This is a genomic window from Flexistipes sp. (assembly GCF_036172515.1).
In the GTDB taxonomy this organism is placed as follows: Bacteria; Chrysiogenota; Deferribacteres; order Deferribacterales; family Flexistipitaceae; genus Flexistipes.
The window spans coordinates 1-112,782 of sequence record NZ_JAXKVW010000008.1 but is presented as its reverse complement, the minus strand read 5'-3'; the positions used below and the strand labels follow the sequence as shown (position 1 = coordinate 112,782).

At 37.7% G+C, this 112,782-nt stretch carries 101 protein-coding genes, 1 tRNA gene, 1 other RNA gene and 1 pseudogene; 46 read left to right on the top strand and 58 right to left on the bottom strand.

Annotated elements, in window-relative coordinates; translation table 11 throughout:
* Nucleotides 1-261: 261 nt before the first annotated feature.
* Genes UMU13_RS07200 through UMU13_RS07190 form a run of 3 tightly spaced genes read left to right on the top strand, consistent with a single transcriptional unit; the run spans nt 262 to nt 2,470 of the window.
* Nucleotides 262-1,608: a TrpB-like pyridoxal phosphate-dependent enzyme gene (locus UMU13_RS07200; protein ID WP_328218119.1), complete on the top strand. Its 1,347-nt coding sequence runs from the start codon at nt 262-264 to the stop codon at nt 1,606-1,608.
* A gap of 58 nt (nt 1,609-1,666) precedes the next feature.
* Nucleotides 1,667-2,248: an epoxyqueuosine reductase QueH gene (locus UMU13_RS07195; protein WP_328218118.1), complete on the top strand. Its 582-nt coding sequence runs from the start codon at nt 1,667-1,669 to the stop codon at nt 2,246-2,248.
* Nucleotides 2,249-2,470, top strand: coding sequence for a DUF2905 domain-containing protein (locus tag UMU13_RS07190; protein WP_328218117.1), 222 nt, complete (start codon nt 2,249-2,251; stop codon nt 2,468-2,470).
* Nucleotides 2,471-2,542: 72 nt separating this feature from the next.
* Here UMU13_RS07190 and UMU13_RS07185 read toward each other — a convergent pair whose 3' ends face one another.
* A complete protein-coding gene (locus tag UMU13_RS07185; RefSeq protein ID WP_013886432.1) occupies nt 2,543-2,746 on the bottom strand; it encodes a cold shock domain-containing protein in 204 nt (67 codons plus the stop codon).
* 153 nt (nt 2,747-2,899) lie between these two features.
* Here UMU13_RS07185 and UMU13_RS07180 point away from each other — a divergent pair, with 153 nt between their 5' ends.
* Nucleotides 2,900-3,298, top strand: coding sequence for a molybdenum cofactor biosynthesis protein MoaE (locus UMU13_RS07180; protein ID WP_328218116.1), 399 nt, complete (start codon nt 2,900-2,902; stop codon nt 3,296-3,298).
* Nucleotides 3,299-3,908: 610 nt separating this feature from the next.
* On the opposite strand, the gene UMU13_RS07175 is transcribed toward UMU13_RS07180, so the two are convergent.
* The 3 genes from UMU13_RS07175 to UMU13_RS07165 are packed head-to-tail and all read right to left on the bottom strand — an operon-like array spanning nt 3,909 to nt 7,679.
* Complete coding sequence (locus UMU13_RS07175) at nt 3,909-5,858, bottom strand: transglutaminase family protein (RefSeq protein ID WP_328218115.1); 1,950 nt, start codon at nt 5,856-5,858, stop codon at nt 3,909-3,911.
* Nucleotides 5,842-6,750 (bottom strand): DUF58 domain-containing protein, encoded by a 909-nt coding sequence (locus tag UMU13_RS07170; protein WP_328218113.1) that lies wholly within the window; start codon nt 6,748-6,750, stop codon nt 5,842-5,844. Before UMU13_RS07170 ends, UMU13_RS07175 begins: the two co-directional genes overlap by 17 nt.
* Complete coding sequence (locus UMU13_RS07165) at nt 6,747-7,679, bottom strand: AAA family ATPase (protein WP_328218112.1); 933 nt, start codon at nt 7,677-7,679, stop codon at nt 6,747-6,749. Before UMU13_RS07165 ends, UMU13_RS07170 begins: the two co-directional genes overlap by 4 nt.
* A gap of 437 nt (nt 7,680-8,116) precedes the next feature.
* On the opposite strand from UMU13_RS07165, the gene UMU13_RS07160 reads away from it, so the two are divergent.
* The 7 genes and pseudogenes from UMU13_RS07160 to holA all read left to right on the top strand — a co-directional run bounded on the left by UMU13_RS07160 (nt 8,117) and on the right by holA (nt 17,067).
* On the top strand, nt 8,117-8,377 hold the full coding sequence (locus tag UMU13_RS07160; protein ID WP_013886436.1) for a DUF4212 domain-containing protein: 261 nt from the start codon (nt 8,117-8,119) through the stop codon (nt 8,375-8,377).
* A gap of 12 nt (nt 8,378-8,389) precedes the next feature.
* A pseudogene (locus tag UMU13_RS07155) lies at nt 8,390-10,204 on the top strand (sodium:solute symporter family protein).
* 118 nt (nt 10,205-10,322) lie between these two features.
* Complete coding sequence (locus tag UMU13_RS07150) at nt 10,323-10,685, top strand: hypothetical protein (protein ID WP_328218111.1); 363 nt, start codon at nt 10,323-10,325, stop codon at nt 10,683-10,685.
* Between the two features lie 14 nt (nt 10,686-10,699).
* Nucleotides 10,700-12,619 carry a DUF294 nucleotidyltransferase-like domain-containing protein gene (locus tag UMU13_RS07145; protein WP_328218110.1) on the top strand — a complete coding sequence of 640 codons (1,920 nt, stop codon included), beginning with the start codon at nt 10,700-10,702 and terminating at the stop codon, nt 12,617-12,619.
* 503 nt (nt 12,620-13,122) lie between these two features.
* On the top strand, nt 13,123-15,681 hold the full coding sequence (leuS, locus tag UMU13_RS07140) for a leucine--tRNA ligase (RefSeq protein ID WP_328218109.1): 2,559 nt from the start codon (nt 13,123-13,125) through the stop codon (nt 15,679-15,681).
* Nucleotides 15,681-16,166 (top strand): hypothetical protein, encoded by a 486-nt coding sequence (locus tag UMU13_RS07135; RefSeq protein WP_328218108.1) that lies wholly within the window; start codon nt 15,681-15,683, stop codon nt 16,164-16,166. Before leuS ends, UMU13_RS07135 begins: the two co-directional genes overlap by 1 nt.
* Nucleotides 16,150-17,067 carry a DNA polymerase III subunit delta gene (holA, locus tag UMU13_RS07130; protein WP_328218107.1) on the top strand — a complete coding sequence of 306 codons (918 nt, stop codon included), beginning with the start codon at nt 16,150-16,152 and terminating at the stop codon, nt 17,065-17,067. The genes UMU13_RS07135 and holA overlap by 17 nt, the downstream gene beginning before the upstream one ends.
* Here the strand turns inward: holA and sfsA are convergent.
* Nucleotides 17,021-17,701 carry a DNA/RNA nuclease SfsA gene (sfsA, locus tag UMU13_RS07125; RefSeq protein WP_328218106.1) on the bottom strand — a complete coding sequence of 227 codons (681 nt, stop codon included), beginning with the start codon at nt 17,699-17,701 and terminating at the stop codon, nt 17,021-17,023. The two genes, holA and sfsA, sit on opposite strands and share 47 nt — an antisense overlap.
* 146 nt (nt 17,702-17,847) lie before the next feature.
* Between sfsA and UMU13_RS07120 the strand changes: the two genes are divergently transcribed.
* A complete protein-coding gene (locus UMU13_RS07120; RefSeq protein ID WP_328218105.1) occupies nt 17,848-18,537 on the top strand; it encodes a lytic transglycosylase domain-containing protein in 690 nt (229 codons plus the stop codon).
* 671 nt (nt 18,538-19,208) lie between these two features.
* The gene (locus tag UMU13_RS07115) at nt 19,209-19,685 is read left to right on the top strand and encodes a GNAT family N-acetyltransferase (RefSeq protein ID WP_328218104.1); all 477 of its coding nucleotides are present in this window, start codon (nt 19,209-19,211) and stop codon (nt 19,683-19,685) included.
* Here UMU13_RS07115 and UMU13_RS07110 read toward each other — a convergent pair.
* Nucleotides 19,645-21,390, bottom strand: a complete 1,746-nt coding sequence (locus tag UMU13_RS07110; protein WP_328218103.1) for an ABC-ATPase domain-containing protein — start codon at nt 21,388-21,390, stop codon at nt 19,645-19,647. The two genes, UMU13_RS07115 and UMU13_RS07110, sit on opposite strands and share 41 nt — an antisense overlap.
* A gap of 162 nt (nt 21,391-21,552) precedes the next feature.
* Between UMU13_RS07110 and glnH the strand changes: the two genes are divergently transcribed.
* From glnH to UMU13_RS07095, 3 genes are read left to right on the top strand one after another with little or no spacing between them, the layout of a single operon-like run.
* Nucleotides 21,553-22,299 carry a glutamine ABC transporter substrate-binding protein GlnH gene (gene glnH / locus UMU13_RS07105; RefSeq protein ID WP_328218102.1) on the top strand — a complete coding sequence of 249 codons (747 nt, stop codon included), beginning with the start codon at nt 21,553-21,555 and terminating at the stop codon, nt 22,297-22,299.
* Nucleotides 22,300-22,358: 59 nt separating this feature from the next.
* Nucleotides 22,359-23,024 (top strand): ABC transporter permease subunit, encoded by a 666-nt coding sequence (locus tag UMU13_RS07100; protein WP_328218101.1) that lies wholly within the window; start codon nt 22,359-22,361, stop codon nt 23,022-23,024.
* The gene (locus UMU13_RS07095) at nt 23,021-23,746 is read left to right on the top strand and encodes an amino acid ABC transporter ATP-binding protein (RefSeq protein WP_328218099.1); all 726 of its coding nucleotides are present in this window, start codon (nt 23,021-23,023) and stop codon (nt 23,744-23,746) included. The genes UMU13_RS07100 and UMU13_RS07095 overlap by 4 nt, the downstream gene beginning before the upstream one ends.
* A 320-nt stretch (nt 23,747-24,066) precedes the next feature.
* Here the strand turns inward: UMU13_RS07095 and UMU13_RS07090 are convergent, their stop codons facing one another.
* The 4 genes from UMU13_RS07090 to UMU13_RS07075 form a co-directional block, all read right to left on the bottom strand.
* The gene (locus UMU13_RS07090) at nt 24,067-26,667 is read right to left on the bottom strand and encodes a PEP/pyruvate-binding domain-containing protein (RefSeq protein ID WP_328218098.1); all 2,601 of its coding nucleotides are present in this window, start codon (nt 26,665-26,667) and stop codon (nt 24,067-24,069) included.
* 105 nt (nt 26,668-26,772) lie between these two features.
* Nucleotides 26,773-28,122 carry an NADP-specific glutamate dehydrogenase gene (gene gdhA / locus UMU13_RS07085; RefSeq protein WP_328218097.1) on the bottom strand — a complete coding sequence of 450 codons (1,350 nt, stop codon included), beginning with the start codon at nt 28,120-28,122 and terminating at the stop codon, nt 26,773-26,775.
* Nucleotides 28,123-28,309: 187 nt separating this feature from the next.
* Nucleotides 28,310-29,095, bottom strand: a complete 786-nt coding sequence (locus UMU13_RS07080) for an NRDE family protein (RefSeq protein WP_328218096.1) — start codon at nt 29,093-29,095, stop codon at nt 28,310-28,312.
* Nucleotides 29,096-29,098: 3 nt separating this feature from the next.
* Nucleotides 29,099-30,526 carry an aldehyde dehydrogenase family protein gene (locus UMU13_RS07075; RefSeq protein ID WP_328218094.1) on the bottom strand — a complete coding sequence of 476 codons (1,428 nt, stop codon included), beginning with the start codon at nt 30,524-30,526 and terminating at the stop codon, nt 29,099-29,101.
* A gap of 421 nt (nt 30,527-30,947) precedes the next feature.
* On the opposite strand from UMU13_RS07075, the gene UMU13_RS07070 reads away from it, so the two are divergent.
* The 9 genes from UMU13_RS07070 to UMU13_RS07030 all read left to right on the top strand — a co-directional run bounded on the left by UMU13_RS07070 (nt 30,948) and on the right by UMU13_RS07030 (nt 44,595).
* Nucleotides 30,948-33,770, top strand: a complete 2,823-nt coding sequence (locus tag UMU13_RS07070; RefSeq protein WP_328218092.1) for an anaerobic glycerol-3-phosphate dehydrogenase subunit C — start codon at nt 30,948-30,950, stop codon at nt 33,768-33,770.
* Entirely contained in the window at nt 33,758-34,957 is a 1,200-nt protein-coding gene (locus UMU13_RS07065; RefSeq protein WP_328218090.1) for a hypothetical protein, read from the top strand. The genes UMU13_RS07070 and UMU13_RS07065 overlap by 13 nt, the downstream gene beginning before the upstream one ends.
* Before the next feature lie 9 nt (nt 34,958-34,966).
* Nucleotides 34,967-36,298: a tRNA (N6-isopentenyl adenosine(37)-C2)-methylthiotransferase MiaB gene (gene miaB / locus UMU13_RS07060; RefSeq protein WP_328218088.1), complete on the top strand. Its 1,332-nt coding sequence runs from the start codon at nt 34,967-34,969 to the stop codon at nt 36,296-36,298.
* A gap of 16 nt (nt 36,299-36,314) precedes the next feature.
* Nucleotides 36,315-36,794 carry a bifunctional nuclease family protein gene (locus UMU13_RS07055; protein ID WP_013886458.1) on the top strand — a complete coding sequence of 160 codons (480 nt, stop codon included), beginning with the start codon at nt 36,315-36,317 and terminating at the stop codon, nt 36,792-36,794.
* Nucleotides 36,795-36,797: 3 nt separating this feature from the next.
* Nucleotides 36,798-37,976 carry a metallophosphoesterase family protein gene (locus tag UMU13_RS07050; RefSeq protein ID WP_328218086.1) on the top strand — a complete coding sequence of 393 codons (1,179 nt, stop codon included), beginning with the start codon at nt 36,798-36,800 and terminating at the stop codon, nt 37,974-37,976.
* A complete protein-coding gene (locus tag UMU13_RS07045) occupies nt 37,973-41,269 on the top strand; it encodes an AAA family ATPase (protein ID WP_328218084.1) in 3,297 nt (1,098 codons plus the stop codon). Before UMU13_RS07050 ends, UMU13_RS07045 begins: the two co-directional genes overlap by 4 nt.
* Entirely contained in the window at nt 41,266-42,012 is a 747-nt protein-coding gene (locus UMU13_RS07040) for a nitrilase-related carbon-nitrogen hydrolase (RefSeq protein WP_328218082.1), read from the top strand. Before UMU13_RS07045 ends, UMU13_RS07040 begins: the two co-directional genes overlap by 4 nt.
* A gap of 96 nt (nt 42,013-42,108) precedes the next feature.
* A complete protein-coding gene (locus UMU13_RS07035; RefSeq protein ID WP_328218081.1) occupies nt 42,109-43,461 on the top strand; it encodes a dihydrolipoyl dehydrogenase family protein in 1,353 nt (450 codons plus the stop codon).
* A gap of 42 nt (nt 43,462-43,503) precedes the next feature.
* On the top strand, nt 43,504-44,595 hold the full coding sequence (locus tag UMU13_RS07030) for an NADH:flavin oxidoreductase (RefSeq protein ID WP_328218079.1): 1,092 nt from the start codon (nt 43,504-43,506) through the stop codon (nt 44,593-44,595).
* A 43-nt stretch (nt 44,596-44,638) separates the two neighbouring features.
* Here the strand turns inward: UMU13_RS07030 and UMU13_RS07025 are convergent, their stop codons facing one another.
* The 11 genes from UMU13_RS07025 to UMU13_RS06975 all read right to left on the bottom strand — a co-directional run bounded on the left by UMU13_RS07025 (nt 44,639) and on the right by UMU13_RS06975 (nt 55,638).
* Nucleotides 44,639-45,223 (bottom strand): isochorismatase family protein, encoded by a 585-nt coding sequence (locus tag UMU13_RS07025; RefSeq protein ID WP_013886464.1) that lies wholly within the window; start codon nt 45,221-45,223, stop codon nt 44,639-44,641.
* A gap of 17 nt (nt 45,224-45,240) precedes the next feature.
* Complete coding sequence (gene hemG / locus UMU13_RS07020; protein WP_328218076.1) at nt 45,241-46,620, bottom strand: protoporphyrinogen oxidase; 1,380 nt, start codon at nt 46,618-46,620, stop codon at nt 45,241-45,243.
* Between the two features lie 14 nt (nt 46,621-46,634).
* Complete coding sequence (locus UMU13_RS07015; protein ID WP_328218075.1) at nt 46,635-47,768, bottom strand: poly-beta-1,6-N-acetyl-D-glucosamine N-deacetylase PgaB; 1,134 nt, start codon at nt 47,766-47,768, stop codon at nt 46,635-46,637.
* The gene (locus tag UMU13_RS07010; protein ID WP_328218074.1) at nt 47,768-48,460 is read right to left on the bottom strand and encodes an SPOR domain-containing protein; all 693 of its coding nucleotides are present in this window, start codon (nt 48,458-48,460) and stop codon (nt 47,768-47,770) included. Before UMU13_RS07010 ends, UMU13_RS07015 begins: the two co-directional genes overlap by 1 nt.
* Before the next feature lie 2 nt (nt 48,461-48,462).
* Nucleotides 48,463-50,103, bottom strand: coding sequence for an arginine--tRNA ligase (argS, locus tag UMU13_RS07005; RefSeq protein WP_328218072.1), 1,641 nt, complete (start codon nt 50,101-50,103; stop codon nt 48,463-48,465).
* Between the two features lie 191 nt (nt 50,104-50,294).
* Nucleotides 50,295-50,927 carry a LysE family translocator gene (locus UMU13_RS07000; RefSeq protein WP_328218071.1) on the bottom strand — a complete coding sequence of 211 codons (633 nt, stop codon included), beginning with the start codon at nt 50,925-50,927 and terminating at the stop codon, nt 50,295-50,297.
* Nucleotides 50,928-51,169: 242 nt separating this feature from the next.
* Nucleotides 51,170-52,039 (bottom strand): DMT family transporter, encoded by an 870-nt coding sequence (locus tag UMU13_RS06995; RefSeq protein ID WP_328218069.1) that lies wholly within the window; start codon nt 52,037-52,039, stop codon nt 51,170-51,172.
* Nucleotides 52,040-52,101: 62 nt separating this feature from the next.
* The gene (locus UMU13_RS06990) at nt 52,102-53,115 is read right to left on the bottom strand and encodes an ATP-binding cassette domain-containing protein (protein WP_328218068.1); all 1,014 of its coding nucleotides are present in this window, start codon (nt 53,113-53,115) and stop codon (nt 52,102-52,104) included.
* Nucleotides 53,115-53,804, bottom strand: a complete 690-nt coding sequence (locus UMU13_RS06985) for an ABC transporter permease (RefSeq protein ID WP_328218067.1) — start codon at nt 53,802-53,804, stop codon at nt 53,115-53,117. The genes UMU13_RS06990 and UMU13_RS06985 overlap by 1 nt, the downstream gene beginning before the upstream one ends.
* 88 nt (nt 53,805-53,892) lie before the next feature.
* Nucleotides 53,893-54,705 (bottom strand): substrate-binding domain-containing protein, encoded by an 813-nt coding sequence (locus tag UMU13_RS06980; RefSeq protein ID WP_328218066.1) that lies wholly within the window; start codon nt 54,703-54,705, stop codon nt 53,893-53,895.
* 30 nt (nt 54,706-54,735) lie between these two features.
* Complete coding sequence (locus UMU13_RS06975; RefSeq protein ID WP_328218065.1) at nt 54,736-55,638, bottom strand: helix-turn-helix transcriptional regulator; 903 nt, start codon at nt 55,636-55,638, stop codon at nt 54,736-54,738.
* A 148-nt stretch (nt 55,639-55,786) separates the two neighbouring features.
* On the opposite strand from UMU13_RS06975, the gene UMU13_RS06970 reads away from it, so the two are divergent.
* The 11 genes from UMU13_RS06970 to UMU13_RS06920 are packed head-to-tail and all read left to right on the top strand — an operon-like array spanning nt 55,787 to nt 66,435.
* A complete protein-coding gene (locus tag UMU13_RS06970; RefSeq protein ID WP_328218063.1) occupies nt 55,787-57,448 on the top strand; it encodes a hypothetical protein in 1,662 nt (553 codons plus the stop codon).
* Nucleotides 57,438-58,475, top strand: coding sequence for a DUF4388 domain-containing protein (locus UMU13_RS06965; RefSeq protein WP_328218061.1), 1,038 nt, complete (start codon nt 57,438-57,440; stop codon nt 58,473-58,475). Before UMU13_RS06970 ends, UMU13_RS06965 begins: the two co-directional genes overlap by 11 nt.
* Nucleotides 58,468-59,109 carry a response regulator gene (locus tag UMU13_RS06960; protein ID WP_328218059.1) on the top strand — a complete coding sequence of 214 codons (642 nt, stop codon included), beginning with the start codon at nt 58,468-58,470 and terminating at the stop codon, nt 59,107-59,109. The genes UMU13_RS06965 and UMU13_RS06960 overlap by 8 nt, the downstream gene beginning before the upstream one ends.
* Nucleotides 59,096-59,302 (top strand): hypothetical protein, encoded by a 207-nt coding sequence (locus UMU13_RS06955; RefSeq protein WP_328218057.1) that lies wholly within the window; start codon nt 59,096-59,098, stop codon nt 59,300-59,302. The genes UMU13_RS06960 and UMU13_RS06955 overlap by 14 nt, the downstream gene beginning before the upstream one ends.
* A 3-nt stretch (nt 59,303-59,305) precedes the next feature.
* Entirely contained in the window at nt 59,306-59,977 is a 672-nt protein-coding gene (locus UMU13_RS06950) for a cell division ATP-binding protein FtsE (protein WP_013886496.1), read from the top strand.
* Nucleotides 59,974-60,867 carry a cell division protein FtsX gene (locus tag UMU13_RS06945; protein WP_328218054.1) on the top strand — a complete coding sequence of 298 codons (894 nt, stop codon included), beginning with the start codon at nt 59,974-59,976 and terminating at the stop codon, nt 60,865-60,867. Before UMU13_RS06950 ends, UMU13_RS06945 begins: the two co-directional genes overlap by 4 nt.
* Nucleotides 60,860-62,002: a murein hydrolase activator EnvC family protein gene (locus UMU13_RS06940; RefSeq protein WP_328218053.1), complete on the top strand. Its 1,143-nt coding sequence runs from the start codon at nt 60,860-60,862 to the stop codon at nt 62,000-62,002. Before UMU13_RS06945 ends, UMU13_RS06940 begins: the two co-directional genes overlap by 8 nt.
* Nucleotides 62,003-62,015: 13 nt before the next feature.
* A complete protein-coding gene (locus UMU13_RS06935; protein WP_328218052.1) occupies nt 62,016-63,329 on the top strand; it encodes a S41 family peptidase in 1,314 nt (437 codons plus the stop codon).
* Nucleotides 63,304-64,497 (top strand): divergent polysaccharide deacetylase family protein, encoded by a 1,194-nt coding sequence (locus tag UMU13_RS06930; RefSeq protein ID WP_328218051.1) that lies wholly within the window; start codon nt 63,304-63,306, stop codon nt 64,495-64,497. The genes UMU13_RS06935 and UMU13_RS06930 overlap by 26 nt, the downstream gene beginning before the upstream one ends.
* The gene (tsaD, locus tag UMU13_RS06925; protein ID WP_328218049.1) at nt 64,494-65,486 is read left to right on the top strand and encodes a tRNA (adenosine(37)-N6)-threonylcarbamoyltransferase complex transferase subunit TsaD; all 993 of its coding nucleotides are present in this window, start codon (nt 64,494-64,496) and stop codon (nt 65,484-65,486) included. Before UMU13_RS06930 ends, tsaD begins: the two co-directional genes overlap by 4 nt.
* Nucleotides 65,458-66,435 carry a tRNA dihydrouridine synthase gene (locus UMU13_RS06920; RefSeq protein WP_328218048.1) on the top strand — a complete coding sequence of 326 codons (978 nt, stop codon included), beginning with the start codon at nt 65,458-65,460 and terminating at the stop codon, nt 66,433-66,435. The genes tsaD and UMU13_RS06920 overlap by 29 nt, the downstream gene beginning before the upstream one ends.
* Before the next feature lie 604 nt (nt 66,436-67,039).
* Here the strand turns inward: UMU13_RS06920 and UMU13_RS06915 are convergent.
* The 4 genes from UMU13_RS06915 to UMU13_RS06900 are packed head-to-tail and all read right to left on the bottom strand — an operon-like array spanning nt 67,040 to nt 71,828.
* Nucleotides 67,040-68,641, bottom strand: a complete 1,602-nt coding sequence (locus UMU13_RS06915; protein WP_328218047.1) for an NFACT RNA binding domain-containing protein — start codon at nt 68,639-68,641, stop codon at nt 67,040-67,042.
* A 4-nt stretch (nt 68,642-68,645) separates the two neighbouring features.
* Entirely contained in the window at nt 68,646-69,704 is a 1,059-nt protein-coding gene (locus tag UMU13_RS06910; RefSeq protein ID WP_328218046.1) for a type IV pilus twitching motility protein PilT, read from the bottom strand.
* 20 nt (nt 69,705-69,724) lie between these two features.
* A complete protein-coding gene (locus UMU13_RS06905; protein ID WP_328218045.1) occupies nt 69,725-70,795 on the bottom strand; it encodes a hypothetical protein in 1,071 nt (356 codons plus the stop codon).
* Nucleotides 70,788-71,828 (bottom strand): tetratricopeptide repeat protein, encoded by a 1,041-nt coding sequence (locus UMU13_RS06900; RefSeq protein WP_328218043.1) that lies wholly within the window; start codon nt 71,826-71,828, stop codon nt 70,788-70,790. The genes UMU13_RS06905 and UMU13_RS06900 overlap by 8 nt, the downstream gene beginning before the upstream one ends.
* Before the next feature lie 460 nt (nt 71,829-72,288).
* On the opposite strand from UMU13_RS06900, the gene UMU13_RS06895 reads away from it, so the two are divergent.
* Nucleotides 72,289-72,786 carry a PaaI family thioesterase gene (locus tag UMU13_RS06895; protein WP_328218042.1) on the top strand — a complete coding sequence of 166 codons (498 nt, stop codon included), beginning with the start codon at nt 72,289-72,291 and terminating at the stop codon, nt 72,784-72,786.
* Nucleotide 72,787: 1 nt separating this feature from the next.
* On the opposite strand, the gene extS is transcribed toward UMU13_RS06895, so the two are convergent.
* The 15 genes from extS to UMU13_RS06820 form a co-directional block, all read right to left on the bottom strand.
* Nucleotides 72,788-73,582, bottom strand: coding sequence for a selenite/tellurite reduction operon c-type cytochrome lipoprotein ExtS (extS, locus tag UMU13_RS06890; protein ID WP_328218041.1), 795 nt, complete (start codon nt 73,580-73,582; stop codon nt 72,788-72,790).
* Nucleotides 73,564-73,977 carry a selenite/tellurite reduction operon b-type cytochrome membrane protein ExtQ gene (gene extQ, locus UMU13_RS06885; protein WP_328218040.1) on the bottom strand — a complete coding sequence of 138 codons (414 nt, stop codon included), beginning with the start codon at nt 73,975-73,977 and terminating at the stop codon, nt 73,564-73,566. The genes extS and extQ overlap by 19 nt, the downstream gene beginning before the upstream one ends.
* Nucleotides 73,974-74,594 (bottom strand): cytochrome b N-terminal domain-containing protein, encoded by a 621-nt coding sequence (locus tag UMU13_RS06880; protein ID WP_328218039.1) that lies wholly within the window; start codon nt 74,592-74,594, stop codon nt 73,974-73,976. Before UMU13_RS06880 ends, extQ begins: the two co-directional genes overlap by 4 nt.
* Nucleotides 74,595-74,605: 11 nt before the next feature.
* Nucleotides 74,606-75,010: a QcrA and Rieske domain-containing protein gene (locus UMU13_RS06875; RefSeq protein ID WP_328218037.1), complete on the bottom strand. Its 405-nt coding sequence runs from the start codon at nt 75,008-75,010 to the stop codon at nt 74,606-74,608.
* 32 nt (nt 75,011-75,042) lie between these two features.
* Nucleotides 75,043-75,375 (bottom strand): hypothetical protein, encoded by a 333-nt coding sequence (locus UMU13_RS06870; RefSeq protein WP_328218036.1) that lies wholly within the window; start codon nt 75,373-75,375, stop codon nt 75,043-75,045.
* A gap of 13 nt (nt 75,376-75,388) precedes the next feature.
* The gene (nrfD, locus tag UMU13_RS06865) at nt 75,389-76,276 is read right to left on the bottom strand and encodes an NrfD/PsrC family molybdoenzyme membrane anchor subunit (RefSeq protein ID WP_328218035.1); all 888 of its coding nucleotides are present in this window, start codon (nt 76,274-76,276) and stop codon (nt 75,389-75,391) included.
* 11 nt (nt 76,277-76,287) lie between these two features.
* Nucleotides 76,288-76,857, bottom strand: coding sequence for a 4Fe-4S dicluster domain-containing protein (locus UMU13_RS06860; RefSeq protein ID WP_328218034.1), 570 nt, complete (start codon nt 76,855-76,857; stop codon nt 76,288-76,290).
* A gap of 10 nt (nt 76,858-76,867) precedes the next feature.
* Nucleotides 76,868-79,087: a molybdopterin-containing oxidoreductase family protein gene (locus tag UMU13_RS06855; RefSeq protein ID WP_328218032.1), complete on the bottom strand. Its 2,220-nt coding sequence runs from the start codon at nt 79,085-79,087 to the stop codon at nt 76,868-76,870.
* 99 nt (nt 79,088-79,186) lie between these two features.
* On the bottom strand, nt 79,187-79,405 hold the full coding sequence (locus tag UMU13_RS06850) for a hypothetical protein (protein WP_328218030.1): 219 nt from the start codon (nt 79,403-79,405) through the stop codon (nt 79,187-79,189).
* 18 nt (nt 79,406-79,423) lie between these two features.
* Nucleotides 79,424-80,632, bottom strand: coding sequence for a selenite/tellurite reduction operon porin ExtI (gene extI / locus UMU13_RS06845; RefSeq protein ID WP_328218028.1), 1,209 nt, complete (start codon nt 80,630-80,632; stop codon nt 79,424-79,426).
* Between the two features lie 23 nt (nt 80,633-80,655).
* Nucleotides 80,656-82,164: a sulfurtransferase gene (locus tag UMU13_RS06840; RefSeq protein WP_328218027.1), complete on the bottom strand. Its 1,509-nt coding sequence runs from the start codon at nt 82,162-82,164 to the stop codon at nt 80,656-80,658.
* Between the two features lie 476 nt (nt 82,165-82,640).
* On the bottom strand, nt 82,641-83,882 hold the full coding sequence (gene extO, locus UMU13_RS06835) for a selenite/tellurite reduction operon b-type cytochrome iron-sulfur cluster-binding subunit ExtO (RefSeq protein ID WP_328218026.1): 1,242 nt from the start codon (nt 83,880-83,882) through the stop codon (nt 82,641-82,643).
* The gene (gene extM / locus UMU13_RS06830; protein ID WP_328218025.1) at nt 83,827-85,662 is read right to left on the bottom strand and encodes a selenite/tellurite reduction operon c-type cytochrome ExtM; all 1,836 of its coding nucleotides are present in this window, start codon (nt 85,660-85,662) and stop codon (nt 83,827-83,829) included. The genes extO and extM overlap by 56 nt, the downstream gene beginning before the upstream one ends.
* 62 nt (nt 85,663-85,724) lie before the next feature.
* An RNA gene (rnpB, locus tag UMU13_RS06825) (RNase P RNA component class A) lies at nt 85,725-86,164 on the bottom strand.
* A gap of 67 nt (nt 86,165-86,231) precedes the next feature.
* Nucleotides 86,232-86,861, bottom strand: a complete 630-nt coding sequence (locus UMU13_RS06820) for an endonuclease III domain-containing protein (RefSeq protein ID WP_442902138.1) — start codon at nt 86,859-86,861, stop codon at nt 86,232-86,234.
* Nucleotides 86,862-86,924: 63 nt separating this feature from the next.
* Here UMU13_RS06820 and UMU13_RS06815 point away from each other — a divergent pair, with 63 nt between their 5' ends.
* The 6 genes from UMU13_RS06815 to UMU13_RS06790 all read left to right on the top strand — a co-directional run bounded on the left by UMU13_RS06815 (nt 86,925) and on the right by UMU13_RS06790 (nt 93,410).
* Nucleotides 86,925-87,287, top strand: a complete 363-nt coding sequence (locus tag UMU13_RS06815; RefSeq protein WP_328218024.1) for a hypothetical protein — start codon at nt 86,925-86,927, stop codon at nt 87,285-87,287.
* Nucleotides 87,288-87,557: 270 nt separating this feature from the next.
* Nucleotides 87,558-88,745 carry an HlyD family secretion protein gene (locus UMU13_RS06810; protein WP_328218023.1) on the top strand — a complete coding sequence of 396 codons (1,188 nt, stop codon included), beginning with the start codon at nt 87,558-87,560 and terminating at the stop codon, nt 88,743-88,745.
* Nucleotides 88,742-90,547, top strand: a complete 1,806-nt coding sequence (locus UMU13_RS06805; RefSeq protein ID WP_328218022.1) for an ATP-binding cassette domain-containing protein — start codon at nt 88,742-88,744, stop codon at nt 90,545-90,547. The genes UMU13_RS06810 and UMU13_RS06805 overlap by 4 nt, the downstream gene beginning before the upstream one ends.
* Nucleotides 90,537-91,655 (top strand): ABC transporter permease, encoded by a 1,119-nt coding sequence (locus tag UMU13_RS06800; protein ID WP_328218021.1) that lies wholly within the window; start codon nt 90,537-90,539, stop codon nt 91,653-91,655. The genes UMU13_RS06805 and UMU13_RS06800 overlap by 11 nt, the downstream gene beginning before the upstream one ends.
* The gene (locus UMU13_RS06795) at nt 91,652-92,758 is read left to right on the top strand and encodes an ABC transporter permease (protein WP_328218020.1); all 1,107 of its coding nucleotides are present in this window, start codon (nt 91,652-91,654) and stop codon (nt 92,756-92,758) included. Before UMU13_RS06800 ends, UMU13_RS06795 begins: the two co-directional genes overlap by 4 nt.
* Nucleotides 92,759-92,816: 58 nt before the next feature.
* Nucleotides 92,817-93,410 carry a lytic transglycosylase domain-containing protein gene (locus tag UMU13_RS06790; protein ID WP_328218019.1) on the top strand — a complete coding sequence of 198 codons (594 nt, stop codon included), beginning with the start codon at nt 92,817-92,819 and terminating at the stop codon, nt 93,408-93,410.
* Here UMU13_RS06790 and UMU13_RS06785 read toward each other — a convergent pair.
* The 10 genes from UMU13_RS06785 to UMU13_RS06740 form a co-directional block, all read right to left on the bottom strand.
* The gene (locus UMU13_RS06785) at nt 93,394-93,903 is read right to left on the bottom strand and encodes a 3'-5' exonuclease (protein ID WP_328218018.1); all 510 of its coding nucleotides are present in this window, start codon (nt 93,901-93,903) and stop codon (nt 93,394-93,396) included. The two genes, UMU13_RS06790 and UMU13_RS06785, sit on opposite strands and share 17 nt — an antisense overlap.
* Nucleotides 93,900-94,085, bottom strand: coding sequence for a hypothetical protein (locus UMU13_RS06780; protein WP_328218016.1), 186 nt, complete (start codon nt 94,083-94,085; stop codon nt 93,900-93,902). Before UMU13_RS06780 ends, UMU13_RS06785 begins: the two co-directional genes overlap by 4 nt.
* Before the next feature lie 97 nt (nt 94,086-94,182).
* A complete protein-coding gene (gene rsfS, locus UMU13_RS06775; RefSeq protein WP_328218014.1) occupies nt 94,183-94,542 on the bottom strand; it encodes a ribosome silencing factor in 360 nt (119 codons plus the stop codon).
* Nucleotides 94,542-95,180 (bottom strand): nicotinate-nucleotide adenylyltransferase, encoded by a 639-nt coding sequence (gene nadD, locus UMU13_RS06770; RefSeq protein ID WP_328218012.1) that lies wholly within the window; start codon nt 95,178-95,180, stop codon nt 94,542-94,544. The genes rsfS and nadD overlap by 1 nt, the downstream gene beginning before the upstream one ends.
* A 3-nt stretch (nt 95,181-95,183) precedes the next feature.
* The gene (locus tag UMU13_RS06765; RefSeq protein WP_442902139.1) at nt 95,184-96,404 is read right to left on the bottom strand and encodes a glutamate-5-semialdehyde dehydrogenase; all 1,221 of its coding nucleotides are present in this window, start codon (nt 96,402-96,404) and stop codon (nt 95,184-95,186) included.
* 21 nt (nt 96,405-96,425) lie between these two features.
* Entirely contained in the window at nt 96,426-97,559 is a 1,134-nt protein-coding gene (proB, locus tag UMU13_RS06760; RefSeq protein ID WP_328218009.1) for a glutamate 5-kinase, read from the bottom strand.
* A 10-nt stretch (nt 97,560-97,569) separates the two neighbouring features.
* Nucleotides 97,570-97,644: transfer RNA gene (locus tag UMU13_RS06755), tRNA-Gln, on the bottom strand.
* Between the two features lie 94 nt (nt 97,645-97,738).
* Nucleotides 97,739-99,610 carry an ATP-binding protein gene (locus tag UMU13_RS06750; protein WP_328218008.1) on the bottom strand — a complete coding sequence of 624 codons (1,872 nt, stop codon included), beginning with the start codon at nt 99,608-99,610 and terminating at the stop codon, nt 97,739-97,741.
* On the bottom strand, nt 99,611-101,011 hold the full coding sequence (locus UMU13_RS06745) for a response regulator (RefSeq protein ID WP_328218007.1): 1,401 nt from the start codon (nt 101,009-101,011) through the stop codon (nt 99,611-99,613).
* A 42-nt stretch (nt 101,012-101,053) separates the two neighbouring features.
* Nucleotides 101,054-102,163 (bottom strand): HD-GYP domain-containing protein, encoded by a 1,110-nt coding sequence (locus tag UMU13_RS06740; RefSeq protein ID WP_328218006.1) that lies wholly within the window; start codon nt 102,161-102,163, stop codon nt 101,054-101,056.
* 172 nt (nt 102,164-102,335) lie between these two features.
* Between UMU13_RS06740 and UMU13_RS06735 the strand changes: the two genes are divergently transcribed.
* A complete protein-coding gene (locus UMU13_RS06735) occupies nt 102,336-102,968 on the top strand; it encodes an HAD family hydrolase (RefSeq protein WP_328218005.1) in 633 nt (210 codons plus the stop codon).
* Between the two features lie 7 nt (nt 102,969-102,975).
* Here UMU13_RS06735 and UMU13_RS06730 read toward each other — a convergent pair whose 3' ends face one another.
* The gene (locus UMU13_RS06730) at nt 102,976-103,407 is read right to left on the bottom strand and encodes a DUF3617 domain-containing protein (protein WP_328218003.1); all 432 of its coding nucleotides are present in this window, start codon (nt 103,405-103,407) and stop codon (nt 102,976-102,978) included.
* A gap of 204 nt (nt 103,408-103,611) precedes the next feature.
* On the opposite strand from UMU13_RS06730, the gene UMU13_RS06725 reads away from it, so the two are divergent.
* A complete protein-coding gene (locus tag UMU13_RS06725; RefSeq protein ID WP_328218001.1) occupies nt 103,612-104,580 on the top strand; it encodes an NAD(P)H-dependent flavin oxidoreductase in 969 nt (322 codons plus the stop codon).
* On the opposite strand, the gene trhA is transcribed toward UMU13_RS06725, so the two are convergent.
* The 7 genes from trhA to UMU13_RS06690 form a co-directional block, all read right to left on the bottom strand.
* Nucleotides 104,560-105,198 (bottom strand): PAQR family membrane homeostasis protein TrhA, encoded by a 639-nt coding sequence (trhA, locus tag UMU13_RS06720; protein WP_328217999.1) that lies wholly within the window; start codon nt 105,196-105,198, stop codon nt 104,560-104,562. The genes UMU13_RS06725 and trhA overlap by 21 nt on opposite strands.
* A gap of 668 nt (nt 105,199-105,866) precedes the next feature.
* Nucleotides 105,867-106,553, bottom strand: a complete 687-nt coding sequence (gene ispD / locus UMU13_RS06715) for a 2-C-methyl-D-erythritol 4-phosphate cytidylyltransferase (RefSeq protein WP_328217997.1) — start codon at nt 106,551-106,553, stop codon at nt 105,867-105,869.
* Between the two features lie 4 nt (nt 106,554-106,557).
* Nucleotides 106,558-107,523, bottom strand: coding sequence for a PIN/TRAM domain-containing protein (locus UMU13_RS06710; RefSeq protein WP_328217995.1), 966 nt, complete (start codon nt 107,521-107,523; stop codon nt 106,558-106,560).
* A gap of 137 nt (nt 107,524-107,660) precedes the next feature.
* On the bottom strand, nt 107,661-108,479 hold the full coding sequence (locus UMU13_RS06705) for a YggT family protein (RefSeq protein ID WP_328217994.1): 819 nt from the start codon (nt 108,477-108,479) through the stop codon (nt 107,661-107,663).
* 7 nt (nt 108,480-108,486) lie between these two features.
* Nucleotides 108,487-109,191 (bottom strand): YggS family pyridoxal phosphate-dependent enzyme, encoded by a 705-nt coding sequence (locus UMU13_RS06700; RefSeq protein WP_328217992.1) that lies wholly within the window; start codon nt 109,189-109,191, stop codon nt 108,487-108,489.
* Nucleotides 109,188-109,901 carry a polyphenol oxidase family protein gene (locus UMU13_RS06695; RefSeq protein WP_328217990.1) on the bottom strand — a complete coding sequence of 238 codons (714 nt, stop codon included), beginning with the start codon at nt 109,899-109,901 and terminating at the stop codon, nt 109,188-109,190. The genes UMU13_RS06700 and UMU13_RS06695 overlap by 4 nt, the downstream gene beginning before the upstream one ends.
* Complete coding sequence (locus UMU13_RS06690) at nt 109,877-111,457, bottom strand: radical SAM protein (RefSeq protein WP_328217989.1); 1,581 nt, start codon at nt 111,455-111,457, stop codon at nt 109,877-109,879. Before UMU13_RS06690 ends, UMU13_RS06695 begins: the two co-directional genes overlap by 25 nt.
* 368 nt (nt 111,458-111,825) lie before the next feature.
* Here UMU13_RS06690 and UMU13_RS06685 point away from each other — a divergent pair, with 368 nt between their 5' ends.
* A complete protein-coding gene (locus UMU13_RS06685; RefSeq protein ID WP_328217988.1) occupies nt 111,826-112,443 on the top strand; it encodes an HAD family hydrolase in 618 nt (205 codons plus the stop codon).
* Nucleotides 112,444-112,782: the final 339 nt, after the last annotated feature.

Genomic DNA, 112,782 nt, shown 5'->3' with positions numbered 1-112,782 from the left:
ACTCAAAAAGGACTCATTCAGCTATTGAATACAATACTCCGAGAGAGAAACTGGAACTATATTATAAAGAAATGGAGCAATGTGCTTAACTTTTTGTGTAGAAAAAGGTGGAAAGTCCACCTGTAAACTTAATACTTATAAACCACTTTAACCTTTACCTCTCTATCTCACCAATAAAAAATGGGAGGGCGCCAAAACTTTAGTTCTTGATTTGTGTTTAAAATATGATAAAAAGTTATAACTATTTATGGAGGATATATTATGAGTAAGGTTTTTCTTGACGAGAAATACATACCTGATAGATGGTATAATATACTGGCTGATCTTCCTAAGCCTATGGACCCGCCCATCAGCCCTTTTACCGGCAAACCTGTTACATTCGATGAAATGAAAGCATTATTCCCCCCTCAGCTTATCGAGCAGGAGATGTCCACACAAAGATGGATCGATATCCCGGAAAAAGTAATGGAGGTAATGCGTCTTTGGAGACCGACACCGTTGATACGGGCAGAAAGATTTGAAAAGGCACTCGGTGTGAAATCCAAAATCTACTTTAAATATGAAGGAACATCACCGGCCGGAAGCCATAAACCGAACACTGCAGTGGCTCAGGCTTATTATAACAAAATAAACGGAATAAACCGGTTAACCACCGAAACAGGCGCAGGCCAATGGGGAAGCGCTTTGTCGGTGGCCTGCAAAATGCTTGAAATGCAGTGCAGAGTATATATGGTAAAAGTAAGCTTCAACCAAAAACCGTACAGAAAATCTTTTATGCGCATGTTTGATGCGGAAGTTATACCCAGTCCTTCTGAATTTACAAATGCCGGCAGAGAAATACTGAAACAGAATCCCGAATCCAATGGAAGTCTCGGGCTTGCAATCAGTGAGGCTGTGGAGGAAGCTGCAGGCAGAGATGATACGAATTACGCTCTGGGCAGCGTTCTGAATCATGTTGTTTTGCACCAGACTGTAATAGGACTTGAAACAAAAAAACAGTTCGAGCTGATCAATGATTATCCGGACAAAATCTTTGCTTCCTGCGGCGGAGGGTCTAATTTCGGCGGAATAGCCATCCCTTTTATAAAAGACAAACTGGAGGGGAAAAATGTGGAAGCAGTTGCAGTTGAACCCGCAAGCTGCCCCACCCTCACAAAAGGCACATTTGCTTACGATTACGGCGATGTTGCAAAATTAACCCCTATTATGAAAATGTACACACTGGGACATGACTTTGAGCCGCCTGCAATCCATGCAGGGGGGCTGCGTTATCACGGGGAATCTCCTATTGTCAGCCATCTTTACCATGAAGGGATAATCGATGCACAGAATGTTCACCAATCTGACATTTTTAAATATGGGATCATGTTTGCACAGACCGAAGGGATTGTTCCTGCTCCGGAATCTGCTCATGCAATTGCGGCTGCGGCTATGGAAGCTGAAAACAATATGGAAGAAGGCAAAGAAAAATCAATTCTCTTCTGTCTCAGCGGACACGGTTTCTTTGACATGTCTGCTTACGACGCTTATTTCGACGGCAAACTCGAAGATTATGAATATCCTGAAGAAGCAATCAGAAAATCACTTGAAAACTTACCCAACGTTTAATATCTTTCTTATCACAGGGGAGAAGCTTCCCCTGTGAATTCTTTAAAAAGGTAGGCATATGAAAGTACTTATGCACCAATGCTGCGCACCCTGTTCAATATACACATCAAAAATTCTCCATGAAAACTTTGAAGCAGTTTACGGCTTTTTCTACAATCCAAACATACATCCGGTAACAGAGTTTTACAAAAGACTGGAAAGTGTATCTGAATTCAACGATGAAAACAATATAAAGTCGATAATAGATGAGTACTACGGATTGGAAGAATTTACCAGAAATGCAGTTTACAGGGAAGACAACAGATGCATGTACTGCTATTCATCCAGGATTGAAAAATGTGCACAAATAGCATCAAAGGGAAAGTTCGATTACTTTACAACTTCATTATTATACAGCAAATTCCAGAACCACGAACTTATAGCTGAATTATGTGAAGCTGCGGCAAAAAAATACAACACAAATTTTTTCTATTACGATTTCAGAGAAGGGTGGAAAGAAGGAATAGAAAAAAGCAAAGAGATGGATATGTACAGGCAGCAATACTGTGGGTGCATTTACAGTGAAGAGGACAGATACCGGAAACAGTTATCAAAGCGCTTCAATTACAGCAAAGCAAATGAAAAATCAGGAGCAGTTTAGATGCCCGGAGTACCCGACTTTGCTAAATTACTCATAATCATCGGTCTGGTAATAGCAGGAATCGGAATTGTTTTGCTTTTCGGCGGAAAATTCGGGTTGGGGAAACTTCCAGGAGATATTCTAATAAAAAAAGATGATTTTACTTTTTATTTCCCGATAGTTACTTCAATTATTATAAGTATTATTCTTACAGTCTTGTTTAATATTTTTTTCAGAAAATAAAAAATCCGCCCGAAGGCGGATATAGTTTTTGTCGTTATAACCAGTTAATAATTCCGGTTCGTATAGATTTATCTATACCTTAACAACATTAGCTGCCTGAGGACCTTTGGGACCTTCAACAACTTCAAATTCCACTTCGTCGCCTTCTTTCAAGGACTTGAAACCTTCCATTGAAATTGCGGAATAGTGCACAAAAACATCCTCGCCGTCTGAGCCAGTTATAAAACCGTACCCCTTTGAATCATTAAACCATTTCACTGTACCTGTGTTACTCATTCTTTCACCTCTTATATTTCTTTGGGCTGCACCCTTCTATTATAATACCAGCATCTTATCTATTAGTCAAAAGAAATATTTAAATTTTTTACTTTCCAAAAAAAAGATATTCCTGTAGAAAACTGCAAATGCTGATTAAATAAAGGAGCTGCCATGGAAAACATTAGCGTAAAAATTGATAAAATAAATGATATATCTGAGCTTTACAGGCAATTTTACAAAGATACATCTGATTCTACAGGGACAATATTAGTACATCACGGTAAAGCAAAATATCCGGGAAAATATGTAAAAGATTATTCTGAAATAAAACTTTATGAAAAAACTCCCGAAGCTGAAAAGGTTCTTAAAGAAAAAGCCAGTGAAATTTTCAAAAAATACAATCTCAATTCTCTGCTGGCCGTTCACAATATCGGAACAATTTACAAAAACGACCCGATACTTTTTCTGGCAGTGGAAGCAAAAGACAGAGAAACCGGTTTTAAAGGGATGCGGGAACTTCTGGAATTTATAAAATCAGAAAAATTTTTAGGATTGGAAGAAATAAAATAATATACAGAGACTTTTGAATAATTGAGCCATTATAAATTTTACCACCCCAGCCCCTCCTAACTCTTTGATAGGATAAGAGTTAAATTCCGAGTACCGAGCACATATACATTTATGTGCTCGATGGAGTGGACAAATCTCTGATGTTGTCTGACAAAATATACCCCCTTCTTAACCTCCCCCTAAAGTAGGGGGAGAGATCAGTTCCCCTCCTAAGATAGGAGGGGTCAGGGGTGGTATGAAAATAGCTGTTTGGCAAGAGACCTCTCCGCTTCGGTCGAGGTGACAGTTTTTGCATATAATCCGCCTTAGGCGGATAAATAGAAGGTAAACATAAGGCATCCTTTCGCCCGGGCACTTAGAGTTTTAAGTGCCCGAGTGGGAATCTCTACCGTAAGAAACGATATAGCAAACAAACATGTAAGTGTTCTTATTGTTGCAGAAAGTAGGATAACTCCAGTAATTATTCAAGTTTCGCACTTATACTGTTTTCACGTCTTTGCGAGGAGTGAAAACGACGAAGCAATCTCTCTACTTTTCTTGTTTTGAGATTGCCACAACCCTGTTCCCACAAGGTTTCGCAATGACAAAACGAAGTGCGAAACTTGAGTAATTATTGCTTGTTTTTACCTGATTTAACAGAGGAATGTTTGATATAGCGTGATACATCTTTAAGTCTTTTTTTCAAAGTTCTATATTTTTCACGGTTAAACTCTTTGTCTCCGTAAACTGCCGAATAATATTCATATGCCAGTTTTTTCAGTTCCTCACCAATTTCCTTATTGCCTACATTGTTAACAGCCTGAATAAGTCCTTCCCCGGCCGTTCTTGAAACTCCCAGCTTCAGAAAAACTTCATCAAATTTTTTCAAAATTTTTTCTGTTCTTTTTTCTCTTTTCTTTTTAAAAACAAATATTAATAAAAGGATAAACGGTATTATCAGAGCAAAAACACCTTTGCCGAAAAGCTTTAAATCAAATTTAATATTTTCAGCTGCTTCAGCGGCATTTTTCAACCCTTCCATCTGTTTTGCAAAATCGTAATTAATCACAAAAACTGTCCAGTAATAATTCAGTTTATCAAAAAACAGTTTAATCTCCTTAAGACTGCTGAGCTTATTTTTATCTGAAAATCTACTGAAGTCAGCAGGAGTGGGATCATATGTCCGCCATGCTCCGTCGATATAAGCTTCCACCCACACATGGGCATTACTGTACAAAACTGAATAATAACCGGCCCCTTCATCATAATAGCCGCCTCTAAAACCACCCACAAGTCTTGAAGGAATACCGTTCAGCCGAAGAAGAACACCCATTGCAGAAGCAAAATATTCACAATTCCCCATTTTTGTAACGGTAAGAAAATGCTTTAACGGTTCTTTGCTTAAAGGCAAATTTTGAAGGGAATATTTGAAATCCGGAGGTTTTAAATAATTAATGATATTATCTGCAGTTCCGGCGTCGGTGTCACCTTTAAGACGGCTTGCAATCTTTTTGACTTCACTGCTTATTCCTGAAGTCTGCAAATATATTTCTTTCCTTGCCAAATGAGCATTAATCTGCTGACTTAGGCGGGAAACAGCTGTGTAGGATATTTTTGTTTTCACAGGCTCCTCTGTGATAACCTCCCCACGCTTCTTATCAAAACTGAAATCATCGGAATATGTTATATCAACAGGCACATTTAACGTATAAAGATATTCATTAGCCGTGGGCTCCATAAATACTCTGTATTTTATAATTTTTTTATTCTGACTTTCATGTTTAATGTTGTGTTCTGTTCCGGAACCTCCGTAGTTACTCTCCCAGCCGTTATTCCGGTATGTATCCAGGACCACACCCCGCCAGTAAAGAAATTTATCGTCAATTTTTTTCATTTTCACCCTGAATGCCGTTTTATCGTTATTTTGAATAAAATTGACTGTTCCCAGTTTTATGCTGTCAGTAAACCCGGTGGAAGCATTCTGACGGTTATTCAAAAAACTCAGCATCGGATAATCCGTACGCGGAAGAATCAAAAAAAGAAAAGCCGCGGCCGGTATGGAAATAACCATAATCAGAGTTATGGGTTTTAAAATGGAAACAAAAAACGGCTTATCCATGATAAAAGTATTATCCTCAACCATCACAGTCAGAAGAACCATTTGCAAAACAATGAGCAGCACCTCAGCAAAAAGGTAAACCAGAAAAACCATACTCAAATTTAACAGGGAAAGACCTGCCAGAATAAAAACGGCCATAAGGGATATCTGCATATAGTCCCTGTATTGTTTCCTTTCCATCAACTTCAGCCCCATCAGCACAATGAGGGCATTGATAAAAATGACATTCATATTTTCAATACTGAAATTGATAAACGCTGCAAATAAAACAATCACTCCCAGAAAATTAGCCAAAAAACGCGGCAAATAGAGATTATAGCCCTTTATTTCCAGAAAATTTGCAATAATCACTCCGGAAATAAAAACAAGGACAAAAGGGTTCATATACTCTGCGACTGCAGCAAAACATATAATACTTACAAGAATTGTGTTTATTTTTATCAGATTAATTATTGTCATCATATAAAGCCAGATATCTGAGAAGGTTAAGTTTGTGTCCGTGTGATATATCAGGGGGGAAATAATCGTTGTCCGTTTTTAGCCCCACCGGCGTATTCTTCTTAATCAAATCAATGATGTCATAAGCCGCAGCGGAAATTTCAGACTCCGATACAAAATCCAAACCGCTTAAGTCAATAACTACTGGAGAATTAAGCCCTCCGCTAAAATTCTTCGCTTTCAGCTCGTCGCTTTTTGCAAAATGTTTCCAGTGAATAAGACGCAAACTGTCCCCATACTCATAATTCCTTATACTGCTGAGCTCTTCCGATGCCTGATTATCTTTTACGGCATTCCCTTCAGTCTCATTGAGCGAATAACTTCTTGCACTTTCATTTGATTTCACAGGCTTTGGGAAAACCACTGCTTCACTGTTAACGGGAATTTTTTTACATCTTACAAAAAAATTAAACGGAAACCTCGAGTAAAGGACTATCTCTTTAATGCGGTTAACACCCCTTTTCTGAAATATCAAATCCGTTTTACCCTCTTTGATGCTTTGCCGCCCTATTCTGCCGAAAAACACTTCACTTTCATAAAATTTTATTTTAAGCAGGTATGAATCAAGAAATTTTTTTTCATTTTCTGCCTTCAGTCTCACTCTAAAGGCAGAACCGGCATAAATTTCAGCGGGCATTTTAAGATTGATTTTTATATTGTTTATATTTTTTTTGCCGTAAAAACCGGAAATAGCCATTACAGCCAGTAGAAAAGAAACAATAATAAAAATAAGGTTATTGCCGGTGTTAACTGCGGCAAATCCCAGTACTATTGTAACTATAATATAAAACCAACCGGCTTTGGTAAAATAAACGGGTTTAAAATTCGTCTTTGTTTTTAAAGCAGATTTTTTCATACGGGAAATTTGATTGAATCCAAAAGTGATTTCAGCATATCTGTTTTCTCATCCTCGGGCAGCTGTCTTCTAAAAATAACCCTGTGGGAAACAGTATACCTGCAATAATCGGAAATATCTTCGGGTATCACATAATCCCGATTATTAACAAAAGCACTGACCTTAGCAGCATTGAGGATAGAAAGCATAGCCCTTGTGGATAAACCTATCAAAAACTCACTGCTTTCCCTGGTAATATTTGCAATTTCCAGCAGGTATTCATAGATTTTATCATCAACTTTGACATTATTTTTTATGAAATTAATAAGATTAAGTACACTTTCAGAGCTCAAAACAGGTTCAGATTTATTAATCTCTCCTCTGCTGCTACCTCCTTTCAAAATTTCAAGCTCCCGCTTTCTGGAAGGGTAACCGATGCTTATTTTCATCAAAAATCTGTCCAGTTGTGATTCCGGCAGAGGAAACGTTCCGTGCTGTTCCGAGGGATTTTGAGTTGCTATCACAAAAAACGGCTTCGGCAAATTATATGTCTTCCCCTCTACAGTGACCTGTTTCTCCCCCATAGATTCCAGAAGAGCACTCTGAGTTTTTGGAGTTGCTCTGTTGATTTCATCCACAAGCACAATATTATTGAAAATCGGCCCCTTTCTGAATTCAAAGGATCTTTTGTCTTTGTTAAAAATGGATAACCCGGTTATATCGGTGGGCAAAAGATCATTTGTACACTGAATTCTCCCAAAAGAAAGCCCCATTGATTTTGCAATGGCAAGGGCAAGAGTTGTCTTTCCCAGACCGGGAACATCCTCAATAAGAAGATGGCCTCTGCTGAGGAAAGTAATCAGCGTCAATCTTAAAGCTTTATCTTTGCCCTGCAGATACTTATCATAATATTCAAAGAGTTTGTCTATGTCTTCTCTGTAGTTTTTCACTTTACTCTCCTGCTTTATTCTAATTGCTTAAATAATTAAATTCAATAACTTCTCGACTTTTTTAATTATTAATTTAAAAGTTCCAACATGGATTAAATTTTAATATTATTAGTTAAATACGTAGTTGTATACTGCATATTGTATACAATGTTTTATTATTTAATTAATTTAAATTAAAACACCAGTATTTTTTTACTGCAACATCTTGCAAACAGAACAACAAATCAGCCATAACTCACAGAGAATAAAGAATTATACCGTTACCAAAAATAATAGTTGACATTTATAAAACATTGTATTAATCTTTTTACAGGACTTGGGATTATGGATGCTGTGGTAATAATATAAAAAAGGAGGTGAAAGAAAAATTTAAGTCCTTTTTAATTAGCATCCATGTGATTTAGGTTTTTTTCAAAAACGCTCAGAGAGGTGTATTTATGGACAAGGAAGCTATGGAGCAATATTGGAAACGAAACCTGAAAATTATCGGCTGGTTGCTGGCAATTTGGTTTCTTGTTTCTTATGTTGCAGGAATTCTTTTGGTTGATGTTTTAAATAACATTCACATCGCAGGTTTTCCACTTGGATTTTGGTTTGCACAACAGGGCTCAATAGTCATTTTCATCATCCTGATTTTCACCTACTGCAAATTGATGAACAATCTGGACAGAGAATTTGACGTTCTGGAAGAAGAGTAAGGGGGTTAGTATATGGGTACACAAATATGGATATATTTCTTTGTTATTTTAACATTTGCGATTTACGTTGGTATTGCTATATGGGCCCGTGCAGGCAGTACTAAGGACTTTTATGTTGCAGGCGGCGGTGTTGGCCCCGTTGCAAACGGGGCTGCAGTTGCGGCGGACTGGATGTCAGCAGCATCTTTTATATCAATGGCAGGTCTCATTGCTTTTATGGGTTACGGCGGTTCTCTCTTTCTTATGGGTTAGACCGGCGGTTACTGCCTTCTGGCTATGCTGCTTGCTCCTTATCTTAGAAAGTTCGGCCGTTACACGGTACCGGATTTCTTTAAAACACGTTATTATTCAAAAACAGCTTCAGGTGTTGCAGTACTTTGTCTTCTCATCGCATCACTTACCTACGTTATCGGACAGATGACAGGTGTTGGTGTTGCATTTTCAAGATTTCTTGAAACCTCAAACACAGTTGGAGTTATTATCGGTATGGCGGTTGTTTTTGTTTATGCGGTTTTGGGTGGTATGAAAGGTATTACTTACACGCAGATTGCCCAGTATACGGTAATGATTATAGCGTACACGATTCCGGCTATATTCATATCGATCACACTTACAGGCAATCCTCTTCCGCAGTTCGGGCTTGGTTCCGAATTCGGCGATACAGGCTCCTACATGCTGCAAAAGCTTAACGAGGTTGTAACAAGTCTCGGCTTCAGTGAATACAGTACAAACTTCAGATTCAGCAAACTTAATATGTTTGTGTACACAATGTCGCTGATGATCGGTACGGCAGGTCTGCCTCACGTTATTATGCGTTTCTTTACCGTGGCTAGTGTTAAAAATGCACGTTTGTCCGCAGGATGGGCGCTTATTTTCATCGCAATACTTTACACCACTGCTCCTGCTGTTGCTGCCATGGCTCGTTTGAACATCCATGCAACAGTTAACAAAGCAGTAATGCAGGAAAACGGTAACTATTTTGCTGAAGAAAACAGTATTAAATATGAAAACAGACCTCAGTGGATGAGAAACTGGGAAGTTACAGGACTTATACAGTTCAAGGATAAAAACAACGACGGACGTATCCAGTATTACAACGGCAACTCCAACGACCAGCAGTTTCTGAACAACGCTGCTGCCGCCGGCTGGCAAGGCAATGAATTAACAGTTAACCGAGATATTATGGTTCTTGCCAACCCTGAAATTGCTAACCTTCCCGGCTGGGTAATAGGTCTCGTTGCAGCTGGTGGTCTTGCTGCGGCCCTTTCAACAGCTGCCGGTCTGCTTCTTGCTATATCTTCGGCTATATCACACGACCTTGTTAAAGGTATGATAAAGCCTGATATCAGTGATAAAGGAGAGCTCCTTACCGGTAGGATCGCTATGGCTGCGTCTATTATATTCGCAGGTTATCTTGGTCTGAATCCTCCGGACTTTGCTGCCGGTACTGTTGCTATAGCATTCGGTCTTGCGGCCAGTTCGCTCTTTCCAGCTATTATGATGGGGATATTCAGCAAAACGATGAACAAAGAAGGCGCAATAGCCGGTATGATTGCCGGTATTGGTGTTACAATGATTTACGTTTTCGCCCATTACGGTATATTCTTTATACCCGGCACTGAATTCCTGGGACTCTTCGGCGGTAACGCAAGATTCTTCCTTGGAATCGAGCCTAACGCTTTCGGTACCATAGGTGCTATTGTTAACTTCCTGGTAGCTTTCGGAGTTAAAAATATGACTCAGAAAGTACCTGATGACATTGCGGAAATGGTTGAAAACATCCGTTATCCAAAAGGTGCAGGAGAAGTAACATCTTCACACCATTAAACATTTAAGTACATGATACTAAAACTTAGGGCTCCCTTATTTAAGGGAGCCTTTTTTTATCATTTAACTTTTGTTTTTTTTGCGTTATTATATTTTTAAAATACAATAGAGGTGTTATGTGTTAGTTCTTAATCCTTTTATAGTAATATCATGGATTCTTTTTATGGCTCTTTTTCCCGTCGCATTTTACTGGTTGAGAAATGCCTATAAAATTTTTATCAAGAAAGATTATTCAAAAGTCGCATTAAAAAAAGAACAACCGCCCAAAAATCCTGCAAAGTGGGCTCCTTTTGTGGGTCTTTTAAACCTGGCTGCAGGGATTGCAATCATTTGGGCAATTATAGGTGCACTGCCCTTCTGGTTTATATACCCTTATGAAAAATGGACCGGGATTGCAGCGGTTACAATATGGTTTAAGCTGTTCGGTGAGTACATTATAAAGAACCATGCTCACCCCTTTAAAGTTGCAAAAAACAAATAGTCTAAGGTATACTTATGGCCCTGGTTAACCACTTAAAAACCGTTGAACCATTCATAAACATCCCCGAAGGTATAGCTGACTTTTTAAGAGAAAAAAGCATAGTAAAGGAGTATCCTAAAAATAAAATTATCTTCTCACAATATGATAAGCCCACGGGATATCTGTATTTTATTAACAAAGGTCAGGTGGAAATATTCTCCGAGACAAGCGAAGGGGTGGAAATCACCGTTGATAACAGAAGTGACGGAGAATACTTCGGATGGACACCTATTTTCACCAACGAAGGATATTCAGCCGGAGCAAGGACATCTAAGGACACACAATGTCTTCTCATACCTAAAGATATAATACTGGAAATATCCAGAAAATATCCCATAGTCAGTAACTTTTTCAACAAAGCCGTTCTCTCCCGGATAAGAAAATTATATCAGGAAGTGGTAAAAAGCCACGATATTGACCACCAGGCACAGATAGACGCCTACCCTTTTCAGAAAAAAATCGGGGATATTATGACCCCTAAGCCACTGACTGCTTCTTCTGAAGCCAAAGCAAGTGAAATTGCAAACATAATGACTGAGAAAGGTATAAGCTCAATTCTCATCTGCGATTCAACAGGCAAATTACTGGGTATAGTCACTGAGAGGGATTTGGTCACAAAAATTCTTTCAAGAAATGACGAATTCTGTCAAAAAGATATGAAGGCAAGCGAATTTATGACCCCCGATCCTTATGTAATGTCTTCTGAGGATTACATGTATGAAGCAGCTGCCTTTATGCTCAGGCACAAAATAAGGCATCTTCCTATAGTTGATAATGAAGAGCTGACAGGGATACTGTCAATAAGGGATTTGATGAAATTCAGAAGCCAGAAATCTGTGCTTCTCATAGGAAAAGCAAAAGAAGCAGTGAAAATCGAGAATCTTAAGCCGATACGTGATGAAATTGTCTCCGTGGCAAAAGTTCTTCTTATGGAAAACCGCTCCCATGTGGAAACAATGGAAATTATCTCTTACATACATCACAACATAATCCGGAGATGCTTCGAACTCGTTTACGAAGACATGGTTAACCAGGGCTATAAGCCTCCTGACATAAAATACTGCTTTATAATAATGGGAAGCGGCGGCAGGAAGGAGATGCTTCTCGGTCCTGATCAGGATAACGGAATAATATTCGAAGACTTCCCGGATGAGAAACGTGAAGAAGTGGACAACTTTTTTATTCCTTTTTCGGAAAAGCTTGTTAATGCTCTGGATTACCTTGGTTATCCTTTGTGCAAAGGCAATGTCATGCTCAGCAATCCCAAATGGAGAGGCCGGCTCAATGACTGGAAGGATAAGGTTGCAAAATGGATAGAAACGCCCGAGCCTCAGCGTGTAAGATATTCATCAATCTTTTTTGATTTTTTCCCTCTTTACGGTTCACCGGATTTACTGAACGACCTTAAAACATTTATTCTGAAACAGGTTTACGATAATAAGCTTTTCCTTTATAAAATGATGGAACTTGATTTCAAGCACAAGGTTCCGTTCGGCTTTCTGGGGCGGTTTGTCACATCAAGCGAGGAAGAACACAAGGGTGAACTTTCCGTTAAAGAAAACGGCAGTATATTCATTGTCGACTGTATAAGAATGTATATGCTTGAAAACAGTACCTATGCCAACACCACTCTTGAAAGACTGGACAAACTTTATGAAAAGGGGGTATTCACCAAAGCCACTGTCGATCATATTAAGGCGGCTTTTGAGTACTTTACTTACATCAGGTTGAAAAATGAAATTAAACTCATTGAGCAGGGTGAAAAACCCGATCATTACCTTGACCCTTACAAACTGCCCAAAAATGAGCAGGAACTTTTGAAAGAAGCTTTCAAAGTGGCGGACAAGCTTCAGGATTCCACCCGCAGACATTTCGGCAAAATAGTAGGGCTGTAGCTATAACGTCCACCTGAATGGGTGAGAGATAGGTATATAGGTAGACAGAGAAGTGGTGTATTAGTGTATTGGTGTATTGGTTAATTTGTATATTTGTTGATTGGCATTCAACATTGAACTTTACTATCAGCAAGTTTCCTTAATTATTTAAAGCTTTCACACTGTAACTTTCTGAGAGACCTCTCCGATTCGGTCGAGGTGACAGTCTTTGTATATCATCTGCCTTGGAAAGATAAATAGAATGTTACACATATTTACCAGCCTAAAGGACTGGTGTTAACCGTAGGTATTCTTTCGACCGAGAACTTAAAGGTTAAATGCCCGGGAAGCGATTTCCATGATTTTTCTGTTTTGACGAAACTAAGTGCGAAACTCGAATTAATAATCATATTTATACCTAAATATTATTGGACTTTCTATACTTAATTAGCTACAAAAGGGGGTGACACCTCAAATTTTATGTGTTAATTAAGGGTTTTTACAATAGATTCAGGAGGCGGTTAATGCACTACAATCATTCCGAAGTTGAATCCACCTGGCAAAAGCTTTGGGAAGAGCACAAAAGCTATAAAACATCGAAAGACGAAAGCAAGGAAAAGTTTTACTGCCTGGAAATGTTTCCTTATCCTTCGGGAAAAATCCATATGGGGCATGTGCGAAACTACGCCATTGGCGATGTTGTGGCCAGATACAAAACCATGCAAGGATTCAATGTAATCCACCCTATGGGATGGGATGCATTCGGACTTCCTGCTGAAAATGCAGCCATTAAAAATAAAATTCATCCTGCAAAATGGACATATTCCAATATTAAATTCATGAAAGAACAGCTGAAAAAGCTCGGGCTTTCATATGACTGGGACAGAGAAATAGCAACATGCGACCCTGAATACTACAAATGGGAGCAGCTGGTATTTATTAAAATGTTTGAAAAGGGGCTGGTTTACAACAAAACATCTAATGTAAACTGGTGTGAAGACTGCAACACCGTTCTTGCAAATGAACAGGTTGAAGACGGAAAGTGCTGGAGATGCGGCAACGAAGTTGAAATAAAAGAACTGGACGGTTGGTTTTTCAAGATTTCTGAATATGCAGATGAGCTCCTCGATTACACATACAAAATGGACGGTTGGCCGGAAAAAGTTCTCACTATGCAGAGAAACTGGATAGGCAAATCCCACGGTGCAATTATCAGGTTCCCTCTGCAAGAACTTGATGAGCCAATTGAAGTATTCACAACAAGACCGGACACCCTTTACGGAGCTAATTTTATGCTGATAGCTCCGGAACACCCCCTCACAAGACAACTAATAGCCGGAACGGAAAAAGAGGAAGAAGGGATAAAATTCATCAATTCTATTCTGAAGGAAGAAAAAATCAGCCGTATGGCTGAAGACAAGGAAAAGAAAGGTTTTTTTACCGGTAAATATGTAACCAACCCGATGACGAACAAGCAGATTCCGATATATATTGCAAACTATGTACTTATGGACTACGGAACCGGCGCCATTATGGCAGTACCTGCACATGATCAGAGGGATTTTGATTTCGCCAAAGAATACAACCTTCCGATTACCGTAGTAATCCAGCCGGAAGGTAAAGAACTAAACGTAGAAACCATGGAAGAAGCTTATGCAGGAGACGGTCACCTTGTTAATTCCGGGAAATTTAACGGCTTGGATGTGGAAACGGCTAAAGAAAAAATCACCGAATATCTTAATGAAAATAATCTCGGTGAAAAAACAGTTAACTACAGATTGAAAGACTGGGGGATCTCCAGACAGAGATATTGGGGAGCACCAATCCCGGTGGTACACTGTGAAAAATGCGGAGTTGTTCCTGTAAAAAATGAGGATTTGCCGGTGGAACTTCCTCTTGATGTTGAATTCACCGGAATAGGCAATCCTTTGGAGTCGGCGGAAGAATTTGTGAATACAGAATGTCCCAGGTGCTCAGCACCGGCAAAGCGCGAAACCGACACAATGGACACCTTTGTGGAATCTTCATGGTATTTTCTCAGATACTGCTCTCCTCAGTGTGAAACCGCTCCTTTTAATAAGGATGAAGCAAATTACTGGATGCCCGTGGATCAATATATCGGCGGTGTGGAACATGCAATAATGCATCTGCTTTATGCACGATTTTATACAAAAATATTGAGAGATCTTGGTTTTCTTAATGTTGACGAGCCCTTCCAGAATCTGCTTACACAAGGGATGGTATGCAAGGAAACGTACAAATGCCCTATACACGGATGGCTTTTTCCCGAAGAGGTTGAAAATGACAAATGTGTTATATGTGATTCGGATGTGGAAATCGGACGTGTGGAAAAGATGAGCAAGTCCAAAAAGAATGTAGTGGATCCGGATAATTTGATAAAAGAATACGGAGCTGACACAGCAAGGCTTTTCAGCCTTTTTGCTGCGCCGCCGGACAGAGACCTCGAATGGAACCAACAGGGCGTGGAAGGTTGTTACAGATTCATCAACAGAATTTACCGACTTGTTACAAAAAACTCAGACTTAAAAATTGAAAACACAAATCCTGAGAAAAAAGAGTCTGAACTGTCAAAAGAACTGGAATACAATTTGCATTCAACAATAAAAAAAGTAACAAACGACATTGAAAAGTTCCACTTAAACACAGCTGTGGCTGCTTGTATGGAGCTGACGAATTTTCTTTACCAAACAGAAAAAAACCTAAAAACTGATAAGGAAAAAATACTCTTTATGCAGTCACTGGAAACACTTCTGAAAATGCTGACACCCTTTGTGCCACATGTATGTGAGGAGTTATGGAAAAAACTCGGCAACAATACATTTATATCAAATCAGGACTGGCCGTCATTCGATGAAAGTAAAACAGTAAAAGATACCACAACCATTGTTGTTCAGATTAACGGCAAAGTCAGAGCTAACCTTGAACTGCCTGTGGGAGCCCAAAAAGAAGAGGCGCTGAATTCCGCCAAAGCTGACTCCAAAGTACAAAAGCATCTCGAAGGCAAAAATCTTATTAAAGAAATATATGTCCCGGACAAGCTGATAAGTCTGGTGGTTAAATAATGAAAAAATTAACTCTGCTGATCACCATTCTGCTGATTTTCGGCTGTGGTTACAAAATAGCAGGATTAACCAATAACAACGGATTAAATTACAAATATCATATTGCATCTATAGTCAACAATGCTGATGAAGCGAATTACAGAAGTATGCTGGACAGACAGGCCGCCATTTTCTTTACCCGCTACAGCGCCCTTGCCAAAAAGAAAGAAGCTGATTACAGACTTCATTTCAGATTAGACAGTGTAACAACCTCGGCATCAATAAACTCACGTACAAATCAAGCCGTCAGATCTGATCTGTCAGCCAGGCTTCACATTCTCGTTCTGGATAAAAACTCAAATAACGTTTTTGATAAAACTTTCTCCAGAACAAATTCTTTTACAATAAGTAATAACATTTCAGAAAACCGACGCAACAGAAATGAGGCTTTCCGTGACACAATCAGCGATATACTCCTGGATTTCAAGAATGAGTTTGAAAAGTAAACAGTACGTAATCGTAGGCAACAAAATTTTTCAGGAAAAAAAGCTGTCAGAAGTCACTGATTCTTTAGAAGAGCCTGAGGAAAGCGTTTTTTATGCCGATGAATTGAACCCGGAAGAATTTTTTACCGTAATTTTTACTATGCCTCTTTTCTCTTCAGAAAAGCTTGTTGTTATAAAAAATGCAGAAAAGTATAAAGACATCTGCTGGCTTATGGAAAAATCCCGAAAATCCGAATCGATAATCGTTTTTCTTTTTGAATCTATAAATAAAAAGGAATTAAGAGAAGCAGAAGAAAATTTCACACTTATACAGGAGACAAAAAAGAACAAAACAGGTATAATCAACGAAATTTCAGCGATGTTTAATGAAAAAGGGTTTCGTTTAAGCAAACAGATAGCCGAAGAAATATATATTTTATGCAACAACGACTTATCAATTGTGAAAAATGAACTGGAAAAAGTGGAAATTTACTTTAATTATACAAAACCTGAAAATGAAACGGACATCCTGAATATCATAAGCTCTTCCAGAAACGAGTCCATCTTCCAGTTTATCGACCAATTCTGCAACAAAAACTACAAAGGTGCCATGTCCAGCTTATACAGGCTCATAGATGCCGGGGAAAATCTGGATATATTGTACAGTATGCTGTTTAAAAGAATCCAAAAAATATATCTATACAAAATCAATCCCTCGCTCATAAACGAGCATACTTTTGTAATCAATAAAATCAAATCAAACAAGAAACTGTGGTCTAATAATGAACTTGCGGAAGTGATAGCCTTATTCAATGAAATAGACTTTAAGTCCAAAACGGGTTATAAAGACGATGCCAGGGGGCTTATTAATCTTCTTAATCTAATCGCTCCAAATAGCAAACGTTTCTCCCGATATCCATGACATTCCTGTAAAGCAGTACATTGACACCAGCTTTTTTTGTCTCTTCAAATATTTCACAGTATCGTGAATCAATCTCATCTGCACAACGAAATTTTTTTCTGTCCGACTGGATTATGTACAGAACATAAGCCTTATAACCCATTTCCACTGATTCTTTTAATGTCCGAAGGTGACGCTGGCCTCTGGTAGTCACAGCATCAGGAAACATAGCGTAACTCTCATCAAAAAGAGAGACACTTTTCACCTCAACAAGATTCCTTTGACCTTTTATATCAATACAGAAATCAAGCTTGCTGTTTAATATTGTATATTCTCTTATAACTTTCCGGAAACCGTTTAATTCGGTTATCTCTCCATCTCTGAGTGCATTCTCCACAATTTTATTTACTTTAATAGTATTTGTATAAACCCAGCAATTATCAACCCTGAAACTTTCCAGCGTATATTTCAACTTCCTTTTGGGGTTATCACTTTTTGAAAACGCAACCTCCCTGCCCTCTTTTAAAAGATTTCTCATGGAACCGGTATTGGGATTATGAGCTGTCAGAACGGTTCCTTTAAAATCGATATCAACAAAAAATCTTTTATACCTTTTCAGAAAATAGCCGTAATAAAGCTTCGGTAAGTTAAACATTGGAATTCCTTTATAAAATTAAACCAGGTAGAAAGAATACCTGTTTAGTCTTGAAAAATAAATAATTTTAATTATTTTTCAAAATAACTGAATATTCCTGTCTTAGGGAATATATCAAAATTACATATAATGCGGAGGCGTTTATATTGAATTTTTTCAAAGGAAGTGAAATTAAATTCCTGTTAATCATTATACTCATATTCACTTTTATCTCCGGTGTTTCAGCACACTTTTATGTATCCACTCAGGTGAAACATTTCAACAACATCTTTCCACAACTAAAAAATTCACAAAACAAACTGAGCTCAAAAATCAATAAATCAAGACAGAAAATCTCATTTTACAGCAGGGTAATTGACATTCAGCAGCTTTTGGATGAATTCGGGATGAACGTCAGCAATTATTCCACATACGATTTGGCATACACTATCGCCAAAGAATCCAAACAGCATCATATAGACCCTTATCTAATACTTGCTATGATCAAAACAGAAAGCTCTTTCAGAATCAAGGTTGTTTCTTATAAAGGTGCTGTGGGTCTGATGCAGCTGCTTCCGGATACAGCTTACTATATTTCGGACAAGAGAAGCGATCTAAACCTCAACAAACGGCATGAACTGTTTGATCCAGTTGCGAATATCAGGGTTGGAATAAATTACTTTGCCTATCTGAAGGATAAATTTAACGGCAATGAGAAATATGCAATTATGGCTTATAATTTCGGCCCTACAAATTTAAAAAAATACCTTGCCCGGAACTACTCTCTTCCCAGTTTTTATTACAACCGTGTAATGGCAAGTTATAAAAATATTCTTAAAATGAATAATCAGATTTAATTTTTCTCTGTTAAAAACTTAACTCCACTCAACCATTTACTATTTCACCACCTCCCTATCTCACCAATAAATTTGCATAACTCTTAAAAAAATGGAAGGACGTCAGAATTCTATTTAGCAACCTCCCAAAATTTTTGCACTTGTGCTATTTGACAATACTTTATCTAAATATCGGAATTTCTACGCATGAAGATATCTCAACATTAAACACAGTTGTATATTTATTCGTTATGTCGTTTCATAAGGCGGAGATTTCTCACTTTGTTCGAAAGAATGCCTGCGGCTAGCACCAGTCTTTTAGACTGGTAAATTAGACTGGTAAATATGTGTAACATCCTATTTAGCTATCGCTGCTAGACAGTATGCATATAATTGTCACCTCGAGCGAAGCCGAGAGGTCTCTTTGCAATATAACAGTAGAGATCTCTCCCTCCACTCCGTTCCGGTCGAGATGACAAAAAGTCATCCCTAGCCCCGTTAAATGCCGTAGGCAATCAGCGAAGCTGATATTTAACAGGGCGAGCGAAGCCGAGGGATCTCTATCTATGTACTAACAATATCTGCGTATTGTCATAGTTCTAAAAAATGGGAGGGTGCCAAAATTCTATTGCTTGATTTTTAATCTAAATAAGTTTACATTCTCCACGCCTAAAATAATTAAAGGACTGACAATGAAAGAAGAAATAAAAGTAAGAAAAGCCTGCAAAAAAGATATCGATAAAATGCTTTGCCTTTTAAAAGAACTTTTTCGTATGGAAAGTGTGGATTTTGACCGGAAAACCCAGTACAAGGGATTATTATTTCTGATGGAAAATGAAAACAGAGCAGCAGCGTTTGTTGCCGAACTGGATAAGGAAATAATAGGAATGTGCACAATACAGACCCTCATATCCACAGCCAAAACGTCATATACAGCTTACATAGAAGATTTATGTGTGGATTCCGATTATCGTAATGAAGGAATTGGCGGCAGTCTGCTTGAATATTGTGAAAAATGGTGCATTAAAAACAATATCGCCGGCATCCATCTTTTAGCCGACGGGAAAAACAAAAAAGCGTTAAACTTTTATAAAAAAAACGGCTGGAAAACAACTGACTACACAGCACTTACCAAATCGCCGTCTGATTCTTTTTCTGAAACAGTTTAAGTGTCCTCAGACGATTGAGCACTGCCATCACTTCTAATAACCTGGGTTTTGTCATATCTGAGGATTTTCTATCAAGAAAATCAAAACCGTTTTTATCCAGTTTTTGCCTCAGATCGTTTATCAGTTCTTCGTAAGCCACAGGTAGTTTACTGTCTGAAATATACCTCATAATTTTCCCGATTGTGGCAAGCTGAGAGTCATCAACAAACTGTTCCACATCTCTGACATCTATCTCTTCTCTGTTGATTATAATCCTGTCAGTTTTAAGCGTTTTAATTTTAAATTTTCTGCTGTTTTTGATAAAGTTGAACGTTTCAGGATGAATTTCCCTGGAATAATCAATATGTGATCTTTGTTCTTCAACTTCAGAGTTTGAGCCCCTATATTTTTCATAAATACTTTTAGCTTCTGCGGTTACTTCATAGCATTTAAAATTTCTCATCATAAGAACATTGTCCGATTTTCCCAGATAATCTCCATTACCCCCCATAACCAGAACCGTGGAAACACCATAGCAATCATATAATTGCCGCACACGCTCCACAAACGGCGTAATCGGCTCAAAATCCTTTGCCACAAGCTCCTGCATTTTAGCGTCTCTTACCATAAAATTTGTTGCGGAGGTATCTTCATCTATAAGTAATAATCCGCTTCCTGCCTCAATTGACTCAAGTATATTTGCAGCCTGAGAGGTGCTTCCGCTGGCGTTGCTCGTAATAAAAAAAGATGTATCCACATTCATTGGAAGGTTGTTTATAAATGATCTGATATCTATACCTGCCACATTTCTGCCATCCTCAGCCCTAATACTCACGCCCGTTTTATCAACAACCGTCCATTCCCTGCCGTCTCCGGGGATATGAGGATAAACACCCATTTTCAGTGCATTCAAAAGAGTGGATTTTCCGTGAAATCCGCCTCCTGCAATTGTAGTTACACCTTTGGGAATCCCCATTCCGTAAATCTCCCCCATTTGACCGCCATCCTCTGCACTGACGGGATTTTTCAGACTGAGCTTAACCCTCAGGCTTTCCGGTGAATAAAAAGGTACGGCTTCTTTCATGGGTTTCTGACTGTTACCGCTTGCCCTCGGGAGGATGCTCCTGTCAGCAATAAATGCAACAAGCCCTTTCTTTTCAAGCTGCTTTCTCATATATTCCTGATTCTCAATACATTTAACAAATTGCAGGCATTCAGTTTTGTCCATATTATGCCATTTGACAGTTTCAATAACTTCCGGCAAAATCCTGTAAAATATCTTTTCACACTCATTAGCCAAAATAGTCCTTCCGGCAGCAGGCAAACCGATGCTCATGCGTACTTCAAAAGAATTCTCGTCTGCAATCACCGAGGAGCGCTCCACAACTTCCTGGGCGCCGCTGTTTATAAAAAGAGCACCGCTTTTTCCGGAGCCTTTTACTGTTTTGCTGCATTTTATCAAACAATCTCTTATGATTCTCGCCGCATAATCTTCAAAAGCGATTTTCCGTGGTGCACTTTCGATACATTCATCGGGGAATTTCAGATAACTTCTGTTTATACTTATTCTTATATCTGAAGGAGAGGCAAAAGGATCCCCCTGGACCCTGTCAATAAATAAAATAAAATTATCAGCCTTGTAAACACCCTTTAAATCGTTGTATGCTTTATATCCTTTTCTGTCGATTCTGCTTAAAATATTCTTTATTTCCGAAAAACTTTTCATTAACACTTCCCCTTGTAAAAAATGGTATAATTAAAAAAATAATTTAACAAAGTTCAACTGTATGTCAACAAACATAACTTTAACTTGTTTTCAGATTAAAAGTTTTGGTTGTAATGCTATATATTTTAATGTATAAATAATCAAAACTAAAAGGAGGATGCTATGAGAAAGTTTTACAAAATTTTAACTATCAGTTTAATGCTTACTGTATTAATGGTAAGCAGTGTTTTTGCAAGACAGCTAATTGTAGGTACGGATACCAGCTTTATGCCTTTTGAATTTAAGAAAGGTGACACATATGTCGGTTTTGATATCGAGCTTTGGGATATGATTGCAAAAGATAACGGATGGGATTACAAACTGCAGCCTATGGACTTTAACGGCCTTATTCCCGGTCTTCAGACAGGAAACCTTGATGCAGCAATTGCGGGCATGACAATAAAATCTGCAAGGGAAAAAGTTGTGGACTTTGCTTATCCTTATTATGATGCCGGGCTGAAAATGCTTGTCAGAGCTGATAATGAAGATATTAAAACTGTAGAGGATTTGAAAGGCAAAAAAGTAGGCTCAAAACTGGCTACTACCAGTGCTGATTTTTTAAGAAAGCATGGAATAAAGGGAGATAATCTTAAACTCTTCCCAAACACAGACGGTATGTATATGGAACTTATGTCCGGCGGAGTGGATGCCGTACTTTTCGATTCTCCAAACGTTATGTATTTTGCAAGAACAGCCGGTGAAGGCAAAGTTAAAACTGTAGGACCGCTTTATGAAGGGCAGTCTTACGGCATAGCTCTTACTCAGGGAAGCAAGCTCAGAGAAGCTGTAAATATTTCCATACTTAAGTTTATGGAAAACGGACAATATGCTGAGCTTTATAAAAAATGGTTCGGAGAAGCTCCCCAATAAAAACATAAGGGCGGATATGTTCCGCCCTTTTTCAAATTCTACTAAATACAAGGTGAACAATGACAGATTTTGATTTTAAGACAAATGTAATATGGGAATCTTTACCCATACTTATGGATGGGCTGAAATTAACCGTTATTATTACTGCAAGCGGCCTTTTGATAGGGTTCTTTCTTGGTGCAATTTTCGGGCTTTTAAAACTGCTCAAGTTCAAACCATTACGTTATATTGCAAATGTATATATAGAAACTATCAGAGGTACACCTATAATGGTGCAGGTAATGTTTATTTATTTCGGACTTCCTATGGCTCTCGGGATGCGCATTAATCCTCTGACTTCAGCTATCTCTGCTATTGCAATTAACTCCGGCGCCTATATAGCGGAAATTGTCAGAGGCTCTGTCCAGTCAATTGACAAAGGGCAGACGGAAGCAGGGCGCTCAATAGGGCTGACAAGAATGCAGAATATGCTGTATGTAGTCTGGCCGCAGGCTTTCAGAAGAATGATACCTCCTCTGGGAAATCAGTTTATTATCAGCCTTAAAGACACATCACTTTTTGTGGTAATCGGCGTTGGTGAGCTGACAAGAACGGGGCAGGAAATCATTGCAACAAATTTCAGGGCTTTTGAAGTATGGACAACCGTTGCCATACTGTATCTGTGCATAACTTTCGTTATAAGCAAAGCACTTAATTTATTGGAATATAAGCTGGGGTTAAGATGATAATTCAAATAAAAGACTTACATAAATATTTCGGTGATTTGGAAGTTTTAAAGGGTATAAATCTGAATATTGAAATGGGAGAAGTCGTTGTCATAATAGGTGCAAGCGGCTCCGGAAAAAGTACGCTTTTAAGATGTATTAATAAGCTGGAAGAGATAACCTCCGGACAGATAATTGTGGACGGCGAAGACATCAACGGGAAAAATGTTAATATCAATGAAATCAGAGCTGAAACAGGAATGGTTTTTCAGCAATTCAACCTTTTCCCCCATAAAACTGTACTGGAAAATGTTACTCTCGGTCCTGTAAAAGTAAGGGGGGTCAGTAAAGCAGAAGCAAAAAAAACCGATCTCGAACTTTTGAAAAAAGTGGGGCTTTCGGATAAAGCCGATGCTTACCCGGCTCAACTGAGCGGCGGACAGATGCAAAGAGTGGCAATAGCCAGATCATTGGCGCTAAACCCAAAAGTGATGCTTTTTGACGAACCGACCAGTGCACTGGACCCGGAACTGGTGGGAGAAGTTCTGGAAGTAATGAAACAGCTGGCAAATGAAGGAATGACAATGATTGTGGTATCCCATGAGATGGGTTTTGCCAGAGAGGTTGCCGACAGGGTAATTTTTATAGACAAAGGTGTTATCGAAGAGGAAGGACCTCCTGAACAGATATTTGACAACCCTCAAAATGAAAGAACAAAAGCCTTTCTCGCAAAAGTCAAATGATCTGACAGTATAAAAACAGTGGAAAATAACGTAACCGCCTTGTTTAACTGCCGGGTGTGTAAAATTTAATTGGTGCCGGGTTTATAAAGGTAAAGGTAAAGGTAAAAGTAGAGGTAAAGGTAAAAGTAGAGGTAAAGGTAGAGGTAGAGGTAGAGGTTAAGACCTTTGATACAGTTGAAGTTGTGAAGCCTCCTGCGGAAATGTGCAGTCTGTATTACTAAAGTTAAAAGTTTTTTTACCATCGGACTTTGCTCTTTGTGTCTGCATCCACAAATAACAATAAATAACCACCAGTACCTACAAATAAACAGCCCACATAATTAGCTGCTGTGCTTTATAAAAAGTCTCAATTTTTGGGTTTTGATATTAGACGTTAAATATAGTGTCTTTTTAGGAAAATCTATTACAATAAGCGTCTCTTCAACTGTTTCAGAAACATCCACCAATTCCTTTGTAACAGAGTAGGTCTCTTTAAAATATTCAGAATCTATAAAACCACCGTCTTTCCTGGCAAAAACAGCAAGATAGAATATATTGGATTCGACAATATCCTGGAAAAAATGTGTTCCAAAGGATAATTCTGGCATGAGTCCTCCGGCTTCATATTCGATTTCGCCCAGTCCGTACATATTGTTTATATCGGAAAAACTCACAGGTATCCCCAGCTCCGGTGAGGTGGTTCCCCATCTTCCGGGGCCCAGAACAAGAGTGTAGAATTTTTTCTTGCCGGTCATCTGTCTGTTTATTTCACCTATTTTTCTGGCTACCTCATGTTTATCCGTTGTGCTCAATGTAGAGTATTTGGTGGGGTCTATGTATATGACTCTTCTGATATAATCACAGACATTACCACCCATAAAATTTCCTTCCGTTTCTATGAGAATTTTATCCCCGGCGGATTTTTTCACTTTGATATTTTTGGCATCCGATGCATTTGCCTGAAGAGGTCTGCACTGAACCAGATTGATTACATACGATTCGCTGTCCAGAAAACCAAGGGTGAATTCTATATCAACGGGGCACTCATATTCATCTTCAACAGTATTCATCATATCCGACATAATTGCGGGAAATTCACTCTTTAAGAGTCTGTTAAAGGTTAATACCCATATATCTTTGGGTTTCCCGCCGGAATCGGCCAGCCTTCGCATTGTATCGAAATCCCTTTCGGCAATCCAGTTCAGGTCAAAAGGTATGTTTTCTTTATCCAGCATATAAAATGAAACCATATGCTTGCCGCTGCTTCTGACATCCAGCACATCAAGATCTTTCTGGGCATATTTAAACATATTATCTTTATCCGAAAGGGGAACAAGCGAAGGGTTGTTAAGCGCCACAATACGTGCATAATCCCCCTCTATCCTGTTTACGGCCCGTGTACCCAACCCCATTACAATCCTCAGCATTCCGGCATCCGGATCTATATCTTTACTCCAGACATAAGTGTTATAAGACAACCCCACACCGGCAACATGAGGGTAATAGTAATAGCCGTGGTAGCTGCCCGAAACCCGTTGAACAAGCAGAGCCATCACTTCATCTTCATATTTTAGCCCCCTTTCGATACGGTAACTCAGGGCATCCTCACTCATCGCACTGGCATATATCTTTTTAAGAGAATAAATAAAATCTTCAAAACGCTCATCCCTTGTTCCCTGAATGGGGCAGAAAAAGCTCTCATATTTTCCGGCAAAAGCATTTCCGAATCCATCTTCAAGAAGACTGCTGGAGCGTATTATAAAAGGATACTGCCCAAAATGGTCAAGCATTTCGTGAAACTCATCCTTCACATCTTCAGGAAAATCCCCCTGCATAATAAGCTCTTCCAGTCTTTTGGCGGCGCTGAAATATCCTTCATCTGTTTTCTGTTCCATGAAGATATCCCACCAGCCGTTATATATTATAAATGTATAAAAAATGTCCGATCCGATATAAAATGAATCGTGGGGCTCCAGTTGCTCTTCCCATTTTCCGGGATTGGTGTTATAAAGTATTTTACGTGCAAGGAGCATTCCGACAGCTTTCCCCCCGATAAACCCGGTACCTATCATCCTGTTTTTAATTTCCAGCAGGTCATTGATAGTAAAATGTTTTTTAACCAATGAAAGTATCTTTTCATCTCTGCCCATCAGTGCTTTTATAATCCTGTTAACAATTTCAGATTCACTCCGATTCCCACTGCCCTGTTCAAACTTCTCCGCTTCCATAAAAATTCTGTCCCAGGAATCAAGTCTTCTGTTTAGAATTGATCTGTTAACCGCACAAAGGGTGGTAGAAAGTTTAGTGGCCAGGTAACTGTTGTCAATGGGGATAAAATTTTCTTCATCCCTGCATTCATGAGGGAGGAACATAGTGGGACTGTTTTTACCGAACACTTTATGCGGGTGTACATAATGGGTCCCTTCCCTGTTAAATACCTCTATTAAAACCTGTGCTGTCTTCCTGATTTTGGAGATTGTCTCAAAAGAATGGTAATGTTTCAGAATCGCAAAATATGCAACTGTGTCAAGTTTGTATAAAAACGGGCATATAACCATGAAAAAATTTGATATTGCAGCATCCGTAACCCATTCATACAAAAGGTCGGATAGTGAATCAAACACATAAAACACACTCTTACCATGTCTTTCGACCTCCGAATAAACCTCTTTGGTGAAAGACTCAAAACCCACACCGGCTTCCAGTTTATGCTCGTCAACATATGAACGGCATTCTTCAGGAATCAGGTTTTCATGTGAGGCAAAACGAAAATACACTATTTTACGTTTATCGTGAACAGCCTGTTTTACAAAAGGAGCAACAAATCTGCTGTAATCTTTAATGGACGGGGAAAGCCAAACAACATTATCGCCTTTTATCAAATTGTTTAATATAGTGTCAAGGCCGGATATTCCCGAACTGACCGGCGTTTTATCAGTCAAAGAGCTCTCCTGCTGGACAATTTCTTAAAAGCAAAAAAGGGCTGCTTAATGCAACCCCTTAATATTATATCAACTAAAAAACAGACTCAATGTTTAATTTAGGATTTAAATCAATCCCAGCGCAATCATAGCATCAGCAACCTTTTTAAATCCTGCTATATTTGCCCCGGTTACATAATCATTTGAAGCGTTGAACTCCTGTGCGGCTTCAAGACAATCACGATGGATATTAATCATTATATTGTGGAGTCTTTCTTCTGTATAACTGAAAGACCAGGAATCCCTGCTGGCATTTTGCTGCATTTCAAGAGCAGAAGTTGCAACACCACCGGCATTAGCAGCTTTTCCGGGTCCGTAAGCAATCCTGGCTTCCTGAAAAACTTTTATACCTTCAGGTGTTGTCGGCATGTTGGCTCCCTCGCCCACAGCAATACATCCGTTTTTAACAAGGGTTTCTGCATCCTTGCCGTCCAGCTCGTTTTCAGTTGCTGAAGGCATGGCAACCTGACAAGGTACTTCCCAAACATTTCCGTTCGGCTTGTATTCAGCATCTTTATGATAATTACAATAATCCTTTATTCTACGCCTTTCAACTTCTTTAAGCTGTTTCACAAGATCGAGATCTATTCCCTTTTCATGATAGATTACTCCGCCTGAATCAGACAGTGCCACTACTTTTCCGCCGAGCTGATGGATTTTTTCAGCAGTATATATAGCAACATTACCGGAGCCTGACACAACACATGTTTTGCCCTCAAAACTGTCATTTCTGGCTTTTAGCATTTCATCAACGAAATAAACGGCACCGTAACCGGTGGCTTCTTTTCTAACCTTTGAGCCTCCCCAGGCCAAACCTTTGCCTGTTAAAACGCCTGATTCATAGGTATTGCTCATACGCTTGTATTGACCGAAAAGGTAGCCGATTTCTCTGCTGCCCACACCAATATCTCCGGCCGGGACATCAGTTTTTTCACCAATATGTCTGGAAAGCTCTGTCATGAAACTCTGGCAGAATCTCATAACTTCACTGTCAGATTTACCTTTAGGGTTAAAATCGGAGCCCCCTTTTCCACCGCCGATAGGAAGACCGGTGAGAGCATTTTTAAAAATCTGCTCAAAACCGAGAAACTTAATCACACCAAGATAAACGGATTCATGAAATCTAAGACCGCCTTTATAAGGTCCTAATGCACTGTTAAACTCCACTCTGAAACCTCTGTTAATATGGATTTCCCCTCTGTCATCTTCCCAGGGAACCCTGAAAATAATCTGTCTTTCAGGCTCACATATCCGCTCAATAATTTTATGCTCTGCATAATGGGGGTATTTTACCAAGACAGGGCCAAGTGAGTCCAAAACTTCCTTAACCGCCTGATGAAATTCGTTTTCGCCTGGGTTCCTGGCGATTACCTGCTGATAAATTTCCTCAATCTGTTTCTTTGCTTTTTCTGTCATACAAACCTTCCTCCTTTTCAATGAGATAATAATATAAAAAACAGCCTGCTGCTTTACTATATCAAAAATTTTCGCACTATTTTTTAATATTATTAGGAAAAAGTCAACAGAAAATCTTTTCTTACAACGATTAATAATATGCAGAATATTATTTTTAATTAATAATTTCAGATTTTACTTTAGTAATTCAGATGATTTGAAAGGTATAATATGAGTTATTGACTTCTTTTCCTGAACTGTCGTAATTTTTTTCATAAAACTCAACATTATCATTGTAATCTATGAGAATCACACTTGATGAGCGAGTACCGTAACCGTTTATTCTCACAAAAATAGGTGATAACTCTTTTTCAAACTCCTCAGAGATACCGGTAAAAGGAAGCTCCCTCTTCTCAGGTTTTTTGTCATCACGGAGCATTTCAAAAAGGCTTTCAACCTGCACATCCTCACGTGAAATAATTCCTTTAAAAAGTCTTTTTCCCCTGTTTATCTTAGGCCAGGGGGTATCCAGGGTAGCATTGCTTAAACCATAAATGCCTTCTGAGATCGGCAGAAGACCGTTAGCTCTGTTGCTGAAGTAATACAGTTTATTATTGCTGCCGAATAAAAGATTAAAACCTTCATACCGATTTTTCTTTAAATCAAGTTGTTTGGCGTAACTTACAGGGTCATCATTCCCCTGCAGAAAATTTTTTACTATGAGGCCGCGGGATGTTTTTTTCGGATCTTTTACAGTACCTTCCCTGAAATTTGTAAGAGCGGCAAAACGCCCGGATTTTGTAACACCGAGCCATGTCCCGCCGCTCTGCAAATCACTTCCAGCCAAAATCCTGTTATTTTCATGCTTTTTAAATGAATTTGAGCACCAGTAATGAAGTTTTTCTGTCTTTCGATTATAAAATTCATCCCTGTTGGCACAGAAAATCAGCTTATATTTATTGTGCGCTTTAAAGCTGAATACGATAAAACACATTAGTCAGCCTATATTAAATACTACCATTTTTATATTGGTCATATCTTCAATGGCAAACTTAACCCCTTCTCTGCCGATACCGCTCATTTTATTGCCGCCATAAGGCATATGATCCACCCTGAATATAGAGGTATCATTTATCATAACACCGCCAACATCCAGGTTATCTATGGCGTAGTATGCTTTTTTGATATTATTAGTGTAAATCCCTGCCTGAAGTCCGTAGTCTGAATTTTCAACCAATTTGACAGCTTCATAATAATCGTCAAAACTTACTATTGAAACAACCGGAGCAAATACCTCCATACACATAACTTTCATTTCATCAGTTACATTTGTCAGTACTGTTGGTTCCAGCATCCGGCCTTCTCTTTTACCCCCGGCGATAACCTGCGCTCCTTCTTTTACAGCCTCTTTAACCCATGTTTCAGCTCTTTCAGCTTCACTCTCTTCAATCATGGGTCCTACATCACAATCTTTCTCCAGCGGATTACCGAATTTAAGCTTATTAACTTCTTCAACGAAAAGCTCTTCAAACTGCTTTAAAACATTTTTGTGGACATATATTCTTTGCAGTGAAATACAAACCTGGCCGGAATTTGCAAAAGCACTGGCTGCACATCTTGCCGCAGCCTTTTTTAAATCAGCGTCTTCATCAATTATTGTGGCAGAGTTGTTGCCAAGCTCAAGTGTGACTTTCTTAATACCGGCCTTCTTGGTAATCTGATCACCAACTTCAGGTGATCCGGTAAAACTTATTTTTTTACACTCCGGATGTGTTACTATCATATCCCCCACCACAGAGCCGGAACCGATTACAACATTAAACACACCTTTTGGCAGTCCGCAGTCTTCAAGAATTTCAGCCAGAATAAGAGATGTTACAGGTGTTGTTGAAGCAGGTTTTAACACAACACTGTTACCAGCCGCTATTGCCGGTGCCACTTTATGCCCGACAAGATTCAGCGGAAAATTAAACGGTGTAATTGCCCCTACAACTCCCAGAGGCTCTCTGTAATAATATCCTCTGCGATTTTCACCGAACTTGCTGGCATCCAGCGGGATTGTTTCTCCATGTATCCGTTTTGCCTCTTCAGCAGCAAATTTGAACGTTTCGGCTCCTCTTAAAACCTCATTGAGTGAATATTTCCATGCTTTTCCCGCTTCTTTGCATATTGTTTCAGCTATTTCATCCTGTCTGTCCAGAATTTTCAAATAAGCTTTTTCAAGCACTTCCGCCCTTTTATGAGCCGGATATTTTTTAAAATCCGCGAAAGCTGATTTTGCACTTAAAATTGCTTCTTCAACCATATCCCTGTCACATTTTGGAACTTTGGCGAAAACCTCTCCGCTGTATTTGTCAATCACATCAATCTGCTCACCGGTATCAACCCATCTTCCGTCTACATATGTTTTCCATGTTTCAGCCATTTATTTCCCCCTTTTATTATTCATTATCTAAAATTATACAACAATACAGGCTTTTTTCAACAGACGACATTATTCAGTAAGAGACGTGATGCGTAAATACCGTAATGCGTTAAGCGTTATGGGTGATAAGATATTTTGAATATTCTTATAAATTTTACCACCCCTTAATCCCCTCCTAACTCTTCGATAGGAGGGGAGATAAAGCTCCTCCCCTAAATTAGGGGAGGTTGGGTGGGGTACTTATTCAAAGATCTCAAAGCTCAATGTTATTGGAAATAGAATGATACCATCCAGTTTAACTGAGAAAAAATAAAATATTTTGTTTACAAATGATCTTTATTAGCTAAATTATTAACAGTGAAAAAGAGACTTTAAACGGGTTATATATCAATCTCAAACAAATCTATCTAAAGAGGTTATTATGCCGCACCTTACAAACAATATATTCGATGAGCTGCTGGAAAATATTAAAGGCGATGTCCATGTTGACAAACTGCGCAGAAGCATGGTGGCCACAGACGGCAGTATTTACAAAGTTGAGCCAGCATGTGTTGTATATCCTAAAGATGAGGAAGATGTCAGACATGCCCTTGGATTTGCCTATAATTACGGTTTATCAGTTCACTCCCGTGGAGCAGGAAGCGGGCTTTGCGGTTCCGCTATAGGGAAAGGGCTGATTCTGGATTTTTCAAAATACATGAATAAACTGCTCAAAATAGATTATGAAAATCAGTATTTTGAATGTGAGCCCGGCTATCGTTTCGGCGAACTGGAAGAGGAGTTAAAAGGAAGCGGTCTTTTTTTCCCACCTGATCCATCCAGCGGGGAATATGCCACTTTCGGAGGGATGTTCGGAACAAACGCCAGCGGAGCACATTCAGTAAAGTACGGCAATGTAAGCGATTATATTGAAGATGCCTTTTTTTATCTCAGTGACGGATCAGGTTATAGTCTGTCAAAAATCAGGAATACAGAGATCCAGGAACTCCCTGACACTTTCAGAAAACTGGCATTCTTATATGAAAACAACAAAAGTATTATACATAACAACTATCCCAACGTAAAATACAATGTTTCCGGTTACAACATGAGAGATCTTGTAAACAACAAACTTGATCTTTCAAAACTGATCGCAGGTTCGGAAGGCACTCTGGCAGTTGTTACCAAAATGCGGTTTCGCCTAAAGAAAAAACCTGCTTTCAACAGCCTGATCGTTGCTTATTTCGATGATATTGTGTCCTCATCAAAAGCCGTTCAGCAAATTCTCCCCATGAAACCCTCCGGCATTGAAATAATGGATAAATCCCTCCTTCAAATTGCAAAGGATAACGATGAGACACTTCGTGATAAAATCCCCGACGGAGTAGACAACGTTCTGCTGATTGAGTTTGACGGCAATGATAAAGATAAATTGGAAAACACTTCCCAACAGGCTCAGGACATGCTCCGAGACGAATCATTGACGGAAAATATCTATCTCGCCATTACCGAAGAGGATAAAGCCAGATTCTGGGCTATCAGAAAAGCGGCAGTGCCTATTCTGTACAAATTAAAGGGGAAGAAAAAAATTCTCGCCCTGATTGAGGATGCAGCCGTTCCTACGGACAAGCTGGTTGAATACTTTGAAGGCGTCTATGCTATTCTCAAAAAAAACAGTCTGGACTTTGTTGTTTACGGACATATTGCAAAAGGGCTGATGCACACCAGACCGCTTCTTAATTTGAAAGACCCCCATGATATTGATTTACTGAAAAATATAGCCGATGATTTTTTCTCTCTTATTAATTCCCTGGGAGGATCCATTTCAGGAGAACACGGAGACGGCAGAATAAGAACCAAATACATTAAAAAGCAGTACCCTGAGATTTATGAACTGTTTCACGATGTAAAACATTTATTTGATGAATCCAATCTGTTTAACCCCGAAATAAAAACACATCATGACAACAATCAAATTTCTAAATTTCTCCGGTACGGAAAGGACTACAGAAGCGAAGACTTGAAAAATAAACTCCTTATGTGGCCGGAGCAATTTGTGGATGAAGTTGAAAAATGTCACGGATGTTCCAAATGCACCACTGTCACCGCGGCTACAAGAATGTGCCCCATCTATAAATTCACAAGAGATGAAGCAGCATCGCCGAAAGCCAAAGCCAATATACTAAGAATGCTGATCAGCGGTTCAATAGATGAGGAAAGTCTGTATGAAAAAGCTTTTCAACACGTAATCGATCATTGTGTCAACTGCGGAAGTTGTTACAGCGAATGCCCCTCCAATGTTAACATACCAAAAATGTCCATTGAGGCCAGAGGACAGTATGAAAAGAAATTTGGCTCTTCCCTGGAAAACAAACTTATTGTCAATGCCGAACTGGCCGGCCGTACAACGAGAAAATTCTCAAAATTTATTGGCTTCCCCATGAAATTGAAAGCTGCAAGAAAAATCGGGGAAATTTTCACCGGTGTCAGTGCAGAAAGGGAATTCATCACCTTTCCTTCAAAATCATTGTACGAAAGGGTTTCTCATAAAGAAGGTGCAGGAGATATTAAAGTACTTTACTTTGCCGGATGTTACGCATCCTATATTAAACCTGAAATAGGAGAAGCAGCGGTAAAAGTTTTGGAAAGAATGGCAGTTGAAACGATAATACCGGAACAGCACTGCTGCGGATTACCCATGCTTTCGAAAGGGATGGTAAGAAAGGCAAAAAACAAGATAAAAGCCAATCTAGAAAAATGGGGAAAACTGCTTGAAAATGTGGATTACGTAGTGGTAACATGCTCCTCCTGTGGATTAAGTCTCACACAGGAATGGAGCTATCTTGTTGATGATGATACAATAGATGTGATAAAAGATAAATTTATTCACATCAGTGATTTTATAAACAAGTTCCGCTCAAGATTGCAGCTTAATGAAACAAGTAAGAAGATAGCATATCATATGCCCTGTCATCTCAAAATTCAGAAAGCCTGCAACAGCTCAATAGATATGCTCTCCTCAATAAGCGGGATGCAGGTGGAAGATTTGGCAAGCCACTGCTGCGGGATAGCCGGAAGCTGGGGGATTTCTGCAAAAAATTACCCCCTGAGTGTGGAAATTGCCTCCCCAATGATAAACAAACTGAATACTTCTGAGGCTGATTACGGCGTAACAGACTGCCCTACCTGCAGAATGCAGATGGAGCATTTAAGCTCTAAAAAAATAAAACATCCGGTGGAAGTGCTGTCAGAATGTTTAAAATAATAACTTTTTTGCTTGTTTTCACAAGTATGCTTTATGCCGGCGTGGAAAATTACCTTATTGGGCTGAATGCTTATAAAGACGGCTTTGACAGTATAGCTGAAGAAAATCTGCAAACCTATCTGAAAAATGCAGCAGATGAGGAAAAAGCACGATTTGCCAAATATGTTTTATACAAAATAAACCTTCAGAATAATAATTACGGTAAAGCCTATGAATATTTAGAACAAATAGAAGGTATTAACGATAAGCGTTTTGAATTAACCCAAATGAAAATCGACAAAATGAAAATATTATTGAACACAGACTGCTCAAAAGCTTCCGATTATCTTATTAACGACATCAGCGGCAGTATTGCTTCACTATATCTGAAATCGAAGTGCCCTGTAAACGATAAAATTGCCTCCAGAATATCCGAAAGTAATATATCGGACAAAATCAAATCTGCATACACAATAAAACTGGACGATAAACCAGGACTTGCATATCAGATTGCAAAAAACACTTCGTTTGAACAGCTTGATAAAAATACAATCAAATATCTCGGTCTGCTATTTTATAAAAACGGTCGTTACGATATTTTCTGGAAAGCATATAAGTATTACAAAGATGATCGTTTTGTTAATCTGGCACTGAAGAGAATCTTTGAAACAGCTGATTATAAAGGTTTTATAGAAAGCTTTGTCTACAATGAGCCGAAGTTTAAAATCAGTGGTGAAAACTACTGCAGAGCTGTAAGAAGCCGGATAGAGCTGGGTGAGAATTTCAATTGCAGTTGGATTGACAAATGCTACCCTGAAAAGAATAAAGAATATATACAGTCAAAGTTTGCCTGTCTTTTACAGAATAAAAGCAGCGAAACAAAGGACTTTATTAATAATAATTTTGAAAAGGAAAAAGACTTTTTCTGCAAACAAAGCGGGAATATCATTTCAGAGGGATATTACAATTCCGAAACAATATCCGGATTCAGAAGCTGCGGGAACAAATATAAGCTGGCTGAACTTCTGCTCAGCAATAAACGCACGGAGGATGTATTAAATTTGCTGAAAAATGATAACAGCGACAAAAGTCTTTACATAAAAACGAAAGCATATATTTTAGCTGATGACTTGGAAAAAGCCAAACAAACTGCTGAAAAAATAAACGAACAAAAACTGAAAAACAGTCTGTTTAAGAATAACAATTAAGGGTTATAAATGGGAAAAGTTTATTTAAAAACATTCGGCTGCCAGATGAACGAATACGATTCTCAGAGGATTTTATCCATTTTCAGGAACTACGGCTTCACTCCGTCCGAACTTCCAGAAACAGCTGATTTTGCAATGCTCAACACCTGCAGTGTACGAGAAAAACCGCAGCACAAGGTTTCGAGTGAAATCGGCAGACTGAAAAAAATAAAACATAAAAATCCAGAATTTAAAATAGGTGTTTGCGGGTGTGTTGCTCAGCAGGAAGGCGAAAACATCCTTTCGGACTTTCCGTACGTGGATTTTGTCATAGGAACAGAAGCTGTAAACAGACTCGACGTTATTATAGATGCCGTTCTGAATGGCGAACGGATAGCCGATGTGGAAATGAAAAGCGAAAATATTAGTATACCGGCATTCAGACGAGAAGCCTCACCGTCTGCTTATGTAACAATTATGAAGGGATGTAACAATTACTGTTCCTACTGTATTGTTCCCTATGTGAGAGGTTCTGAAATAAGCAGAAAATCAACAGAAATCATTGATGAGATAAAATTTTTGATAGATTCAGGAGTAAAAGAGGTAACACTGCTTGGGCAAAATGTAAACTCATACGGAAAAAACCTTGACGAAAACATCAATTTTCCCAAACTTTTATATATGATAGATAAAATTGAAGGTTTAAAAAGGCTGAGATTTGTTACATCGCATCCGAAAGATTTTTCCAGAGAAGTTATATTTGCCATGAGGGATATCGATAAGATATGCGAATTTTTACATCTCCCTCTTCAATCAGGCTCTGACAGGATTTTACGCAATATGAACAGAAAATATGATTATAAAAGCTATGCCGAAAAAATTTCAGTGGCAAAGGAAGAAATACCCGGGTTAAGTCTTTCATCTGATTTTATAGTCGGATTCCCCGGGGAAACGGAAAAAGACTTTGAGGACACAATTAGCGCAATTAAAGAGATTGAATATGAATCGCTCTTTGCTTTCAAGTACTCACCCCGCCCCGGAACAAAAGCTGAAAAACTGGATGATACCGTTGATGACAAAGTAAAATCGGAAAGGCTGGAAAAACTTCTGAATGTACAGTCCGCCGTTACTGACAAACTTCTTAATAATTACATCGATAAAGATGCAGAAGTGTTAATTGAAGGCCAAAGCAAAAAAGATGAAAAAATATATTCGGGAAGAAACAGGCAAAACAGGATTGTAAATTTTGAAAGTGACAGAGCTTTAAACCCGGGTGACATTGTAAATGTTAGAATCACTGAGGCAAAGCGTAACAGTCTTTTCGGTGTGAACAAAGAATGTATGACAATACTAAAAAATTAATTACCGGAGGCAATAGATGTTTGAAGTAGCAGTCAAATGCGTAATGAAGGAACCTTTAACCTCAAGATACCTTCTTATACTTGAATCGAAAGACAGCAGTTTTTATATTCCCATCAACATCGGTGTTTTTGAAGCGGAAGCTATTTACACCGCACTAAACAAAATAAAATCACCCAGGCCACTGACTTACGACTTCTTTAAAGGTATTTTAAACGTTATCGATGATATTGATATCAGTAAAATAACCATTTACGATGTTGATGGTCATGTATACAAGGCAAAGCTGGAATTTGCACATAACAGCAAACAGTGTCATGTGGACTGCAGACCTTCTGACGCCATTGCACTGGGGCTAAGGCTGAATGCTCCCATATTCGTAGAAGATGATATTGTTCAAAAAAAGAAATGTGTTTCAAAAGACTGTCTCCAGGAAAATGAAAAAATAATTTTAGAGCAATTAATTACAGACCAGGCCACTACGTACTGGAATGTTTAGTGTATGCCTCTCTCTTTTATTCACACGGCAGATTTGCATCTTGGCAGAGGGTTGGATCATTTTCCTGATAATTCCCTGGAAATATATGAGCATTTATTAAAAAAAATTGAAAACACAGCAATTAAAAACAATATTGACTTTGTTCTTTTTGCAGGGGACATTTTTAACAGCCTTGACGTCGATATTTCAATAAAGAAAAGATTTCTTGACCTGCTAAAAAATCTCGGCAAACACAATATCGAAATATTCTATGCCTGCGGAAATCATGATTATTTCCGGAGTAAGTTCTACAAACCTTTTCTAAATGAAAGAAATTTTAATATCTTCCCCGAATACTGGCAGAGTTTCGAGCGGAATGATGCAGTAATTCACGGCTACAGTTTTAATAAAGCAGCGTTCAAAAAAAAGATGCTTCAGGATTATACACCTGAAATTACTGATAAAACCAACATTTTTTGTTTTCATACCAATATTTCAGAAATAAGCAGCCGGCATGAAAATTACGCACCTTCAAGTATTCAGGAATTCGAAAAATTTCCTCCAAACAGTTTTTTTGGTCTCGGACATATTCATCAACACAATCTTATAAAAGAAGGCAAACAGACAATTTTATATCCGGGCTCTCCCATTCCCACAAGAATAATTGAAACGGGAGAAAAGGGATTTTACCTTGTAAAACAAAACAGCGATGAAACATTTGAAAAAATTTTCATAAAGAGCGGAACAGAAATAGCTGAGATAGCATTAGATATCTCCGGTATAGAGGATTTTCTGGAAATTGATGATATGATAAAAGAAAATATGGACAAATATACGGACGGGAAAAACCCAGATACCACTACGCCGGCATATTTATCTTTTAAAATAATACTCACCGGTAAGCTCTCACCTGAAATTAAAAAGGAACTCGTCAAGAACATAAGTGAAAATTATTTCGAAAGGGAAATGGAAGGTGTTTATGTCATGGATAACACCCGATCGATGATATCCCCTGAGTCAATAGCAGAAGAGAAAGGGTTGTTTGAAGCAATGGTTAAAACGTACTATAATATGGAAATGGATGTAGTTGAATTGGATAAAAATATTGCTGAGCTTTTGGAGTATTCCGGCGATTTTAACTTTGATAAAGCTAAAGATGATGCACTCCTGATTCTTTATTCAATGCTGAAAGGTGATAAGTGAAGACATACATTGAGAAGTTAGAGATAGATAAGTGCGGGATTATTCAAAACAAAACGCTGCATTTCAGTCCGGATAAAATTAACCTCATCTACGGTGATAATGAGTCCGGCAAAAGCACTCTGCTGGAATTGATACGATACGGATTCTATGAAATTGGTAAAAAACACAAAATAAACGCTTTCCCGGATAAATATGCTGAAATATATCTTAACTGCTTAACGCAACCCTGCAAAGTTACACTCACCGATAAGAAACGGACAATCTCTCCAAATGACTCCCTTCTGAACAATTTGTCCGAAAATGTTTCCAGGGAAAACTATGAAAATATATTCGCATTCGGACAGGAAGAATTATTTAATATACGTTACAAGGATATTTTCGGAAAAGAAAAAAATGCCATTCTGACTGCTACAGGCGTGGATCTGGAGACTGATTTAAACAAGATTCACAATGAGCTGAGAAAATCATATGAAAACCTTTACAAACCCAAAGGAAGAATACCTGCTATCAACAGTTACATTGCCGAATCAAAAAAACTGCAGAAGGAATCAAAGAAAATCGCAGCCAAATTAAAGGAAAATGAGGATATATTCCAGGATCTTGAGAGCATACAATCAGAATTGAATAACAAAAGGAAACATATTAAAAAGTGCAGGGATGACCTTAATGAACTTGGAATGTTACTTCAACCGTTCGGCACCTATTCGGACATAAAAGAAAAAGAAGCGGAACTGGACAGTCTGGAAAAATCAAAAAAAATTGACAGAAAAATATATTCGGAAATTCAGGAAAAAAGAAATGAAATCGATGCACTCCTAAATAGAATAGAGGAAATAGAAAACAGGCGGGCTGAAACCGAAGAAGAGATGAAACAGATGGAAAGCAAGAGCAACAATATAAACTTACAGGCTGCACAAGACCTGCTGAAACAGCTGGAAGCAAACCTTAACATATACGAAGAGGAAAACGAGATTATCCGTAAATATAGAAAAGCCACTGATGCAATTAACAATATAAATGAAAAACTTAATATAAATGAGCTTAACAACAGCATACTGAAAGAGGATGTCACAAACCGGCTACTTGAAATAAACAGTGAATATCAGAAAGCAACTATGCAGATTGAACACACAGAAACGCTCCTGAAAAATAAAAATGAAAGTTTGTCTATTGCTGAAAACAAAGCAAACAGTCTTCTTAATTCCTATGAAACAAGCTTCAGGGAAATAGAAAAGGATCACGGTATATACGAAAAAGCTCTCGAAATACTGAACAGCAATAAAGAAAAGATAAAGAAAATTAATGAGGGTATTTCCGGTCTGGAGTCTGAAATAAAAGAATACGATATTGAGCTTCATAACTTTCTGCTGGAAAATAAATATATATTTGAAAAGACAAAAGAAGCGGCAGAATTTGAAAATGATTATGAAAAAATCACACATTGTGAAGAAAGAATTGAAAATGGATTAAAAAAAACTAAGGATTTCAGTTTTCCTAATAACATAAAATTTACTGCTGCAGGGATTCTGATATTTTTTATCCTGACGGGTATCACCAATAATTTCATTTTTTCATTTTTTATTCCGTTTGCGGTTCTTACGGATATAATTCTGTATTTATTTAACAGAAAAAGAAAGAAAGAAACTAAAAAAGAAGCCGTAAAAATATCGGAGAGTTTCTATTTTAATACACAGGAACCCTACGAAGTTTTGAATAATCTGCAGAAATTGAAAGAAAAAATCTCTCAGCTCGTTTCACTTAAAAAGGAATTGGCTGAAAAAGGAATAAGTTATGAAGATTTCACCGAAACACTAAGATACTTAAGTGAGAAAAAAAGCGAAACAGAAGCTAACAGGGCAACAATCAACAAACTTAATTTTGACAAAAAGATGCTGGAGTCTGAAATCACAGACGCAAAGAAAAATATCGATCATGTAATGTACAAATATGGTATTGACAATGAAAACGGGCTGAGCGGATTTTTTAATAAAGCAAATGATAATTTTGAAACATATAATAGATTGACAAATGAAATAGAAACACTTGAATCTGATATCAGCAATTTTACAATGCAGATTAAAACTTCAAAAGACAGAATCTCTTCACTGGCAGATGATTTAGAGAAAACTTTTGAAACAAACGGTCAGGAAAAAATTTCTATAGACAGATTAAACTACCTTCTTTCAGTCAGACAGGAGATTAGGCAAAGCATTGAAGACATTAAAGAATATGAGCATAAAAAGAAGATTTTTGAAGACACGAAAGCTTTTTTAGCTAAATCCCTGAGACAAATGGATATAGATGCCGATGATTTAAAAGATGCATATGCTAATCTGAAAAAACTAACAAACAGTGAGGAAAAAATCGTTCAGGAGCTTTCAAATCTTGCCCGACAGTTGGAGAATTATTCCAAAGAAAGGGCTGTCAATAAAAATAAACTTATAAAAAATGAAACTGAATATAAGAATTTACTGCAAAACAACAACTTAGATGATTTTTATGATGCTGAAAATGCCCAGATGAATTATCAGAACTACCATGATCTTTTAAATAGATTCAGAAATGATAAAGAACTTTTTTATAAAAAATACGGATTTTCAGTTAAAAAATATGAAGAAATCTTAAACAAAGAAAGTTATACCTCCATAAAAGAGCAAGCAGAAAAAAAACAGATGGAAATGGACAATTTAAACGAAGATATTACCCGCTTAAGTGCAGAAGAAGCCAGAACAAAGGAAATCATTTCACATCTGGCCGACAGTACGGAGCTTATGGAAAATGAAAGACTGGAAAATTACTATTCAAGAAAAATCACCGAACACCTAAAGGAATACATAACATACAAGACCGCGGAAACAATCCTGGATAAATCGGTAAAACGCTTTGAAGAGGAAAGCCAGCCGGAACTTCTGGATAGAGCTTCTAATTTTTTCAGTATTTTGACAAAAGGAAGATATGAAAAAATTAAAATTGATATAGCAGGAAACTTAAACCTGATTGACAGAAAAAGAAATTCTCTTGAAGCCAATATCCTGAGTGCCGGAACAAAGGATCAGCTGTATATTTCACTCAGACTGGCTTATATTCAGATGCTTGATAAAAAATTTACACTCCCTTTAATTTTTGATGAAACCATAGTCAATTTCGATGACAAAAGACAAAACGCATTCCTGAGTACACTCAGGGATATTACAGACAGCAGGCAGACCATTTTTTTCACTTGTCACAGCGCTGTCAAGGACAAATTTCTGGATACATTCAACGAAATAAATCTGCTGGAACTGACACAATGAAAATATCCCTTTTGCAGCTGAAAATTAAATCCAAGCCGGAAGAAAATATTGATAAAGTCATAAACAAAACAAAAAATTTGAATGGTCATATTGTTCTGCTGCCGGAAATGTTCACCACAGGTTTTGATTACCCATTGATAAATTCCCTTGACGAAAAGCACCCGGAAATTCTGAAGAATCTGCCTGATAACAATGTTTATATGGGCAGTATTTTTAGAAAAACAAATAAAGGCAAGTTTAATTCATTTTTTATAAAAAACGGGCGTAATATAACCTTCCCTTATGATAAATTGCATCTGTTTCCTTTGATGCAGGAAGAAAAACACCTTACGCCGGGCGAAAGGCTGAATACGTTTACACTTAAAAACATATTATGCGCTGCCGGAATATGTTTTGACATCAGGTTCCCCGAAATGTTCCGTTATTATTTCAGAAAAAATACTTCAATACTTTTTATACCATCTGAATGGCCTTCAATGCGCATAAAACAGCTTATAAGGCTTGTCAGGGCCAGAGCTGTTGAAAATCAGTGTTTTTATGTCATGTGTAATGCGGCAGGCAAATCAGCAGGTCATCATTTCGGGGGAATGTCAGCCGTATTTGACCCTTTGGGGAACAATCTGAACAAAATGACAGCAAAATGCGACGAAATAATTTCAACTGAGATTGGTACTAACAAAATCAGCATTGCTAAAAATAATCTTGAAACTTTAAATCACCTCAGAAAAGATATCTACGGCTGACAAGAAAATAAAAAATATGATTACGTTGACAGAAGAAGCTTTCACAATTTATGATTCATTTAATGTTAGTTTTGAAAATTTAAGGAGTATCGCAAAATGAAGAATACTCAAAAATATGATTTCATAGCAATCGGTTCGGGTGTTGCAGGCAGCACAGCCGTTATAGAATGTGCCCGCCACGGTCTTAAAACAGCAATTGTCGATAACAAGCCATACGGAGGTACATGTCCGTTACGGGGCAGTGATCCCAAGAAGATACTTTTGGGGGCTGCAGAACTGTACGACTGGTTCAGCAGAATGAAGAACACCGGTATTATTAACGGAGATATACGTATAGACTGGCAGAATCTTATTCAATATAAGTGTAGTTATACCAATAATATCCCCCTGAAAGTGGAACAGTCTATGAATAAGATGTCTATAGATTCATTAAGCGGAAATGCAGAATTTGCAGATGAGAATACACTGAAAATCGGTGATAAATTTTACACTGCGGATAACATTCTTGTTGCCAGCGGTTCAGTCCCAACAAAGCTGCCCTTTAATGGAGCAGAAATGATGAGCAGCAGCGATGATTTTTTATCCCTTCAAACCCTTCCTGATAAAATAATTTTTGTGGGGGGAGGTTTTATCTCAATGGAGTTTGCCCAGGCTGCTGCCAGAGCCGGGGCAAAAAGTATAATTGTTCATTCCGGAGAAAGAATTCTGCAGGGTTTTGACAAAGAACTTGTGGAACTGCTTAATAAAGCTGCTCAGGAGTCAGGTATAGACATAATTGTGAATAACCGTGTTTCAAAAATTGAAGCCGACGGAGATACGTTAATTGCCCATCTTTCAAATTCTGAAGAAACCATCAGAGCTGATATGATTGTACACGGTGCCGGAAGAATGGCAAATGTTTACAATATGAATCTGGAAACCGGCAACGTTGCTTATGACTCTGGAGGAATCAAGGTAAATGAATTCATGCAGAATACTTCCAATTCTTCCGTTTACGCAGCAGGTGACGTTACAGATTCTAAAGGACCCTATCTTGCAACAGTTGCAGCAATGGAAGGAAGAATTGCCGCTGAAAATATTATTAAAGGTAACAAAAAGAATCCGGTATATAAAAATATTCCCTCTGTGGTTTTCACAATACCCACCCTGGCAAGTGTAGGGATGCAGGAGGAAGATGCTGAAAAATCCGGGATTAAGTATAATTCCAGATTTCAGGAAACATCCGACTGGTTTACTTCTTACAGAGTTGGAGAGAAATATTCAGGGTATAAAATCATCACTGATGAAAACAACACCAAAATTCTTGGAGCTCATTTACTCGGCCCTTCTTCTGAGGATGTTATCAACCTTTTCACTTTTGCCATAAATCGCGGTATTACCCCTGAAGAGATGAAAAATATGGTATATACTTATCCGACCGCTTCATCAGATATAGTCTATATGTTATAATCAGGCCGATATACACAAACTGCAACGAAGAGAGGTGTTAGCATGGATAACATTTTCAGGGAAAGTAAAATAAACAACGCAGTATTATCTAACAGGCTTATACGTTCTGCAACGTGGGAGGGGATGTGTGATAATACAGGAGCACCTACGGAAAAACTAATTAAATTTTACGAAGAAATGATAAACGGTGGAATCGGTTTGATTATTACCGGCTATCAGTATGTTAAAAAGGACGGGCAGCAGCTCCCCGGACAAATCGGAATTCATGACGACTCGCTTGCAAAAAGCCATAAAAACCTTACAAGAAGGATTCACGAGTCCAAAGGAAAGATTTTTGCTCAGCTTGTTCACTGCGGCGGACAATCAAACAGTAAAAGTTCCGGATTTCAGCCTTCCGCCCCATCTGCATTGAAATCACCTCAATATCCGGAAGCAGTCAAAGAGTTAACAGAAGAGGAGATTGAGATACTGATATCATCTTTTACAGATGCGGCAATGCGCACCAAAGAATGGGGCTACGACGGTATTCAGCTTCATGCCGCACACGGGTATCTTATAAATCAGTTTTTGTCACCCAATACCAACAAAAGAAATGACAGGTTTGGAGGTACACTGCATAACCGTGCACGATTTTTGTATGATATTTATGAAAATATCAGGGAAAAAGCTGGTAAAGAATTTCCGATTATCGTAAAGCTTAACGGCAGTGACAACTTGGATGGAGGATTTGAACTGGATGAAGCTGTTAAGGTTGCAGAAAAGCTTGATGAAATGGGAATAGATGCCATTGAGGTCAGCGGAGGAACCCCCGCTTCCGGTGAAAAAACACCGGTAAGAACAGATATAAGTGAATCAGAAAAAGAAGGATATAACATGCATGAAGCATTAAAAATCAAGGAAAATGTATCGTGTCCTGTTATATCAGTCGGCGGTTTCAGGAGTTATAAGGTAGTTGAAAAGGCTCTTGAGCAAATCGATTTTGTTTCAATGGCAAGGCCGCTGATATGCGAAGCCGATCTGCCGAATATCTGGAAAAGGAAAGATAAAAACACCTCAGACTGCATAAGTTGCAACGGCTGTTTCAGACCGGGTTTAAAAGAAGGCGGTATAAGGTGCATAGTTAAAAACCCGTGAGATTTATCCCGCCCTTAATTTTCGATTAAGGGCGGGGCTTTGCTTATTTCACAAGCTTTGAGATATATTTAAAATTCTCCGTTCCGGCTTTGCCCAGAAGCTGGAAAAGTGCCGTTTCCGTTACCGTAATTATAGCACCGGCATCTTTCATAAACTCCAGTCCGAACTTCCAGTTAAATTTATCTCTTGAACAAACAGCATCTGCCGCCACATGAACCGCCATACCGTTGGCAACAAGATCCGTTACCGTTTGCAAAACACAAATATGGGTTTCCATTCCTGCAACAATCACCGACTCAAAATCCATTTCCATAAAACTGTCCAGAAACGTGTCCTCGCCGCAGCAGGAGAAAGACGTTTTTTCATAAAATGTTGCATCATTCAGCTCTTTTTTGATATCAGGATCGGTCTCTCCCAGCCCTTTTGTATACTGTTGAGTATAAAATATGGGAATGTTCAGTTTGTTGGCACCTTTGGCAAGTATTAATATATTGTTTTTTATCTTTTCATACACATCCTTTTTCATAACGGGAGTAAGCTTCTCCTGAACATCAATAATAAGTAATGCCGTCTTTCTTTTATCCAGCCCGAAATAATTCACATCCATTTCTTCAAGTTCATAATTCATTGCATCCTCCTTTTCTTTTATTGCTGAGCTTTTATGTTTTCAACAAGCTTTTTTGCAATTTCAAAACTGGTTCTTGTGCAATCATTTATCCCTATCCCATAGAGTATGTTACCGCCTATGTAGAGATTACCGGCACTTTCAGATGCGTTTTCAATACTTTTTACTATTTTACTATGCCCCTGATAATACTGAGGTATCGCCATGTTCCATTTAAAATACTGAACCACTTCCGGATGACCTTTGATTCCAAGGGTGTCGTTAATTCCTTCCAATGCCATCAGCACAAGCTCCTCTTCAGGCTTTCCTACAATCCACGGGTTTCTGTCTCCACCCATAATGACCCTTATAAGCTTTTTGCCCTCAGGTGCCCTTTCGGGAAATATACTTGAAGTAAAAAGTGCACCGAGAATTTTTCTGTTTTCCGTGGGGGGGATCAGGTACCCGAAACCGTCCATATCATGTTTCACATCTTCTTCATCAAAACCAAATCCTACGACAAAAGCAGGAGCATAATGTATTTTATTCAAAGAATCTGAAAGCTCACTGTCCATATCTTTAAAAAATTCAGAAGCAACATACGAAGGGCATGCAACAACCAGATGATCAAAATCAAATTCATTTGCACTTGCCGTCTTAATGTGAAACTTATCATGTATCTTTTCCACCCTGTTAACACCATCCCCCAGGCGGTACTCAACACTTTTTGTTTTCATGGAGAGGTCGGTCAATGAATTGATCAAGCCGCCTTTATATGAAGTTAAAACACCGCCCGGTCCGGCTGGACCGCTTTTTTTATTTTTCTTCTTGAGCATTCCTTTAAAAAGTCCGCCGTACGTCTCCTCAAGATCAGCAATAACCGGAAAGCAGGATTTAAGACTCAGTTTATAGGGATCACCTGCAAAAACACCTGATACCATTGGGCTTATCAGATATTCACAAGCCTCTTTGCCCAGTCTTCTTGTGGCAAAGTCTGCAACCGTTTCATCTTTATGATTCTTTTTTTTGGGAATCAATAGCTCGGCGGCAACCCTCAGTTTCCCCTGAAAAGACAAGATATCAGACTTTAAAAATTCTCCCGGTTTTTCAGGGAGCTTAACAAGCTTTGAATCTCTCATAATAAAACGTTTTCTTGCAGCATCGTTACTCGGGAGAAGGTTATCGTTTAAACCAGCGTCATCAAATAATTGTAATGTGTGCGGTTTGCTGTTTAAGAACCCGTTAGGACCGGATTCAATTGTAAAACCCTCTTTTTTCACCGTACCTATAGATCCGCCTAAACTATTATTCTTTTCCAAAAGTGTAATTTCTCCATCAATCCCTTCCTCAGAAAGCATCTTGTCAATCCAGAATGCCGCCGCAACACCTGAAATACCTCCGCCGATAATTCCGATTTTCATTTTTTACCTCTCTTTTAATAAAAACAAAATTTTGGTATATCGCTGATACGTTCAAAAGGCACCAGCGCATAACTTAGCTTTCCATAATTGTCTATTAAATCACACAAAATATTAATTTCCTTTTCGGGCAGTTTAACCCGGCCATTATAAAATGATCTTACCTGTATTTTAACAATAATCTGCTTTTCGTCCAAGCCGTATTTCAAAAAAGAATTAATACTTTTGTTTATATACTCCATGGTTTTATAAAATGACACACCGGTTTCCCTTGAAATCTGCTCATGATAAGCCATATATGCATAATATGAAAACCCCAGATCCTTATATCTCTCTATAGACTGTGAATACCAGGATAAACCGTTATCCGGCTGAGATGGAGTTTCATAATAGATATTTACAGCAAATTTTATCCCAGGGTTTATAAGCTTTACAGCAAAACGAAGTTCACTTAAAAAAGCGGAAAGCTGCTGCATTTTCCATTTATTCCAGGAGTTGTAAAAGCTGTTATTTCTGTTGTCCTTAAACAGTTTCGCAGGGTCCGGATAATGCCCTGTATCCACAAAAAATCTATGACCGGCAGCTTTGGAAAAGCCTTCATTATATCTTAAAATAAAGTCATCCTGAATAAGAATACCGTCTATATCATAATATGCGAGATCTTTAAAAAGCTTTGTAATTTCCCTGCGGACATCAGGGTTAAAAATGCTCACCCCGTATCCTTCAACGAAATTGCCGTCTTTAAATGCCACTTCAAGAGGATATTTATTTTTTAAGAAAGAAAGGCTTCTCGTAGACATCCAGGCATAAACCTTCAAGTCGTGCATACCGGCATATTTTACAACTTTGGAGAGCAGATCTCTGATTACACATGCATTCTGACTTTTAAAATAAACGCCGCTCTGGCAGTAGGATTGAACACCCAAATGAAATCTATCTCCGTAATTTTGAAAAACCCTGAAAAAAACGGTATTTATTCCACTGTTTTTAAGTTTTCTAAAATATTCTGAAAGATTATTTTCATATTGGGAATCAAGGTTGAAAATCTGCACTGCTTTAATTTGCCGGTAATTATTCTCAACCAGTGTGAGTGAAAAACCGCTGGAAGAGAAAATCACGGAAAATAAAATAAATAAAAAAATTATTCTCATTAATCAGACCGTAGAACTATAGGCTTATAACGTGTCTCACTCTTAATTTTATTTACTATATCAGTAGCATATTTTTTACTTGTATTTTTACAACATCTTACTCTGTACCAAATCCCTTTGCTGCCCAAATCAGCTCTTGCAACATAGACATCGGAAACCAGCTTTCTCAGTTTTTGCGCCTCTCTTTTAGCATCCGCCTTGCTCTGAACAGATAAAATCTGGACAACAAAATCTCCTTTCTCTTTTTCACCGGCACTTTTTGATATCGCTGCAGACTCAGCTTCTTTTGCTGTTGATTCTTTGTCTCCAGTAGCCTCTTTCTTTTCAACTGGTTTTGACGTCACTTTTTCCTCTTTATTTGTCTGCCTCTTTTCTTTTCTTACAGTAGCGTTATCATCAGAAATATCCATCTTTGAAAGTTCTTGAAGCTCTTTTTCAGTCTTCTTAATAATACTTCCGTTATCCTCAGCAGTAAACTGATAAGACTTCCCTTTACCTGGATCTGTCAAATGAACCTTATCTTCCTGCTTGGCCTCTTTAAGCTTCATTTTCAAATCAAAATAGTCGTTAGTAAGCTTAATAATTGCAAAAACAATGAGTGCAAAAGCTATCAGAAAAATAATACTCAATACAATAATGCCGCGCATATCATCAGAGTTTTTCTTTTCTTTTATCTTATCAAAATCCTTCATAATTACATCCTCTCAACCGCTTTGATTCCCAACAAGTTTAGCGCATATCGTATAACAATTGCAATACCTTTGCACAGAGTAATTCGGGCATTGGTCAATTCCTTATCATCTTCAACAATTATCGGGGTTGTGTAATAATACGAATGCAGAAGTCCGGCCAATTCCTGCAGATAGTAAACAATGCGGTGCGGCTGATAATTGGTAGCAGCCTGATTAAGCACATTCCTGAAATCATACATTTTTTTTATAATCTCTATTTCATCTTTCCTGTCAAGTCGTTCTATATTTTTTCCTACACTGACAGAAATACCTTTTTCCTTCAGCTTTGCAAAAAGACTGCAAACCCTTGCATGTCCGTACTGAACATAATAAACAGGGTTATCTGATGTTTTGCTTTTGGCCAAATCTATATCAAACTCGAACTGAGAATTTATATCGCGCATCAAATAAAAGAAACGTGCTGCAGAAGCACCCACCTCATCAACAAGCCACTTAAGAGTCACAAACTGCCCTGCCCTTGTGGACATGGAAATTTTGCTCCCATCCTTTATAAGACTGACCATCTGAACCAATGCCACATACAAATCGTTTTCATCCCTGCCGATAGCATTAACAGCTGCTTTCATCCGGTCAACGTAGCCGTGATGGTCAGCTCCCCAAACATCGATAACCTTGTCAAAACCCCTTTCAAATTTATCCCTGTGATAGGCGATATCGGATGCAAAATATGTTAACTCGCCGTCACTTTTCCTCAGCACCCTGTCTTTATCATCTTTATATTCTGTACTTTTAAACCAGAGTGCCGAATCTGCTTCGTAAATTTTGTCTTTATCCTTTAAAAAATTGAGCGTGTCTTCAACCTTTCCATCATCGTAGAGAGACTGCTCACTAAACCAGTTATCAAACTCAACATTAAAATCTCTTAAATCATCTTTGATCTCATTCAATATAAATGATTTGCCTTGATCAAGACATATGGACAGAGCATCATCTTCGTCTTTTGAAAACAGGGATCCGCCGAATTCACTTTTCAGCCTTTCAGCAATCTCAATAATATACTCTCCTCTATAACCGTCCTCCGGAAAAGGATAATCTCCGCCGGTTAAATCGCTGTATCTGGCATATATACTCTTTGCCAGGTTATTCATTTGATTGCCTGCGTCATTGACATAATATTCCCTGTAAACTTCATGACCGGCTGCACTCAGAATTCTTGCCAGCGAATCCCCGTATGAAGCCCCTCTGCCATGCCCTACATGTAAAGGCCCGGTGGGATTGGCACTTACAAATTCCACCTGGATTTTCAATGGATTTTTCGTTTTTTCCGTTAAATTATCTTCATTTTCAAGAATATTAAGCAGAAAATTGTGAAATTGTTTATATGAGATAAAAAAGTTAATAAAACCGCCGCCGGCTATTTCAACTTTGTGAAAGAAGCTTTCATCCAGATGGCTGAGAATGTCTTCAGCAATTTTGGCAGGCGCTTTTCTCAATTTTTTGGCAAGCAGAAAAGCAATATTTGTGGCAAAATCACCGTTTTCAGATTTTTTGGGAATCTCAACTGTATAGTTTAATGAATCTATTTCCCCGTCATATATCTTTCCGGCAGCTTCGGAAATTTTTTTTCTGACAACTTCCTTCATTACTCCTCCATTTTTACGTTGATTGTTATAATACCCCGTCCAATACAGTTTGCATAAAAAACCATGCCGAAGAAAACAATATCCCAAGCTTATAATATTGTAAAGACTGTCAGCAAAATTATTTTTTGTTTTCAAAATTTATTTGGAATTTACAATTCGAAAAGAATTTTATGCTCATTTTTTTAAACAAATTATCTGCTTTCAAAGGCCAGTTTGATACCCAGTGAAATAAGTACACCCCCGCTCAATCCTTCCAAAGTTCTGCGGAAGAACGGTCTGATAAACAAAAGCCGCACCGAATGGACGGAAAAAACAATGAACGAAAGCCAGATAAAAGACATAACACAATGAATTCCGGCAAGGCCTATGGACTTAATAAAAACAGGATCGCCGGGATTAATAAATTGGGGGAGAAAAGCAAAGTAGAATACAGCTGTCTTAGGATTCAGCACATTGTTGAGCCAGCCTTCCAAAAAACTTTTCTTTAATTTAACAGAATGATTTTTATTCTCTTTAAAAGATGTGGAATTACCCTCTTTTTCAAAAGCTTTCCTTAATGACTGTACGCCCAGCCAGCACAAGTAAATTGCACCTACAGTTTTTAAAACGTAAAATGCTGCCGCTGATTTAACCAGAATTACAGAAACACCCAGTGCAGAAAGTGCCGCATGGAAAAAAAGACCGGAACATATGCCTGTCGTTGTCAAAAGTCCCCGTCTGGCATTGGAAGATATAACATTTCTTATAACCAGCATTGTATCAGCACCTGGTGAAATGGTAAGCAATGCAGCAACAATAAAAAACGTAATCATCTGCTCATTCATAATACTTTAAGTATCATAATATTTTTTTTATTTGCAACGAATTTTTTGGCTATCGACCAAAATTTACATATTTATGGAGCCGTGATTGGTAAGTTCAATGTTGAATGTTGAATCCCACTCATCCATCTCAACCTGTTCAACTTCCCCAGCCTCAACCTTTACTCTACCTACCTCACTACTTCACTCACTCAGCACTCAGCACTCAGCACTCAGCACTTAACACTTAGCACTTAGTACTATTACTAATACTTTGTCGCAAGAAAGATGCCCGAAAAAACAGCGGCAATCCCCGCAAGATGATATGCGGCAAATGTTTCACCGAGAAAAATTACCGCCAGAATACTGCCGAAAACAGGCATCAGGTGTATAAATGGAGCCACTTTTGAGGCGCCTGCCTCCCTTACAGCCCTGTTCCAGCTGAGGAAAGCAGCCAGAGAAGCAAAAACACCGGTATAAGCAATACTGAAAATTGTTAACACCCCAATCTGGATCTGCTTATCCAAAACAAAATTTTCCATCAAAACAAAAGGTGTTAAAATAATCAGACCAACAACAGCTATACATTGCATAAAAACAACAGGATTTAACTCTTTGGGATATTTTTTCAGTAGGTTGGAATAAAATGCCCAGCAAAATCCGGCGATAAGAACTAAAATATCCCCTCTGTTAACACTCAACGCAAAAAGCAGAAACGGATTCCCCTCTGTCAAAACGATTATAACACCGGAAAACGAAATCAAAATACCGAGCATTTTCAACAAAGATATTTTTTCACCAAACATAAAGAATGATACAATCAGAATGGAAATGGGAATGAAGGAATTGACAAGTATGGCGTTAATTGCTGAAGTATAGTGCACAGCCGTATAAATCAGTGTATTAAACATGGCAACGCCCAGAAGCCCGATTAAAACAATATAGCCCTTATTGGCCTGTATGATTTTACCCTGGCCTTTAAACAGTCTGTAAGAGAATGGTAAAAGAATAATACACGCTGTAAGCCACCTGAAATACCCCAAACTTATCGGCGGGATTACAAGAGATGCCCCCTTCCCCACGACAAAATTTCCGGACCACAAAAGTGCACTCAAAGCCGCCAGCAAATAAGGCATACAAAAACCTCATCAAAGTTTAATCTGATGTTTTGCACTAATGAAAGAAAAAGTCAAAGAAATTATTTATACCATTTGGCAGATGAGGCTTTAAAAACAACATAAACTTCTTTATTTTTTGACAAATCAAGCTCAAGCAAAGCTTTTTTGGATATATAGGATACAAGCCGAAGATCATCTTTTACCAAACCAATTTTTACTTTTTTCTCCTGTATCTCGATATCATTTACCCTCATTTTAATAACATTTCGGGCAGATATTTTTTGAGGCTCATCCAGGGCAATAAGAATATCTTCAGGATTTATATAACAGCCTTCATCCACAGATTTTTCAGGTGAGGAAACTATAACATCCGTTTTTGCGAAACGTTTATGGTACAATCCTGCAGCAAAATATTCAAACCCCCTTCCCAAATCATTTTCATATTTTTGCGTGTAAAGACGGCCGTTATTAAGATAATAAATTTTGTCAGCAGTGTCAGTGAGCCATTCATAATCGTGACTACTTACAATTATGCACTTATTCTGCTTTTTCAGTTCAGTAAGAAAACCGGTAATAACCGACAGGCTTGTTGAATCCACGTTAGCAGTGGGCTCATCCAGCAGTATAATATCCGGGTCAAAAATAAGCTTTTGAGCAAGAGAAAGCCTTTTCTTTTCACCACCGGAAAGTTCGAGAGGTTTTTTATGAAGAAATATATGAGGATTAAGAGAAAGTTTTTTAAGTATTCTGTTAATATTTTCCAGATACACTGTTTCATTCCTTAATTTTAAAGGATATATCAAGTTATCTTTTACTTTTCTTTTTAAAAGTTTCGGCTCCTGAAACACAAAACTCATTTTTCTCTTTATTTCTAAATTATAGACAGATGCACTATATCCGTTAATAAAGATTTCGCCGGAATCAGGAGCCATAATAAGACCGAGAATTTTCAGGAAAGTGGTTTTTCCACTCCCGTTAGGACCGTAAAAACCGTACACTTTCCCATATGAAGCATTGAACTGAGAAACAAAAAGGGTGAAGTCAGAATCAAATGTTTTTTCAATGTTTACACCCGAAACAGCCGTGCTATTCACTACACCCTCTCTGTTAAATACATGCTGAAAAAATTAATAATAATGGCAATACTCATAAGGACAATGCCAAGAGCTATTCCCATTGCAAACTCGCCTTTACCCGTCTCGAGTGCTATGGCTGTAGTCATGGTTCTCGTGGCCCATTTAATATTCCCGCCAAGCATCATAGAAACGCCTACTTCGGCAAAGACCCTGCCGAAGGCTGTAACTGCCGCCGCAAAAATTGCCGGTTTGGCTTCATACATATATGTCAAGGACATCTGCAGCCGTCCTGCTCCCATACTGGACAGTTCCTCTGCCAGTCTTCTGTCCATAGAGCCAACTGCAGAAGCGGTAAGTGCAATGACAATAGGAACAGCAAGAAAAAACTGCCCGATGGCAATACCTTTTATAGTAAAGAGTAAATCAAAATCCCCCAAAGGGCCTCTGCTGCTTATAAACATATAAACAAAAAGCCCAACAACTACCGTTGGCAAAGAAAGCAATGAATTTACAATATTTTGAATAATTTTTCTGCCTTTAAAATTATAAAACCCCAGAAGAAAACCCAAAGGCAGACCGATTGTTAGGCTTGCCAAAAGAGACAGAGTTGAGGCTCTCAGTGAAGTAAAGATAGCAGAATAAGTTTCCGCATCAAGTGTAGCAATCAGTATAAATGCATTTTTAATACCATTCAGAAAATAATCCAATCTACTCTACCTTTACCTTTACCTTTACCTTTACCTTTACCTTTACCTTTACCTTTACCTCTACCTCTGCCTTAGCACTTAAAACTAATCACTTCGCATTAGGTATAAAAAGCTTCTTATTCAGCAATCTGTAATCTGCAATTGCCTGCTGAATCTTATCAGAAGTCATCCATTTTATAAATTTCTCAGCCAGCTTTATTTTGACATAAGGACATCTTTTCTTGCTGACAGGGATTAGGCTGTACTGATTGTACAGAATTTTATCCCCTTCCACCAATATCTGCAGCGGAGCTTTGCCGTCATAATTCGACTGGTACTTTATATATGTACCCCGGTCTGTCATGGTGTAACCGTTCATTTCAGTGGCAATATTAAGTGTGGTTATCATCCCCTGTCCGGTTTCTTTGTACCAGCTTTTTTTATTGTAATCATTTATACCGGCTGAATCCCAAAGCAAAATTTCTTTCTTGTTTGTTCCGGAATCATCACCCCTGCTAACAAATGTTTCACTTTTATCATAAATGGCTTCAAGCGCCTCCGTAACATCCTTACCCTTGATATTCGCAGGGTCAGAAGGGGGTCCTACAACTACGAAATCGTTATACATAACCTCTTTTCTGTATACACCGTATCCATTGTTGATATATTTCTTTTCAGCTGGTGGAGCATGAACAAGCAGAATATCGGCATCGCAGTTTTTACCCAGTTCAAGGGCTTTACCGGTGCCCGTTGCGGTCCATTTCCAGTCAATGCCGGTATCCTTTTCAAAGATTGGCTCAAGATACTCAAGAAGGCCGGTATTATCGGTACTTGTTGTTGTTGCCATGAGAAAGCTTTTCTCCGCAGCAAACACATTTGCACTCATTAAGGATACAGCCAACATAACTAACAAAAATCTCATAATTTACCTCCTTAAACGCTTTAATGAGCTTTATATTTTAATTTTTCCCGTATTTTCAGATGAATACCCTTTAAAATTATCTATGGAAGATTTAGTTGTCTCATCATTAAGAAACTCTAAAAAACATTGATATTCTTCACTGAAATAAAAGTCTTTGTCCAACACCATATCGAAACTCTCCGTTTTAACTCTGTCAAAGTTCAGACCGAATAAATCAACATAAAAGGCATTACCAATACCGATATCGGCTTTACCTTCAGCAATATGTTCCGCTATCTCAAGGTGGGTGCTAACTTCTTTATCATATCCGGCGATATTTCCCGGATTGAGTTTTTCCCGGTTTAGAATATAGTCCGCCAATATCCTTGTACCGGAATTATGAGGTCTGTTGATAAATTTTAATTTCTTATCAGCAATTTCTCTGAATGAATCCGCTTTATTATCTCTGTATATAAAACCGAGATCTCTATAAAACAGGTTTACAACGACAAAACTGTTATTATTTTTATCTACTTTTTTTACCGCTTCAGTATTGTAAGAATCTTCAGAGGGGTCATATATATGGCTTAATGCAATGTGGGACAAACCATTTTTCAGGATATTCAACCCCTTCCTGCTGCCTACATTTGAATAAAACACCAGCATTTCAGGATATTCCTTATTAAACCATCCCAAAATAAGCTGTAACAGAGGATCATCAGAACCCGTCATAAGTATTAATTTTCCGGCAGAAGGTGTGAGTTTATACCTGTATTTTAGATTTTTAAGGCTGCTGAGGTTCAGAAACTTAACCAACTCGTCAAAAGGAAACAGCCATTTCCCCGTAACCTTTGTGGCAGGAATGTCACCGTCATGAGCAAGTTTGTAAAGTTTTTTCTCGTTGATCTGCAGCAACTCCGAGGCTTCTTCAGCATTCAGGAATTCTTTACCCATACAGCACCTCAATCATTATAATCGTCCTTATAGTAACCAACAATAACATATAATAACTTTGCTGTCAATAAACAGCGTTTTAATTCTAACTAACAAAAGTTTTATTGCAAAATAAAATTTATACTGTAAAATTTTATAAGGAGGACTGATGAGCCCGTATAAGATATTTTTATTCTTTCTTTTATTTTTGCTCTCAACTGCCTTGATTCCGGCATCGGCACAAAATGAAGATATTTCAAAATATCCGGAAACCATCAGAGAGGGCATAGTTAATGTTAAAAACAATTTCAGCAGCCGCAGTATAGATAAACTTTACACAGAGTTTACACGCCATAAAGGTATAGATGATCCGATTATAGCTTATTCACTTGTAGAAATAGCTTTAAACCATGAGGACAAACTTAACGGCAATATTATTGATTCGATAACAAGGTTTGCCCCCGGAGAAAGCAGCAAAATCCGGGCTGTCCTGTCAGGCAGTTTCCTTTACAAACTTTTCCACTACTATAGTTTTTTTAATTCCCATATACTTTTACAATCAGCTTCTATAATAGCAAGCATTTTTGTTTTTATTCTTTTTGTATACTTACTCATAAAAAATATACATATCTTTTTCCATTCGCACAAAAATATTCCCATTCTGTTTAACGGAATAAAATTTGTTCTTTTTTTTGGTCTGTTAACTTCAATGTTAATAATATTCCCATTAAATAAAATGCTGGTTTTTGCAATTTTCACCTTAATTCTTTTAATTCCTGAAGCCGGCGCAGGCAGATATTTTTGCATAATTGTTATTATTTTGTGTGTATCAGTGCTGCCTTTTAAATCAAGCATAAAAACAAATGAAGAGTTGCAAATTTACAATGATGTGGCCTTAAAACCTCTAAGTACTGAATATATGCAAAAAATCTGGGAGAAAAGCGGCGAAGCACCTCTTTTAAAAACAATGCTGTTTCTGAAAGCACCGGAAACATTCAGCTATAATGCTGCCCAACTTACCCCCCAAAACAAAACCGAAGCTGTGAATTTTGCATCTTCAGCTCTGTATAATGGCAACACGGAAAGGTTTAATAAAATAGTATCCGATTTTTCCCTTTCCGATAATCCCGTTATCATAATGAATATGAATGCTTTTTTTATGCAAAACTTTATGTACGAACAGTATGAGAACTATATTGAAAAGCTGTATAAATATCCTGAATATTACAACGTGTTTCAAAACAATCAGCTTAAACTGGGAAGAACTTCTTTTTTCCCCTATCATAAAGATACTGTCATCCTGCAACCGAGTTATTCTTTCAACTGGTATGCCTCTACAATTTACGCTTTTTTGCTCCTTATGGCCATTATTCTGCATTTTGCTTTCAGCCGCCGCAGGATTGTAAAATGTAAAAGCTGCGGAAAGACGTTCTGTCGTATCTGTGACGAAGGTCACTTAAATGAATCGACATGTTCATTATGCAGAAACATTAACAGCAGATACTCCACAGCTGATCCTTCAGTACTGGTAAAGAAAAAGATTCAAGCCGAAAAATACAAATCTTTTCGCGGCACTCTCAGCTTCTTCCTGACACTCCTGCTGCCCGGCTGCGGACTCATTTACAACGGTCATTTGGTTCTCGGTGTTATATTAACATTAATATTCTCAAAAATTATCTTTATTCTCCTTTTCAAATTTAATGTGTTTTTATGGCCTTTTAACCTGGGAATTCAATACGCTGTGATGCCTGGAATAATTGTATTGTTTATAATTTTTACAGCAGTTTATCTGCTTAGTTTTCTGTTTATCAGGAGAAATTATGGCTCTTAAAGGATCGATAAAAGAATTCAGCCTTGTGGACATTCTGCAGCTGCTCAGCCAGACATCTAAAAGCGGCATACTTCACATAACGAATGAATCGCAGCATATAAAAGTATTCATAAAAGACGGAATGCTGGTGGAAGTTAAAAGCGATTCCGACGATTTTATGATTAAGATAGGTAATTATCTGACCTCCAGGGAGTTTATCACAAAAGAGCGGCTGAATGAGCTTCTTGGCAAACAGAAAAAACTTCCCGTCAGGTTTGGAAAACTGCTTGTCAATGAAGGGATACTTTCTAATGATGAACTGAAAAACATTCTGACAGAGATTACAAAGGAAAACTTTGCCAAAGTACTTTCAATCGACTCCGGTCAATATAACTTTGAACAAACCATAGTAGAGTACAATGAAGACGAAAGAGAACTCCTGGATATCAACAACATTCTTCTTGATGTATTAAAAGATATCGATGAACTGAATGTCTATAAGAAAAAAATTTCCAGTTTTCTGGTAAAGTACTATAAAACCGATACAAACAAAAAGATAGTAGTGGATAATAATATTTCGGACGAAGAGCCGGTTATTATTGTAGATAAAACGATCAAACTGAATAACGACTCCTACCTGGTATACAATAAAATAAACGGCTCAAACTCTGTAGCAGATATCATAGAACAGACAATACTGCCGGAACATTTTGTTTTAAAAGTTATCTACTTTTTAATAAAAGAAAAACAAATCGCTCCTGCCCAAGCTGAAAAACTGAGAACTCCGCTGCTCAGCTTAAAAACCATTCAAATAACAGGATTAGGCCTGCTTTTTATAGCAATTTTAACTGTGCTGACCATGAATATTTCCACCCTTTTTTCAACAAAACTTTTTACTTTTCCCACGGAGGAACAAAGAATCCCCGAAAAAATTTATTATGAACAATTAAAAGAGGTAAACAGTCTCACTTATATAAATGGAGAAACCAGCATAGATCAAATGAACCTTAATCATAAAAATTATATGAGGTATTTCACAATTGAGTAGCAACCATCTGCATATAATTGAAGATTCCCTTTTAACTCTGCATATCTTAACAAATTCACTTGAAGAAGTTTATTCAATATCGGTGAGTTCTGACAGAAGAGAATTCATTGACTTCCTTAAGCGTGGAACAAGTCCGGACATATACCTGATTGATATAACGCTGCCAGATATAGACGGTTTTGAAATCTTAAAGATTCTCAAAGGCACGAGTTCTGCAAAGGTTATTTATTCAGCAAAAACAAACCCTGAGTTAATAGAAAAAGCTTTTGAACTTGGAGCTCACGATTTTATAAAAAAGCCGACCCCCGTTCAGGAACTGAAGGCAAGACTGTCAAAGACACTTTTATTTTTCAACATCCTGAAAGATAACAAACTGAATCTGGAGGAAGTCAAAGGCACAATTGCCCACTATTTCGGTCAACCCTTGACTGCGCTCGGCGCTGAGCTGTATACGTTAAAAAAATCTTTACCGGCAAATGAACTGAATGATTCTGCATATTCATCAATAAAAAGATTTGAGCAGGCATTTGAAATACTTGTGGAGATGTACAACAAGTTTAAAGATATCGATACTCCGGTAAAAGTTGACTACTTAAACAATAAAAAGATATTGGATTTAAATGGTGACAGGTAACTTTAATACAAATATTAAATATAACGGCAAAATATATCATGTCCAAACAGAAATTATCAGAGGTAACATAATCACACAGGTTTTCGATGGTGGCAAAATTCTTATTTCCCGAAAAAATCCTTATGAAGATTACAATAGTTCGGTAAAACAACATAAAGAAGTTGAAGATTTAGTGAAATGTGGTAAATTTTAGCTGATGATAAAAGTTTATAATCTCAGCGTAGCTTTTCTTGGCGAAAAAAAGGCACTGGACAATGTCTCATTTAAAATCCCTAAAGGTGAATTTGTCTATATAACCGGCGAAAGCGGTGCAGGAAAAACAACATTGTTGAGACTCTTTTATGCAGATATCCTGCCGTCAAGGGGTATAGTTCTCATATCCAATAAAGATATCTCAAATATCACAAAAAAAAGCACCCCTTTTTTAAGGCGTAATATAGGTGTAATTTTCCAGGATTTTAAGTTGCTTGAAAACAAGTCTGTTTATGAGAATGTCAAGCTTGCACTCGAAGTTTTCTACCTGGAAAAAAACAATATGGAAAACAGAATTCTGCCTCTATTAAGACGGCTTGGAATATACAGCCGCAGAAGCACACTGGTCAGGAAGCTTTCAGGCGGGGAAAAACAAAGAGTGGCAATAGCCAGAGCATTAATCAATAACCCCGCTATTATTTTAGCAGATGAGCCCACGGGTAATCTTGATCAGGCAAAGGCCGAAGACATAATAGACCTGCTTTATGATACCGCAAAATCCGGAACAACTGTAATTGTCGCAACCCACGACCCTAATGTTTTAAACAGATATAAAGATGCAAGGGTACTGGAACTGAAAAACGGCAAAATAATCAAGGATACGCATAATATATGACAAAGTTTTTATTTTTGATTAAAAGAGGATTTAATTTTTTTTCCACTAATATCTCTCTTAATCTTGCCTCAATTCTTACAACTACCACCATTCTGTTTGTATTCCATATATTCTTTACAATGAGTGTTTCCCTGGACAGTTTTTTTTCTGAATTGACCAATATCCAATCCATCAGGCTTTATTTAAAAACTGAGGATACGAAAAAAATAGATGAGTTTATGAAAAAAGTACGAAAACTGGAGACTGTAAAGGAAGTAAAATATTATTCTCCTGCCGAAACACTTAAATACTTACGTAAAAACACCAATAATATAAACTATTTAAACAATATCCCCGCCGAATATTTTCCTCATTTTATTGAAGCAAAAATAAAAGAAGAATACAAAAACCTGGAAAATATCAGGGAGCTGGAAGAAACACTCAATGATTACGAAATTATAGATGTTGCTTCCTACGGGGAAAAGTGGATTGTAAATTTTACGACACTCAATTACAGTATGAAATTTTTCCTCTTCATATTAACGGCTCTTCTTGCAGCTGCTCTTTCAACCATACTTTACAATACTATAAAAATAAATCTTTACAGATATATAGACGAAATTAAAATTTACAGTCTGGTGGGAGCTTCACGGACATTCATCATTCTTCCCATTCTGATTTCCGTTATGATAGAATCCACAATCAGCTATTTAGCGGCTACCGGTCTTTCTTTCGGAGCTTTTTATCTGCTTAATGAAAAACTATTGCATAATATCGGAATCTATTTAATTGAGCTGCCGGATATTTTCATGCTGCTGATAATTTTCGCAGTCCTGCTGTGTGTGTCTATTCTGGCCGGGTTTATAAGTATAAAAACTTTTCTTAATAACATGGGTGCAATAAATGAGTAAGGCAGTTTCACTCCTTTTGTTTGCGATTATTCCGCTTTTAAGTGCAGCCGTGTCAATAAATGATATAACCTCGGCAAACAAATATTTGGAAAAACTGAAAAATGAAATAAACAGAGAAGAAAAAGAACTTAAAACAATTAAAAACACAAGAGAAAAAATATTAAAAAATGTCAGACATATCGAAAAAAAAATATCATATAACGAAGAAGTCCTTGAAAAACTTAACGAAAGGATGTCAAAGCTTAAAAAAAACAAACAAAAATTAACACAGGAAATAAGAGAGACGAACAAAGAAATTGACCGGCTTAAATCCCGTCTAAAACGAAGCAATATATATATCATCGACAATAAAGGATATACCAAACTTAAACTGCTTATGTTCTCGCAAACATACCATAATACTATAAAAAATATGGAAATTCTGGAAAAAATTAATAACAAACTCCTTGATGAAATTAAAGAATTGAAAAAGGCAACCCAAAAAATCGAGGACCTTAAGGCAAAATATGATACTGCAGAATCAAATCTTAAAAATATCTATGCAATGAAAAATAATGTGTCCGAAGAGCTTGTAAATCAGAAAATTAAATATAAACAAACTCTTGCACTACTCAAAGAAGACAAAAAAAGCAAGGAAGAATACATAGAAATTCTGAATGAAAAGCGCAATGCACTGCAGAAAAAAATTGAAGAACTTGAAAAGAGTGAGAATAAAAGTGACAGTATTTCCGAAAGCGGCTTCGCCAAAGCAAAAGGTACACTCCCATGGCCGGCCGAAGGAAAAGTAATAGAAGAATTCGGACCTAAAAAAATCGAGGGTTTCAGAGGAAAGGTTTTCAATAAAGGAATTAAGATTGCACTGGAATCCGAAGGGATAAAATCCGTTTTTGACGGTACTGTTAAATATGTAGACTGGATAAGGGGTTATGGAAATATAATCATTGTAAAACACGACAAAAATTATTATACTCTCTACGCAAATCTTGACAAAATATATGTAAGCACAGGTCAGGAGGTATTAGGAGGGGAACAGATAGGTTCCATTAATATTAACTCTGGAAATAAAAAATCTACACTCTATTTTGAAGTAAGAAAACAAAATGAAGCTGTAAACCCTTCTTTATGGCTTAAGTAACCAGGAGGTATTGATGAATAATAAAAAGAAACTGATTCCGATACTGTTTGCTTTTGTAATAATTACAGCATCGGTCTTCGCAACTTTTACTGTTAAAATAACCGACGTATATGCTGCAAAGAAAGAAAACAGGTACGAGAATCTCGAAACACTTACCGATGCCATTAATATTATCGAGAAAAATTATGTTGAAGATGTGAAAATGGAAACCCTCATTCAGGGTGCCGTAAAAGGTATGTTGTCTGAGCTGGATCCTCACTCCTCGTATCTAACACCTGAAATGTTCAAAGAGTTCAAAGTTGAAACCAAAGGCGAATTCGGCGGCCTTGGTATCACGATAAGTATAAAGGACAACATACTGACTATCATTTCCCCCATTGAAGATACCCCTGCCGACAAAGCCGGTTTGGAAGCTGGCGATAAAATAATAAAAATTGAAGGTAAACCCACAACAAACATTACACTCGAGGAAGCAGTTGACAAACTGAGGGGCAAGCCTGGGACAAAGGTTACCATTACAATTTTCCGTGAAGGCAAAGATAGGCCTTTTGACGTAACAATAACCCGTGACATCATCACAATTAAAGCCGTCAAGTCAAAAGTCATAGATAACCTGGGATACTTAAGATTAACTCAATTTAAGCAGGAAGCATCAAAAGAAATGTCAACAGCATTGGTGGAACTGAAAAAGCAAGATGTTAATGGCCTTATACTTGACTTGAGGAACAACCCGGGCGGACTTTTATCAGAGGCTGTGCGTGTTTCAAGCATTTTTCTTCCTGAAGATAAAACCGTTGTCTACACCAAAGACAGAGACGGAACGGAAAAACATCTTAAAACGCGGGAAACTGGCACCAACGCGGAGGATATTCCCATGGTCGTGCTTATAAACGAAGGCAGTGCTTCTGCCTCGGAAATTGTATCAGGAGCGCTTCAGGATTACAAACGTGCATTGGTGATAGGACAGACATCCTTTGGCAAAGCTTCGGTACAAACAATAATACCTATGGGGAACGATTCAGCAATAAAAATAACCACGGCAAGGTATTACACCCCCAAAGGACGATCCATACAGAATGTAGGCATAAAGCCTGATATTATGGTAAAACAGGGTACGGTAAATTATGAAGAGGGGCATCCGTTTTTAAAAGAAAGTGATCTGGAGAACCATCTGATTAATGGAAAAATTAACAAAAACAGGCAAAACAGAAGTGACAATGTAACCGTTACGGACAATAAAACACTTGAAGATGACCTGCAGTTAAAATTTGCCGTTGATATGTTAAAAGGATTGATAATTTATGGCCAGGAAAAAGCAGCCAGGTAAAAAAAGAAAACCGCAAAACAGACGCAAAAAAAACAGCGGATTTAAAATCCCCCCTGTGATAATAGTGGGGGGGATTTTTTTGATAATGATTGGAATCATTGCTGCATCCATTATCAATATAAGACTGCAAAAACTTCAAACGGAATATTCCGGTAATAAGGACGCCACAGTAAAAGTTCAGTCTCCGGCTGAGATTGATAAAAAAATCAAACTTTTTTTGTACGACCACGAAATAAGTAAAGAAAGGGTTGTAAGTAAAAATATTAAAAATACGAGCGAAACTGATTATATTGAATATACAATTAGACTCAGTGAATATGAGTTGAGTTCTTTGAGGAACTCTTTGATAAATTTTTTCACCAAAAACAATTTTGACTTCAGTGAAGATGATGCTTTATTTTTCCACAAAACCGGTTTAAATATCACATTCAATTTAAAAACCACACCTATGAAAGAAAACTATACAGATAATTATGACATTAATAACGGTAATATCGATTATAAGGCAAATATGGCAATAATTTTGGATGATTCAGGGTATAATCTGGATTTGGCAGAAAAGGCTGCATCCATAAAATATCCGCTGACACTTTCCATTATTCCATATACACCTTATGACCGAGAAACTGCAGAAATTGCCAGAAAGCATGATAAAACCGTTTTTCTTCATCAGCCGATGCAGCCGAAATCATACCCGGATACAGAGCCCGGGAAAGGTGCCATTCTTTTGAATACACCCGAAACATTAATCAAAATACTGATTGATAAGAATGTGGAGCAAATAGGCAAAATTGACGGAGTGAACAATCACATGGGATCTGCACTGACAGAAAACAGACTGAAAATGAGAGAATCCCTGAAATACATAAATAAATATACAAATACCTTTGTGGACAGTCACACTTCAGCTGATACTGTAGCGTATAAAATATGTAAAGAAATGAAGATGAACTGCGGTATCAGTGAAAAATTTATTGATAACAGCGGAGACCTGAAATATATAAAAAACAAACTTATAGAAAGCGCCGAACTTGCACTCAAACAAAAAGAATTAATAGTAATCGGACACCTTAGACCCAAAACGGTAAATGCTCTGATCAAATTTCTCCCCGAGATAGAACAGATGGGGGTTAAAATAGTGCCCGTTGAAAAGGTTATACAGCAGTGATTTTTTTGGGAATTGAAACTTCGTGTGATGAAACCTCGGCAGCAGTTTATGATTCCGACAGCGGAATAAAATCCAGTGTAATATCTTCTCAGATTGATATCCATTCACGTTACGGAGGTGTGGTCCCGGAAATTGCTTCGAGAAACCACGCACTTAAAATAGAAACTGTTTTTTATGAAGCAATTGAGAAGGCTTTAATCTCTGTGAGTGATATTGACGCAGTAGGTGTAACAAGAGCTCCCGGTTTGATAGGTGCACTTTTTGTCGGTGTTTCTTTTGCCAAAGGACTTTCATATGCTTTAAAAATACCGTTGATTCCTGTCAACCACCTTTCGGCACATATAATTTCCGCCGAACTCACTCATCCGGAATTGGCACCCCCATACACAGGACTTATTATTTCAGGAGGGCATTCACATATTTACCAGGTGGACAAATCATATAACTTTCGTTTGTTTTCACACACTGTGGATGATGCTGCAGGGGAAGCCTTTGACAAGGTGGCAAAGATGATGGGGCTGGCTTATCCCGGAGGACCGGCCATCGAAAGCCTTTCACGAAAAGGCAACCCGGATGCTGTGAATTTTCCGGTTGCAATGAAAGCTCAAAACAACATGAGCTTCAGCGGACTGAAAACAGCTGTTATGAACTGTTTAAACCAAGGATATTTCACAAAGGCTGACATAGCTGCATCCTTTCAAAGTACACTGGTGCGAACACTTATAAATAAATCTCAAATAGCATTAAAACACTTCAATTCTGACAAACTTGTTATTTCCGGCGGCGTTGCCTGCAACGGATACCTCCGGGACAAATTTCACGAATATTTTAAAGACTCCTGCGACATTTATTTTCCTTCAAAATATCTTTGTACAGATAACGGCGATATGATATCCTATGCCGCATATAAATTTATGCATTTAAGAAAATTTTTAGATATAAAAGGTACCGCCAGAGACAATGAAAGCAGTATTAACACAATCATCTGATTTAAAAACCTTATTGAAAAAAGAACCCCTCGTTGCAGCACCTATGGCAGGGATAACAAACAGAAGTTTCCGTAAAATTCTGAGAAAATTCACAAACGGTCTTATTTACACTGAAATGGTATCAGTGGAAGGGCTAAAAAGGCAAATTGATAAAACAGTGGATTATATAAGGTTAACCCCTGAAGATAATCCCATAATTGTCCAGCTATTTGGCTTCAATGAAAATTCATTCCACGATGCTGTTAAAATAACAGAAGAAATTTCATCCCCCTATGGTTTTGACATCAATATGGGCTGCCCGGTGAAAAAAGTATTAAAAACCGGAGGAGGCTCAAATCTACTGAAAAACATAAAACAGGCTGAACGGATTATAAAAAATGCCAGAAAAGCGACAGAAAAAAAACTGACGGTTAAAATTCGTCTGGGATGGGACAGAGAAAATCTTGTCTTCAGGGAATTGATAAAGATGGCTGAGAATGAGGGTGTGGATGCAATATGCATTCATGCCAGGGCAAAATCTGAACTGTTCACAGGAGCGGTGGATTACAGGGCTTTAGAAACTGCTGCGGAACTGGCAAAAATACCTGTAATCGGAAACGGCAATGTCTGCGACCCCAGTGGATATAAAAGAATGTTGAATACCGGTGTCTCAGGGGTGATGATAGGAAGAGCGATTATGAAAACACCCTGGATTTTTCAGGCATTACGGGAAAATAAACATCCTGAAAACTTCCTCAGCAAACAAGAACTTTACAATCTTTTAATGGAGCTTAAAGATTTTGAAGCGGAGGAAAAAGGGGCTCACTATATAAATCTCCTGAAAAAATATGCTGTGTTTTTCTCCAAAAGCTCCCCGGGGGCATCCAACTTCAGAAACCGGCTTTACTCCACCGATAATGAAAAAGAATCATTAAAAATAATAGAAGAGTTTTTCAATTCAAACACATAGACTTTTACAAGTCTTTACGAGCATTGACAACGACGAAGCAATCTCATCTACAGGGAATGAGATCGCCACTGGCTTCCGCCCTCGCGATGACAGCATTGAGGCCTTGAGTAACTGCCTTATTGCCACCCTGTAAGACCTTTGAATAATGTATTCTTATAAATTTTACCACCCCTTAATCCCCTCCTAACTCTTTGATAAGAGGGGAGATAAAACTCCTCCCCTAATTTAGGGGAGGTTGGGTGGGGTACTTATTCAAAGGTCTCCCTGTAGCATCTGAGCATAGCGAAGATAAATTGGATGTTTTACAACATATTTACCAGTCTAAAGGACTGGTGCTAACCGAAGGTAAGCAGTTGTTTCAGGGTCACATAACTTACTGATAATAATAGATCCCGAAACAAGTTCGGGATGACTTTTTTTATTAGTTATTCAAAGGTCTTGCCTTTTGTCAGTCGTCGCAAGAATCCGCCCCGGACCGTTGTCTTGCAGGCGTGGGCGGAGAGAACTGGCAATATTTTTTTCATCCCCAGGGCGAAGCAGAGGAATCTCCATCTATATAATAATTTATGCGTTTCTGCTAATCATAAATCACAATATGTCTGACTTACCCACTTTTGATTAACCTGCGAAACTCTTCCCTGCTCATAGGAGCCACTGTAACCGTTTTAAACTTATCATAAATCACAAAACCTTCCGGAGTGTGCTTGGGCTTTTTAACATATTTTTTCAGTGTGTAATCAACATTCACCTTTGAGTCCAGCCTGGCCTTACTGAGACAGGCCACAACTCTTGCTGCTGTTTCGATTTCCTCTTTTGTGTAAGGCTCATTCTTTCTGATAATCGCATGTGAAGAAGGGATACCCTGTGCATGCAGCCACAAATCTTCAGGGGAAGCAAAGTCGAAAACAAGCTCATGATTACCGCGGCTGTTTTTCCCCAGATAAATATCCGCCTCACTTAATTTGATGTGATATATACGTTTAACCTCTTTTGTTTTTGTTTTTTTCACTTTGTATGAACCAAATGTTTCACTATATTCTTTGAAAAGCTCCCGCTCATCAGGTTTTATTGACTCATCTTCCATATAAAAGAGTTTTTCTTCATACCAGAATATGCGATTTTGTATTTCATTAATTCTCTTTCGGATTTTTTCTAAAGATCTTTCAAGCTTTCTGCTTTTTTCATAAAGTTTTTCTGCTTTTTCCTCAGGCTTATCACCTCTTCTAACGAAATAATTCACCTTTTTTATGCCATCCTCAGAATAATCGATAAGCTCGTACTCCCCTTCCCCTTGCTTTAAAATATGCAGATTATTTTTTATCAGATCCGCTTCATGTCTCAGCTGATGAAATTTTTTTGCATTGCTTAGGTCATCTTTTAGTTTTTCCAGAAGCTTCTTATCTTTCTTGATTCTTTTTTTGTAATGTTTGATAAGTCTGCTGCGTACTAAATTATAATCATCCTCATCTTTACGTTCTGCTACAGAGCCAAATTCATCAAATGTTATTTCTTTAAGATTATCTTTAAGTTTAAAAGGATAAATTTTCCCTTTTTCATCTGTGTAAAATCTTTTGTCAGCTAACTCTTCTTTAAGATATTCGATAGCAAACGGTAATTCTTCAAAGCGATTAAAAATCTTTTCAGCATATTCAGCAGTCTTCGGATAAAAACCTATAAAATTGTTAAAATTCAAATCTTCCGGCGATAATTTGTATGCACTGTCCAGATCATATCGCTTGTTTAGTTTAAAAAATCTGTACACATCCCCGGTATCAACCTTTCTTTCAGGATCTATGTTGTTATTATTCAACTTAAAAATAATATGATCGCTGTCTGAAATAACAAAAATATTGGAATTGTTTCCGGCAAGTTCGTAAACGATCCTGTAGGTCACTTTTTTACCGCTTGGCCGTCTTTTGGCAGCATAGAGAATCAGAATTCTGTCGTAACTTCTCTGTTTAATATCAGTAATGCAGGCACCGTTCAGTATTTCCAGTGCCGGGGCTTTCCCAAGTTTCTCAAAACTACCTGCCCGGAATACCCCTTTGAGGTTCAATCCTGCTTTAAAATCAATACGGCTGGAATTATTATCATCATAAAGATGTAGAATAAATGTGTTTTCAGATACAGTAGCACTGTTTATTACAGTATACCGGATCTTTTCATCAAATACGTATTTGAGTTTTCTTAATGTCAGTCCGTCCACTTAACTATTTGTCCATAAAACGTTCAAAAGATTTTTTATCATTTGCTTTCACGTAAGCTTCCTGAGGAGTTATTGTTTTATTCATGAGAAACTCCATAATAGCCTGGTCCATCAGTTGCATCCCGTCTCCTTTGCCCGTTTGAATCATGGAAGGAATCTGAAATGTTTTTCCTTCCCTGATAAGATTGGCAATGGCACTGTTAACAATTAACAGCTCAAGAGCAGCCACACGCCCCGTACCGTCAGCTTTCTTCAGGAGCTGCTGCGCTACAACTCCTTTTAAAGATTCAGACAGCATTGCCCTTATCTGTTCCTGTTGTCCTGATGGAAATGCATCGATGATTCTGTCAACAGTTTTTGCAGCCGAATTTGTATGTAATGTACCGAAAACCAGATGTCCGGTTTCAGCGGCTGTAATTGCAAGTTCTATCGTTTCAAGATCTCTGAGCTCTCCCACAAGAATAACATCCGGGTCCTCCCTGAGAGCAGCTCTCAATGCAGCAGAGAAGGATTCGGTATGTGTTTCCACTTCTCTATGGTTGATCAAACATCCCTGGCTGTGGTGTACAAATTCCACTGGATCTTCTATTGTTAAAATATGCTCTTTTCTGGATTTGTTTATATAATCAATAATCGCAGCCAGTGTTGTTGATTTCCCGCTGCCTGTAGGACCGGTAACCAGTACAAGCCCCCTTGAAAGTTTTGGAAATTTTAACACCTGATTGGGTAACCCCAGGTCATCAGCGGTGAGAATTTTACTGGGAATAAGTCTGAAAACAGCGCATACTCCTCTTTTCTGCATAAAATAATTTGCCCTGAAGCGCGCTTTTCCGGGCACTTCATAGGCAAAATCCAGATCTTTTGTTTTCTCAAATTTCTTTTTCTGCTCCTCTGAAATTATTTCATATAGCAGTGGTCTTAGAATTTCATCACTCAGCTGCTGGTACTTAATCTCTTCAAGTTCTCCATGCTTTCTGACCATCGGTTTGCATCCGGAACTCAAATGGAGGTCACTTATATCATTTTCCAGCATATATTTGAAAAAAGCATCTATTTTAGCCATACAAAACCCCTGAAAACATTCTATTTTTTAAATTTTGTGTTAACAGCTGAAATCTTTAAATTCCCGTCTGCTTTTTCAAAACAATATCCGTAACCGCTGCATTTACTGCAACCTTCCCCATCACAGGAGCCGCATTTTGAAGGGATATAGCCTGTATAAAGAATTTCTTCGGCGTCATCGGCTGAGTTAACCGGTACATTATCTACAATATTCACTGAATTCTCATAATAACAAAAGGAGTTGAACGAATAATACGGGTACCCTTTTACTGGCAAATCGCTTCTGAAAATCATTTCTGAGCCATGGAAATCTAAATCTGTAAAAGCCGCACCCTCTGCTTTCCCAAGGCCAAAACTTCCCAAAACAACCGGGACTTCAATCTTTGCTGATTCGGAGATTAGGGGATAAATCTGGAAGAAAAAACCATTTTCCAGGTGGTATTGATTGTAAAAATAATGAATATCCATCTCCTCAAGTGCCTGCATTATCTGATACTGACTGTATTTTTCCTCCAGGACAGTGTAATTTTGTAACAAATTAAATCCGAATATGTTTATTTCCAAAACACCGGAATGACCGCAAAAATCCAGCCTGTAGAAAGAAGTATTCGAAATATCCTTTATGAGTTTATCCAAGATATTTACAAGCTTATTTTTATTGCCCTCTGAAAGGACTGATTTTAATATCCTTTCAATTTTTTCACCGTGTGAAACGGTTAAGTTGACACTTTTTTTTGTAATTTCCCTCATCTTCTCAAAAGCTTTCAAGTTAAAAGGGTCGTCGGTAACAATAGTTATAGATTCGTCGCTCTCGTATATAGGCAAAATACGGTTATTAACCAGTAATTCACTGCTGTATTTACGGATAAGAGTAGTATCGATATTAATGTCATCCAGTATAATAAAGGGCTCATCCACCTGCCTGCTGAGTATATAATCTATTTCATCCTGTTTGACTTTCCCCAGTTGAACGAGTGCCTGCCCCAGTTTCACACCTTTCTCTTTCTGAAATTCCAAAGCTTCATCCAGATCTGCTTCAGTAATCATCTTATAATCCAATAAAAGACTGCCGATGTTTTTTCTTTTATTCATCATCCCCCTCCGGATCTGTATTTTCAAAAAAATAGTCGATATTAAGCTCATAGTAAGACATGAGCTGATTATTCAGCTCTTCAAGTTCAACAGATGCTTCAGAGCGTATTAAATCTATATTTTTCTTTAACTGATAGAGGGTTGTATTGTAATAATTCACGATAACTTTTTTAATAGACTCACTCTCTCCGATAAAATCTGAAATAAAATATTCCACAGCAGCAGCAAGTCCTTCAGCTTTATTCACTTCCAGCCTTTTAGAACTCAGGGCAACAATAAAATCGGAAGCTTTCTCAATCTCAAATTGAAAATATCCTCTCAGAGTCATTCCTTCCACTGTTTTCCTAAGCGCAGCAGAATATATTTTCTGCCTGAAATGAATTAAGTGAAGTTTCTTAAAAAACAGTTCTTTCCTGTAGTAATATAAATTTTCCTCAATCTCACGCATTTCATAAAATGCGCTTTCCACAAAAATATTTTCAGGAAAATTGGAAAGTGCGTTAAAAATGATTCTTTTGGCTTCCCTGAAATCGCCCTTAAGTATGTATGCCATACCTAAATCAATAAACCCCTGAGGATCAATGCCTCTAAAACTCTGGAGTTTGTGATATATGTTTCCTGCTTCTTCGTATCGGTCAAGCAGAATCAGGCACCAGGCTCTCTGAATCAGATAACTGAATTTGCCGGGGGATATGCTGAGATTTTTTTCGATATATGATAAAGCTTTGTGCACATCCTGTTCTGACATATATAAATTGCTCAGATAAAAATTAGCATCTTCATTTTGAGAATTAAGCCGTAATGCCGAATTTAAGAATCTTTTTGAAGTATCGAATTTGCCCTTTTGAAAATTAATTCTCCCTAAATAACTGTACAAAAGTGACTTGGAAGGCATATCATATGCTGCATTCTTCAGAGCACGCTTAATTGAAACTTCTGCCTTGTCAAATTCTTCATTATTAATAGCTTTCTCTATTTTCTCCATAAAACGCTTAACAAATTTTTTTTCATTAAAAATTTTTCTGGTATTCATTAATTTCCACCTCTGCTTATAAATAACACAAAAATAAGTTGCTTAAAAGATAAAAGCTCCTTCAAAAATAAAACTGTGATGCGTAAATTCCGTAATGCGTTAAGCGTTATGGTTTATAGGTTCAAGGTTCAACGTTCAACGTTCAACGTTCAATGTTGAATGCCCAAGCAACCAATACACCACTCAAGTTAGAAAAAAATTCATTGACAAGTTATTTGATTTTACTATATTAAAGATTAATATAAAGAATTAGCAAGACCCTCCTCCCCCTCCTTAAAATATATGGAGATTGCCGGCCAAGGGAGCCGGCTTTTTTAATGTTTAAAACTGTTAAAACTCATCCCGCCCTGATTTATCAAAAATAAACTTCCCCACAAAGTATAAGCATTTTAATAATGTGGCGGGAACTATTCTTTAAAAAATATTTTCAAATTACAAATAATATGTTAAAAAATAATCTATGAGTGAAAAGCTATATCTGCCGCATTCAACCAGATGCTTTATATGCGGCTCAGAAAACCCTGTGGGTTTGAAACATATTTTTTACGTTGCCGGAAACTCCGTATCTTCGGATATTCTTATTCCGGAAGGTTTCAACGGCTTTAAAGATATTGTCCACGGAGGCATAGTTTCCGCTCTTCTGGATGAAACCATGGGATGGAACGCATTTGTTTTCGGTAAAGGACAAAACCTTTATTTCACAAGGGATCTTAATGTTAAATTCAGAAAGTCTCTTAATACCGACACCCCCTATCTTTTAAAAACAGAATTTCTTTCGGAAAAAAGGATGTTTGCCATCACCAAAGGTTACATAATTGATAAAGATAATAATATTTATGCAGAAGCTGAGGGCAAATTTATAGAAATTCCGGATGAAAAGATGGAGGAAACAAAACAGTACCTGCTTTTCGACAACAACAAAAACTACCACCCTAAGACAACAATCTTTCGCAAATAGATTATTTACCGAAAGTCTTCTCAATCTCTGCAAATTCCCTTTCTGACAGTTCCAAAACCGGCATTAAAGCATTACTGTTTAATTCCCTGGGATTTTTAAGCCATTTTTTTAATAACTTTGCATTCCATTCTTTCCCATCGATATTTCTGGGATAATATTGAGAAAGCAAGCCGCTTAGATTGGGGGCAATGTATCCGCTGCCAACCGGCCCCCGTAACGGTGAAATCATTTTATGACAATTCCCGCATTTTTCTGAAAATGTATTGGATTTTTCCGTACCGATATGAACCATCTGAGTAAAATTCTTCTCAACATCTCTGTCAGTAAAAGACAGATATAAAAGCCCGTTGATAATGTAATTTATTTGCTCTGAAGTAAAATTAAAATCTGGCATGAATTCACTCGGCTCTTTTATTGTCTTGACGATTTCTTTTACTGCAATATTTACTATGGAGCTGTCCAAATTTACCGACAAAGTGTTACCTTTCCCGCCCACACTGTGGCACCTTCTGCAGCCGCTTAACTTAATCAAATCTATTCCTCTTTTTCTATCCGGAAAATCATTTAACAGAAATTTAGCATATTTTCCTTTAATAAGATTTTGATGAGCCAAGTCTTTTCTCCTGGTTTCAGGTATTCCTCTGTGACATGTAACGCAATCGGCGATATCTGTATAATGGCTGTTATGGCAGTCCACGCAAAAATCGTTATTTTGAGCATTGCCGTTGGCAGAAAATACTAAAAAAAGTATGAACAACAGAAAGACAGAAAAGTTTTTCAAATAGTGAGCCGCCAAAATTCACCTCTGAAAAAATATGCAATAACCGTCAGGAAAACAATACCCAAAAAAACCAACAGTGTAAATATATCCAGCAGTCTGTACTCCTTACGAAACCAAACAGCCTTCTCATCTGTGGAGGGGGCGAGGTAAGGCAAAAACAGATAGACCATAAACAATATTACCGGACCGTAAATGAAATAACTTGAATAACTTACAATTTCCTGAAACCAAAGTAAAAACCAGGCGGCTTTGGAAGGATTAGGAACATTAGAAGAATCTGCGGGAGCTTTTAAAGGTGCATCTATAAAAAGTCCAAGAACAATAACGGCAATTATCACCAGCAAAGCTGATACGATAATCATGCGAAAAAAATAAGGGTCACTTTTTATATATTCATTTTTCTTTTTCATAAGTAAGGAAGAACTCCCTTGTCCTTTCTGATTTTGTAAAAATGAATAACACACAAAATCATTAATGTCAGTGGAACAACAAAAACATGAAAAGCGTAAAACCTGCTCAATGTAAGTGGACCCCCTACTCCGTCAGGAATAAGAATTTTCTCAACAATAAATCCCCCCAACGGAAAAATTTTAAAAAGCTCCATACCTGTTTGAGTTGCCCAATAAGCCAGTTGATCCATAGGAAGCAAATACCCCGTATAACCCTCAAACAATACCAGGATCAATAAAAACATGCCCACTATCCAGTTATATTTCCGAAATTTGAAAGAGCCGGTTAATAACACTCGCAAAATATGCAGAAAAATTAAAATCAATAAAAAATGAGAGCCCATTCTATGAATATTCCGAATCAGTTTACCACCGAAAACAGTTTCTTCAATAAATAAGATTGATTTGTATGCGTTATCCGGAGAAGGTGTATAGTAAAAAAGCAGCAAGCAGCCTGTAACAATCAATAACAAGAATACGGTAAAGGCCATGCCACCCAGGCAAAAAGTATAAGTGATTTTCAAATTACGGCTCAGAACAAGACGTGGAAAAAGGTGTTTAAGAAAAGCGGTAAACATATGCAATCAACCTATGAATAAACAACAATTTTATTTTTTTCTACTTTAAAATCAATCTCTTTAAGATTTTTAGAAGCCGGCCCTTTAATTACTTCGCCGTCTAACTCGAATTCACTTCCATGACAGGGGCACTTAAATATATTACCGGCTACATTAAGGGTACACCCCAGATGAGTACATTTAATACTCAGCACCTTAATATTCCTGTCAATTTTTATTGCAGCAATCTGTCTGTTTTTTATTAAATATACGCTGTTATTGCTTAATTTATTCAAATCAATTATTACAGTACTATTTGTGTCTGATTTTTGGACCTTAAGGAATTTAAAAGTAAAAAAGAAAAATACTGAAGCCAATATCCACTTTACAAAAGACCTTCTTGTTATCACTAACCATTCCCTCTGAAAAAAAGCCATACGGGCTCAGCCGTATGGCTCAAACTCTCCTGTTATTCAAATTCCGCAAAAGGATCTTCCACTTCTTTTTTTTCTTTCTGTACCTGCAACTTACTCCAGTCAACAGGCTCATTTTTACTGATAACTTTCATCAGTTCTTCATATTTTGCCCATGCCTCGTTACAGTATGGATTCTGCTGAATTGCTCTTCTGTAATACATCTTGGCCGCTTTGAGGTCTTTATCTGAAAGTTCCTCGTTGCCAAGCTTTATCATCTGGCGGCATTTTTCCATACTATAATCCGTTGCATATGATGTATCACAAAATATTCCTGCAACCAAGCTAAAAACAAATAAAAATAATATTAAAGAATAGAATTTTTTCATTTTAATAACCTCCCTAACCAATATAGTGTGCAAATTTCTCAGTAAAAACACCAGCATGCAGTATAAGATATCTGAGATAATAACCGCCGAGCAAAACCAACAGTTCGATTATTATCAGAAAACTTCCTTTCATATGTAATTTTTTAATTTCCTGCAATCCGTATAATAAAGTGGGAAGCAGAAGCCCCAGTATCATAAAAATCAGCCAGAACTGTACTGCATATTTGCCCGAAAGAAGCACTTTAATGGAAAAAACCATCTCAGGCACACCATTTAGGGCTATGATAATCATAGCAATCACCATCATGAACTCCAACACCATAAGGTAAAAGTGCCCTGTCTCGATAGGAGCTATATTCTCTTTTTTCTTACTGAACAGAATCTCTTTAACAACCACTGTAGCCGATATTCCTGTAGATATGGCAGATATTATAAACAATACAGGAATTAACGTTTGATGCCAAAAAGGTATCGCTCTTAATACCCCCAAAAGTACACCGGTATATCCTGCAGTACCTATTGCAAGCACTATCAGGCTGAGAAGGGTGATTTTACCCCCGCCGAATTTGATAAAATTAAAATTATAGGCTGCATATAAAAGGGAAACAATTATAAAAAGTGTCAGTATGGCTGTACCCCATGTAATTGCAGAAGTGGGATTGGCAAAAAGGTAAATAAGCAGCCACGGTTTTGTAAGTCCCTGTCCTAAATCGATAAGCAGGAAAAAACAGCCGATTGCAACAGCGGGCATACCAATAAGGGAGGCACTTTTTATATAATTCACATATTTCTCTCTGTCATATAAATCGGCAAATGCCGCTGATAAAATAGCTCCGGCACCTACACCGCCCAAAAACAGATAGAGAGCAATATACCATTCAAAAGATTCCTGAAAGACCATTTCAAACCTCCTTAAGACTGCACATAATAAATATTGGGTTCGGTACCGAGGTCTTCACGAAGCTTCCATATCTTGCTTTTATTTCTCTTAGCCTCCGCCAAAAACTTCGATACTTCACTGTTCGGATCATTTATATCTCCAAAAATCCTCGTATTACTCAAACATGTGGTCGCACAAGCCGGCTGATGCCCCTGTTGTATCCATGGCAGACAAAATGTACATTTCTCAGCAACGCCCACTTCCTCGTTAAAGAACCTGGCATCATAGGGGCAGGACACTATGCAATATTTACAACCTATGCAAATATCTCTGTCCACATATACTATTCCATCTTCCCTCTTATGACTTGCCTTGGTGGGGCATACACTGACGCATGGAGCCTCATCACAGTGATTACACTGGGAGGGAAGAAAATATTTTCTGTTGGGCGCATATTTGCCAGGAGAGTATTTTTCATCAATATGTGTCCTGAAGTGATTTTCAGGCACTTGCCACTGTGCTTTGCAGGCCACCATGCAGGCTTTACAGTCCACGCATCTGTCTATAGCATATACCATAACATATTTTTTATTTTTAATCATAACCTACCCCTCAAACCTTTTCTATCTTCACAAAAGCTTGATGGAACGCAGATGCACCGCTTATGGGATCGGTGCCGTTTGAACACAGGTTTGCATCCGAAGCACCATCCATTGCATAAGCAAGCTCCATAAACTTAGTAATTCTTCCATAGCCATGGGGAATAAATATGGCATCCTCATGTATCTCATCTGTCACATAAGCTGTAAGCTCCCTGGATTTTTTATCACCTTTCACTATTCTGACTTTATTACCGGTCATTATACCGAGTCTTGCCGCTTTCTTTGCAGGTATCCAAGCTTTGATTTCAAAATCGTGCAGAGCCAAAAGCCATCTGTTATTCTGAGTCCTTGCATGCGTATGGTAGCTCTGTCTCCCGAAAAGAAGACGGAACTCATCATCCTTAGGCATCTTATGTCTGGTGTATTTTGGAATGGGATCAAAACCAAGTTTCTCACAAAAAACACTGTAAAGCTCCACTTTGCCCGAAGGAGTGTTAAATTTCAGATCTTTGCCTTCTGCCTGGGGGTATATTCCTTCAAAGGTGGGTTTTACATATACACCGTCCTTTTTAAGCACATCTATACTTATTCCAAGCTGATCAAGAATCTCTTTATTTACATCATCTATCGTTTTGAAATGATTTTTATAGCCCATCTTTTTAGCAATTTTTTCAACCAGCTCATATGCCCCTATAGTATTGTACAATGGAGCAGTAGCAGGTTCTCTGTATTTCACATACGGATATTTCCCCGTCATTACGCCGATGGGATCTTTTCTTTCCAAATATGTGGATTCTGGAAATATCACATCGGAATAAAGAGCAGTCTCCGTTAGATACACGTCACAGGTAACCATCAGATCAAGCTTATCAATTATCTGTTTACATTCCTCATAATCAGGGTAATGCTGAAAGAGATTTGTACCGTAGGCAAACATTACTTTTACAGGGTAAGGCTCTCCTTGCAAAATCCCTTTCATCAGTTTATTCTCCAAACCAAGATTTTTGGGTGCAAGGCGGTATTCCGAACCGGCTCCGTCAACTCTTTCTATCTTTTCACCGCCCTTTACTTCTGTATGCTCAATTTCACATATGTGGGGAGTGACAATATCCATCTTGCTGATTTTGTAAAAACCGCCGGGTGTATACCAATTGCCCATAAGTGCGTTAAGTATACCTATTGCTCTGACATGCTGGGTATCATCACCGTATCTTGTCAGACGTCTGCCGGGGCCTATGGCACAGCTGGGAGCTGCGTTTGATAATTCCTGGCAGATATTTTTTATTGTTTCAGCCGGAACATTCGTCTCTTTCTCAGCCCATTCAGGTGTATTCTTTTTTACAGATTGTTTGAGTTCGTCAAAGCCGCTGCAGTATTTATCTACAAAATCAATATTATAAAGTTTGGCATTAATTATATAATTAATCATCCCAAGCATTAAAGCCAAATCTGTACCGGGTTTTATTTTTGCCCATATATCAGCCTTGGCAGCTGTTTTGGAATAGCGGGGGTCCACATAAATCAGCTTAGCACCTTTGGCCATACCTTCAGTGACCCTCTGTGTTTCCCCAACCATAACCGCTTCCAGTACATTTCTGCCAAAAAACATCAAGCATTTGGAGTTTGCAGCATCAATAGGCTCATTACCTGTATAGGGCCTGCCGTATGTTAAAAACCATCCAATTTCTCTTGAACCGGTACACTGACTGTATGCAGGGATCGCTGTATTCGGTGAGCCTATTATGCTCATCAGATTAATAAACGCATGCTCTCCGGAACCGTGAGCTATTAATGAAACCGTCCCTTTACCGTATTCTTTTATAGCTTTATTAGTTTTATCTGCTACATATGATATGGCTTCTTCGTATGTTGCTTCTCTGAATTTACCTTCGCCTCTTTTGCCTGTTCTGATTAAAGGCTTTTTTAATCTGTCCGGATCATACAACTGATAAATACCGGAATTACCACGGGCGCACAGTTTGCCGTAATTCTTGGGGCATTTGGGCTGTCCCTCCAGTTTAAAAACCCTTCCTTCCCTGTTATAAGCTGTAACACCGCATCCCCAGAAACACATCTCACACCAGTTCTGGGAGATATGTAATTTTTTATCTTCTTTAGCATTATTATCAGAGGCAGCACTTCTTTTTAGGGTGAAAGGGACTGACATTGCTGCGGCCGATATTGCGGCGGTATTCAGAAATCCCCTTCTGGACATTTTTATTGATGCCATTTTCTTACACCTCTCTTTAAAATAATCAAAAATAATGAAATAATTAACAAAGCCCCCGTTTAAGGGGGCTCTTGCCTACAGGAGTTAAAAGTATGTGGATTAACAACCCTGAAGAGAAGGAGCCATCATCTCATCACTCTCTTCCTTTTCAATCTTTACCTTATCTCCCTTGCTAAGTTTGTTTGCATCCTTGCCAACTTCTATCAATACCTTACCTTCTTTTACTCCGATCACTGTCCCTTTTACATATGTAGCTGCCACTATCGCTGTACTCATCAAAAAAATTATGCAAAGCACTAAAACCAGTTTCTTTTTCATTTTTATTCCTCCTGATAGTTATATCCTTACCTGGATAAACAATTTAAATGTATCAAAGTCCTGATAATTAGGATCTGTTTCACTCTCTTTATCATAATCCATCTGTGAATACTGACCGCTGATTTTCAGGTCCTGACCGTGGATGTAATAATTAAAGCCTCCGGCTGTCCAGCCTATATCCTGATCGTATACATCGCCAAGCTTAGCAAAAGTAAATGCATCGTGACGTGCAAAAAACTGCAGTTTACCCGGCCCTACATCCATAGGAAGCATATAGGCACCTTTTAGGTAATATCCGTTCTTCTCACCATTAAGACCGGTGATGCCCGGATCAGTATTTGTTCCCTTATATGCGTCGTCAAATGACACATCCAGGTAAGCGGTGGAAAATGTAAAAGTACCTGCAGATGTCGGCTGCTCATAAAAAAGATCTACGGAATATGCTGTATAATCTTTTATATCACTTGCTGATATGATGTTGCCATTCGCATCTCTTTGCAGATCAGCATAAACAGCCTCCGGCTCGTACTGATAACCGGCACCGATTGTCAGTACAGTCTTTTTGCCAAGGTACGTACCGTTATACCCGTATCCGCTTTCCGGATCGAGAAGTGACAAGTGCAGCCTTCCTGTCATTCTTAAATTGGATGATGGAGAGGGTGTGCCTTCAGCCTTTTTGCCTTCCATCACATCAAATTTGTAACCTACTTTTTTATTTAAAAGGTTACCCCAAACAGCCACACCTTTATCCCTGCTTGTCTTAAAAGGCGTATAAACAAAGTGGGATCTGTCCAGAGTAAGCGGCTCAAAACAGCCTTCAAGATTTTCCCTTGTAAGGTTGTGTTTCATTTTACCCACTCTTAGTTTTAAAGCATCGTTAAATTTGTAACGGATTTGTGCATCCAGCACATAAAATTCCCTGCCTTCATTGGAGTAATCAACGCCCAAAGGCTCTGTTATAGGATCCTCAATGTATTCTGTCTGGAAATAAAATGACAGATTACTGTTGTACGTACCTATAAATCCCAGCCTGTTCCTTCTGAAATTCAACTCATTTGTATCTTCAGACTGATCCGGGCCTGAACCCATATCTCTGTAAGTATATCCGAACTGACCGTTATAAAATATCTTCAGCCATTTCCCGTCATCAATCTTAAACGGAGGGAAGGCATTTGCCAACCCTGCCGCAAAAAGCATTATGATAAAAATTACTATAAATCTTTTCATAAAAATCCTCCTAAACAAATCAATTAGCATCCAAAACCGGAATCTGAAGGAACATAGGCTTCATCACTGGTGGTATCCTGACTTGAGTCTGTGTTTTCTGTAACATCCGGTGTAACATAATCCAGATCAGCTTTTTCAATTTCATTTCCGTTACCGGTGTAATCAAGATTTACATCAAGCTTTACATTACCGTAAGCATCCATCCAGACACTATTAGGGCTAAAGGCATCGATTACGGAATATCTCATAGTATCATATTGAAGCATGCCGGACTGACCGTCTGCCTGAAGAACTCCGCCAAGTTCAATTTCATCGGTAGGTATATTACGAATGAATTCATCTGAGTCTAGCTCATAATTTGTATTGTTATCGTCAAATTCCACAAACTGCTGACCGTTCCAGAGATATCTTGTTGTATCAGAAACGTTACTGGCATTATCATTCAACTGAACAGTGGAACCGTTAGCAAGCTGATATCCGGTATGAGCTACCCATGCAGAAATTGAACCGTCATAAAGCGCTACATTGTCATAACCCAATACATTTTTGATATAAAAATAAACCGGGCTTGCAGAATACGCTGAAAAACAGTGGACAATTATCCTTTTTCCTTCTGCTACCACATCAGCTATATCTGAAACTTCTGTGGTTTTAAAAGCATGGCTATTTTCATGAACAGCTGGGAAAGGTATTACACTTGCTCCTTTTATCCTTCCATTGAAACCTATTTGATAAAAAGGCGGTACAGGTCCAGTAAAGCCACGTGCATCTATTATATTAACTGTACCGGATTTTACTCCTTCCAAAACATCGAAAGTAGATGCTCTTGCATCCTGGTGCATTTTTGGAAGATCCTGTACACAGAATGTGCTGTCTGCAGGATCAACGGACTCGGAAGTTGTATCAACTATTGAGCTGTCCACAGCGGCTACATCATCAATTCCACCATTTAATATCCTGATATTTTTCTGGGAAAATCCCCAGTAATAAAGCATCCACCAGCCTCTTGTCATATCCCAGCTTCTGTAAGGGGTCTGACCAGCCAGAACCAAAACCGTGTCATGCTGTAAACCTAAGTCCTGTATAATACTGTCAATCGTAGCTCCATTAGGAATCATTTTGGAAAGTCCGCTATTAAAATCTGCATCATTTGCAGCGGAAATAGGGCCTTCGTCTCTTGGTACTTGAATAGTCCAACTTTCTATATCAGAAACAGCCACAGATCTTTTAATGCGATTTTGACTGGCATTATCAAAATCAGTATTTAAATCCAGAACAACTACAGGATTTCCGTTTTCTGTCTGAAAACCGTTGTTTATCCATTCTGCTAGCTTAGCAGGCTCTACGAGCGAATTAAAATCACCTTCCGGATAGTAACCACTCCACCATGCGGGTTTATCCGCACCAGCTTCGGGAGCTTCATAATCACTTCCTCCGCCGGAACCGCATGAAACTATAACCAAAGACGCCATTGCAAAAAACAATACTGTAACAAGTGATAACAGGTGTTTCTTAGACCAAATTTTAAACATTTTTTACCTCCGCTTTTGTTTTAATCAACTTACATTTCAATTAATAAATCAAATAATCAAAGTGTTGCAAGTTTCCTAAATGCTCACCTCCTTTTCACAGCTATTTTAGCATTAGACAACAATTACATTTGTATTTTTATGTTGTCAATACTTTTTAAACAAAAATAGATTTTTTACATAATTATTTGTTGTTAAATACTAAGGATTTGGCTAAACAATATCCATATATTCATATATTACATATGACAAATATTATCAATCCCTATAGCTCATATTTGACAACATAACTGGCTTATATCAAATATTTTTATTGGCATAAGACAATATCAGCATATTGCATTTCCCTATAATACCTATTAATATGCTTTTGTTTGAAATAAAAAGATAAAAAATATCGGTATGAACAAGTGTGCTTTAAATTATCAGGCGTAACCAAATATTTTAAAGCTTAAAAATTAACCTATGATTTGAATAAGCTACAATACATTCAATAAATTATTCCATTTCTTAAGCTGAAAAGTTTTATTATCTATATATAATTCATGGATACTTCTGTATTCCTCAGGTGTCACAGCTCTTCCGCCAAAAACATGAGCATTTTTCCCGTTTTTAAACGACTTAAACGGCATGCCGTCTTTTTCCGGCATAAATATTCTGGATTCGTTATCATAAATAAGAAAAGCTTCTTTGTTTTCATGACATGTAGGACACAATCTGGTTGCCTTCCTGGTCGTATGTGGAGCAAAAACCCGGTAATCGTAAGAAAGCACCTTGTTTTCAAGCAGAGCATTCGCATTGCGAATTAAAGATAAGATGTTGATAAACATTGGTCTGATGGGTGCGTATATACCATCCTTATTCAGACCTATATGAGGTCTTCTGTTGTATCTCTTATAACTGCTTTTTCTGTAATCTTCGCTGGGAGACTTAATCCATTTAAAATAATCTTTTCTGGCGTCTCCTTCAAACTTTATCCAGAATGTTCCGTATTCCACAGGTGTCCATGCTGCATGACATGTGGAACAGGCCATTTTTTGCAAATGAGCATCAATGGAATGTTCAAGCACGTCCTTATCAGGATTATGGCAGTCTCTGCACACTTTGCTGGACGGCTTGCCGGAAGCCAGACTTTTCATAGAGTGACACTCCCCGCAATCCATACCCTTTTCATAATGAACATCAGGCAACATCTTTTGGTGGTATTTCCCTGCAACTTCAAACCCCCTTTGATACCTTTCATGGTCTTCCCTTATACCAAGCCCGGTGTAATCTGCTCCGATATAATAATCATTATGGCACTTCAGGCAAATACCCGTTTTCGGTTCAGTTATTGTATGCGGAGTACTGTTTTCCGCATGACAATCCACACAGCTGCTCACATGACATCCTTCACAATTTTTTCCAAAAAACTCAGGGTCATACTGCTCAAAAATATCCTTCACATAACGCTTTTCTTTATACCTTGTATGCATGGGGGATTTTAACATTCCCTTATATTCTTCATGACATTTAAGGCACCCTTTTGCATTGATTTCAAAGTCAGCTGCCAATGCATAATGATCACCTCCGGGCTCGTGGCATTCAATACAGTTAAGACTTTCGTGACTGACGGAAACAGCTATCTTCTTATGACATTCTTCACAGTTTTCTTTTGCATAGGCACTACTTGTTAATATTAACAAGATCCCTGTGAATATCGTCATTAAGTATCTTTTCATAATCAATCTTTTCTCCATAAATATCATCATGTGCCTTTTCATGGCATGTAATACATAAATTGGCCTTGATCATTGATTTTATAACATTCTTGCCCATTAAGTCACTCTTATCACGCACAATTTGAGAAAATTTCCTCAACCTGCCGTTTTTCATACTGTACAAAGCGGTCAGTGGATTACCGGTCTTATCACACAATATGGAACTTGTAATGTTTTCTTGTTTAGTCGATATAATAGCTTCACCAAAACCGGCAAAAGTTAGATTCATGTGGCACTCCCGACAGGAAACAGCTTTTTTGCCTGTGTTGTGACCGTAAAAAGGTGCAAACTTAAAATTTTTCCCATTTTTAAAATTAAAAATATAATCGTCTTTTGACTTTTTTCCGTTTTCCTCAATAACAGTTAACAGCGTCTGACACCCCGGTGTAACCGGAGAAATTTTCCCCTTTTGATTTAAAGCGAGGGGAAAAGGATAATAAAGCCTGATATCTTCTTTCTCGCTGAATTTTCCTTTCGTAACTTTGCCTTTTATCCAATCCATGGATTTTTCCCTTTTGTCATAGATGGTATGGCAACCGTAACACTGAACCACCATTTTGGAATGGCACGTGTAACACTCCAGTCTGTCATGTCCATAAACCTGATGTTCATCAGTATTTATAATTATGGGAATTTCCAATAATTTACCGCTTCTTTTCAGCATAAGATAGTATTTACCATCTTTTTTAAATACATTGCTGAACATATTCCCTTTATCTGTTAAAACCATTTCAGTGCCAAACGCTATTTGCCTTGCATAATACTTGCTTTCATACAAAGGAGCTGCATTTTCTGTAGTTATTCTCTTTGTTTCGGGCAATTTATTCTCATTACCGTGACAGCTCGCACAGCTGATTTCAATCTGGTTATACATATTCTCGTAAACATAACCGTCACCCATTAATTCCCTTGAAGTATGGCAGTCTATGCATTCCATACCGGCACGCTTATGGATATCAGCCGCGGTATGTCTTATATTGCGGACACCACTCATAATCTCCGGGCCGGGATAAATCCCGTTAAGTGGAACCAGAGAATTATTGCCGTCATATTTGCCGGCGTATGACAAAGCAATACGTCCGCTTCGGTTGTGGCACCTGAGACAAACATCATCACCGGGCAATGTATTCATTTCGTGTGATTTGGCATAGGGTTTTTCACCCATTAACTTTTTGTCACTTCCTAAATACTTCCCGCTTTTATCGTGGGAATAATGGCATGCTGCGCAGCCAGCAGAATGATGGGCTCTATAGCCTTTCATTCTGTCAAAACCCACATGACAGGCAGAGCAGAATTTTCTGTAAAGCTCATCAGCCATTTTTTCACCATTTGCTATAGGTTTAATATCAAATTTTTCTCCTTTTGCATTATAACTTACGATATCTGTGGTGGAATAAAGTTTTCCGTTGAAGTCATTCCAGGCCTTTTGAGTATTTTTAATCATACCTGTATTGGTAAACATGATTGTTGTTTTAACACGGTCTAACTGGTACTGATGACAATTCCCGCATGTTTTATCCCATACAGCAGGATCAGAGGGATTTCTCCCCCCATACATACCATTATGTGCCTCATCCTTTTTTTTAGCGGTATTATCTCCACTATGACATTCAATACAGGCAAACTGATGATTCTCCGAAGGCGCCTCAATACCCTCATGGCATGAAACACATGTGGAAGCTGAAACATGATAGGCAAATACAGCAAAAAAAAGAATAAACAGATATTTTAAAAAGCTCAATTCAACCCCTCTCTCACCATCTCCCTACCTCACTATTTCACTCTCACACAATAAAATAATAGCAGAAGAGAAAGTCTGTAAGCCGGGTTCTGTCGGGGATGACCATTTCTCTGGGACGACCGTTGCCGGCCGACTCTAGCAGCCTACCCGTGAGCCTCGGACGAGCAGCCCTCAAACGCTCACCTATTTGGCCTTGCACCGGATGGGGTTTACCATGCGTTACCTGTCACCAGGCAACCGGTGGTCTCTTACACCACCATTTCACCCTTACCCTGCCACTAAATGATGAAAGACGTTTTATAAATTATTTCATAACGTCTAAAATATTTAATCAATATTTCCAACATCATACTTTATTCATCATTTAGTGGCAGGGCGGTATATTTTCTGCGGCACTTTCCCCGCCTCACAGCGGGTCGGCGTTACCGACCATCCTGCTCTGCGGTGCCCGGACTTTCCTCCCCGCCACTAAATGATGAAAAACGTTTTATAAACTATTTCATAACGCCTGGAATATTTAATTAATATTTCCAACATCGTGCTCTATACATCATATAGTGGCGGGGTGGTCATCCGACCTTCTCTTCCGCTTTGTACTCACAAATATATGCCAAAAAACACTCTTTGCAAACCGGTTTTTTTCTGCAGAATTTTTTTGCATGCTCCACAATCAAACCATGATATTCTGCATACAAATACACATCTGCCGGCAGAGCATTCTCAAAAATAATCTGAAGTTTATCGTAATCACTCTCTTCTGAAATGCCAAGGCGGCTCACAATCCTTTTTGTATAAGCATCAATAACAAAAACGGGATGATAACCACAATACAGCAAAATGGAATCAGCGGTCTCTTTTCCTATTCCTTTGATATTCAGCAGCTTATCCCTTAAATCAGCAGTGTCCATTCTTTTCAGCAATTCAAAGTTTCCATTAAACTCTTCATTTATAAAACGACAAAACCTTATAAGAGTGGAGTATTTCTGATTGTAAAATCCGGCAGGTCTTATCATCTGCTTCACCAAATCTTCTTTCTCATGAAGAATTTTAGCATAATCCAGCATATTGTTGTTTTTGAGATTATTTAATGCCTTTTCAACATTCAGCCAGTTTGTATTCTGGGTCAGAACAGCCCCCGCAATAATTTCAAAAATACCCTCGGCAGGCCACCAATTTGTTTTGCCGTAATAATCTTCCAATTTTGTATACAGTTTATAAATTGTTAATTGCAACTTTATATTCCCTCATGGTATAAATTTAATATGGACCTATCACAACTGGAAACCGAAATCAATAAAATGAAAGCCGATACACTCTCAATGTACGGGAATAAAATTGAGCTGACACGTCAGTATATAAAAAAAGAAAAAAGATTAATCAGGAGAAAAGAAAAAATCCTTTCAAAAGTTGAATCAAAACTTCAAAAAAAATTAAAAAGAAAAAAAAAGAAAACTTTAAAAAAACTTCAGGGAAAACTTCAAACGGATATTCAAAATCATAAAAACCAATACAAAAAGCTTCAAAATCTGGAAAATAAATTCATCGATGAATATAAAGAGCAGAGGGAAGCTCTCGGATTATACGACCACTCTTTTGTCGATAAATACTTTAATAAAGACAGTTAATCACAGCAGCAGGAACAGCATGCGTAATGGGTAAAGACCGTAATGCGTAATAAGAAACGTTTAAAGTTCTAAGTTCAATGTTCAGGGTTCAACTTTCAGTGTTAAATGCCCAATCAACCACTACACAAATTAACCAATATACTAATACACTATTCAACAAATTTCTACTTCTCCATTTCACTATCTCACCAATAAATTGGGACAGCCGTAAGCTTCCCTTAAAAAAATCCTTTTCCCGTGCTATAATTAATTATTTATAAGGAGGTTAAATTGGGGAAAAAGGCGTTACTAACCGTCTTTATTTTAATTTTTATCGTTATTGTAAGCGCTGTTCTTTTCGACTATCACAAACAGCCTCCTGGCAACATTCTTGAAATAAGTGGTCGAATTGAAGCTGATGAGATAGATTTGGGATTCACAATGCCCGGTAAGGTAAAAGAATTTGTAAAAGATGAGGGAGACCTGCTGAAAAAAGACGAATTTGTTGCAAGCCTTAACTCCGAAGGGCTGAAAGCTAAAGTCAAGCGGTACAAAATTGAAATACAAAATGCAAGGAATATTCTTAAAACCAAGAAGGAAAAGTTGGCATCATACCAATTAAATCTCGAAAAACTTATAATACAACGAGATTTACTCACAAAAAATATTGAAACCGGTATAAGAATTGCAGAACAAAACTTAGAAAGCGCAGTAAAAAAACTTAGTGCAGAAAAAGCTGCCTATGAAAAAATAAAATTCCATCTGGATAAAATAGAAAAAGATTATGAAAGAATTTCAAATCTTTATAAAAGAGGTGCTGTTTCTAAACAAAAATATGATGAAATTTTCACACTGAAAAATATCACAAAAAGTGAGTTGGAAGCTCAAAAAGCACTGATATCAATAGCTGAAAGCGATATTGAAAAAGCCAAAGAGAATCTTAAGCTTGCAAAGTCCAGAAAGGACGAAATCAAGGTTTTGAATAAAGAGATAAGCTCAACTGAAAGCAGAATTTCTGTAGCAAAGCAAGAAATAAAAATTGCAGAAAACAATATCATTAAAGCAGTACAAGCTTTTAGAGAAGTGGAAGACAAACTCTCTGATGCCACATTAAAATCACCCGATAATCTAATCATTATGGAAAAATATGTAAATGAAGGTGAGATTGTTGCCGCGGGTCAGCCTGTTTTATCTTCATACAACCCTGAAAATAAGTATTTCAGAGGGTACCTCCCCGAACCTGACCTTTCAAAAGTAAAACTTGGAGACACAGGATATCTGAAAGTAGACGGACTTCCCGATGAAAAATTCCCGGTTAAACTGATTTATATCAGTGATAAGGCTGAATTTACTCCGAAAGAAGTTCAGACAAAACGGGAGCGTGTCAAACAGGTTTTTTTAATAAAAATGAAAATTGCGGATGATAAAAATATATTAAAGCCGGGGATGCCGGCTGACTGTTTTATCAATATCAAATGAAGATTGCAGAAATAACTGATTTATCTAAATCTTACAAAAAGAAAAATGCAATAAACCGACTTTCGTTTTCAATAGAGGAAAACTCCCTTTTCTGTATGGTGGGTGCAGATGGAGCAGGAAAATCCACAACATTAAAAATCCTTGCCGGAATACTTGACTTTGACAAAGGCAGTGTAAAGGTATTTGGTGAAGATTTCAAAAACAAACGCAAAGCTGAAAGATTCAAAGACAAAATAGCTTTTATGCCTCAGGGGCTGGGTCAGAATCTGTATCACAATCTCTCGGTGGAAGAAAATATCGACTTCTTTGCAAATCTGCACGGGCTGAGAAGAAAAGAGATAACGAAAAGAAAAAATAAGCTTTTGAAAATAACCGGCCTTGAGAAATTTACACAAAGACAGACTTTTAAACTTTCCGGTGGAATGAAACAAAAGCTTGGAATTTGCTGCTCACTAATTCATCTGCCAAGGCTTATAATACTTGACGAACCCACAACTGGGGTGGATCCTATATCACGAAGAGAGCTTTACGGGCTCCTTAACGAATTCATTGAAAATGAAGGGTTAACCGTTATCGTGTCCACAGCTTATATTGACGAAGCCGAGCGCGGTTCGAAAATAGCGGTAATGCATGAAGGTAAAATTATTTTTCTGGGAAAACATGATGATTTTTTAAAAAAAGCGCCAAACGTTTACAGTTATTCCCGGAACGATTTCCTGCAAAAATACAGCAGACTTGAAGGTGATAAATATAATTTTATTAAATTGGGAAAAAACAGCTTCTCATACAGCCCTAAAGCAGAAAACGGCATAATAGAAAATTCCACCAAAAAAAGTGCCGGGCTGGAAGACACTATACTCAGCACAATAGGAAGCAGAAAACTGAATTTTTCATTTTCATCTTCAAAATCGGATAAAGACAAAAAGCAGATATGCAGTATTGAAAATATAAGCAAACGCTTTGGTAACTTTTATGCACTGAAAAACATTACAACGTCAGTTCGAACCGGAGAGATTTTCGGTCTGCTGGGTCCCAACGGCGCAGGTAAAACAACTCTGATAAAAATAATACTCGGACTGCTGACCCCGACAGAGGGAACATTTCAAATCAATACTCCAAGTTCAAATATTAAGGAAAATATTGGTTATATGTCCCAAAAATTTTCACTGTACGGCGACTTGACCGTTTATGAAAATATCTACCTGGCGGGATCCATCCGAAAAATACCATCCGACAAACTGAACAAAAAAATAGATGACTTGCTGCAGCTGGGGAATTTACATAATTATTCAGGCGATATTGTGGATAAACTCCCCTTAGGCATCAAGCAGAGACTCGCCCTCATGACATCAATTATACATGATCCGGTTATAATATTTCTTGATGAGCCCACTTCAGGTGTAGATCCTTCAGAAAGAGACACATTCTGGCAGCTTATCAGATATCTTTCCTATGAAAAAAACACAACCGCTATAGTGACTACGCATTTTACCGAAGAATCTGAATACTGCGATGAAATCAGTCTGATGAGCGGAGGTGAAATAACAGGAATGGGTCCGCCGGAATCGCTTAAAAAGAAAACAAAAGAGATTGCCGGCGAACCGTATGAAATAGAAACAACAAATCCGTTCAAAACAGCGGCAAGTTTGAAGAAACTAAATATAAAAACGGATATTTTCGGCAGTAAAGTAAAATTTTTCGTAAAAGATAAATCCATCCTTCCTAAAATAAATTATAATTACAAAAAGGGAGAAATTACAATGGACGATGTATTTGTGAGTATAACCCAAAATGAATATTAACAAGATGGCAGCTGTTTACATCAAAGAACTTAAAGAGTTGCGAAGGGATAAAATTTCCAGGATAATGGTATTTTTCATGCCTATTACCATCCTTATAATTTTCGGTTACGGAATGGCTATGGATGTGGAAAATATTCCCTTTTCCGTGCTTGATTACGACAAAAGTGTCTTGAGCAGAGAACTTGTATCCAAGTTTTCACAAAACAAGCGTTATTATTCATTTAAGGGTTATGTCTCATCCCAGGATGAGGGCATTAAACTGATTGACAAAGGCAGGATCAGAACACTGATTGTAATCCCGGAAAATTTTTCCGATAATTTAAAACAAAACAGGAGTGCTAATATTCAAATTATGGAGGACGGGGTCTTCCCGTACAGAGCTTCCGTATCCTCAAGCTATGCCGAGGCCATAGTATCAGATTTCAATCTGGATATTTTGGAGAATAAAGGTATTAAATATTCCCCCCTTAATCTGAAAGTCAGATACTGGTTCAACGAAGAGATGAAACAGAAATATGTGACAACTTCCGGTGTACTGGCAATCGCCCTGTTTCTCGGCTCTGCCATGATTTCATCACAGCTCATTGTAAAAGAAAAGGAGTCAGGCTCCATTTATAATATATACACATCTTCCATTTCAAAGCTGGAGTTTATCTTAAGCAAACAGATGTTCGGATTTACAATTTTCGTGATAAATTATCTGATACTGTTTTTACTTATCATATTCCTTTTTCAGGTTCCGTTTAAAGGTAATTTTCTACTTTTCACACTTTCGTCGATGATTTATATACTTGTCTCAACTGCTTTGGGAATACTAATATCCACTTTTGTAAACACACAGGTTACCGCAGTCGTTGGAACAGCAATTATATGTATTATTCCGGCTTTTCTCTACTCAGGCTATATTGCACCCGTCAGCTCAATGACAAACGAGGCATACGTCGTGGCTCATCTTTTTCCCACATACTATTACCTTAATATTGTCAAAATGTTCTTTTTAAAAGGCGTAAATATGAAACTGTTTATTAATCACTCAATTATACTTATTACTTTTTATTTTGCACTCATTGCGTGTTGTGTGTTGAGATTCAGGAAGTATGAAAAATGAGACTGTTTGTACTTATTTACAAAGAGCTTTTACAGTTCGTCAGAAATAAAGGTCTTTTTATTTTTGTAATTTACCTTTTTACTGCAGACCTTTATATCTCTGCAAATGGTATAGACTTAACCCTTAAAAATGCCAAATTTTACGTGGTTGATGAAGATATGTCTGTAATTTCCCGGCAAATGATATCTGAATTCACAGAGCCCTGGTTCAGTTTTCAGGGGTACTTACAGAACAAAGATAAAGTTGAAAATCTGCTTATGCGTGACATGGCAGTGGGTGTTATTGTTATCCCCGAAGATTTCAGTAAAAGCATCAAATCGGGAAAAACACCTGAAATAGCCATGTTTATAAACGGTACGGAAAGTACTTCCGGCTATCTTTTCAGCGGTTATGCAACAAGAATCTTAAACGATTTCGTAATTGATTACACAGGCATAACCGACTCAACAAGAGACCCGCCCGTCATTAACATAAGAGAGAGATTTTTATACAACCCTAATGCCGACAGCAGAATATTTATGACAATCACCGAGCTTTTTTCTGTGATTACACTTCTGGCATTGATACTCCCAGCCTCAGCAATCACCAGGGAGAAGGAAAACGGTAATATCGAAATGATTATCATCTCTCCGTTAAAAATGCAGGAATTCCTACTTTCAAAAATTATTGCGATGAGCCTTATCACCATAGCCGGTACAACGGCGGCAACCTATCTTATAATTGAGGGTATTCTCAATGTTTCTTTTGAGGGAAGCTTTATCCTTTTTCTCCTGCTCACCAGTTTTTATGTATTCACAGCTTCAGGCATATCCATGCTGATTTCTTCTATATCAAAGAATATGCTTCAGGTGTCCCAAATTACCATAATGGTGCTTCTTCCTATGCTTTTTCTATCCGGTTCCTGGACACCATATGAAAGTATGCCAGTCTTATTTCAGAAACTCACTTATATTTCCCCGCTGAAATATTATTTAGAAGGATCTTTTGATGTGATTTTAAAAGGTTTAGGCTTTGAATATGTCTTCACAGATTTCATTGGAATAACCCTGCTGGGTATCCCCACGTTCATCGCCGGAGCATATTTTCTGGTAAAAAAGATATAAAAAGATCCGACAGATTCATAGATATTGACTATGCAGTCATTATGTGAAATATTCCGATATGCTCACAAAAATATACAAAACAATTCTTTATGCATTCTTAATTTTTATTTTAACAATAAATGCATGTTCATTTCTAACGACTTTTAACCCAAAATCGCTTATCAATCCGTTTCATCTGAAAACCCGGACAATCAGCTGCTACCTGTTAAGCAAACATATTATTTTCAAATCAGGTATTTTTCTAAACAAAGCATCAAAAAAAGAAATCATATCTTTAATTAACACTTACTCAAATAAATATAATGTAGATCCGGAGCTTATAAAAATAATGGTGGAAGTGGAGTCGGAATTCAATCAGTTTGCAATTTCACGCACGGGGGCAATGGGTTTGATGCAGATAATGCCGGCTACATTTAACGATATGAAATATACCGATCCTTTTGATGCAGAGCAAAATATTGCTGCAGGCGTTAAATACTTTTCAATACAAAAAAGAACTTTCAAAAAGCTGGAGCTGGCGCTTTCTGCCTATAATGCTGGTCCTTCGCATGTCCATAAAAATCATTCTGTTCCTGATTTTATAGAAACAAAGAGTTATGTCTCAGAAATCATGTCTAAATACAGTAAATTAAAGCCTATTGATTCTGATTGATTTCCTTCTGAATGTTAAAAAGATCCCCGACAGTATCAAAGCTCTTATTTGCCTGGTAGATAATCTTATTGAAAACCTCAGCTGTCGCCAGAGCATCACCGAGGGCCGTATGTCTTCCTGTGCAGACCACATTATAAACATCAAACAGATAATCAAGGCTTACGTGTGTATCTTTTCTTACAATGGCATTTGAATAGAGAAGCATAGTGTCAATTGTATAATTTTCCAGTTTGCACCCGAAAAATTCTCCAAGCTCCTTATTTATCATTTTTACGTCAAAACCGATATGATGACCGACAATAGGATCATCAGAGACAAACTTCAGGAATTCCGGCATCACCTCAATTGCTATAGGCTTATCTTTTACCATATCATCGGTAATCCCGTGCCAATCTATTGAAGAAGGAGGAATCTTCATCTGTGGATTAATAAAAGCGTTATAAAAATCAACTATTTTAAAATTCTTAACTTTGACTGCAGCTATGTTAATCACTCTTGCATTGCTATTTCCAGACCTGTGGTCTCAGTATCCACCACGGAAAATTCGGCATCCTGAATCAGCTCTTCAAGGCTGCGGTTCTTTCTAACCATTTCACACAGCCTGAGAACGTAAGAATTAACAGGATCAGTATTCTTATTATATATATTCTTTTTAAACAAAAATTTTTCTATCATAATATTGCAATTCAGCCATTTAAGTATTTATGGGTAATTATAGGATAAGCAGAATATTTTTCAAGGAAAAACATTGTTTTATTGAAAGAAAAAATTGTTATTTGCCTAAATCCATATTCTCAGAAGTTATCTTTTCGCATGCTCCCCATATTGATTCCAGATGATAAAACTCCCGGGATGCGGCAGTCATTATGTGAACAATTATCTCACCATAGTCCACACATATCCATTGGGAATTTTCTTTGCCTTCAACAGCTATATATGAAACTCTTTTCTTCTTCATCTCTTCAATCAATGTTTCTGCAAGAGCCCGGCCGTGAACTTCAGAATTTGCGGTACAAATTAAAATATAGTCTGCCAGAGAAGAAACTTCATTGATTTTAAAAGCTACAATATCCTCTCCTTTTTTCTCATCAAGCAAACCGACAATCTTTTTCAACAACTCTCGTTCTTCCATTATACCTCCAAATATAAATCATTTTTTTCAATATATTCCGAAACCTCTTTGGGCAGAAAAAATTCAAAATTTTTCTCTTTTAGATTTTTTCTTATCTCAGTGCTGGATATATCTATTTCACGCATCGTATGCAGTACAATCCTTCCTGCTTTGCATCCTTCAAATGTATCTTTATGTCTAATTATTTTTAACAATTCTTCAGGAATTTCCATAAACATCTTACTAAAAGGCATCTCTTTTCTGTTTACCACAATAAAATTTGCCAGGTCAAACAACTCTCTCCAGTTATTCCAGGTATTTATTGTGGCAAATATGTCACTTCCTGCAATAAAAAAAAGCTGATCATCAGGGAATTTTTTTCTGAAATACATCAAAGTCCTATAGGTATAGGAGACACCTTTCTGGTTAATTTCATAATCTGAAACCTGAAAGTGTGAATCAAGGCTGCTCACGGCACTTTTCACCATATTAAACCTGTCTTTTGCACCAGTGGAACCTAAATTTTTATGCGGCGGAATCTTTGAAGGAATGAAAATAAATTCATCCATTCCGAATGATGAATATACATCCCTGGCTAATTTTATATGCCCTATATGAATTGGGTTGAAAGTCCCCCCGAAAAGACCGATCTTTCTCAAATATTACTCCTTAATATGTCCGTGCCCGTAAATCATATATTTGGATGTGGTGAGGTCGTATGCTCCCATAGGGCCTCTGCAGTGCAACTTCTGGGTGCTGATTCCTATCTCAGCTCCCAACCCGAATTCCGCACCATCGGTAAACCGTGTTGAGGCATTTACATATACAGCAGAAGCGTCTACTGAATTCATAAAATCCATTGCCCTTGAATAGTCAGAGGTAACCACAGCTTCCGAATGCATGGATCCATATTGATTAATATGATCAATCGCCTCCTGCATATTCTCAACACTTTTAACAGAAAGAATCAAATCAAGATATTCTGTGCGCCAGTCTTCTTCCGATGCATGCTTTGTATTGTATATTTCAGCAATATCAGCAGAAGCTCTCACTTCCACGCCGGCTTTTTCATACTCAGGCATTAATTTGTCCAGAACTTCCCTGTATATCTTCTTATTCAGAAGAAGAGTCTCCATCGCATTGCAGACTCCAGGTCTCTGAACTTTAGCATTATAAGCTATATCAACCGCCATATCGATATCTGCCGACTCATCAACGTAAACATGACATAAACCCTTATCATGTTTAACAACAGGAATAAGGGAATGCTCTGTCACGTAGCTTATCAATCCTTCTCCACCTCTGGGTATGATTATATCAATATATTCTTTGGCTTTAAGCATTGAATGAAGGATATTCCGATCCGGATCATAAACAGTCTTTACGCACTCTGCCGGCAAACCAGCCTCTGAAAGTGCTTCGCTGATAAGTTTACCAAGCAAAGTATTGCTGTAACGGGCCTCTTTGCCTCCTCTTAAAAAAGCACAGTTCCCTGATTTAATACAAAGAGCAGCAGCATCAACTGTAACATTGGGTCTGGATTCATATATTATCCCAACTACCCCAAGAGGAACTCTAACCTTATGAATTAACAGTCCGTTTGGTCTTTTATACCCCTTTTCAACGGTCATAACAGGGTCATCCTGAGCAATTATTTCATTGACTCCTTCCACCATAGCATTCAGACGCTTTTCGTTTATAACAAGCCTGTCCGTCAAAGCGGGAGAGAGTTTCATCTCCACTGCATTATCGACATCTTTTTTGTTTTCAGTGAAAATCAGTTCTTTGTTTTGCAGCAGTTTATCTGCAAGAATTTCAAGAGCCTTATTTTTTTCAGCTGTATTTTTAGTCATCAAAATCTTGGATGCATTTTTCAACTTCATAAAATCTTCCACAGGCACCTCCTAAGTAATTTCAAGTACCATATCGTCTCTATGAATCACTTCATCGCTGAATTTGTAGCCGAGAATATCATAAATCTCAGAGGTTTTCTTCCCCATAATCTTTTTTAAATCAAAATGGGAGTAACGCACCTTACCTCTTCCAATTTCCACTTTGTTTTTGTCTACAATTCTAACAACATCACCAATACCAAACTTACCGGAAACATCCACAATACCCGAGGGAAGCAGAGATTTTTTATTTATTCTGACAGCTCTAACAGCACCGTCATCAACCACCATATCACCTTTGGGTATAGTAGCATAGGCAAGCCATAATTTCTTCTTATTTTTCGGATCCTCAATATGTGAAAAAAAAGTTCCTGTTTCCTCTCCTCTTAAAAATTTCAAAACATTTTCTGTGGAGTTGCCATTGATTATTCCCACATAACATCCGGAATCCAAAGCCTTTTTAGCTGCTTTAATCTTGGACTTCATTCCGCCCGTACCTATACCCGAAACCGAGTCACCGGCGTAATTAAGCATCTCATTATTGACATATTTTACTTCGCTCACAAGTTTTGCATCATCATATTTTGTGGGGTCTTTATCAAAAAGTCCCTCCACATCAGATAAAATCAGAAGCATATCAGCCGAAATGAGACCGGCAACAAGGGCTGATAAGTTATCATTGTCACCGAAACTTTCTATGTATTTTAACTCGTCAACCACCACAGAGTCATTCTCATTTATTATCGGTATGCTTCCGTGCTCAAGCAATTTTCTTATTGTGTATCTTGCATTGAGGTAGCGCCTTCTGTTTGACAAGTCATCTTTGGTTAAAAGAATCTGGGCGACATTGATATTATTTTTACTGAATTCCTTTTCGTAAAGACGGATAAGCCTGGTTTGGCCAACCGCTGCACATGCCTGTTTGTCAATTATATCTTCAGGTTTGGATTTATATCCGAGACAGCGAAAACCCGCAGCTACTGAGCCGGAAGAGACTATAACAACATTCTCGGAAAATTCTTTCACACGAGAAATTGTCCCGGATAATTCGGAAATAAAGGTCTGGTTTATGCCATTTATCTGGTCGGTTATAATATTGCTGCCGATCTTGATAACAATTGTTTTTATTATAGGAATTTTTCGCATATTTTAATAATGGCTGGGGTGGGAGGATTCGAACCTCCGAATGGCGGAACCAAAATCCGCTGCCTTGCCGCTTGGCTACACCCCATTAAAAGTGAATAACTTATAAAAAAAATCGGCTTATTTGTCAACCTTTTTAAAAAAAAATTGATATCTATTTATTTAATACTTTAAAACCTTTTTTATCCGGAAATATCAAACCAGAATACTGTACCCTTTCCCGGCTCTGAGTCAACCCATATATTACCCCCATGTTTCTCCACGATAGACTTGACAATGGCTAGGCCGAGACCGGAACCTTTTACAGGATTATTATATGCCTTATCAACTTGATAAAACGGTGAAAATATTTTTTTAACATGTTCGCGGCTGATTCCCTGTCCGTAATCCCTTACGTAGAACCGGCACACTTCACCTTTTTTGTAACACCCTGCATCAATCTGAGAATCTTCATCGGAATACTTAATTGCATTTGAAATCAGATTTATCAGAACATCCTCAATAAGCTTAACATCAACGTTCACAGTAAAATCACCGGAAAAATCAGAATTAAACGTAAGATTCTTTTCACGCAGCAGCGGAGAAATTATCGAACGTATTTTATTTTCAAAAGTTTTTGGCGTCACCTCTTTCATATTAATTATCATTTTACCGCTCTCGAGTTTGGCAAAATCAATTACTTTATTTATATGATCCAAAAGTTTGTTACCGGCTTCAATAATATTGGCAACATACTTTTTTGTTGTTTCATCTATATTCTGTTTCATCTGTATCAGCTGAGCAAAACCGAGTATTGAATTTAGAGGTGTCCTTATTTCGTGACTGACATTTGCAATGAAAAGCGTTTTCATATGGTCTGATTCTGATACCTGATCTGCCAGCTCACCCAGTCTTTTTTCCTGTTTGTGCATGGTGTAGAGTTCCTGGAATAAATCTCCACTGATTTTAACAATGGTCTGAAGCAGAGGTTTTGCAGATTTATCATAGAGCTTTATACACAGTGTATAGCTTTGTGAATCCAGAAAAAGACGAAAAATTATTTCATTTTTTTTTGTTTCATGCTGCTCATTCACAAAGACGACTTCTTTAACCAGATAATTGAAATTCAAAAGATAATTTCTGAAATCTTCAATAAGTCCGGTCAGCTCACTTTTATAATTGAGCCTTATTATGTCTCCGATAAGGTTTATAAAATCAACTGTAATAGTTTCGGGTTGATTAAAAATAAATTTTTGTGTCAACTGTTCTAACTCATCAGTGAAGTCAGAGCTGAGCTGGCGTAATTTTTTTATAAATCTTTCGGCTGATATTTCTCCGTTTTCAAAGTCTTCAAAATACTTCGCCCCTTTTTCATGAATATTCTTATGCGCATCTATAATGCTTTCTATATCCACAATATCCTGGAACCTGTACAAAGACTGATATTTTGTCAAAGTCACATGGAACTGGCAAAGCTTATAATTCTTCAATGAATTATAAACATATTCTTTCCTGCCTTGTTTAAAGCTTTTGATGTAATCATCAAGTAGTGTTTTATGTATAATTTTAAGATCGGTAATGGATTCCAGGAAGTTTTTTATGTGCTTAATATCAAATATGCACACATCGCTTTTTTCATAATAACTCCAAACCATCACACCAAGACTGAAGCTCAGAAATTTTTCAATTGTAATAAGAATGTCAAACTTATTGGATATGTCTTCATGATACAAAATCTTTGTATAAATATTTTTAAGGAGAGAATGCGCTGAAATAACATAAGTATTATCAAGGTTAATGCGGTAATGAATCAAACCCACATTGTAAATATAAGGAATCAAATCATCAAAATCCATTGAGAAAAGATTCTCCTGAAATTCTTCCTGAGTTTTAGACAGCCTGGTTATCCTCTCCTTACTTCCCAAAAATGCATTTGTATAGCTGTTTGCATTCAAAAACTCATAGAATTCTTTTGATATAAGTTTTTTGTTTTTTTTAACCAGACGATAGATATAATTTCTTCTCTCAAAATCTTTGGGAGTAATATCGAAAACAGAAACAAGTCCTTCAAACATTTAAACCTCGATATTGGATAAAATAACTGAATAGTTTTGCATTTTGTATTTGTCGTTCTTACCGCTTATAATCTCGCCGTGAGATAAAAAACCGAAATTGGTATCAGGAAAATGTTCAAATATTTTCTTAAGCTCAAAAAGGGAGAAAGTTTCTCTATTTCCTATATACCTTCCGTAACAATAAGTTATCACAGGCACGTCAATTCGTTCTTTAATCCGGAAATCCTTTAACAATTCATCCAGCTTGTCCATTGCCCTGTTTTTATCATATTGCAAAATATAACTTTTGCTGCCGGTTGTATATCCCCCTATAAACCGAAATCCTTTTTCAGAGGCATCAACTGGGACACGTACAGTAAGCTTTTTATCTTCATCAAAAAAACCGAAAGGATATTTTATTCCAATCTGATAAATATCACTGACAGAATTTTTTTCGCAAGTTTGGTAAAACTGCAAATAATACTCCCCGGCGTTTTCTCCATTTATTTTTTTTATAATATCCCCTTCTCTTTCTACAGTTAACGGCTCCCCCTTCGTCTTAAGCCCTAAAAAGCTTTCGGAATAAATACGCCGGCTGGTACTGATCACCAGACAGGATTTGTCATGGAAACCTTTTTTGTCAAAAAGAGCAGGGCCCCTTCTCAAATACTTGTCGCCACAACCAACACCCAAAACATAATTGTTTTCCAGCTTTTTTCCATACTTGTCGCAGAATTCGTCCAGATCCAGTGTGCAGACATCGTAAAAAATCAGGTGTGATTTAGTGCCTTCCGGATCAGAATCAAGAAGACTAGCCGAGTCACACAGTTTTAACTCTGTTGCCTTTTTTGAAATAAACATCGTCATGATACCGCTCTCAAAAACTTTCGATCTGTAAATAAATCCGGGGACAACAACCCCGAAAGAATTTAACTGCTTTTCTCCCAAATACTCCTGCACATCAACGGCATACTCTTCCGTAGTAAAAACCACCATTTTTTTATCAGATGTTTCAGGCGAAGCCTCTCTGAATTCACTGAATGAACCGTAAAAAAATACCTGAAAATACTTACTGTTTACCTCATTAAGTTTTTTCAAAAAATCCTGCAAATGAAGAGGTTTTCTGATAAGCACATCAAAATTAATCGACATATATGTGTCTTCCAGCTCATCTACATAACCCGTGATGCCGATAACAGGTGTTAATACATTTTTCTGCTTAGACTTTTCGAGGATTTCATAGCCGCTGCCATCTTCAAGCTTAATATCAGTTATAACAAAAAGAAAATTCTCTCTTTCCAAAGCCTCAACTGCTTCCTTTTTTGTTGCAACACTCAAAATATCTGACTGAATGGTTTTTTCCAGAAAGGTCGTTAAAATATCCAGAGTGTAAACGTCGTCATCCACCAAGAGAATTCTCATCAACAGCTCTCCGTTATTTATTTATTGAAAAAATCAAAACAATCAACGCTCGATTTCGCTCATAATTTTCAATATGGGAGGGATATCTTCTTCCATATTTTCCGATTCCTCTTTTATGGCAACAAAATCCTTAATATTCTCAACGAAACTACTTAAAATATCAGGATCAAATGCCCCTTTCATTTCATTCTGCATTATACTCACAGCCTTTTCAACACTGTAGGCTTCTTTATAAACCCTTTTTGTTGTCAGGGCATCAAATACGTCCGCAATCTTGCAAATTCTACCATATATATGTATATCTGAGCCCTTTCTGCCATAGGGATAGCCGGAACCGTCCCAATTTTCATGGTGGTCTCTTATTATGTAATACGCTGCATTGAGAAGTGGGAATGACTCATGACCGCTTAAAATCTCCATACCGATTTCAACATGATTTTTAATTATCTCAAACTCTTTGTCAGTAAGCCTGGCCGGTTTTAGCAAGATTCGGTCTGGTATCCCCACCTTTCCGACGTCGTGCAAAGGTGATGCATTGTATATAAGACTCACATCATCTTTACTCATACCTAACTTTTCAGCAAGCAATTTGGAATAACCGCGCATCTTATATATATGCACTCCGGTTTCAAGATCCCTGAATTCCGCAGCTTTACCAAGTTTAATAATCACTTCCAGCTCAGCAGCCCGGCTTTTATCAAGAGCCTGTTTCAGTTCCAGCGTACGTTCACGCACCTTCTCTTCAAGCTGTTTATTAAAATTCTCAAGCATATTGCTGTAATTTTTAAGTTTTAAGCTGTTTTTTACACGCAGTCGTAAATCAGCAACTTCAATGGGTTTTGCAATAAAATCGTTCGCCCCCAGCTCCAGAGCATGGTATTTCTCTTCAGGATATGCAGTGATTACGATAACAGGAAGGGATTCATACACATCTTTTTCTCTTATATTTTCAAGTACTTCCAGACCGCTCATTTTAGGCATACCGATATCCAGAAGAAGCAAATCAGGGTTTAACTCTTCAAGCATATTAATCACGGCAAGTCCGTCTCCAGCTTCCAGTATTTCATAATCATGCTCTTCCCCCATCAAAGCATCTTTGACTATCTCTCTGTTAAAATTTTCATCATCAGCAACCAATATTCTATAATTCATAAACAGCTCCAAATATCTGCAAGTATGCAAATTATACATTATTTATATTTATTGTAAAGAAAATAAGAGTATTTTTATCTCTTTTGCTTCTCAGTGCACGCTTAAATTTTTTTCAGCCTAAAATTTATACAAAATACTTGTCAAAATAACTGAAATATCATATTACTTTTTAATGTTTAATTTTGTGATTTTTGATCTGGACGGCACACTTGTGGACACAATAGATGATATCCACGAAAGCCTGAACTGTACATTAAAACACTTCGGATTTCCGCTTTTGAAACTGGATAAGACAAAATCCTATGTGGGCGATGGAATGCGGAAACTTGTGGAAAGAGCTGTGGGTGCAGCAAACTTTAGCAGCGAAATTGAAACTCATTTCAGAACAACTTATTCAGAAAATATCGTAAATAAAACTAAACTCTTTGACGGTATACCGGAGCTTTTAAAAGAATTACGAAATAAAGAGATAAACTCCGTTGTAATTTCAAACAAATCCTCAGCTCTGACGGAAAAAATCATAAAATACTTTCACATGGACAAGATAATAAACGAGTGGTATGGCGGAGACAGTTTTAAAACAAAGAAACCATCACCGGAACCCGTGCTGAAAGCTCTGGAAAAATACAAAATTGAAAAAGAACACGCAATTATGATAGGCGACAATCACACCGATATATTGTCAGGAGCAGCAGCCGACATAAAAACCTGCTTCTGTTCTTACGGCTACGGATCAAAAGCCTCAAGCAAGCCGGATTACTATGCAGACAAACCGAAAGAACTGATCAAAATAATCTTAAGCTAATAGTTAATTATTTGCAATCACCGATCCTTTTGCCGTTCATATGCTGAATCATTTTAACATCACCCATATTACCGCCGGAAACGTTAATATCCACCCTGCCCTCCAGTGTGTTGCCATGATATGTAACGGTTCCCTTGCCTGTTGAAACATCACCATTTTTTGACTTACACTCAATTTCCCAGTAAACAGTGTCACCGTTGACTTCATTATTCAAAATTTTACACTCATCGCTCATATTATTCTGAGTCTGAGTATTTGGTACAATATCCTCTTTTTTAATGCACTGCGTATATGTTTGTGGTGGCATCTGCATCGGCATCCCTTTAATTTCGGTCTTAGTTGTAATCTCCCATTTACCTTCATTCATATTAGGCTCGGCAAAAGAAAAAGTGACAAGAAAAAAGAACAAAAAAGCTGTAGAAAAAATTTTTATAAACATCCTATCCTCCTTTAAATTTAGAAAGGTATATTTTAACCTTTATTTACACAAAAAGATAAAATTAAATCCTTTATTTAGATTACCACACAACATGCAAACACATCAAATAAAATTAATAAAATTTTTGTACATGAAAACATTGACATTTACACTTATATAAAATATTGTTCTACTAATGCAGAATATTCATTCATGGAGGCAGGTATGCTAAACAATAAACTAACAAAAGCATTGGGAATTAAATATCCGATAATCCAGGGCGGCATGATGTGGATATCAAATGCAGAATTAGCAGCGAACGTTTCAGAAGCCGGCGGGCTTGGCATAATCACGGCACTCTCTTTTGACTCCCCCGAAAGACTTGCTGATGAAATAGACAAAGCCCGTCTAATAACCAATAAACCCCTGGGGGTTAATCTGACATTCTTGCCCACATTGAACCCCGTTGATTATGACAGCTATATTGACGTAATAATTGAAAAGAATATTAAAATTATAGAAACTGCCGGACGCAACCCTGAAAAATATATCAACCATTTAAAAAACAGCGGTGCTTCAATCATTCATAAATGCACATCTGTTAAGCATGCAGTAAAAGCCGAAAAAATAGGATGCGATTTCGTGAGTATAGACGGTTTTGAATGTGCAGGTCACCCCGGAGAAGATGATGTGACATCGCTTATCCTGATTCCCAAAACAGCGGACAGTATAAACATCCCGGTAATCGCCTCAGGTGGTTTTGCAGACGGACGTGGTTTGGCAGCCGCCCTCTCCCTTGGGGCATCAGGAGTAAATATGGGAACAAGGTTCATGCTTACACGCGAATCCCCTGTACATGAAAATCTGAAAAAACACCTGCTGTCATTAAACGAAACCGACACCATTCTTGTGGAACGTTCACTAAAAAATACATTAAGAGCAATAAATAACAGCCAAGCCCAGAAAATAACTAAAAAGGAAGAAAGAAACGCCACACTGCAGGAAATGGCACCCCTTTTGAGCGGTAAAAACGGTAAAAAAGCAATCGAAACCGGAGATTTTGAAAATGCTCTGATAGCCTGCGGACAATGTATAGGTCTTATTAACAACATCCCGTCTGTAAATGATATGGTGCAAAGCATGGTAGAAGAATCAACGGAAATGATTAAAAAGTTAAATGTTGTAAATGACTAAAAAGTGCATAAAGCTTCCCAGAGCCACAAAGATATGAAATATCTCATGGAAACCTAAAATATTGGGCACTAAAACAGGTTTTTTTAAAGCATATATTACAGCTCCAAGAGAATAGAATATGCCGCCGGCAAGTAGAAGAAGCAGTGCCTGTAATGACATATTGTTAATCATCGGCCACAGGGCAACCAGAGCTATCCAGCCCATACCCAGATAAATGCCTGTCGACAGCCACCTGGGAGCATTCATCCAGAAAATTTTCAGAAAAATCCCCACAACAGCAAGCCCCCATACCGTTCCGAAAAGGCTCCATCCCCAGCCGCCGCGAAGGGGTATCAAACATATAGGGGTATATGTGGCTGCTATAAGCACAAAAATCATCATATGATCCAAACGTCTTAACAGTCTGATCTTTTCAAAACTTAAAGGAAGCCAGTGATAAAGCGTACTCATAAGGTAAAGCGCAAACAATCCTGCACCGAATACGGAATATGAAACAATTCTGTACGGATCGGATAACTCCAATGCTTTGGCAAGCAAAATCACAATACCTGCCAAGGAAAGCACAGCCGGAATAAAATGGGTCAGCCCGTTCATGGGTTCACGTAATTTTCTTATCATAAACTACACAATACGCCAAATGAATCAAAATTCAAGAAACTAATCACTGGTATCACCCCAAAAATTATATAAAAGTATTGCTTTACATATACTTAGCTAACATGACACTGATTTCAATGTAATTTGCACAAATGAAGCAGCCGATGTCGAATGTGTTCCACTAGCATCGTCAAAGACCGATAAATTTGTGTATACAACATATTTACCAGCCTTTCGGCTGGTGCTAGAGAAACATACTGCCGGTTAGCGGTCACACCCTGTGTTTGAAGGTAAAGTGGATAAATATTTGCAAATAAAAACAATTATGAGAGAAGAGCTTTGCATAAGTCAGGAAGCGCGGCTTTAGCCGGGCAAATCTTTTTTTGTAATTCAGTGTTTACAGGCTTGCGGGACTGAAGTCCCACTTCCAAAACACAAAAAAGCACATTGTGCAAAGCTCTCGAGAGGAGGTGGTAGACGGTTAGCGGCAGTAGTTTCGAGTTTCGGCTGTGAAATGCGTGCAAATTATATTGAAAAATATTCTTGCTGATAGTATCGGTTGAAGACCGATTAGCAGCTATGTAAATAGCTAAATTGAATGTTTGACAACATATTTACCAGTCTAAAAGTCTGGTGTTAGACGAAGTCAATCAATTTGTGTACACAATAAAAAATGGGGTTACGTCAGACTAATCAACAAATCTGTTACTTAAATATTCTTTAAGAAAATAGATATCTGAATATTTTGTTACTTTTATATTTTCCGGATTAGATGGAATAACTTCCACTGAATGACCTAGTAATTCCACAGCTGAGGAATCATCCGTTACTGACAAACCATTTTGAAAAACATATCGGAGCCCTTCCAGTATCAATTTTTTTGAAAAACACTGAGGCGTATGAGTCAGCAAAAGTTTTTCACGTTCCAGTGTGTGTGATATTTTACTGTCCTCTAAAAGCTTAACAGTATCAGAAGGCCTCACGCCGCATACAACTGCATCCTTTTCAAAAACCTTTTGAATTATATTAAGCACCACTTCCTTGGCAATGCAGGGTCTAACCGAATCATGTATGAGCACATAATCAGTACTGCAGTATTCCAGTGCATTATAAACGGTGTTGCTCCTCTCCTCTCCTTTTTCAGAAAAGAGATAATTATTAATATTTAATGATCCACAGATACTTGAAAGCTCTGGAAAATCTTCGGGTGCAGCACCTATAACAACTTGGTCAAATTTATACGCTTCCATCAAAGCTGCAAGAGTATAGTATATTATCGGCCTGCCGTTTAATCTAAAAAACTGTTTTTTTCCTTCAACAGTAAATCGCTTACCGATACCGCCTGCCGGAATAATTGCCGAAATGCTTTTCTTCATGGCTTTATTTGATTTTACTGAATATTATACGTCCCGAGTCCGTTTGCAGCAGACTTGTCACCTCAACAGTTAGCTGCTCGCCAATGTGATTTTTGCCATGCTCCACAACAACCATTGTACCGTCTTCAAGATATCCCACACCCTGAGAATGTTCTTTTCCTTCTTTAAGAATAGTGATTGCAAGCTCCTCACCGGGAAGAACAGTCTGCCGCAAAGCAAGTGCAAGGCTGTTGATGTTCAAAACTTTAACGTTTTGTATTTCTGCAACCTTCAGCAGATTATAGTCCGTCGTTATTATTTTACCGTCCAAATTTTTAGCAAGGGCAACGAGTTTTTCATCCACCGAACCAATATCAGTAAAATCCTCATTGGAAACTTCCACCGGAATATGCTTCTGCTCCTGAAGTCTTTTCAGCACATTGAGCCCTCTCCTGCCCTTCTGCCTTCTCAAATGATCGTGAGAGTCCGCTATATTTTGCAGCTCTTTTAGTACAAATACAGGAATTACAAGTTTTCCTTCCAGAAGATCAGTATCCACAATATCCGCAATCCTTCCGTCAATTAAAGTGGAAGTATCTATAACTTTGGGAATTTCCTGATATTTTCCCTTTGTTTGCTTTTTATACATCTTATTAATCAGATTTTCCAAGAGGTTATAATTACGGTAACCAATAAAAATACCGAGATATGCAAATACAAAGTAAAAAGCCATCTTAAAAGCTTCGTTAATAAAAGCCCCAAGAGCAGATGTGACAAAATAAGCAATTAATAAAAACAGAAGCCCCCCGATAAAACCTGATGCCACCTTCATACTCTTAAGGTCAACAATTAGCGTTTCCACAAGGTTAATTGCCAGAACTATACCAATAGCATAGGTTGTTGCATAATAGATATCGATGTTAAGAGTATCACGAAAAAATATAAAAACAGCAAAAATGATAATAGAGTAAATAATTCTAAAAAGCCACATTTTAACCTCTCTCTAATATTAAATACAAAAACAAACTTATACCCTTTTAAAAGATTATATCATTTATTAACACTTACTCTCCACTAAAAAACACGAAATCTCAGGCAGAAAATTTAAAAAGACTTATTCCGCCTTCTTTAGAAAATGATACCAATAAGTCTCTCCAAAAACATTCTGAGAAATTCAATCACAAAAATCAAAATGATAGGTGATATATCTATCATGCCTATCGGAGGAACAAGCCTGCTGAATGGACGCATTATGGGATCAGTGAGGGAATGAATCATCTGAACCACAGGATTTGAGGGATCCGGACTTACCCATGACATTAAAGCCCTGATAATTATAAGCCACGTAAGATATCTGAGTATGCCTATTATGGACAACAGACCGTTTTCAGTAACATGCATCAGCGAAGTAACAGGATCTGCCGTACCCTGGCCTATCAGATTGAAACCCATCCACAATCCGGAATCTAAAATAATATACGCCAAAAACACAAGAATAACAGCGGGCAAAACAATGATATTTCCGGGTATTCCCGTTAATGTCCGTGCAAGTTTCACCCAAAAAAGCCCCATTCTGTGAAAAAATGACGTATAAACTGTAGCTCCGTATGTATTAACCATACTTCCAAGAATGATAGCAATAATATAGAAAAGCATCAGAAATATAAGAATATCGTCAATGGTCACAAACAGTGCCTGCATAAAAGGATAACCGCTGAACACCCAGAATAAAAAAGCATAGAGCACAACAATCAGCAAAATCAGCACAGGAGTCAGCTTATCCGACTGTGCTTTATTTTTACCTTTCAGAAGAGCCCCGTATACCGGTTCGGTCATAGAAGCAACAATTTTGCCAAAGGGATTAAAATATAATTCCTGCCTTGTCATGGAGGTGCGCAATAACAAAACAATAATATAAAGCTTTACGATAAAACCGATTAAAAACATTGAAACCTCACTTATTATAAGTTCTTTTGCCAAAAATTTTCGAGCCCACTCTGACCATATTAGAACCTTCTTCTACAGCTATTTCAAAATCAGCACTCATACCCATTGATAACGTATCAAAACCCTCTGTGCCGGACCTCTCAAACTGATCTTTGTAATGTGCAAATAGTTCATACATTTTTGCAAAAAGATATCTATTGTCTTCGGGATTTTCCCGGAAAGGAGGCATTAACATAAAGCCCCTTAAATTCAGAGAGTTGCACTGAAAAATATATTCCAGTAAATCATCCAGGTTTGCCTGGTTAACGCCGCCTTTCTGTTCCTCAAGAGCCAGATTCACCTGTACCAGTATATCCTGCTTTCTACCTTCTCGATAAAACCTTTTATGCATTTCTTTTACCAGACTTTTCCTGTCCACCGAATGTATAAGTTTAAAAACACCGGGAATATATTTAACTTTATTGCTCTGCAAATGGCCGATCATGTGAAATTCCGCTGCTGTTAAGTCTTTACACTCATCAATTTTATCCAGTGCCTCCTGCACTTTATTTTCGCCGAAGATTTTCTGACCAGCGCGGTATGCTTCTCTGATGCTGGAAGATGGAAACGTCTTGCTCACTGCAACAAGGGTAACGTCTTTATCAATTTGAGGGGACTTTTCTGCCGCTTTTTTTATTCTGTTATTTATTTCAGCAAGATTTTCAGCAATCATGATTTCCTCATAATCACGGAAAGCAGCCTTCCCGTCTTTTCTCCATCCCTTCTGTAAGAATATAAGTATTTATTACAAAAAGTACACCTTTGTAAATGAATAATTCGGTTTACTCCGGAAAACTTCAGAATATTTTCAATAATCTTGCGTAAGTTAAGATAGCAGCTGCCTTCTTTTTCTTTGTAAATATCATTGAATTGAAATTTTTCGATAAAACTCCCAACAAGATCAGGGGACACTTCATAGCAATCTGTGCAGATACCGATATTAGCAACAGCTGTATCAATTTTATCTCCTCTGCCTTGAAAAATATCAACGGCATTGTTTATTATCCCGGCATAGATACTCCTCCAGCCGCAGTGCAGATTTGCTATATTATTACCCCCTATAAGCTGCACGGAAAAACAGTCGGCTGTAAGAATCCCCAACGGCAGATCAAGGTGAGATGTAATAATGCCATCATATCCTTCCGCTTTATTTTTATCTTTGTTATCAAAGTCATAGATATTTGCAGAATGAGTCTGACTTACAGTAAAAGGTGGAGAGGGGAGATTAAAAACATCTGTCAAAACTCTGTAATTCGCATAATTGTCGCTGAGGCTTTGGTTTTCTGATAATGCAAAATCCCTGCCGCCTGCAGTAAAACACACGATATCACTGCTGATTGTTTTTATATCGTAATATATTATTCCTCTTTTGCTTTTAAGCATTTTTCATACTCTCTGTGTAATAATTCATCTGTATTATGATCGATCAGTTTCTCCCAATCAAGTTTTTCATTAATATTAATACCGCCTCCTTTTGAGCATTTATATCTTCTGTATTGATTTATTGCTGATTTGATCTGGAATCCATTTTCCATATATTCTTGATATAATTCTTTTACTTCAAAACCTGCTCTGGAGAGAATCATTTGTAATTCAGCAGACTTGTATGACATTATTTCAAACTTCACATTGGGAATCCGTGCCACCCCTTTTTTCAGTAAACTGATTTTTCTTTTAATGGATAATTTTCCATCCGGTTCAAAATATTGAAAAGGGGTAAAAGGCTTCGGAATAAAGATATTTACTGATATTCTGATTCTTCCTATACGATTGTAATACTTAACCTGCGTTTCACGAAAAATGTCAGCTACACGTTTTATCCTGTCAACTATCAGTAGAATGTCGTCTTCTTTTTCAAAAGGCAGGCCTATCATATAGTAAAGTTTTAAATTTTCAATTCCGGTTTTTGCTATAATCTCAGTTTTTTCATATATTTGCTCAGGAGTTATATTTTTCGCAATAACCTTCTTCAGTTTTTCTGAGGCTGTTTCTTCAGCTATTGTTATAGATCTGACACCCATTTCTTTCAACAGAGAAAGAAGCTTATCATCAAGGGAATCGATTCTCAGAGAAGAGACAGAAACATTGTAACCCATCATTTTCAATTCAGTGAGTAAGTCATAAATATCCGGGAGATCACCAAAAGCAGCGCTTATCAGTCCGAGATTTTTTACCCGGCATTCTTTTTTTACAGTTTCTATAATTTTTTTTCTGTTAAAGATTCGATAGGGTTTAAACGAATAGGAAGCGGTGCAGAACCTGCAGTTATATTTACATCCGCTGGAAAGCTCGACAAGATACTCTCCGGCAAACTCACCCTTCCCGCTTATGATGCAGGATCGGGCAAAATCTTCATTTTTTTTTCTTAAAGGCTTAACCCTTTCTGTTTTGCTGTAAACCACCGCATAACTTAATGCACCGATTTTACATAAAAAATCCTTTTTATCATTATAGTGTTCAAAAATATTTTTTAAATCGGGAATCATCGGTTCGATATCGCCGGCCAGCTGAACATCAGCAATCGAATACAGGAGACAGGGATTTATCAGCGATAATGCTCCTCCAGCTATAACCGGCGGATGTTCGACTCCTCTGTCGTCTGTAAACACAGAAATCTTCTGGGAATCCAAAAACTTAATGAAGTTCAGAACATCCTCTTCATAATTTATACTTAAAGCTATTATGTCAAACTCAGCCAGAAAACGTTGATTTTCTATAGAAAGATTGTCCTCATAAAAATCCAGCACAAACCGCTCGCAGCAAACATCCTGAAAGGAATTGAATATACGGTAAGCTGTCTGAAACCCGATATTTTGTATTCCAATTTCATAATTGTTGGGATAAACAAGGGCAACTTTTGTCCTGGCATTTTTCAAAATTGCCCCTTTTTCGGAGTCTAAGATATCTCTGTAGTGCTTAATAACACTCCATTTTTCCATTCAACTCAGCCCGCTGAAGAAAAATATACTCAAGCAAAGACCAAAAAAATCGACCGGACAGTATTTAGCAGTTGATAATAAAAGTTTATACATGAGAAAAATATACAACAACCGATTATTCATATCAACCATGTTTTGACTTTGGCATGCTTACTAAATTCACATATTTTGTATACGTAATCCGTGATGTGTGGCACGAATACGCGAAATTGAGGTATTTGGAGGTATTTAAAGTATTTGAGGTGATTAAAATGGAAAAATTTTAAAGGTTTAATTATTTTTTTAAGAACAATGCGGCAGGGAAAAAATCTTGTAATTTTTAATATTTTTTTTAATCTAATATAAACTGAAAAAATCGGAGGGTTATTTTGACAAAACTGATAATTTACGACTGTGACGGTGTGCTCTTTGACAGCAGAGAAGCTGTATTGGCCTACTATGATTTTATATCGGAAAAATTTGACCTTCCTAAAATAAACAAAAATGATATTGAGCAGGTCAATAAAGCCATGATGAAGACTAATGTGGAAATAATAAACATGCTTACTGAAGACACAAATAAGATAAAAGATATACTTGATTTTGCAAATAACATGAGTTTCAAGAATTTCTTAGGACTCATGAAACCGGAGAAAAATTTAAAAGAAACTCTGAAAATACTGCATGATAAAGGACTAAAAATGGCTGTATTTACAAACAGAGGACATTCCCTCCATTACCTCCTGGAGCATTACGAAATTGACAGATTTTTCGGCTGCAAAATCACCTCTTTTGACGTGGAAAACTCCAAACCTCATCCGGAAGGCATTTATAAGATTTTAGATTTCTTCAATATCGAAGAGAAAGATACTATTTATATAGGCGATTCCAGCACCGATTATTTTGCTGCCAGGGAATCGGGTGTTCCTTTTCTGGCCTTCAACAACAATCTATACGAAGCTACTGTAATCAGTGACCACAAAGATCTCATCCGATATATAAAATAAAGCCGTGAAGCGTAATGCGTTATGCGTAAAGCGTAAGATGTGAACTGTTCAAGGTTTAACTTTGTTCAATGCTGCTAAAGACAGTCAGACCAGCACCAGTCCTGAGGACCGGTAAATATGTGGAACACATTAAAGCCGGATTTAACAGGCTTCAATATTTAATACCCACTCAACTAATATACCACTCGACCAATAAACCAATCCACCATCTCCCTATTTTGGACATGCTACAGTTTAGTAGACAGTAAGTTAAGCCAATGCTATAAAAAAAGCAGAGGTGCGAAATGAAGAAACGAAGAGTTTACAGTGAATCTTTTAAGCGAGAAGCTGTAGAATTAT

Bases quoted from the DNA above. Each gene is read 5' to 3' on its own strand.
- UMU13_RS06860 (WP_328218034.1), bottom strand. From the start codon at position 76,857: ATGATTAAAAATAAAAAATATGTTATGGTATATGCTATAGACAGATGC.
- UMU13_RS06945 (WP_328218054.1), top strand. From the start codon at position 59,974: ATGACAAAGTTTTTATTTTTGATTAAAAGAGGATTTAATTTTTTTTCC.
- UMU13_RS06975 (WP_328218065.1), bottom strand. From the start codon at position 55,638: ATGGGTAAAGAATTCCTGAATGCTGAAGAAGCCTCGGAGTTGCTGCAG.
- miaB (WP_328218088.1), top strand. From the start codon at position 34,967: ATGGGAAAAGTTTATTTAAAAACATTCGGCTGCCAGATGAACGAATAC.
- UMU13_RS06740 (WP_328218006.1), bottom strand. From the start codon at position 102,163: ATGAATTATAGAATATTGGTTGCTGATGATGAAAATTTTAACAGAGAG.
- UMU13_RS06780 (WP_328218016.1), bottom strand. From the start codon at position 94,085: ATGATAGAAAAATTTTTGTTTAAAAAGAATATATATAATAAGAATACT.
- UMU13_RS07190 (WP_328218117.1), top strand. From the start codon at position 2,249: ATGCCCGGAGTACCCGACTTTGCTAAATTACTCATAATCATCGGTCTG.
- UMU13_RS06730 (WP_328218003.1), bottom strand. From the start codon at position 103,407: ATGTTTATAAAAATTTTTTCTACAGCTTTTTTGTTCTTTTTTCTTGTC.
- extO (WP_328218026.1), bottom strand. From the start codon at position 83,882: ATGAAAAGATACTTAATGACGATATTCACAGGGATCTTGTTAATATTA.
- UMU13_RS06705 (WP_328217994.1), bottom strand. From the start codon at position 108,479: ATGTTTTTAATCGGTTTTATCGTAAAGCTTTATATTATTGTTTTGTTA.
- UMU13_RS06935 (WP_328218052.1), top strand. From the start codon at position 62,016: ATGAATAATAAAAAGAAACTGATTCCGATACTGTTTGCTTTTGTAATA.
- UMU13_RS06930 (WP_328218051.1), top strand. From the start codon at position 63,304: ATGGCCAGGAAAAAGCAGCCAGGTAAAAAAAGAAAACCGCAAAACAGA.
- UMU13_RS07080 (WP_328218096.1), bottom strand. From the start codon at position 29,095: ATGTGTTTTATCGTATTCAGCTTTAAAGCGCACAATAAATATAAGCTG.
- glnH (WP_328218102.1), top strand. From the start codon at position 21,553: ATGAGAAAGTTTTACAAAATTTTAACTATCAGTTTAATGCTTACTGTA.
- argS (WP_328218072.1), bottom strand. From the start codon at position 50,103: ATGAAGGAAGTTGTCAGAAAAAAAATTTCCGAAGCTGCCGGAAAGATA.
- hemG (WP_328218076.1), bottom strand. From the start codon at position 46,620: ATGAAAATCGGAATTATCGGCGGAGGTATTTCAGGTGTTGCGGCGGCA.
- UMU13_RS06900 (WP_328218043.1), bottom strand. From the start codon at position 71,828: ATGAATACCAGAAAAATTTTTAATGAAAAAAAATTTGTTAAGCGTTTT.
- UMU13_RS07035 (WP_328218081.1), top strand. From the start codon at position 42,109: ATGAAGAATACTCAAAAATATGATTTCATAGCAATCGGTTCGGGTGTT.
- UMU13_RS06955 (WP_328218057.1), top strand. From the start codon at position 59,096: ATGGTGACAGGTAACTTTAATACAAATATTAAATATAACGGCAAAATA.
- extQ (WP_328218040.1), bottom strand. From the start codon at position 73,977: ATGAAAAAGAAAAATGAATATATAAAAAGTGACCCTTATTTTTTTCGC.
- UMU13_RS07075 (WP_328218094.1), bottom strand. From the start codon at position 30,526: ATGGCTGAAACATGGAAAACATATGTAGACGGAAGATGGGTTGATACC.
- UMU13_RS07170 (WP_328218113.1), bottom strand. From the start codon at position 6,750: ATGAAAAAATCTGCTTTAAAAACAAAGACGAATTTTAAACCCGTTTAT.
- UMU13_RS07115 (WP_328218104.1), top strand. From the start codon at position 19,209: ATGAAAGAAGAAATAAAAGTAAGAAAAGCCTGCAAAAAAGATATCGAT.
- UMU13_RS06870 (WP_328218036.1), bottom strand. From the start codon at position 75,375: ATGAAAAAATTCTATTCTTTAATATTATTTTTATTTGTTTTTAGCTTG.
- UMU13_RS07095 (WP_328218099.1), top strand. From the start codon at position 23,021: ATGATAATTCAAATAAAAGACTTACATAAATATTTCGGTGATTTGGAA.
- UMU13_RS07040 (WP_328218082.1), top strand. From the start codon at position 41,266: ATGAAAATATCCCTTTTGCAGCTGAAAATTAAATCCAAGCCGGAAGAA.
- UMU13_RS07180 (WP_328218116.1), top strand. From the start codon at position 2,900: ATGGAAAACATTAGCGTAAAAATTGATAAAATAAATGATATATCTGAG.
- UMU13_RS07160 (WP_013886436.1), top strand. From the start codon at position 8,117: ATGGACAAGGAAGCTATGGAGCAATATTGGAAACGAAACCTGAAAATT.
- UMU13_RS06855 (WP_328218032.1), bottom strand. From the start codon at position 79,087: ATGGCATCAATAAAAATGTCCAGAAGGGGATTTCTGAATACCGCCGCA.
- UMU13_RS07010 (WP_328218074.1), bottom strand. From the start codon at position 48,460: ATGAAGGATTTTGATAAGATAAAAGAAAAGAAAAACTCTGATGATATG.
- UMU13_RS06840 (WP_328218027.1), bottom strand. From the start codon at position 82,164: ATGTTTAAAATTTGGTCTAAGAAACACCTGTTATCACTTGTTACAGTA.
- UMU13_RS06875 (WP_328218037.1), bottom strand. From the start codon at position 75,010: ATGGCTTTTTTTCAGAGGGAATGGTTAGTGATAACAAGAAGGTCTTTT.
- UMU13_RS06750 (WP_328218008.1), bottom strand. From the start codon at position 99,610: ATGTTTGAAGGACTTGTTTCTGTTTTCGATATTACTCCCAAAGATTTT.
- UMU13_RS07000 (WP_328218071.1), bottom strand. From the start codon at position 50,927: ATGAATGAGCAGATGATTACGTTTTTTATTGTTGCTGCATTGCTTACC.
- UMU13_RS06745 (WP_328218007.1), bottom strand. From the start codon at position 101,011: ATGAGAATTCTCTTGGTGGATGACGACGTTTACACTCTGGATATTTTA.
- UMU13_RS06920 (WP_328218048.1), top strand. From the start codon at position 65,458: ATGAAAGCAGTATTAACACAATCATCTGATTTAAAAACCTTATTGAAA.
- trhA (WP_328217999.1), bottom strand. From the start codon at position 105,198: ATGATAAGAAAATTACGTGAACCCATGAACGGGCTGACCCATTTTATT.
- holA (WP_328218107.1), top strand. From the start codon at position 16,150: ATGAGTTTGAAAAGTAAACAGTACGTAATCGTAGGCAACAAAATTTTT.
- UMU13_RS06795 (WP_328218020.1), top strand. From the start codon at position 91,652: ATGAGACTGTTTGTACTTATTTACAAAGAGCTTTTACAGTTCGTCAGA.
- rsfS (WP_328218014.1), bottom strand. From the start codon at position 94,542: ATGGAAGAACGAGAGTTGTTGAAAAAGATTGTCGGTTTGCTTGATGAG.
- UMU13_RS06735 (WP_328218005.1), top strand. From the start codon at position 102,336: ATGTTTAATTTTGTGATTTTTGATCTGGACGGCACACTTGTGGACACA.
- UMU13_RS07110 (WP_328218103.1), bottom strand. From the start codon at position 21,390: ATGAAAAGTTTTTCGGAAATAAAGAATATTTTAAGCAGAATCGACAGA.
- UMU13_RS07030 (WP_328218079.1), top strand. From the start codon at position 43,504: ATGGATAACATTTTCAGGGAAAGTAAAATAAACAACGCAGTATTATCT.
- UMU13_RS06695 (WP_328217990.1), bottom strand. From the start codon at position 109,901: ATGCTTAAAAGCAAAAGAGGAATAATATATTACGATATAAAAACAATC.
- UMU13_RS07200 (WP_328218119.1), top strand. From the start codon at position 262: ATGAGTAAGGTTTTTCTTGACGAGAAATACATACCTGATAGATGGTAT.
- UMU13_RS06790 (WP_328218019.1), top strand. From the start codon at position 92,817: ATGCTCACAAAAATATACAAAACAATTCTTTATGCATTCTTAATTTTT.
- UMU13_RS06940 (WP_328218053.1), top strand. From the start codon at position 60,860: ATGAGTAAGGCAGTTTCACTCCTTTTGTTTGCGATTATTCCGCTTTTA.
- UMU13_RS06995 (WP_328218069.1), bottom strand. From the start codon at position 52,039: ATGCCTTATTTGCTGGCGGCTTTGAGTGCACTTTTGTGGTCCGGAAAT.
- UMU13_RS07100 (WP_328218101.1), top strand. From the start codon at position 22,359: ATGACAGATTTTGATTTTAAGACAAATGTAATATGGGAATCTTTACCC.
- UMU13_RS06965 (WP_328218061.1), top strand. From the start codon at position 57,438: ATGGCTCTTAAAGGATCGATAAAAGAATTCAGCCTTGTGGACATTCTG.
- UMU13_RS06725 (WP_328218001.1), top strand. From the start codon at position 103,612: ATGCTAAACAATAAACTAACAAAAGCATTGGGAATTAAATATCCGATA.
- UMU13_RS06765 (WP_442902139.1), bottom strand. From the start codon at position 96,404: ATGAAGTTGAAAAATGCATCCAAGATTTTGATGACTAAAAATACAGCT.
- UMU13_RS07015 (WP_328218075.1), bottom strand. From the start codon at position 47,768: ATGAGAATAATTTTTTTATTTATTTTATTTTCCGTGATTTTCTCTTCC.
- extI (WP_328218028.1), bottom strand. From the start codon at position 80,632: ATGAAAAGATTTATAGTAATTTTTATCATAATGCTTTTTGCGGCAGGG.
- UMU13_RS07175 (WP_328218115.1), bottom strand. From the start codon at position 5,858: ATGATGACAATAATTAATCTGATAAAAATAAACACAATTCTTGTAAGT.
- UMU13_RS07135 (WP_328218108.1), top strand. From the start codon at position 15,681: ATGAAAAAATTAACTCTGCTGATCACCATTCTGCTGATTTTCGGCTGT.
- UMU13_RS06850 (WP_328218030.1), bottom strand. From the start codon at position 79,405: ATGAAAAAGAAACTGGTTTTAGTGCTTTGCATAATTTTTTTGATGAGT.
- UMU13_RS06970 (WP_328218063.1), top strand. From the start codon at position 55,787: ATGAGCCCGTATAAGATATTTTTATTCTTTCTTTTATTTTTGCTCTCA.
- UMU13_RS06690 (WP_328217989.1), bottom strand. From the start codon at position 111,457: ATGGAAAAATGGAGTGTTATTAAGCACTACAGAGATATCTTAGACTCC.
- UMU13_RS06895 (WP_328218042.1), top strand. From the start codon at position 72,289: ATGAGTGAAAAGCTATATCTGCCGCATTCAACCAGATGCTTTATATGC.
- UMU13_RS07195 (WP_328218118.1), top strand. From the start codon at position 1,667: ATGAAAGTACTTATGCACCAATGCTGCGCACCCTGTTCAATATACACA.
- UMU13_RS06815 (WP_328218024.1), top strand. From the start codon at position 86,925: ATGGACCTATCACAACTGGAAACCGAAATCAATAAAATGAAAGCCGAT.
- nrfD (WP_328218035.1), bottom strand. From the start codon at position 76,276: ATGGTCTTTCAGGAATCTTTTGAATGGTATATTGCTCTCTATCTGTTT.
- UMU13_RS07050 (WP_328218086.1), top strand. From the start codon at position 36,798: ATGCCTCTCTCTTTTATTCACACGGCAGATTTGCATCTTGGCAGAGGG.
- UMU13_RS06880 (WP_328218039.1), bottom strand. From the start codon at position 74,594: ATGTTTACCGCTTTTCTTAAACACCTTTTTCCACGTCTTGTTCTGAGC.
- UMU13_RS06950 (WP_013886496.1), top strand. From the start codon at position 59,306: ATGATAAAAGTTTATAATCTCAGCGTAGCTTTTCTTGGCGAAAAAAAG.
- UMU13_RS06710 (WP_328217995.1), bottom strand. From the start codon at position 107,523: ATGTGGCTTTTTAGAATTATTTACTCTATTATCATTTTTGCTGTTTTT.
- UMU13_RS07185 (WP_013886432.1), bottom strand. From the start codon at position 2,746: ATGAGTAACACAGGTACAGTGAAATGGTTTAATGATTCAAAGGGGTAC.
- UMU13_RS06910 (WP_328218046.1), bottom strand. From the start codon at position 69,704: ATGGCTAAAATAGATGCTTTTTTCAAATATATGCTGGAAAATGATATA.
- UMU13_RS07065 (WP_328218090.1), top strand. From the start codon at position 33,758: ATGTTTAAAATAATAACTTTTTTGCTTGTTTTCACAAGTATGCTTTAT.
- UMU13_RS06805 (WP_328218022.1), top strand. From the start codon at position 88,742: ATGAAGATTGCAGAAATAACTGATTTATCTAAATCTTACAAAAAGAAA.
- UMU13_RS07025 (WP_013886464.1), bottom strand. From the start codon at position 45,223: ATGAATTATGAACTTGAAGAAATGGATGTGAATTATTTCGGGCTGGAT.
- UMU13_RS07145 (WP_328218110.1), top strand. From the start codon at position 10,700: ATGGCCCTGGTTAACCACTTAAAAACCGTTGAACCATTCATAAACATC.
- UMU13_RS07055 (WP_013886458.1), top strand. From the start codon at position 36,315: ATGTTTGAAGTAGCAGTCAAATGCGTAATGAAGGAACCTTTAACCTCA.
- proB (WP_328218009.1), bottom strand. From the start codon at position 97,559: ATGCGAAAAATTCCTATAATAAAAACAATTGTTATCAAGATCGGCAGC.
- leuS (WP_328218109.1), top strand. From the start codon at position 13,123: ATGCACTACAATCATTCCGAAGTTGAATCCACCTGGCAAAAGCTTTGG.
- UMU13_RS07070 (WP_328218092.1), top strand. From the start codon at position 30,948: ATGCCGCACCTTACAAACAATATATTCGATGAGCTGCTGGAAAATATT.
- UMU13_RS06700 (WP_328217992.1), bottom strand. From the start codon at position 109,191: ATGATTGCTGAAAATCTTGCTGAAATAAATAACAGAATAAAAAAAGCG.
- sfsA (WP_328218106.1), bottom strand. From the start codon at position 17,701: ATGTTTAACTTACCGAAGCTTTATTACGGCTATTTTCTGAAAAGGTAT.
- UMU13_RS06800 (WP_328218021.1), top strand. From the start codon at position 90,537: ATGAATATTAACAAGATGGCAGCTGTTTACATCAAAGAACTTAAAGAG.
- UMU13_RS06980 (WP_328218066.1), bottom strand. From the start codon at position 54,705: ATGAGATTTTTGTTAGTTATGTTGGCTGTATCCTTAATGAGTGCAAAT.
- ispD (WP_328217997.1), bottom strand. From the start codon at position 106,553: ATGAAGAAAAGCATTTCGGCAATTATTCCGGCAGGCGGTATCGGTAAG.
- UMU13_RS06905 (WP_328218045.1), bottom strand. From the start codon at position 70,795: ATGAATAAAAGAAAAAACATCGGCAGTCTTTTATTGGATTATAAGATG.
- gdhA (WP_328218097.1), bottom strand. From the start codon at position 28,122: ATGACAGAAAAAGCAAAGAAACAGATTGAGGAAATTTATCAGCAGGTA.